The organism is Pseudomonas sp. SAR267 (genome assembly GCF_052077595.1).
GTDB classification, from domain to species: domain Bacteria; phylum Pseudomonadota; class Gammaproteobacteria; order Pseudomonadales; family Pseudomonadaceae; genus Aquipseudomonas; species Aquipseudomonas vlassakiae.
Genome location: NZ_JBQIHU010000001.1, coordinates 1227178 through 1342520, shown reverse-complemented (window position 1 = coordinate 1342520; position 115343 = coordinate 1227178). Strand labels below are relative to the sequence as shown.

The 115343-nt window shown below is 62.7% G+C and carries 90 protein-coding genes, 12 tRNA genes and 2 pseudogenes (2 of these 104 only partly in view); 77 read left to right on the top strand and 27 right to left on the bottom strand.

Annotated features, from left to right (window positions below):
• Window positions 1–253, top strand: partial view of a winged helix-turn-helix domain-containing protein gene (locus tag ACTORR_RS06555; protein WP_313366020.1) — the 3' end only. Its footprint begins 968 nt before the window's first position; the window shows 253 of its 1221 coding nt (coding positions 969–1221); the start codon falls outside the window, past its left edge; its stop codon occupies window positions 251–253.
• On the opposite strand, the gene ACTORR_RS06550 is transcribed toward ACTORR_RS06555, so the two are convergent.
• A complete protein-coding gene (locus ACTORR_RS06550; protein WP_054883708.1) occupies window positions 234–1580 on the bottom strand; it encodes a class II 3-deoxy-7-phosphoheptulonate synthase in 1347 nt (448 codons plus the stop codon). The genes ACTORR_RS06555 and ACTORR_RS06550 overlap by 20 nt on opposite strands.
• 116 nt (window positions 1581–1696) lie before the next feature.
• Between ACTORR_RS06550 and ACTORR_RS06545 the strand changes: the two genes are divergently transcribed.
• Complete coding sequence (locus ACTORR_RS06545; protein ID WP_099814701.1) at window positions 1697–2452, top strand: spermidine synthase; 756 nt, start codon at window positions 1697–1699, stop codon at window positions 2450–2452.
• A gap of 398 nt (window positions 2453–2850) precedes the next feature.
• A pseudogene (locus ACTORR_RS06540) lies at window positions 2851–4567 on the top strand (DEAD/DEAH box helicase).
• A 173-nt stretch (window positions 4568–4740) separates the two neighbouring features.
• On the opposite strand, the gene ACTORR_RS06535 reads toward ACTORR_RS06540, so the two are convergent.
• Window positions 4741–5493 (bottom strand): DODA-type extradiol aromatic ring-opening family dioxygenase, encoded by a 753-nt coding sequence (locus ACTORR_RS06535; protein ID WP_313365787.1) that lies wholly within the window; start codon window positions 5491–5493, stop codon window positions 4741–4743.
• Window positions 5494–5594: 101 nt separating this feature from the next.
• Here ACTORR_RS06535 and ACTORR_RS06530 point away from each other — a divergent pair, with 101 nt between their 5' ends.
• Entirely contained in the window at window positions 5595–6242 is a 648-nt protein-coding gene (locus tag ACTORR_RS06530; RefSeq protein ID WP_313365788.1) for a thiopurine S-methyltransferase, read from the top strand.
• A 50-nt stretch (window positions 6243–6292) separates the two neighbouring features.
• Here ACTORR_RS06530 and htpX read toward each other — a convergent pair whose 3' ends face one another.
• Window positions 6293–7180, bottom strand: a complete 888-nt coding sequence (gene htpX, locus ACTORR_RS06525; protein WP_003259721.1) for a protease HtpX — start codon at window positions 7178–7180, stop codon at window positions 6293–6295.
• Window positions 7181–7659: 479 nt separating this feature from the next.
• Window positions 7660–8871: a pyridoxal phosphate-dependent aminotransferase gene (locus tag ACTORR_RS06520; protein ID WP_012313392.1), complete on the bottom strand. Its 1212-nt coding sequence runs from the start codon at window positions 8869–8871 to the stop codon at window positions 7660–7662.
• 176 nt (window positions 8872–9047) lie between these two features.
• On the opposite strand from ACTORR_RS06520, the gene msrB reads away from it, so the two are divergent.
• The gene (msrB, locus tag ACTORR_RS06515; RefSeq protein ID WP_313365707.1) at window positions 9048–9449 is read left to right on the top strand and encodes a peptide-methionine (R)-S-oxide reductase MsrB; all 402 of its coding nucleotides are present in this window, start codon (window positions 9048–9050) and stop codon (window positions 9447–9449) included.
• A 2-nt stretch (window positions 9450–9451) separates the two neighbouring features.
• Window positions 9452–9940: a glutathione peroxidase gene (locus ACTORR_RS06510; RefSeq protein ID WP_099814696.1), complete on the top strand. Its 489-nt coding sequence runs from the start codon at window positions 9452–9454 to the stop codon at window positions 9938–9940.
• On the opposite strand, the gene ACTORR_RS06505 is transcribed toward ACTORR_RS06510, so the two are convergent.
• Window positions 9930–12242 carry a hybrid sensor histidine kinase/response regulator gene (locus tag ACTORR_RS06505; RefSeq protein ID WP_313365708.1) on the bottom strand — a complete coding sequence of 771 codons (2313 nt, stop codon included), beginning with the start codon at window positions 12240–12242 and terminating at the stop codon, window positions 9930–9932. The two genes, ACTORR_RS06510 and ACTORR_RS06505, sit on opposite strands and share 11 nt — an antisense overlap.
• A 148-nt stretch (window positions 12243–12390) precedes the next feature.
• Here ACTORR_RS06505 and ACTORR_RS06500 point away from each other — a divergent pair, with 148 nt between their 5' ends.
• Window positions 12391–13278 (top strand): ATP-binding protein, encoded by an 888-nt coding sequence (locus tag ACTORR_RS06500; protein ID WP_099814695.1) that lies wholly within the window; start codon window positions 12391–12393, stop codon window positions 13276–13278.
• Between the two features lie 2 nt (window positions 13279–13280).
• Complete coding sequence (locus ACTORR_RS06495; protein WP_099814694.1) at window positions 13281–13763, top strand: GAF domain-containing protein; 483 nt, start codon at window positions 13281–13283, stop codon at window positions 13761–13763.
• Window positions 13764–13917: 154 nt separating this feature from the next.
• On the opposite strand, the gene ACTORR_RS06490 is transcribed toward ACTORR_RS06495, so the two are convergent.
• Window positions 13918–14685, bottom strand: a complete 768-nt coding sequence (locus ACTORR_RS06490; RefSeq protein WP_099814693.1) for a hypothetical protein — start codon at window positions 14683–14685, stop codon at window positions 13918–13920.
• Window positions 14686–14952: 267 nt separating this feature from the next.
• Between ACTORR_RS06490 and ACTORR_RS06485 the strand changes: the two genes are divergently transcribed.
• From ACTORR_RS06485 to ACTORR_RS06465, 5 genes are all read left to right on the top strand, one after another.
• Window positions 14953–15028, top strand: a tRNA-Glu gene (locus ACTORR_RS06485).
• Window positions 15029–15030: 2 nt separating this feature from the next.
• Window positions 15031–15106 (top strand) — tRNA-Gly (locus ACTORR_RS06480).
• 92 nt (window positions 15107–15198) lie between these two features.
• Window positions 15199–15274 (top strand) — tRNA-Glu (locus ACTORR_RS06475).
• A gap of 3 nt (window positions 15275–15277) precedes the next feature.
• Window positions 15278–15353 (top strand) — tRNA-Gly (locus ACTORR_RS06470).
• A gap of 86 nt (window positions 15354–15439) precedes the next feature.
• Window positions 15440–15515 (top strand) — tRNA-Gly (locus tag ACTORR_RS06465).
• A 60-nt stretch (window positions 15516–15575) separates the two neighbouring features.
• On the opposite strand, the gene ACTORR_RS06460 is transcribed toward ACTORR_RS06465, so the two are convergent.
• The 4 genes from ACTORR_RS06460 to ACTORR_RS06445 all read right to left on the bottom strand — a co-directional run bounded on the left by ACTORR_RS06460 (window position 15576) and on the right by ACTORR_RS06445 (window position 25955).
• Window positions 15576–17069: a hypothetical protein gene (locus tag ACTORR_RS06460; RefSeq protein WP_256587405.1), complete on the bottom strand. Its 1494-nt coding sequence runs from the start codon at window positions 17067–17069 to the stop codon at window positions 15576–15578.
• A gap of 60 nt (window positions 17070–17129) precedes the next feature.
• The gene (locus ACTORR_RS06455) at window positions 17130–19298 is read right to left on the bottom strand and encodes an autotransporter outer membrane beta-barrel domain-containing protein (protein WP_099814806.1); all 2169 of its coding nucleotides are present in this window, start codon (window positions 19296–19298) and stop codon (window positions 17130–17132) included.
• A 188-nt stretch (window positions 19299–19486) separates the two neighbouring features.
• A complete protein-coding gene (locus ACTORR_RS06450) occupies window positions 19487–21484 on the bottom strand; it encodes a hypothetical protein (protein WP_099814807.1) in 1998 nt (665 codons plus the stop codon).
• Window positions 21485–21560: 76 nt separating this feature from the next.
• A complete protein-coding gene (locus tag ACTORR_RS06445) occupies window positions 21561–25955 on the bottom strand; it encodes an RHS repeat-associated core domain-containing protein (RefSeq protein ID WP_313364594.1) in 4395 nt (1464 codons plus the stop codon).
• Window positions 25956–26558: 603 nt separating this feature from the next.
• On the opposite strand from ACTORR_RS06445, the gene ACTORR_RS06440 reads away from it, so the two are divergent.
• The 6 genes from ACTORR_RS06440 to ACTORR_RS06415 are packed head-to-tail and all read left to right on the top strand — an operon-like array spanning window position 26559 to window position 40571.
• Window positions 26559–28340 (top strand): hypothetical protein, encoded by a 1782-nt coding sequence (locus ACTORR_RS06440; protein ID WP_099814808.1) that lies wholly within the window; start codon window positions 26559–26561, stop codon window positions 28338–28340.
• Between the two features lie 26 nt (window positions 28341–28366).
• On the top strand, window positions 28367–30793 hold the full coding sequence (locus tag ACTORR_RS06435; RefSeq protein WP_313364595.1) for a hypothetical protein: 2427 nt from the start codon (window positions 28367–28369) through the stop codon (window positions 30791–30793).
• Between the two features lie 50 nt (window positions 30794–30843).
• Window positions 30844–33270 (top strand): hypothetical protein, encoded by a 2427-nt coding sequence (locus ACTORR_RS06430; RefSeq protein ID WP_313364596.1) that lies wholly within the window; start codon window positions 30844–30846, stop codon window positions 33268–33270.
• A 4-nt stretch (window positions 33271–33274) separates the two neighbouring features.
• A complete protein-coding gene (locus ACTORR_RS06425) occupies window positions 33275–36160 on the top strand; it encodes a hypothetical protein (RefSeq protein WP_313364597.1) in 2886 nt (961 codons plus the stop codon).
• Entirely contained in the window at window positions 36160–36666 is a 507-nt protein-coding gene (locus ACTORR_RS06420) for a hypothetical protein (protein WP_313364598.1), read from the top strand. The genes ACTORR_RS06425 and ACTORR_RS06420 overlap by 1 nt, the downstream gene beginning before the upstream one ends.
• A 53-nt stretch (window positions 36667–36719) precedes the next feature.
• On the top strand, window positions 36720–40571 hold the full coding sequence (locus tag ACTORR_RS06415) for an RHS repeat domain-containing protein (RefSeq protein WP_313364599.1): 3852 nt from the start codon (window positions 36720–36722) through the stop codon (window positions 40569–40571).
• Here ACTORR_RS06415 and ACTORR_RS06410 read toward each other — a convergent pair.
• The 6 genes from ACTORR_RS06410 to ACTORR_RS06385 all read right to left on the bottom strand — a co-directional run bounded on the left by ACTORR_RS06410 (window position 40552) and on the right by ACTORR_RS06385 (window position 48912).
• Window positions 40552–41655, bottom strand: coding sequence for a fimbrial protein (locus ACTORR_RS06410; protein ID WP_313364600.1), 1104 nt, complete (start codon window positions 41653–41655; stop codon window positions 40552–40554). The genes ACTORR_RS06415 and ACTORR_RS06410 overlap by 20 nt on opposite strands.
• A gap of 56 nt (window positions 41656–41711) precedes the next feature.
• The gene (locus ACTORR_RS06405; protein WP_441343593.1) at window positions 41712–44123 is read right to left on the bottom strand and encodes a fimbria/pilus outer membrane usher protein; all 2412 of its coding nucleotides are present in this window, start codon (window positions 44121–44123) and stop codon (window positions 41712–41714) included.
• A 115-nt stretch (window positions 44124–44238) separates the two neighbouring features.
• Window positions 44239–44991, bottom strand: coding sequence for a fimbrial biogenesis chaperone (locus ACTORR_RS06400; protein ID WP_099814814.1), 753 nt, complete (start codon window positions 44989–44991; stop codon window positions 44239–44241).
• 89 nt (window positions 44992–45080) lie between these two features.
• Window positions 45081–45623 (bottom strand): fimbrial protein, encoded by a 543-nt coding sequence (locus ACTORR_RS06395; protein WP_099814815.1) that lies wholly within the window; start codon window positions 45621–45623, stop codon window positions 45081–45083.
• A 371-nt stretch (window positions 45624–45994) separates the two neighbouring features.
• Window positions 45995–46396, bottom strand: coding sequence for a PA2817 family protein (locus tag ACTORR_RS06390; RefSeq protein WP_099814816.1), 402 nt, complete (start codon window positions 46394–46396; stop codon window positions 45995–45997).
• Between the two features lie 68 nt (window positions 46397–46464).
• Window positions 46465–48912, bottom strand: coding sequence for an acyl-CoA dehydrogenase (locus tag ACTORR_RS06385; RefSeq protein WP_099814817.1), 2448 nt, complete (start codon window positions 48910–48912; stop codon window positions 46465–46467).
• Window positions 48913–49133: 221 nt separating this feature from the next.
• Here ACTORR_RS06385 and ACTORR_RS06380 point away from each other — a divergent pair, with 221 nt between their 5' ends.
• From ACTORR_RS06380 to ACTORR_RS06370, 3 genes are all read left to right on the top strand, one after another.
• Window positions 49134–49757 (top strand): glutathione S-transferase, encoded by a 624-nt coding sequence (locus tag ACTORR_RS06380; protein ID WP_313364602.1) that lies wholly within the window; start codon window positions 49134–49136, stop codon window positions 49755–49757.
• A 133-nt stretch (window positions 49758–49890) separates the two neighbouring features.
• Window positions 49891–50823: an ABC transporter ATP-binding protein gene (locus ACTORR_RS06375; protein ID WP_441343591.1), complete on the top strand. Its 933-nt coding sequence runs from the start codon at window positions 49891–49893 to the stop codon at window positions 50821–50823.
• Window positions 50820–51599, top strand: coding sequence for an ABC transporter permease (locus tag ACTORR_RS06370; RefSeq protein WP_054883737.1), 780 nt, complete (start codon window positions 50820–50822; stop codon window positions 51597–51599). Before ACTORR_RS06375 ends, ACTORR_RS06370 begins: the two co-directional genes overlap by 4 nt.
• Here ACTORR_RS06370 and ACTORR_RS06365 read toward each other — a convergent pair.
• Window positions 51483–52109, bottom strand: coding sequence for a DUF2062 domain-containing protein (locus ACTORR_RS06365; RefSeq protein WP_313365922.1), 627 nt, complete (start codon window positions 52107–52109; stop codon window positions 51483–51485). The two genes, ACTORR_RS06370 and ACTORR_RS06365, sit on opposite strands and share 117 nt — an antisense overlap.
• Before the next feature lie 142 nt (window positions 52110–52251).
• On the opposite strand from ACTORR_RS06365, the pseudogene ACTORR_RS06360 reads away from it, so the two are divergent.
• From ACTORR_RS06360 to murB, 8 genes and pseudogenes are all read left to right on the top strand, one after another.
• Window positions 52252–54459, top strand: a pseudogene (locus tag ACTORR_RS06360) (DNA internalization-related competence protein ComEC/Rec2).
• A gap of 165 nt (window positions 54460–54624) precedes the next feature.
• Window positions 54625–55260, top strand: a complete 636-nt coding sequence (locus ACTORR_RS06355) for a MotA/TolQ/ExbB proton channel family protein (RefSeq protein ID WP_023379394.1) — start codon at window positions 54625–54627, stop codon at window positions 55258–55260.
• A complete protein-coding gene (locus ACTORR_RS06350) occupies window positions 55257–55691 on the top strand; it encodes an ExbD/TolR family protein (RefSeq protein WP_054883740.1) in 435 nt (144 codons plus the stop codon). The genes ACTORR_RS06355 and ACTORR_RS06350 overlap by 4 nt, the downstream gene beginning before the upstream one ends.
• On the top strand, window positions 55691–56692 hold the full coding sequence (lpxK, locus tag ACTORR_RS06345; RefSeq protein ID WP_313365720.1) for a tetraacyldisaccharide 4'-kinase: 1002 nt from the start codon (window positions 55691–55693) through the stop codon (window positions 56690–56692). The genes ACTORR_RS06350 and lpxK overlap by 1 nt, the downstream gene beginning before the upstream one ends.
• A 43-nt stretch (window positions 56693–56735) precedes the next feature.
• Window positions 56736–56921 (top strand): Trm112 family protein, encoded by a 186-nt coding sequence (locus ACTORR_RS06340; RefSeq protein WP_003247142.1) that lies wholly within the window; start codon window positions 56736–56738, stop codon window positions 56919–56921.
• On the top strand, window positions 56918–57682 hold the full coding sequence (kdsB, locus tag ACTORR_RS06335; protein ID WP_054883742.1) for a 3-deoxy-manno-octulosonate cytidylyltransferase: 765 nt from the start codon (window positions 56918–56920) through the stop codon (window positions 57680–57682). The genes ACTORR_RS06340 and kdsB overlap by 4 nt, the downstream gene beginning before the upstream one ends.
• Window positions 57682–58146 (top strand): low molecular weight protein-tyrosine-phosphatase, encoded by a 465-nt coding sequence (locus tag ACTORR_RS06330; protein WP_099814823.1) that lies wholly within the window; start codon window positions 57682–57684, stop codon window positions 58144–58146. The genes kdsB and ACTORR_RS06330 overlap by 1 nt, the downstream gene beginning before the upstream one ends.
• Window positions 58143–59162 (top strand): UDP-N-acetylmuramate dehydrogenase, encoded by a 1020-nt coding sequence (gene murB, locus ACTORR_RS06325; RefSeq protein ID WP_313365719.1) that lies wholly within the window; start codon window positions 58143–58145, stop codon window positions 59160–59162. The genes ACTORR_RS06330 and murB overlap by 4 nt, the downstream gene beginning before the upstream one ends.
• 98 nt (window positions 59163–59260) lie before the next feature.
• Here murB and rne read toward each other — a convergent pair whose 3' ends face one another.
• Window positions 59261–62557 (bottom strand): ribonuclease E, encoded by a 3297-nt coding sequence (gene rne / locus ACTORR_RS06320; protein ID WP_441343590.1) that lies wholly within the window; start codon window positions 62555–62557, stop codon window positions 59261–59263.
• An 801-nt stretch (window positions 62558–63358) separates the two neighbouring features.
• On the opposite strand from rne, the gene rluC reads away from it, so the two are divergent.
• Genes rluC through ACTORR_RS06305 form a run of 3 tightly spaced genes read left to right on the top strand, consistent with a single transcriptional unit; the run spans window position 63359 to window position 66022 of the window.
• On the top strand, window positions 63359–64315 hold the full coding sequence (rluC, locus tag ACTORR_RS06315; protein WP_027919450.1) for a 23S rRNA pseudouridine(955/2504/2580) synthase RluC: 957 nt from the start codon (window positions 63359–63361) through the stop codon (window positions 64313–64315).
• On the top strand, window positions 64305–64985 hold the full coding sequence (locus ACTORR_RS06310; RefSeq protein ID WP_054883747.1) for an HAD family hydrolase: 681 nt from the start codon (window positions 64305–64307) through the stop codon (window positions 64983–64985). Before rluC ends, ACTORR_RS06310 begins: the two co-directional genes overlap by 11 nt.
• Before the next feature lie 2 nt (window positions 64986–64987).
• Window positions 64988–66022 carry a S49 family peptidase gene (locus tag ACTORR_RS06305; RefSeq protein ID WP_313365905.1) on the top strand — a complete coding sequence of 345 codons (1035 nt, stop codon included), beginning with the start codon at window positions 64988–64990 and terminating at the stop codon, window positions 66020–66022.
• 297 nt (window positions 66023–66319) lie between these two features.
• On the opposite strand, the gene ACTORR_RS06300 is transcribed toward ACTORR_RS06305, so the two are convergent.
• Window positions 66320–66898: a Maf family protein gene (locus ACTORR_RS06300; RefSeq protein ID WP_441343589.1), complete on the bottom strand. Its 579-nt coding sequence runs from the start codon at window positions 66896–66898 to the stop codon at window positions 66320–66322.
• Between the two features lie 96 nt (window positions 66899–66994).
• On the opposite strand from ACTORR_RS06300, the gene ACTORR_RS06295 reads away from it, so the two are divergent.
• From ACTORR_RS06295 to ACTORR_RS06240, 12 genes are all read left to right on the top strand, one after another.
• The gene (locus ACTORR_RS06295; RefSeq protein WP_027919446.1) at window positions 66995–67522 is read left to right on the top strand and encodes a YceD family protein; all 528 of its coding nucleotides are present in this window, start codon (window positions 66995–66997) and stop codon (window positions 67520–67522) included.
• Between the two features lie 13 nt (window positions 67523–67535).
• A complete protein-coding gene (gene rpmF, locus ACTORR_RS06290) occupies window positions 67536–67718 on the top strand; it encodes a 50S ribosomal protein L32 (RefSeq protein WP_003247154.1) in 183 nt (60 codons plus the stop codon).
• A 3-nt stretch (window positions 67719–67721) separates the two neighbouring features.
• A complete protein-coding gene (gene plsX / locus ACTORR_RS06285) occupies window positions 67722–68732 on the top strand; it encodes a phosphate acyltransferase PlsX (protein WP_441343588.1) in 1011 nt (336 codons plus the stop codon).
• Window positions 68733–68859: 127 nt separating this feature from the next.
• Window positions 68860–69798 (top strand): ACP S-malonyltransferase, encoded by a 939-nt coding sequence (gene fabD, locus ACTORR_RS06280; RefSeq protein ID WP_441343587.1) that lies wholly within the window; start codon window positions 68860–68862, stop codon window positions 69796–69798.
• A gap of 15 nt (window positions 69799–69813) precedes the next feature.
• Window positions 69814–70554: a 3-oxoacyl-ACP reductase FabG gene (gene fabG, locus ACTORR_RS06275; protein ID WP_054883751.1), complete on the top strand. Its 741-nt coding sequence runs from the start codon at window positions 69814–69816 to the stop codon at window positions 70552–70554.
• A gap of 203 nt (window positions 70555–70757) precedes the next feature.
• Window positions 70758–70994: an acyl carrier protein gene (acpP, locus tag ACTORR_RS06270; protein ID WP_009685065.1), complete on the top strand. Its 237-nt coding sequence runs from the start codon at window positions 70758–70760 to the stop codon at window positions 70992–70994.
• Between the two features lie 173 nt (window positions 70995–71167).
• A complete protein-coding gene (gene fabF / locus ACTORR_RS06265; RefSeq protein ID WP_054883752.1) occupies window positions 71168–72412 on the top strand; it encodes a beta-ketoacyl-ACP synthase II in 1245 nt (414 codons plus the stop codon).
• Complete coding sequence (pabC, locus tag ACTORR_RS06260) at window positions 72412–73227, top strand: aminodeoxychorismate lyase (protein WP_313365852.1); 816 nt, start codon at window positions 72412–72414, stop codon at window positions 73225–73227. Before fabF ends, pabC begins: the two co-directional genes overlap by 1 nt.
• Window positions 73228–73231: 4 nt before the next feature.
• Entirely contained in the window at window positions 73232–74359 is a 1128-nt protein-coding gene (gene mltG / locus ACTORR_RS06255; RefSeq protein ID WP_054883754.1) for an endolytic transglycosylase MltG, read from the top strand.
• A gap of 9 nt (window positions 74360–74368) precedes the next feature.
• On the top strand, window positions 74369–75001 hold the full coding sequence (tmk, locus tag ACTORR_RS06250; RefSeq protein ID WP_313365851.1) for a dTMP kinase: 633 nt from the start codon (window positions 74369–74371) through the stop codon (window positions 74999–75001).
• A complete protein-coding gene (locus ACTORR_RS06245) occupies window positions 74994–75980 on the top strand; it encodes a DNA polymerase III subunit delta' (protein ID WP_313365850.1) in 987 nt (328 codons plus the stop codon). The genes tmk and ACTORR_RS06245 overlap by 8 nt, the downstream gene beginning before the upstream one ends.
• 30 nt (window positions 75981–76010) lie before the next feature.
• Window positions 76011–76793 (top strand): TatD family hydrolase, encoded by a 783-nt coding sequence (locus ACTORR_RS06240; protein WP_054883757.1) that lies wholly within the window; start codon window positions 76011–76013, stop codon window positions 76791–76793.
• A 380-nt stretch (window positions 76794–77173) separates the two neighbouring features.
• On the opposite strand, the gene ACTORR_RS06235 is transcribed toward ACTORR_RS06240, so the two are convergent.
• Together ACTORR_RS06235 and ACTORR_RS06230 are read right to left on the bottom strand one after the other, a co-directional pair.
• Window positions 77174–77398, bottom strand: coding sequence for a hypothetical protein (locus ACTORR_RS06235; RefSeq protein WP_441343586.1), 225 nt, complete (start codon window positions 77396–77398; stop codon window positions 77174–77176).
• A gap of 602 nt (window positions 77399–78000) precedes the next feature.
• Window positions 78001–79134, bottom strand: coding sequence for an aminotransferase class V-fold PLP-dependent enzyme (locus ACTORR_RS06230; RefSeq protein ID WP_313365279.1), 1134 nt, complete (start codon window positions 79132–79134; stop codon window positions 78001–78003).
• Between the two features lie 71 nt (window positions 79135–79205).
• On the opposite strand from ACTORR_RS06230, the gene ACTORR_RS06225 reads away from it, so the two are divergent.
• The 5 genes from ACTORR_RS06225 to ACTORR_RS06205 all read left to right on the top strand — a co-directional run bounded on the left by ACTORR_RS06225 (window position 79206) and on the right by ACTORR_RS06205 (window position 82676).
• Window positions 79206–79841, top strand: coding sequence for a TetR/AcrR family transcriptional regulator (locus ACTORR_RS06225; RefSeq protein WP_054883760.1), 636 nt, complete (start codon window positions 79206–79208; stop codon window positions 79839–79841).
• A gap of 107 nt (window positions 79842–79948) precedes the next feature.
• Window positions 79949–80917 (top strand): GTP 3',8-cyclase MoaA, encoded by a 969-nt coding sequence (locus tag ACTORR_RS06220; RefSeq protein ID WP_313365277.1) that lies wholly within the window; start codon window positions 79949–79951, stop codon window positions 80915–80917.
• Between the two features lie 66 nt (window positions 80918–80983).
• On the top strand, window positions 80984–81589 hold the full coding sequence (locus tag ACTORR_RS06215; protein WP_054883762.1) for a DUF4823 domain-containing protein: 606 nt from the start codon (window positions 80984–80986) through the stop codon (window positions 81587–81589).
• Window positions 81590–81599: 10 nt separating this feature from the next.
• Window positions 81600–82160: a DUF1285 domain-containing protein gene (locus ACTORR_RS06210; RefSeq protein ID WP_262109889.1), complete on the top strand. Its 561-nt coding sequence runs from the start codon at window positions 81600–81602 to the stop codon at window positions 82158–82160.
• A 99-nt stretch (window positions 82161–82259) separates the two neighbouring features.
• A complete protein-coding gene (locus tag ACTORR_RS06205) occupies window positions 82260–82676 on the top strand; it encodes a cupin domain-containing protein (protein ID WP_099814832.1) in 417 nt (138 codons plus the stop codon).
• A gap of 123 nt (window positions 82677–82799) precedes the next feature.
• Here the strand turns inward: ACTORR_RS06205 and ACTORR_RS06200 are convergent.
• Both ACTORR_RS06200 and ACTORR_RS06195 read right to left on the bottom strand, forming a co-directional pair.
• Window positions 82800–82875: transfer RNA gene (locus ACTORR_RS06200), tRNA-Asn, on the bottom strand.
• A 62-nt stretch (window positions 82876–82937) separates the two neighbouring features.
• Window positions 82938–84134, bottom strand: a complete 1197-nt coding sequence (locus ACTORR_RS06195; protein WP_054883765.1) for an amino acid aminotransferase — start codon at window positions 84132–84134, stop codon at window positions 82938–82940.
• Between the two features lie 287 nt (window positions 84135–84421).
• Here ACTORR_RS06195 and uvrB point away from each other — a divergent pair, with 287 nt between their 5' ends.
• Window positions 84422–86437 (top strand): excinuclease ABC subunit UvrB, encoded by a 2016-nt coding sequence (gene uvrB, locus ACTORR_RS06190; protein WP_313365276.1) that lies wholly within the window; start codon window positions 84422–84424, stop codon window positions 86435–86437.
• A gap of 145 nt (window positions 86438–86582) precedes the next feature.
• Here uvrB and ACTORR_RS06185 read toward each other — a convergent pair whose 3' ends face one another.
• Both ACTORR_RS06185 and ACTORR_RS06180 read right to left on the bottom strand, forming a co-directional pair.
• A complete protein-coding gene (locus ACTORR_RS06185) occupies window positions 86583–88073 on the bottom strand; it encodes an MDR family MFS transporter (RefSeq protein WP_262109916.1) in 1491 nt (496 codons plus the stop codon).
• Between the two features lie 49 nt (window positions 88074–88122).
• Window positions 88123–89178 (bottom strand): HlyD family secretion protein, encoded by a 1056-nt coding sequence (locus ACTORR_RS06180; protein WP_054885732.1) that lies wholly within the window; start codon window positions 89176–89178, stop codon window positions 88123–88125.
• A gap of 142 nt (window positions 89179–89320) precedes the next feature.
• Here ACTORR_RS06180 and gltX point away from each other — a divergent pair, with 142 nt between their 5' ends.
• From gltX to ACTORR_RS06120, 12 genes are all read left to right on the top strand, one after another.
• Entirely contained in the window at window positions 89321–90802 is a 1482-nt protein-coding gene (gltX, locus tag ACTORR_RS06175; protein WP_313365275.1) for a glutamate--tRNA ligase, read from the top strand.
• A 334-nt stretch (window positions 90803–91136) separates the two neighbouring features.
• A tRNA-Ala gene (locus ACTORR_RS06170) sits at window positions 91137–91212 on the top strand.
• A gap of 72 nt (window positions 91213–91284) precedes the next feature.
• Window positions 91285–91360, top strand: a tRNA-Glu gene (locus tag ACTORR_RS06165).
• Between the two features lie 53 nt (window positions 91361–91413).
• Window positions 91414–91489, top strand: a tRNA-Ala gene (locus tag ACTORR_RS06160).
• 42 nt (window positions 91490–91531) lie between these two features.
• Window positions 91532–91607, top strand: a tRNA-Glu gene (locus tag ACTORR_RS06155).
• A gap of 64 nt (window positions 91608–91671) precedes the next feature.
• Window positions 91672–91747, top strand: a tRNA-Ala gene (locus ACTORR_RS06150).
• A 42-nt stretch (window positions 91748–91789) separates the two neighbouring features.
• Window positions 91790–91865, top strand: a tRNA-Glu gene (locus ACTORR_RS06145).
• Window positions 91866–92038: 173 nt separating this feature from the next.
• Window positions 92039–92578, top strand: a complete 540-nt coding sequence (locus ACTORR_RS06140; RefSeq protein ID WP_054885734.1) for a TetR/AcrR family transcriptional regulator — start codon at window positions 92039–92041, stop codon at window positions 92576–92578.
• A 24-nt stretch (window positions 92579–92602) separates the two neighbouring features.
• Window positions 92603–93430: an alpha/beta hydrolase gene (locus ACTORR_RS06135; RefSeq protein WP_054885735.1), complete on the top strand. Its 828-nt coding sequence runs from the start codon at window positions 92603–92605 to the stop codon at window positions 93428–93430.
• Between the two features lie 106 nt (window positions 93431–93536).
• Window positions 93537–93971 carry an acyl-CoA thioesterase gene (locus ACTORR_RS06130; protein ID WP_262110364.1) on the top strand — a complete coding sequence of 145 codons (435 nt, stop codon included), beginning with the start codon at window positions 93537–93539 and terminating at the stop codon, window positions 93969–93971.
• A 51-nt stretch (window positions 93972–94022) separates the two neighbouring features.
• Window positions 94023–94994, top strand: a complete 972-nt coding sequence (locus ACTORR_RS06125; protein WP_099814837.1) for a tRNA dihydrouridine synthase — start codon at window positions 94023–94025, stop codon at window positions 94992–94994.
• A gap of 225 nt (window positions 94995–95219) precedes the next feature.
• Window positions 95220–95663: an Hsp20 family protein gene (locus ACTORR_RS06120; protein WP_054885738.1), complete on the top strand. Its 444-nt coding sequence runs from the start codon at window positions 95220–95222 to the stop codon at window positions 95661–95663.
• 44 nt (window positions 95664–95707) lie between these two features.
• On the opposite strand, the gene ACTORR_RS06115 is transcribed toward ACTORR_RS06120, so the two are convergent.
• Together ACTORR_RS06115 and ACTORR_RS06110 are read right to left on the bottom strand one after the other, a co-directional pair.
• Window positions 95708–99004, bottom strand: coding sequence for a PAS domain S-box protein (locus tag ACTORR_RS06115; RefSeq protein WP_313365292.1), 3297 nt, complete (start codon window positions 99002–99004; stop codon window positions 95708–95710).
• Between the two features lie 62 nt (window positions 99005–99066).
• Complete coding sequence (locus ACTORR_RS06110) at window positions 99067–99945, bottom strand: LysR family transcriptional regulator (protein WP_441343585.1); 879 nt, start codon at window positions 99943–99945, stop codon at window positions 99067–99069.
• Window positions 99946–100076: 131 nt separating this feature from the next.
• Here ACTORR_RS06110 and leuC point away from each other — a divergent pair, with 131 nt between their 5' ends.
• The 14 genes from leuC to purF all read left to right on the top strand — a co-directional run.
• The gene (leuC, locus tag ACTORR_RS06105) at window positions 100077–101510 is read left to right on the top strand and encodes a 3-isopropylmalate dehydratase large subunit (RefSeq protein ID WP_054885741.1); all 1434 of its coding nucleotides are present in this window, start codon (window positions 100077–100079) and stop codon (window positions 101508–101510) included.
• Window positions 101507–102151: a 3-isopropylmalate dehydratase small subunit gene (gene leuD / locus ACTORR_RS06100; RefSeq protein ID WP_054885742.1), complete on the top strand. Its 645-nt coding sequence runs from the start codon at window positions 101507–101509 to the stop codon at window positions 102149–102151. The genes leuC and leuD overlap by 4 nt, the downstream gene beginning before the upstream one ends.
• A 128-nt stretch (window positions 102152–102279) precedes the next feature.
• Window positions 102280–103044, top strand: a complete 765-nt coding sequence (locus tag ACTORR_RS06095; protein WP_099814840.1) for a class I SAM-dependent methyltransferase — start codon at window positions 102280–102282, stop codon at window positions 103042–103044.
• A gap of 54 nt (window positions 103045–103098) precedes the next feature.
• Window positions 103099–104181 carry a 3-isopropylmalate dehydrogenase gene (gene leuB / locus ACTORR_RS06090; protein ID WP_441343584.1) on the top strand — a complete coding sequence of 361 codons (1083 nt, stop codon included), beginning with the start codon at window positions 103099–103101 and terminating at the stop codon, window positions 104179–104181.
• 63 nt (window positions 104182–104244) lie between these two features.
• The gene (gene asd, locus ACTORR_RS06085) at window positions 104245–105357 is read left to right on the top strand and encodes an aspartate-semialdehyde dehydrogenase (RefSeq protein WP_441343583.1); all 1113 of its coding nucleotides are present in this window, start codon (window positions 104245–104247) and stop codon (window positions 105355–105357) included.
• A 219-nt stretch (window positions 105358–105576) separates the two neighbouring features.
• Window positions 105577–106581 carry an aspartate-semialdehyde dehydrogenase gene (locus tag ACTORR_RS06080; RefSeq protein WP_054885746.1) on the top strand — a complete coding sequence of 335 codons (1005 nt, stop codon included), beginning with the start codon at window positions 105577–105579 and terminating at the stop codon, window positions 106579–106581.
• 72 nt (window positions 106582–106653) lie between these two features.
• Complete coding sequence (locus tag ACTORR_RS06075; protein ID WP_313365297.1) at window positions 106654–109347, top strand: FimV/HubP family polar landmark protein; 2694 nt, start codon at window positions 106654–106656, stop codon at window positions 109345–109347.
• Window positions 109348–109484: 137 nt separating this feature from the next.
• Complete coding sequence (gene truA / locus ACTORR_RS06070; RefSeq protein WP_099814841.1) at window positions 109485–110339, top strand: tRNA pseudouridine(38-40) synthase TruA; 855 nt, start codon at window positions 109485–109487, stop codon at window positions 110337–110339.
• A 61-nt stretch (window positions 110340–110400) separates the two neighbouring features.
• A complete protein-coding gene (locus ACTORR_RS06065; RefSeq protein WP_054885749.1) occupies window positions 110401–111021 on the top strand; it encodes a phosphoribosylanthranilate isomerase in 621 nt (206 codons plus the stop codon).
• A gap of 222 nt (window positions 111022–111243) precedes the next feature.
• Entirely contained in the window at window positions 111244–112137 is an 894-nt protein-coding gene (gene accD, locus ACTORR_RS06060) for an acetyl-CoA carboxylase, carboxyltransferase subunit beta (RefSeq protein WP_054885750.1), read from the top strand.
• Window positions 112137–113423, top strand: coding sequence for a bifunctional tetrahydrofolate synthase/dihydrofolate synthase (gene folC, locus ACTORR_RS06055; protein ID WP_441343582.1), 1287 nt, complete (start codon window positions 112137–112139; stop codon window positions 113421–113423). The genes accD and folC overlap by 1 nt, the downstream gene beginning before the upstream one ends.
• Before the next feature lie 4 nt (window positions 113424–113427).
• The gene (locus tag ACTORR_RS06050) at window positions 113428–114099 is read left to right on the top strand and encodes an SPOR domain-containing protein (protein WP_313365299.1); all 672 of its coding nucleotides are present in this window, start codon (window positions 113428–113430) and stop codon (window positions 114097–114099) included.
• A 242-nt stretch (window positions 114100–114341) separates the two neighbouring features.
• A complete protein-coding gene (locus tag ACTORR_RS06045) occupies window positions 114342–114899 on the top strand; it encodes a CvpA family protein (RefSeq protein ID WP_054885753.1) in 558 nt (185 codons plus the stop codon).
• Window positions 114900–114941: 42 nt separating this feature from the next.
• On the top strand, window positions 114942–115343 hold the start of the coding sequence (purF, locus tag ACTORR_RS06040) for an amidophosphoribosyltransferase (protein WP_054885754.1). 1104 nt of this gene lie beyond the right edge of the window; the window shows 402 of its 1506 coding nt (coding positions 1–402); it begins with the start codon at window positions 114942–114944; its stop codon lies off the right edge, out of view.

Sequence of the window (115343 nt, the reverse complement as noted above, 5' to 3'; positions counted from 1 at the left end):
CGTGTTGCCGTTTCTGCACCGCGAACGCATCGCCGCGCGCCTGGACCTGCGCGCCGAGCGCGCCCAAGGGCAACTGGCGGTGCATGCCGTGCACGCGCAATCGATAGCGTTGGACGCGGAGGGCTATCAGGCCCTGGCGGGGAATCTGCTGCGCATGGCCCAGTGGCTGGGCCTGGAGCGGGTGCAACTGAACTGCCCTCGGGCAGAGGGCAGCCAGCTGCGTGAGGCCCTGCTCAGCGCCGCACCTGCTTGAGGGTTTCGGCGATCAGGAAGGCCAGTTCCAGCGACTGATCGGCGTTCATCCGTGGGTCGCAGTGAGTGTGGTAGCGGTCGGACAGGGCATCTTCGGTGATCGGCCGGGCGCCGCCGATGCACTCGGTGACGTTCTGCCCGGTCATTTCGATATGGATGCCGCCGGCATGACTGCCCTCGGCCTGGTGCACCTGGAAGAACTGCTTCACCTCGTCGAGGATCTGCGCAAAGTCTCGGGTCTTGTAGCCGCTGCTGGCCTTGATGGTGTTGCCATGCATCGGGTCGGAGCTCCACAGCACCTTGCGCCCCTCGCGCTCGACGCTGCGAATCAGCCCTGGCAGGTGCGCGCCGACCTTGCCGGCGCCCATGCGCACGATCAGGTTGAGGCGGCCGGGGTCGTTGGCCGGGTTGAGCGTGTCGATCAGGCGGATCAGCTCCTCGGGGTTCATGCTCGGGCCGACCTTGACCCCGATCGGGTTATGCACGCCGCGCAGGAACTCGACATGGGCACCGTCGAGCTGGCGGGTGCGGTCGCCGATCCACAGCATGTGCGCGGAGCAGTCGTAATAGTCGCCGGTCAGGCTGTCCTGGCGTACGAAGGCTTCTTCATAGTTCAGCAGCAGCGCCTCGTGAGCGGTGAAGAAACTGGTTTCGCGCAGTTGCGGCGCACTGTCCAGGCCGCAGGCGCGCATGAACGCCAAGGTTTCGTCGATGCGGTTGGCCAGCTGGTGGTACTTGTCGGCCAGCGCCGAGTTGGCGATGAAGTCGAGGTTCCACTTGTGCACCTGGTGCAGGTCGGCGAAACCGCCCTGGGCGAAGGCGCGCAGCAGGTTGAGGCTGGCGGTGGCCTGGTGGTAGGCCTGCAGCAGGCGCTCCGGGTCCGGCACGCGGCTCTTTTCGTCGAAGCCGATACCGTTGACGATGTCGCCACGGTAAGCCGGCAGGGTGAGGTTGCCGATGGTTTCGTCGCCTGAGGAGCGCGGCTTGGCAAACTGCCCGGCCATGCGCCCGACCTTGACCACCGGGCAACCGGCGGCGAAGGTCATGACGATGGCCATCTGCAGCAATACCTTGAAGGTGTCGCGGATCTTCGCTGCCGAGAACTCGGCGAAGCTCTCGGCGCAGTCGCCACCCTGCAGCAGGAAGGCGCGGCCCTCGGTAACTTCAGCGAACTGCCGGCGCAGCTCGCGGGCCTCGCCGGCGAACACCAGGGGTGGGTAGCTGGCCAGGGTCTGCTCGACCTTGTGCAGGTGCGCGGCGTCGGGGTAGGTCGGTTGCTGCTGGATCGGCAGGGCACGCCAGCTGTCGGGGCTCCACGGTCGGTTCATCACAGGCTCGGTTTTGGCTGTTATAGGCTGCCTGCCATGGTAACAGCGGCGCCGAGCTTGTTGCATCCGGGGCGTTGGCGGACAATGCGTGTTTTGTGCGGGTGGGTGGCAGGTAGATGGCGACGGAGCGGGAAGAGAAGCTGTTGGCCCGGGTCGAGGATGCCTTTGGCGTCATCAGCGTGTACGAGGTGGAGGATTACCGCTTCCTCGAGTTCGGTGATGCCATCGAGCAGAGCTGCGTATTCACCGCTGACCCCAGCTGGCTGGAGTACGACTACACCCGCGCCATGCTGGTCGGTGCGCTGTGCCATGAACAGCCGGAAAGTGCGCTGTTTCTTGGCTTGGGCGCCGGTACCCTGACCCAGGCCTGCATGAAATTCCTGCCGCTGGAGGACATCGAGGCCATCGAGCTGCGTGCCGACGTGCCGCGTCTGGCCATGCAATACATGGGGCTGGACGATGATCCGCGGTTGTACGTGCGCATTGGCGACGCCCTGGAGCTGTTGCCCACGGCCGAGCAGGCCGACCTGCTGTTCGTCGACCTGTACACCGACCATGGGCCGGGTGTCGGGCACCTGGCGTGGAACTTCCTCGAGAACTGCCAGAAGCAACTCAACCCTGGTGGCTGGCTGGTGATCAACCAGTGGGCCAACGACGACGGCAAGCCGTTGGGCGCGGCGCTGCTGCGCGGGTTGTACCACCGGCATTACTGGGAGCTGCCGGTGAAGGAGGGCAATGTGATCCTGCTGGTGCCGGCGGACCTGGATCAGCACCTGGACCTCGATGGCCTGCGGGCGCGGGCCGAGGCCCTGGCGCCACGCCTGGGGTATAGCCTGGACGGGCTGATCCGCGAGATCCGGCCAGCTACCTGAAGACCGCGTCGCCTGCTTCGCGGGCTTGCCCGCTCCTACAGGAATACCTCTGCCCTCAGGATCTGCGCGGTACCTGTGGGAGCGGGCGAGCCCGCGAAAAGGGCAACTCGGAACCATCAGAAGGAATCGATTCAGCAGGCCAAGGCTGATGGCCGGATACTGGCTAACCGGCCAGAAAAATTTACTCACTCCCCGGCATTAATTCGGGTATAGTACGCGCCGGTCTTTTAGCGGACCTCAAAATCAGGTGGTGCAAATCCTCCGAGTCCAGCTTCGGCTGCACGTCCGCTAGGCGGACCTTCTCAAGTTTTTCTTTTTCAATCGTTTTCGCAAATCCCCGCCGACAAAGCTGCCTGGGTGACCGTTCCGGTCTTTCAAGGCATGTGCAGCTTTGCAGCATGGGTCTTTGCGGATGCACTTAGAGGCAGACCCATGACCCAGGAAACCGGCGGCTTCGCCGCTCTCGATCTCAATCAGAACATTGTTGCTGCCGTACTGGCTACCGGCTACGAAGAGCCGTCGGCCATTCAGCAACAATCGATCCCGATCATCCTCGCCGGTCACGACATGATCGGCCAGGCGCAGACTGGCACCGGCAAGACCGCTGCCTTCGCCCTGCCGATCCTCAACAAGATCGATGTGAGCAAGCGCGAACCGCAAGCCCTGATCCTGGCGCCAACCCGTGAGTTGGCGCTGCAAGTTGCTACCGCTTTCGAAACCTACGCCAAGCAGATGCCAGGCGTAAATGTAGTGGCCGTCTACGGTGGTGCCCCGATGGGCCCACAGCTGCGCGCCATTCGCAACGGCGCGCAAATCGTCGTCGCCACCCCGGGCCGTCTGTGCGACCACCTGCGTCGTGACGAGAAAGTCCTGTCGACCGTGCAGTACCTGGTGCTGGACGAAGCCGACGAAATGCTCAAGCTGGGCTTCATGGACGACCTCGAAGTGATCTTCGATGCAATCCCGGCCAGCCGCCAGACCGTGCTGTTCTCCGCCACCCTGCCGTCGTCGATCCGCTCGATCGCCGAACGCCACCTGCGCGAGCCCAAGCACGTCAAGATCCAGAGCAAGACCCAGACCGTCACCGCGATCGAGCAGGCCCACCTGATGGTCCATGCCGACCAGAAGATCCCGGCTGTGCTGCGTCTGCTGGAAGTCGAAGAGTTCGACGCGCTGATCGCCTTCGTGCGCACCAAGCAAGCCACCCTGGACCTGGCCGCCGCGCTGGAAGCCAAGGGCTACAAGGCTGCCGCGCTGAACGGCGACATCGCCCAGAACCAGCGTGAGCGGGTGATCGACTCGCTGAAGGATGGCCGCCTGGACATCGTCGTCGCCACCGACGTCGCTGCCCGTGGTCTGGACGTACCGCGCATCACCCACGTGTTCAACGTCGACATGCCGTACGACCCGGAATCCTACGTGCACCGTATCGGCCGTACCGGCCGTGCCGGCCGCGATGGCCGTGCGCTGCTGCTGGTCACCCCGCGTGAGCGCCGCATGCTGCAGGTGATCGAGCGCGTGACCGGGCAGAAGGTTGCCGAAGCCCGCCTGCCGAACGCCCAGGCTGTGCTGGATGCCCGCATCAAGAAGCTGACCAACAGCCTGGCGCCGCTGGTTGCCGAAGCAGAAGCCACCCATGGCGAGCTGTTCGACCGCCTGACTGCCGACCTCGGCTGCAGCGCGCGCGCCCTGGCTTCGGCCCTGCTGCGCAAGGCCACCAACGGCCAGGCGCTGGACCTGGCGACCGTCGAGCGCGAGCAGCCGCTGGTACCAAGCTTCGCCCCGCGTGGCGAGCGTACCGAGCGTGGTGAGCGCAGCGATCGTGGCGATCGCGGTGGTGACCGTGAGCGTCGTGCGCCAATGCCGCTGGCCGAAGGCCGCGTGCGCTGCCGTACTGCCCTGGGTGCCCGTGACGGTATCGCTGCCAAGAACCTGCTGGGCGCGATCCTCAACGAAGGTGGCCTGGCCCGTGACGCCATTGGCCGCATCCAGGTGCGCGACAGCTTCAGCCTGATCGAGCTGCCGGAAGATGGCCTGGAGAAGCTGCTGTCCAAGCTCAAGGACACTCGCGTAGCCGGCAAGCAGCTGAAGCTGCGCCGTTATCGCGAAGATTGATCCTGATGCTATGAAAAAATCCCCGGCCTAGGTCGGGGATTTTTTTTGCCTGTGCCATTTTGGGGCTGCTGCGCAGCCCTTTCGCGACGCAAGGCCGCTCCTACAAGAGAGGGCGGTCCCCTGTAGGAGCGGCCTTGTGTCGCGAAAGGGGCGCAAAGCGCCCCCGGCGTTATTCAGTCGAACCGGTAAATGTCCATCCCCAACGCCCCCAGTGTGAACCCCTGGTGCACGATCCCGAACCTGTCCCCAGCCGCCATGGCAAAGAACAGCGGCAGCAAATGCTCATCACTGGGATGGTTACGCGCTGCAAACGGCGCCTGTTTCCGGTAATCCAGGAGCGCAGCCTGGTCATCTGCCTTCAGCCGCTCCACCACCCAGTCCCGGAACGCCAGGGCCCACGGCTCGATCGCATCCGGCCCGGCATGCCAGTCCAGTTCACCCAGGTTGTGCGTGATGCTGCCGGAGCCCACCAGCAAAACGCCTTCAGCACGCAACCCAGCCAGCGCCTTGCCCATCTTGACCTGCAACCCCGGCCCCATCTGGCTGGGCAGTGACACTTGAATCACCGGAATGCTCGCATCCGGGTACATCAGCGACAGCGGCACCCAGGCGCCATGATCGAACGGTCGTTGCGGGTCCAGGCGCGCCTGCAGCCGTTCAGCGACCCGGCTTGCCAGGCCTGGTTCGCCCGGCGCCGGATACTGCACCGCGTACAGCGCCGGCGGGAAGCCGTAGAAGTCGTGCCAGGTCTCTGGTTGTGCGCTGCTGGTCACCCACAGCTCAGGGCTTTCCCAGTGCGCCGACACCACCACGATCGCCTTCGGCCGTGGCAGGGCGTTGGCCAGCCCGGCCAATGCCGGCCCGCTGGCGCCTGGTTGCAAGGCGAGCATGGGAGAACCGTGGGAAATGAACAGGCTGGGCAGCATGGCGGGGTCCTGAAGGTTATGATGCAGTCATCTTCAATCAACTATCGATCGAAATCCAAACCAAGTTTTACCGACAAACCATCTAAAAATCGGGAGTAATCATGGAGCCAGCGTTCTGGCAGAAGCGGTGGGCCGACAACCAGATCGGTTTTCATCAATCTCGGGTGAACCCATTTCTGCCGAAGTATTGGCCGCAACTGCAGCTGGCGCCGGGCAGCCGTGTGCTGGTACCACTGTGCGGCAAGAGCCTGGACCTCGCTTGGCTGGCGGGGCAGGGGCACCGGGTATTGGGGGTAGAGTTGTCACGCCAGGCAGTGGAGGCGTTCTTCCGTGAGCATGGGCTGGAGCCACAGGTGACGCAGCAGGGTGTCTTCGAAGTCTGGCGCAATGGCGATGTGGAGCTTTGGTGTGGCGACTTCTTTGCCTTGCAGGCCGAGGATGTGGCGGATTGCGTAGCGCTCTATGATCGCGCCGCAGTGATTGCCCTACCGCCGCAAATGCGTGCGCAATACATGGCTTTGCTTTCACAGGCATTGCCGGCAGGCGCCGGCTTGCTGGTGACATTGGATTATCAGCAGGAACTGCTGGCCGGGCCGCCGTTTTCGGTGGCTGACGAGGAGGTGAGGCGCGGGTTTGCCAACTGGCAGGTGGAGGAGCTGGAAGCGCAGCAAGTGATCAGCGACAGCCCAAAGTTCCTGCAGGCCGGGGTCACGAGTCTGATCGAACGGGTGTACCGCGTGAAGTTCTGAGCGGAAACGAAAAAGGGCGACCGAGGTCGCCCTTTCCTTTACCGGTTGGATCAACCGCGGCGGCGCAGCGCCTCGATGCGGTCTTCCAGTGGCGGGTGGCTCATCAGCAGGCCAGCCAGGCCGTGCTTGAGGCCGCCATTGATGCCGAAGGCCTTCATGGTGTCGGGCATGTGTACCGGCAGGCCTTGCTCCACGCGCAGGCGCTGCAGGGCGCCGATCATCGCGGCGGTACCGGCCAGTTGGGCACCGGCTTCGTCGGCACGGTATTCGCGGCGGCGCGAGAACCACATGACGATCATGCTGGCCAGAATGCCCAGGATCAGCTCGGCAACGATGGTCGCCACGTAGTAGGCGATGCCCTGGCCTTCTTCGTTCTTGAAGATCACCTTGTCGACGAAGTTGCCGATGATGCGGGCGAAGAACATCACGAAGGTGTTGACCACACCCTGCACCAGCGCCAGGGTGACCATGTCACCGTTGGCCACGTGGCCGATCTCGTGGGCCAGCACGGCGCGCACTTCATCGGGCGAGAAGCGCTCCAGCAAGCCTTGGGACACGGCTACCAGCGCGTCGTTGCGGTTCCAGCCGGTGGCGAAGGCGTTGGCCTCGTAGGCCGGGAAGATACCCACTTCGGGCATCTTGATGCCGGCCTCGCGCGACAGCTCTTCGACCGTTTGCAGCAGCCACTGCTCGTGGCGGGTACGCGGCTGGCTGATGATCTGGGTGCCGGTGGTCATCTTCGCCATCCACTTGGAGATGAACAGCGAAACCAGGGAGCCGGCGAAGCCGAACACGGCGCAGAACACCAGCAGGCTGCTGAGGTTGAGGTCAACCCCGTTGGCGGCCATGAACCCGTTGAAACCGAACAGGCTCAGGGTAATGCTTGCAACCAGCACCACCGCGAGGTTGGTGGCTACAAACAACAGAATGCGCATCATGGTTGTTACGTTCTCCTGACGGATGAGTTGTTGCTTACTGCGGGGTATATAAGGTGCCGGTCGCTGGGTTTCAATCGGGCGACTATTTCAAACTGTGTACGGCGGAGTATGGCAGAGGATTTTGCGCGGGCTGTGAGATAGAGCGTTGCAGGATGTAAGAAAAGGTCCATGCCATGAGATTTGTGGTGGTATAGAGATCGAGCGCCGCCCGCGCGGCGCATCGCGGGCAAGTCGGATCGCCGCACCGCCGCTCCCACATCTGTTTCGGGCCAGTCACTCCTGTGAAGCCAACAGGGACCGCCTTGGTGCATGACTGGAGACAGGTGGAGCCACCGAGATGTATCGCCATGCCAACAAGGCGGATCCTGTTGGCGGCACAGGAATAACTGGCCCGAAACAGATGTGGGAGCGGGCTTGCCCGCGATGCGCCGCGCGGGCGGCGCGCGATCTCGGCGCCACCGCAAATATCCCGTCGAACCTTACTGCGAATAAGTCCGCAGGAAGTTGCCGATCCGCCCGATCGCCGCCTCAAGGTCATCCACCCGCGGCAAGGTCACCACGCGGAAGTGGTCCGGCCACGGCCAGTTGAACGCCGTCCCCTGAACGATCAGCAGTTTTTCCGACAGCAGCAGGTCGAGGGCGAACTTCTCGTCGTTGAGGATCGGGCAGACTTTCGGGTCGATCCGCGGGAATGCATACAGCGCGCCCATCGGCTTGACGCAGCTGACGCCCGGGATGTCATTGAGCAGCTCGTAGGTGCGGTTGCGCTGCTCCAGCAGGCGGCCCGGCGGCAGCACCAGGTCGTTGATGCTCTGGTAGCCGCCCAGGGCGGTCTGGATGGCGTGCTGGGCCGGCACGTTGGCGCACAGGCGCATGTTGGCCAGCATGTCGATGCCTTCGATGTAGCTCTGGGCGTGGTGCTTGGGCCCGGAGATGATCAGCCAGCCGGAACGGAAACCGGCCACCCGGTACGACTTGGACAGGCCGTTGAAGGTCAGGCACAGCAGGTCCGGGGCCAGCGAGGCGGTGCTGATGTGCACGGCTTCGTCATAGAGGATCTTGTCGTAGATCTCGTCGGAGAACACCACCAGGTTGTGCTGGCGCGCCAGCTCCAGCATGCCCAGCAGCAACTCCTTGGAATACACCGCGCCAGTCGGGTTGTTCGGGTTGATGATCACCAGCGCCTTGGTGTTCGGGGTGATCTTGGCCTTGATGTCTTCCAGGTCCGGGAACCAGTCGGCCTGCTCGTCGCACAGGTAGTGCACCGGCTTGCCACCGGCCAGGCTCACGGCCGCGGTCCACAGCGGGTAGTCAGGGGCCGGGATCAGCACTTCGTCGCCGTTGTTCAGCAGCGCCTGCATCGACATCACGATCAGCTCGGACACACCGTTGCCGAGGTAGATGTCCTCGATGGTGACGCCTTCGATTTCCTTCTGCTGGCAGTACTGCATCACTGCCTTGCGCGCGCTGAACAGGCCCTTGGAATCGCTGTAGCCCTGGGCGGTGGGCAGGTTGCGGATCACATCCTGGAGAATTTCGTCCGGCGCCTCGAAGCCAAACGGCGCCGGGTTGCCGATGTTCAGCTTGAGGATGCGGTGGCCTTCCTCTTCGAGGCGTTTGGCGTGCTTGAGCACCGGGCCGCGAATGTCGTAGCAGACATTGGCGAGCTTGTTCGATTTGCTGAACTGCATGATGTGGTCCCGATTGAGAATACGCACTGCGGCCCTCCGAAACGTTCGAAAGGTTTGAAAGGGCAGGAAGCGGGTGCCAGACTGGAAGCCTTGCACACGAAGCCAACTAATATACGTGCCACCCGCGCTACGGAAAAGACGGCGCGAGGTGAAATTCAGCCTGCCGAGGTCCCCACATGCAAAAGATCGACAAGACACTTGAAGAATGGCGCGCCATGCTCGACCCCGCCCAGTATCAGGTGTGCCGCCTCAAAGGCACCGAACGGCCATTCAGTGGCAAGTACAACAGCGAGCGCCGGGCTGGCGTGTACCACTGCATCTGCTGCGACCTGCCGCTGTTCGACGCGCAGACCAAGTTCGACTCCGGCTGCGGCTGGCCGAGCTTCTATGCGCCGATCGAAGCGAGCGCGATGATCGAAATCCGCGATACCTCCCACGGCATGCTCCGCACCGAGGTCACCTGCGCCCGGTGCGACGCCCACCTGGGCCATGTGTTCCCCGACGGCCCGCCACCGACCGGCCTGCGCTACTGCATCAACTCGGTGTGCCTGGACTTCAAACCCCGTGACGGAGCCTGAGAATGGCCGGATCGATGCTGGACATCCCTTGTGTGACCTTGGGCGGCGAGCAGAAAAAGCTCGGCGACTTTGCTGGCAAGGCGTTGCTGGTGGTCAACACCGCCAGCCAGTGCGGCTTCACCCCGCAGTACCAGGGGCTGGAGCAGCTGTGGCGGGACTACCGCGAACGTGGCCTGGTGGTGCTGGGCTTCCCTTGCAACCAGTTTGGCCAGCAGGAGCCAGGTGATGCGCGGGACATCGCGCAGTTCTGCGAGGCCAATTTCGGCGTGAGTTTCCCGCTGTTTCGCAAGATCGAAGTCAATGGCCCCGGCGCCCACCCGCTGTTCGTCGAACTCAAGCAGCGTGCACCAGGCTTGCTCGGCACGCAGAAGATCAAGTGGAACTTCACCAAGTTCCTGGTCGACCCGGCCAGCGGCAAGGTCGCTCGCTACGCGCCGACCACCAAGCCACAGGCACTGCAAGCCGACATCGAGCGCTTGCTCAGCCGCTGAGCGGCACCCAGTGGTCGATCAGCGCCAGTAGCTCCTCGCGGCGGAACGGCTTGGCCAGGTAGTCGCTCATGCCTGCCGCGCGGCAGCGCTCGCGTTCTTCAGGCATGGCGTTGGCGGTCAGGGCGACGATCGGCAGCTGGGGCCAGCGCCCGCTCTGGCGAATCCGCCGGCTGGCCTCGTAGCCGTCCATCACCGGCATGTTGCAGTCCATCAGCACCAGGTCGAAGTCTTCTCGCTCCAGCCATTCCAGGGCCTCGGCGCCTTGGGTGGCGACTTCTACCCGGCAGCCGAGCTTGGCCAGCATGCCCTTGGCCACCAGTTGGTTCACCGGGTTGTCCTCCACCAGCAGGATGCGCGCACGGCCTTCGGTGGCGGTGAGCAGCGGGGTGGCCAGTGGGTGCTCCGGGGCATGCCCCTGCAAGGTGCGGCGCAGGGTCTGATACAGCGCGTTGCGCGCCAATGGCCGGGCCAGTTGGTGCAAAGGCGCCAGTTGCGCCGATTGCTCGCCGGGCAGGAAGTTGCCATAGGCGGTCACCAGCAGGATCGGCGCCTTCAGTGCCGGGCGCAGCTGGAACAGCTGCTCCAGGTCGTCGGTGATCAGCAGGTCGACGCTGCCGTCGAGCGTGGCGCGGCCGTCGTGCCGTTGATAGTCCAGCCCCCAGCCCGGCAGCAGGCCCTGCAGCAGCTCGCTGAGGCCGCTGCCGGCGTCACTGAGGGCGACGACCTTGCCGTGCAGGGCGGCCGGTGCGATGGCCTCGGTGTGAGTGGGCAATGGCAGCTCGGCGCTGAAGCGGCTGCCAAAGCCAGGCTCGGACTGGATGTGCAGATGCCCCTGCATGGCCTTGCACAGGTTGCGGGTCAGGGCCAGGCCCAGCCCGGTGCCGCCGTACTGGCGGGTGATGCCGGCGCCGGCCTGGGTGAACGGCTGGAAGATCCGCGCCTGGGCCGCTTCGGGAATGCCGATGCCGGTGTCGCGCACTTCCAGGCGCACACCGCCGACGATGCGTGCCAGGCGCACGTCGACGCGGCCGAAGCGGGTGAACTTGAGGGCGTTGGACAGCAGGTTGCTGACCACCTGGCGTACCCGCGTGGGGTCGCCGAGCACCGAACTCGGGAAGTCGCCAGCGATCAGGCAGGTCAGCTCGACGTTCTGCGCGGCATTCTGCGACAGCAGGTTGGCGGTGTCCTCGACCATGGCGCCCATGTCGAAGGGGATGCGCTCCAGTTCCAGCTGCCCGGCATCGAACTTGGACAGGTCGAGAATATCGTTGAGCAATTCCACCAGCACCTTGCCCGAATCGTGGGCAATCGACAGCTGCTGACGCTGTTCCCCGGCCAGTGGGCTGTCCAGGGCCAGGGCGATCATGCCGAGCATGCCGTTGAGCGGGGTGCGGATCTCATGGCTCATGTTGGCCAGGAACGCAGCGCGCGCCTGGGCCATGTCCAGGGCTCGTTGGCGGGCCTCTTCCAGCTCCTGATTGGACTGGCTGAGGCGATTGTTGCTGGCCTTTAGCTCTTCGGTGCGGGCCGAGACGATGTCTTCCAGTTCGTTGAGGTACTGCGTCAAGCGGTTTTCCGCGGTGCGCCGCTGCTGGATCTCGGTGGCCATGCTGACGAACTGCTGGTTGGCGACCCGCACCAGCACGCCGATCTCGTCCTGTTCGTGCCCGGGCGGGCAGTCCACCCGGGTTTGCCCCGGCTGGCGCGGGTCGCGCCCGGTGAGGGCTGCGATCACGGTGACCAGCGGTTTGGTCAGCATCATGTAGAACAGCGCAAGGAGGATGCCGGTCAGCACCAGGCTGCGGGCGAAACCATTGAGCAAGGTAACCCCGGCGCGGTCGAGGAAGCGGCTGCCGAAGGTGAAGGTGTCGACGTCCAGGTACAGCGTGCCGAGGTATTCCTCGGGCATGTGGGTCAGGTACAGGCGTTCCTTGAACTGGCGTTTTTCACCGAACAGAAAGTCGCTCAGCGGCCGGTAGCGGTCCTCGAGCCGTGGCCGTTCGACATCGGCCAGCACCGTTTCGTTGTTGTCGATCAGCCGCGCACGGATGACTGCTGGCGACTCCAGCAGGCCGCGGGTGAGTTCCAGCGCCAGCTCCGCATCGATGTTGTAGGCGATGCGCGAGGCCGGGTTGTGGCTGATTTGCAGCAACGCCTGCACTTCACGGTTGATGGATGCGTCTTCGCTGGCATAATCGATGCCGATCTGGATGAGACTCAGCAATGTTCCCAGGATGAAGCCGACCAGGACTGTCAACCGGGCTTGCTTGTATGACAGGCGATTGGTGAACTTGATATCCATGAGTCCCGAGCCGGTTTAACGTCCCTTGCGCTGCGCAAGCATAGCCGATCAGCCCCGGCTGCTGGCGGGTCTGTCTTTTCATTTCAGTTAATCGCCAAGCGGGGGCCGCTTTGCGGCCCCAAAAAAACTGAAATCCGTAGGAGTCGTCATGGACGCTCGCTTGAATGCTTTCCTGGAACGTGCCGAATCGGTGCTGGCGCGTCTCGAACCTTTGTTGCCGGCGCCGCGCCCGCACATCGACTGGAGCACCACCCTGGCTGCACGCTGGCAGCGCGACGGCCGCACGGGCTACCTGATGCCGCTGGAAGTCAGCCTGGACATCCGCCTGAGCGACCTGATCGGTGTCGACAAGCAACGTGATCAGTTGGGCCGCAACACCCACCAGTTCATCAATGGCATGCCGGCCAACCACGCCCTGCTGTGGGGTTCGCGTGGCACCGGCAAGTCGTCGCTGGTACGTGCCCTGCTGGCCGAGCATGCGGGTGCAGGGCTGCGCCTGATCGAGATCGAGCGCGACCACCTGGCCGACCTGCCGCGTGTCGTCGAGCAGCTGCAGAAGCTGCCGCAACGCTTCATCCTGTTCTGCGATGACCTCTCGTTCGAAGCCGGGGAGGGCGACTACCGGGTGCTCAAAAGCGTGCTCGATGGCTCGCTGGAGCAGGCCCCGGACAACGTGCTGCTGTACGCGACGTCCAACCGCCGCCACCTGGTGCCGGAAAAACAGAGCGACAACGAAAACTGGAAGATGGTCGACGGCGAGCTGCACCCCAACGAAGCGGTGGAGGACAAGATCGCCCTGTCCGACCGTTTTGGCCTGTGGCTGTCGTTCTACCCGTTCAGCCAGGAACACTTCCTCGACGTGGTCGAGCACTGGATCGGCCAGTTGGCCCGCCCTGCAGGCCTGGCCTGGCAGCGTGACGAAGCCCTGGACATTCTCGCCGTGCGCTGGGCAACCGGGCGCGGCAACCGTAATGGCCGTTGTGCCTATCAGTTCGCCCGCTACTGGGTCGGGCTGCAATTGCTGGAGCAAAAGTAAACATGATCGACCTCAATGCCAGTAGCACCGGCCTCGACGGCTACAACCTGCTGGCCGCGCAAGTACAGGCGCTGTTTGCCGACGAGCGCGACTTCATCGCCAATGCGGCGCAGTTTTCGGCGTTTCTCTACCACCAGGTGGATGACCTGAACTGGGCGGGGTTCTACCTCAACCGCAACGAACAGCTGGTGCTCGGCCCGTTCCAGGGCCAGGTAGCCTGTGTGCGCATTCCGTTCAGCAAAGGTGTGTGCGGCGCGGCTGCAGCCACCCGGCAGACCCAGCGAGTCGAGGATGTGCATGCATTCCCTGGGCATATCGCTTGTGACAGCGCGTCCAACAGCGAGCTGGTGATTCCGCTGGTAAAGGACGGGCGGTTGATTGGTGTGCTGGACCTGGATAGCCCGAAACTGGCGCGTTTCAGTGAGGCAGACCAGGTAGGGCTGGAAAGGTTGGTGGCGATCTTTCTGCAGTTGACCGACTGCTAACCCTGCGCCAATCCCTGTGGGAGCGGTCTTGTGTCGCGAAAGGGGTGCGAAGCGCCCCAGAGGGTTTCAGCTTCGCAGCAAGAATTGCGGGGGCCGCGTTGCGGCCCTTTCGCGACACAAGGCCGCTCCCACAGGGCCGGTGCAGACTCGAAGATCAGTCGTAGATCACGCGCTTCTTCCAGGTCTCTTCGTCATCGGTCTTGAGCCCCTGGGTCAGTTCGTTCTGCTCGTTCTCCGCCGGCTCCATCTTGTCCAGCACCTGGGCATTGGCCCGCGCCAGCAGCTTCTCCAGATAGGTCAGCTGCTCTTCATACACTTTCGGTTCCGGCTGCTTGCGCAGGTATTGCACGCCGCGTTCGAAAGCCAGGCGCGCCTGGCCGGGCTGCTCCTGCTGCAGGGCCTGCTGGCCAAGGTTGTTGAAGAACTCTATGTGCAGCAGCACCAGCATGTGGCGGATTTCCCTGACCCAGTGCTTGCCTTCGTTGGTCTGCAGGACGTTTTCCTGGGTGCCTTTGACGATCTGGGTGTGCAGGGCTTCTAGCAAGAACCGCACATCCTTGGCCTTGGCCTCGGTCTGGATCGGGCAGGGCGGGTTGTTCACCGGAATCCGCTCGCCTTGGGCAATCAGCCCTTCGAGTTCGGCGATGCGTGCCTTTAGTTGCGCATTGTGCTTGTCCAGCGCCAGTTGCCGCTGGTTGAGGTTCAGCTCCAGGCGTGCCAGCAGCAGCTTGAGCGCCGGGGTCATGAACTGGCCCGGGAAGGTCTCGGTGATTTCGCCGCAGCGGCGCACCCGGTCGGCGAGTTCGACTTTCAGCCGGGCGCGTTCAAGCTTGCTGTTTTCGACCACGTTGTTGAGGTAGCCGATCACGATCAGCAACGCGATACCCGCCACGATGAGCAGAGTGATCAGAAGTGGTGTCACCGTTAACGCCTCATTGAAGAAGAATTACAGCTTTGAGTGTAGTGAGTTTGCCAAGGTGCGAATAGCAGCACAGGCAAACCCTTTCTCTATATCGACCACGCCGCCCACATCTGCACCCCAACGAACCCGGAAGTCATTGATTTAAATAAATTTCTACAAAGGGGTTGACGCCTCTTCCAACCCTCCCTAGAATGCGCGCCACTTGCAGCGTAAAGCACACAGCGAAACGCGGCAGGGAGTGAAAGCAGGCAGCAATGCCAGCAGCGTGTCCCCTTCGTCTAGTGGCCTAGGACACCGCCCTTTCACGGCGGTAACAGGGGTTCGAGTCCCCTAGGGGACGCCAATGCGGGAATAGCTCAGTTGGTAGAGCACGACCTTGCCAAGGTCGGGGTCGCGAGTTCGAGTCTCGTTTCCCGCTCCAGATTCTCCGGCAACGCTTGACGGCGGGGCAGGAAATAGAAATCCAGTCTGAATCGTGAGGTTCATGTACTGGTGCACTGAAAAGTGTTGTGTGTCCCCTTCGTCTAGTGGCCTAGGACACCGCCCTTTCACGGCGGTAACAGGGGTTCGAGTCCCCTAGGGGACGCCAAATGCGGGAATAGCTCAGTTGGTAGAGCACGACCTTGCCAAGGTCGGGGTCGCGAGTTCGAGTCTCGTTTCCCGCTCCAGTTTAAATACTGTGGCGTTCGCACGGTGCAGTGGTGGTGAGGGTCTTCAGGGCGCCTCACGCCGATTAGCAGTAAAGTTTCAAATTGCGGGAATAGCTCAGTTGGTAGAGCACGACCTTGCCAAGGTCGGGGTCGCGAGTTCGAGTCTCGTTTCCCGCTCCAAACATGAAAAACGCCACTCTTCGAGTGGCGTTTTTTTTTTGCTGTCTGCTCCTGAGGGACCTAGGCCTGCAGCACGGCGGCCACATCCGGGAATTTCAACCAGGTTTGCTTGTCGTCAAATGACACCTGCACCGAAACTCGGAACTGGTAGTTGAGCGCCAGGCGCGAAAGCTCAGTGCGTGCAACCTCACCCAGTACCATCTCCCCCGACCCGGAAGGTACAGGCAGCTCGGTGGCGATGGGCAGCGTGATGAGGCTACCGATATTGTCGCGCTCCACGCCTTCGATCCAGGCGTTGACGAACTGCGATGGGGCGCGGAAGGCCCAATCCGCCAATGTGAACGCGGCGCTGTCGCCCATTCTGTTCAGCTCCAGGGCTCCGTTGACGATGTCTGTGCACTGCACGATCGGCAGGCCTTCTATTTTGCGTACCGTCACAAAGTGCGACGGTGAGGGCGGCATGTCAGGTTTGTCGATTTGGTAGTGCAGCTCGGCGCGGTTTTCCATGTGGGGCGGAATATGTTGGCCAGGGATGAGGTATTCGCGCCCGCCGGGTGCAATTGGCGTGCTGGTCGAGTAGCCGCCGAGGGTGCCAGGCTCCCCCCAGTACACGGTGACGGTTTCGTTGGGACGTATATCCGCGCCGTCCGGTATGACGAATGTGACCCCATCGACGGCGTCAGCCGGCAGCAGTGTGCTGAAATACTCGCTCCCGGTAGCCTCCCTGATAAACGGTGGTGGCAGTACCCGAGGTGGCGGGGATGGATCGGAATTCAGCGTGCGTGCCAGGGATCGCTGTACGGCCGTGCCGGCCCGGTCCTGCACTTCGTAACGGGCGAAGCGCTGGCCGCCTTGGGACTGACGAATGAAATCACCCGGGAATGTCAGCTCGATCGGTTTGCTGATGCCCCCAGAGAGTTCGATATCGTCCAGGGTCAGTGTGTGCATGTCGACCAGGTGAATCCCGACAGGGTCGTCGCTCCAGAACCATTTGATCACATCACCGGGCTCAGCACCCAGAAAGGACGGTACAGTTCCCACGACCTTGTCGCCGTTGGCATCGAGATACTCTTCGGTGACGCCTTCGCCGATCACGTAGTCAGGAAACCCCAGGCGGTCGTCATCCGGGTCCAGCATGGGGGGGGTCTTGTCGATGTAGACATTCAGAGGCCGGGAAGGGACCTCTGTGCCATTGAATATCGTTACCTCGTAGTGGAGGGTGTGCGTGCCTTCGATCAAGTAGCGCACCGGGACCAGAATGAACAGTTCTTCTGGTTTCACGGGTTGGTTGAAGGTCTTCCTTTCGACCAGCTCCCCGTTCCAGTAAAGGTCAAGGAACTCGTTGTCCTCTTCGCTTGGCTCGGAGGGTGCCCAGGGGTGGAATTCTACTCGCAGAGGCAAATACGTTGCCCGGAACGAAATAGTGTTGGGCATGGCGCCATCGACATCGGGTATGAGGTCTGGTACATCCGGCTCGACAAGCAGGCCCTCGTCCTCAGCAGGGCGCTCTGGCCGTGGTGCTTTGAATTCAACGCTGCGTTTGCTGTGTGCCATCCTGCTTCTCCACCCTTTCTGCTGAATGAAAAAGGGAAGGCACTCGGCCTTCCCGCGGTTTTACCAGTTGTAACGCACTCCGAAGTTGACGCCCCAGGGCTGTTCGATCTTGCTGCCATGGCTGTAATCGAAGTCGGCATGTGCCTGCCACTTGTCGTCCCAGGCAACCGCCATACCGACACCGACTTCACCACGCGACCCTGACAGGTCATTGGCGAAGCGGTTGTCGTTGACTTTCACCTGGTTGCCATTGGCGAACTCATGTGCCGCTGCAACGCGCAGGTAGGGCTGCAGGGTGCGCCCCTCGCCGGCTGCGAAATTGCGCCCGATGGTGGTGCCTACCTTGCCCAGCAGCGAGCGGGTGCGTTCACTCTCGGCACGCATGCCGTTATCCAGGGTGTAGTCCTTACCTTGCAGCACCAGCCCGGACAACTGCGCGAACGGTTCGAGGAACCAGTCATCGGCCAGGGTCAGATGCCGGCCTACTTCCAGCGATACACCGGCGCCGAGGTTGTTGTAGTCGCCCTTTGCCTTGCTGCCGTCGCTCAGGCGAACGTCGGCCTTGTTGCGCAACTGGTTGATACGGGCCACGGTGTCGATGTAATAGCCGCTATCAGCATCGAGCCAGGTGGCATACACCCCGGCGTGGTAGCTGTCGACGCTGGCTGATGAGCCGCGTGCGAGGTTCAGGTCCGAGTTGCTGTAGCCGGCCGTGATGCCGAGCAGCCAGTTGCCATCGCCGATCGGCAGCGGTGCGTCGGCACCTATCGACAGGCCTTGCTGCTGCTGTTGGTAAGGTGCACCCGTCGACACGTTGAATTGGTTGGCGTAGGTACGCACCCATCCACCCGCCTTGCCGGGGTTACGGCGCACGTCGCCCATGCGGCTGCGCAACACTCCCAGCTCGCCATACCAGATGGTCGGCGCGACATTGGCCAAGGCCATGACCGTTTGCGTGCCGGGGCTGATGGTGCGGGTGGTGGCATCCAGGTACCAGTCATTGTCGCCGCGCTGGACCAGGTCGTATGAATAGGCGCCCAAGTCTACCGGGCCGCCCAGCAGTGAAAATTGCGCATCGCCGGCCGCCGTGTGGACCACATGCAGGCTGTTGTCGGCGAGCGGGTCCTTGCCACTGGCGCTGACCTGCAACTGATGGTCGCCGCTGGCGCTGCCCGTGACATCAAGGAAGTCCGAGTGCGACGTGCTGAAGTCTGCCTCCATGATGAAGGTGCCATTGCCTGCCAGGTTTTCCACGGAAAGCTTGAAGAACTCACCCGGGCCGCCGAAGCGTACCGCGCCGCCATCGAGCTGAAGGTCGCCCACCTGGCTGTTCTCGACCAGAATCCACTCGGCACCGCTGCTGATCCCCAGGTCGGCAACGTTCTCCAGCCGCCCCTTTAGCGTTGCCTGGTTTTCCAGCAGTACGTTGGCAGTGCCCCCGCTGGCGACGACGATGTCACCGACCAGGTGACTGTCATTCACTCGCAGGTTGGCATCGGCATCGTCAGCGACTTCCAGCAGTACGCCGTTACCCCCGCTCAGGCTCGCGTTATTGAGCACCTCGATATTTGCTGATGCGGCACCTGCACCGCGTCCGACGGCGATCGCCGGCCCGTTGCGTCCTTCCACCAGGCTGTTGTCTACCACCAGCGACGACCCGCGGCCGTTGTCTTCAATGATGCGTACGCCGTAGCTGCCACCGCTGATGGTGCTGCCGTCCCTTGCAGCCAGGCTGCCGGCCACCATGCGCACGCCTTCGCTGGTCTCGCCGGTGCCACGCAGGGTGGTGCGTTGCAGTTCTGCGCTGCTGGCATTGATGGTTGCGCCCAGCACACCGCCTTCGATCAGGCTGTCGCTGATCGCGGCGGTTGCGCCTGCGCTGAATGCCATGCCGCGCCCGTTGCTACGGATAACAGAGCCTACGACGCTGGCGTTGGCGCCGTTGAGCGTAAGACCGTCGGCATTGCTTTCGGCGGTGACCTGGCTACCCGAAAGATTCACCGTGGAGCCGGCTCGAGCAGCGATCTGCAAGGTCGTGGCACCGGAGGCGGAGAGCGTCGCTTGGTTGGTCACACGGTAGCTGTCCAGTGCGCTACTGGCATCGAGTGCGGTGTCGCTGTCGATGAGCGTTTCAGCCAAGGCGGGGCCGGCGAACAACAGCGGGCCCAGCAGCACCAGTCGAGCGGGGTGCGTGAATTGGCGAAGGGTATGGAGGAGGCGAGTTGACATTAGGGGCACCATTGAAGTAGCAATTTTCTGTAGGACCATTCCCTTTTGGTTGAGAGATTGGTCTTGATGCCCCAAGGCTATTCGGACGAGACCGCGAAAAATGTAGGAAAAATCCCAACAAAATACCGGATTGTTCCTTCAGGGCTCGCCGGCCGCAGCTTTGCCCGTTAGCTGCGGCCGGGGCGCGTTCAAGGTCTGTTCAAATCGCATGAGCTGCCAGTACCTTGGTCGGCAATGCTGATCTTGTTTGCTGTCGTATTGGAGATGAGCGACGGGGTGTCGATGACATAGCTCACTTCGGCACGGCCACGTGATGGAGCGACGTCATAGATTGGCCGGATATGGTCTTCGTATGGCTGTACTCTCCAGACGAAGCCGTTGTTGATTTGCTCCGCATCTAACAAAACCGACTCGGTTTTCGTCACCGTCGTGATCAGGTTTCCGCCCACCTCCTGGTCATATACCTCCCAGGTCAAGGTCATCGTTGCACCTGGCTGGACATTGAGGCGGTGGCAAGGGGGAACCTGAATTCTTATTGCGGGAAGGGCGGTTGGGTCGTCGGGGTCCCAGATCGAAGCGCAACTCAGCCACCCTCGGGAGTTAATGCCAAGGAACTCAAGGTCATCCGGCGTCTTGTCGACCACCTCCACCTTAATATGCTTGGTAATTGACTGCTGTGCGTTGTCATTGGGATCCTCGCTGGCACGCACCGTGTAATACACGGGCAACGCCAGGTTATCGCCCCCGTCCTGGATGGTCTGCCAAAGAACGGTTACGGTCTTTGGCGTACCGGGTGCCTGATCGACCACCCAGCGTGCATATGGCAAAAGAGTGCTATTCCAGTAGAAGTCCACCACTTGCCCGTCTACGGCGCCTTCGAATACGTCGAACGTCAGGGAAGCGTTTTCACCCCGGTCTGGGGTGGTAATTTGGTCAACGACACCGGTATGGCTGGTGATCACCGGGGCGAAAATCTTGGCATTGACCGGGTCCGGCCAGTCGGTGTCAGGGTTGGGGCGTACTGGGCCGACAACAGAAAAGTCGACGTCGACGTCCCGTTGCGCCGGCCCATAGGGCGCTTGCCCGCGCAGTACCTGGTAGCTGATGCTGGTTGACTTGCGTCCGGTGGCAGTACCGTACTCGTCTTGCAGAATATCGCTCGGCACCAGGATCCGGATCGGGAATCCGCGTGACCCCACTTGTTCCTGCATCAGGGGGGTGCTGCCCCAGGTGACCACGATCGTGTCTTCGGGGCGATGGTTGGCGTACTCCAGGATATGCACATGCACGCCTACCTGTGCATCCGCCAGGTTCACCACACCATCCGTTTCGGCCTGGGGGACGCTGGGTGGTAGCAGCGCAGCCGGTTCCGGCGTGAGTACGACATCCACCGTCGCCGGCAAGCGGATGCGGCTGCGGTTCTGCGCCTTGTCGAACAGGTAGTAGACGATGTAGAAGCGGCCGTCGCCCAGGGGACGAACAACAGTATCCGGTATCTTGATCTTCAGGTTGTCAGGGACAGGGCCGACAGCGCTGGGGTTCTCGTAGTCGGTGTCATCTTCAGACCAGTTCTTGAGGTAGAAGACTTGGTAGGTGTCACCTGCCGCACGATCTACGTAGTCGGGGATATCCAGCTCGATCCCGTTGTTACCAGTCAGGTAAGCGTCGTTGATAACGCCGGGGGGCGTGTTCAGCGGAGGGGCAGGCTCGTCACCCCAAGGTGCGACGCTATCGCAGATCAGTTCGAGTGGCGTGGAGTCGTAAAGCTCCCCTCTGTGATCCTCCAGCTCGTAGCGGACCCAGAGTTTGCCGTTGCGTGGCAATGAAGCCTGGGGAAATGGGAGGAGGAGGGGGAAATCACTAGCCTCGAGCGGCCCATCATAGCGGTGGGTAGGCCCAATCGCCGTATAGTTGTCTTCGGCACCTGTCAGGGTGAACTGCAGCTGCACAGTCGAATAGTCATCTGGTTCAGTTTGTAATTCCGGCCATGCGGGGATCTTGAGTATCAGGTCGGCCTTCAGGCAGTCCTTGTGCAACGTGCCGTCAGTGCGATCGACGATGCCATCGACGTCGGGTTTGGTCAGGTCCACCAGCGCCGGCGAGAGGGGCGCATCCTGCAAGTTGAGGTGTTTGCGCCGGGCGCTGATGGCACGGGTCTGTTGGGGGGTGGAGGGTGATGTGTTCATGGTGACTCTCCGCATGGGTGACATCAGCGATGGGTGATGGTGCGCAGTGGTGCCATAGGTAATTGGCTGGGTATGGTCAGCGTCGAATGTCCTGTCTGAATTTCGGTATGTTCTTTCGAACTTGCCCCGAGTACAGCCAGGAGGGGCGCCATAAGCTATTGCCGGCGGTAGGGGCGGAGGTAGGTTTCGGAGGTACGGGCGGCCTGATTCGCGGCCCAATTGGATTCATGGCGTTCTCAAGTACGGAGTAGGTGGCGCGTGATAGCATTTTCGACGCCGAACCTGCCACATAGCCCAAGGCCCCTGCACCCAGCCCGGCAACGACCGCCGCATAGTTCAGGATCGCGCCGATGTTGCTGCGCTCTTCATTCCCCGAGAGCACCCCCTCGGTCTGCACTGCCGTACCGGCGACCGACAATGCTGCCCCGACGATGCTGCCGGCGAGCTTGATACCGGTGGCGATCGATACGCTGGCAATGGCCCCGGCGCCGGCTGCAACTGCCGCTCCGGTCCCCGCCAGCCCACCGCCGGCGGCTGTCCAGGCGGCGGCTACCGCCGGTGCTGCAACGCCGCCCGTGATCACCACAGCCGCCACCGATGCGATCGCGGCGAAGAGGAAGCCGAAGCCCATGCCAATCCAGCCCATCACCCCCAGCTCCACGCGGGGTGATACCCGGTTTGTCTCGATGTCTTCCAGGCTGCGGCTGGTACCGCTGTACCCGCTGCTGTAATGCCCGGTCGGGTCGCGGAAGGTCACCGGGTTGCCTTGGCAGTAGCCGTAACAGTTCAGTCCGCCCTCGGCGAACGGGCTAAGGGCGTCAGGGCTGTGAAAGCGCATCAGCACCGGGTTGAACGCGCGGTAGCCATTGCCCAGCAGATACCAGCCAGTGCCGGCGTCCAGCGCTTCGCCGGTATAGCCCAGGGCACTGTGCAGCGGCTGCTCGCTGTAGCCTTCGCCGTAGGCGGTGTAGTGGCGGGTGCGCAAGCTTCCCGCCTGGGTTTCGGCAATCACGTTGTAGCAGGTGCCGGTGTGCAGCAGCAGCGGCACCTGTGCACCGCTGCCGCTTTGCTGCTGGCCCAGCGGCTGGTCGCCGTGGTGCAGATAGAGGGTTTTCACCCCATCATGTACTGCTTGGCGCAGTTGCAGCCCGTCGCGCAGGAACAGCGTCTGCGGCCCGTTGGCAGAGGTGCTGGCAACCAGTTGTCCGTCGGCGTCATAGCGGTAGCTGATGGCGCTGCCTTCGATGCCCGTCAGGCGGTTCTGGCTGTCGTAGCGCAATACCCGGCCCTGCTCGTCACGGGTCAGGTTGCCATTGGCATCGTAGGTGAACGTCGGGTCCGGCTCGCTGCGCTTTGGTGTGTACTCGATGCGCACTAACTGGCAGGGATCCTGGTCGGCGTAGACGTACTTGGCACGCTCCGGGCGCGGCCCGCCTTCGAAGCTGGTGACGGTCAAGCTTATGCTGTCATAGGCATCAAACCCGATGGTCTGCGTGGCGAGGCGGCGACCAAGGGCATCCACTGGCCGCTCGGGGCCTTCGCACACGTGCTTGGTCAGACGACCGCGCAGGTCGTATTCGAAGGTTTCCTCGAGCAACGTTGCCCCTCCCTGGGTCAGCTTTCGCCATTGCAGGAGGTCGTCTTCCCCCCAGCGCTGTTCCAGGATGCGCTCGGCCTGGCCATCCTGGCGCCAGGTCTTCCTGCACTCACGGTCCTGATCATCGTATTCGATGAGGGCTTCCAGAAGAGTGCCGCTTGCCAGGTCGGTACTGTCCAGCTTCGACACGCGGCCGAGGGCATCGTAGTGAATTCGTGCCTTGAGCTGGCCTTGCTCGGTGGTTTCCAGGCGCCCGTGGGTGTCGTAGTCGTGAACGGTGTAGACACCGGCGTCTTCGTGCGTGCTCTTCAGCCTGTCGAACACCGTGCTGACGTGGGTTCTGCTGAAAGTCTGGTTGCCAGCATCGTCCCAGTGTTCAGCTGTCAGCTGGTTGGCGAGGTTGTAATCGAAGCGTCGCGTGCCCTGTGGGTTGCAGGTGCTCAGCAGGCGGGCGCTGGTGGGGTGGTAATCGAAATTGGCCGGATCGTCCGGCGCGATACTACTGATGGGCTCATCGTTCAGCGCAGGCGTATAGGTCAGCTTGATGGTGTCGCCAGCGGGGGTAACACGCCGCAGCGGGTGTGGCGCGCCTGCCTCGAAGTGGAAGTACTCGGTGCGCCCGCCAGTGGTGGCGCCCATCAGCCGGTCCAGCCCGTCATGGTACTGCGCGCCGACCTCCTGGGCGGGCAACTCGGTGTTGGCCGGCGTCACTGTCACGCTGGCGGGCAGCTCCTCGGTGGAGTGCGCCGCGTAGGTGCGTGTGAGCAAGGTGTCGTCCGCCAGGCGAGTGCTGAGCATGCGGCCCCATGGGTCGTAGGCGAATGTGGTGGTATGGCGGCGTTCGTTGGTTTCGCTGACCGTGCGCCCGAGGCCGTCGTACAGGTAGCTGACCTCCCCAAGCAGTTCGCCGAGGGGAGTGAGGCGTTTGACCTTGGCTGGTTTTTCGAAAAGGTTGAGCCAGGTTTCGGACTTGCCACTGGTCACCCGTGCCTGCAACGTACCGCCCTCACGCCAGCTGCGGCGAACAGGGCCATCGTGGCCCGGGACGCCGATGGGGTCGAGCTCGTCATGGTGCTCGACACCGTCAGGGTCGATGGTGCAGCGCAGTTCGCCCCAGCCGTCGTATTGATAGCGGTTGACGAGGGTCAGGTAGCGCTCACCCTGCAACCAGTCGGTGCGCGTCTCACTGTCGCGCTGGCCTTGTGCGTCATAGCGCGTCGCCAAGGTTTCGAAGAACAGGGTAGGGCGCTGTTCGTGGATATTGTCCCGCGCCTCAAAGGTGACCCTGCCCAGGCCGTCCACTTCGGTGCGGGTGGTGACCCCTCTGGCATTGGTCGCATGCTGGCGGGCGATGTCGCCATCTGCGGCGCAGAGCTCATAGACATAGCGACGGCTGGCCTCGAAAGAGGTACCTGGCGCGACCCGCTCGCGGGTGACCCGACGCAAAGCGTCATGCTCACGGTGGGTCTGCACGCCACTTTCGTCCTCCTCGAACACGGTTTCGCCCAACAGTAGCGAGCGTTGCATCAGGCTCGAGCGCAGGGTTCCATCGTAGCCATGGATGGTGGTGGTGGTCTGCAGCACTGGCTGCTCGCTGATGGGGTCGGCCATGACCCGGAACTGATATTGGGTCGTGGTTTCCAGTGTGCCCAGTTTGTGTATCTGTTGGTAAAGGCGACCATGCAGCAATCCGGACCTGGGTGCATCGACATGGCTGCTGATGGTCTGCTCAAGCACCTGGCCTTCATGCAGCAGGGTTTCGCTGTGCTCCACAGGCCAGTGCCTGAGTTTGGTGTCGTTGCCGGCCAGCGTCGGCAGGGCACGGTAACGGTACTGGCGCACCAGGGTCGGGGCTGAGGCCTCGCCCGCGGTCGAGGGGATGACGGTCTTGCTCTTCATGTGCCGGACAAAGCCGTAGGGGTCGCCGGGGTACCCCTCTTCGGCTTCGCTGCCGTACCAGGTCATCCGCTCGACCACTCCGTTGGGCTGTGTGCGTTCGATCGGGTTACCAAAGCTGTCGTATTTGGTTTCGGCGGTTTCCAGGCGATTGCTGGGCGTATGGCCGTCCATGCTCCAGCGGGTCTGTTGCTTGATCGGCAATTGGCAGGTGCTGACCTGTTGTGCAAATGGCACGTTGTCCGTGATCTCGTAACGGGTAATTACCTCATGGACGCTGGTGCCGCGCTCGGTTCGTACCAATGTCGGCAAGTGGAACCGGTTGAACGTGCGGGTGATGCACTGCAGGCGTGCGTTGTCGCTGTCGCACAGTTCCTGGACAGTCTGGTACTCGTAGTCCCCGGTGTGCTTGTAGAGATTGTCCAAACCGTCGTCCGACCAACCGACACGAGTGCCAAACCCCAGGAAGTTGCTGTTCTGCGGATAGCTGTAGTTGGTCTGGAACGCGGGCTGTTGCAGGCCTGGTTCGACGATGTGCCGGGTCACCCTGGGCAAGGGTTTGCGCTCGCCGCTCGGGAACAGATGGCCGCCGTCGTTGTACTGCAGGTACTCTCGTGCGCCGGTGGGCGTGCGGACCTCGGTGATGCACAGGTGTTCGAGCACTACCTTGTAGTCGAAGCGCCAGCTGGCCTGTTCCGCAGTGGGCAGGCTGAAGGAAGCGACCCGGTTGTCGACGTCCTGCAGGGTCATCACGTAAAGCGCCACCGGCTTGCCGTCGCCGCCCAGGTAGGGCCGCTCGCGGATTTCGATGAACCCGTCCTCACGCTCAACTTCCAGCAGCAGCTCGCCGCGGCCATCACGGATAGCGCCGAGCATCATGTATTCGGCGTTGAATTGCTTGTAACTCAGGTTCAGTTTGTGCCCCTGCGGCGAATAGATTTCTACCGGCAGAGCAATCGTGCCCCGGGCACTGCCCATTGTCTGCAGAATCTCCACCATCCCTGAGCGATGTACCACGCGGTAGCGGGGCGCTCCGCCCTCCCCAGGAGGTTCCCGGTACAAGTGGAAATGACTCAGTTTCTGCTCTTGAAAGGAATAACGATCACCCGTACTGCCGGTCACTTTGAATGCCTCGCCGGTGTATGTAGTGAGGATCTGATTGTGTTCGGTATATTGCGTCAGGGACAAGTTCCAGCCTTTGCCCCAGCCGGAATCGATTGTGTTCAGTGGGTTGAAACTCAAACTTAATTCAATGTCCGGGCCAAGCCACAAGTTTGCCGCCAGGTCGGGTAACTTGATCGTCACTGTGTATTGCCCTGTGCGGCTATCCACCCCGTTTTGCATGAAACTCATGAAGTTAAGCGCGTTTGAATGTACGGAAGATTCCGAGCTCATTGCGATGGCCTCTTGGGGGTGCATCAAGGTGAACAAGCGTTCTGCTGGCGGCTTGAATTGGGCGAACTCGTGAATACCGTACGCAATCTGCAAGCGGTTAGCACCTGGCATTTTTGTCAGGTGCGCCGGTTGCCCGGCAGGGTTATAACTTCGTCGCAATGACAGGCGCTGCGATGGAGGCTGCCGATGGATATTCCAGAAGTTGATCACCTCGACCCCCGAACTAACTCAGTGGATGTGGATGCACTCGGGGACGAGGATCTGAAAACTTGGATCACCTATCCAGGTATCGCAAAAGAAGATCGGATACTGATCAACTGGCGTGGCTGCGCTGCGGACGGCAGCGCGGTCGATGTTTTTGGCAATATCAGCGTGGGCGAGCTCGATGATCAGCAACGCTTCCTGCTGGAGATACGCAACTTTCAGCTGCAGGCACTGCGCGAAGGCACGGTGTTCTATTCGTATCAGCAGTTGGACGAAAACGATGAGCCGATCTCGATCGAATTCAAGCGCCGCTTTTTCTACGTCCAGCGGCCGCCCGAAACCAGCGAACTGCCCGCCGTTGCCTTGTTGAGCGGGGCGCATGACCTGATCATCGATGCCGCGCAGGTGCCATCCACCGGCGTTGGGGTGGTGACATTGCCCTATGCGGCAATGGCCCAGGGTGACGTGCTGACCCTCAATTGGCGCCCCTGGTTCGATGAAGACTTCGCCGGTTCCGAGGTGAAACTGGAGCACGAGGTACTTGCCAGCGAAATTGGCATGCCGCTGTCGTGGCGCCTCGACTCCAACGATTTTGTCATGTACTTCGATGGCTTCGGTTTTCTCGACTACAGCATCGAATATGCAGCCGGCGGCAGCAGCCGTTCACCCAGCCAGCGGTTCGACATCGTCTGGGAAGAGCCGGTTACCACGCCGCTGCTGGAAGCGCCGGTCATCCCAGGGCATTCAGGCAGCGTACTCGACCCCGATGACGACGCGTATCGCGACGGTGTCTGGTTGCTGGCAGACCCCTATGCGCAGCTGGCGCTGGGCGATGCACTGACCCTTTACGCTGAAGGCCCGGCCCTGACGCTGCGGCCACTGCGCACTGACGTGACGGTGCTCGACAGTGGCCGGTTGGCGTTTCACCTCGACCGCATCTGGTTGCAGAGCGACATCAACCGCGGCCAGCACGTCGAGTTCAGCTATCAGTTCGGCAGGCCGGGCGCGCAGAAGCGCTCGGCGGCGCTGGCCCTGGCCCTGCAGCGGCCATTGTTCCTGCCCTTGCCGAACATCAAGGATGCCCGCCCGCAGGAAGGTGACGAGCCGCACCAAGGCACCGTTCATCCACAGAACCTGCAGCAGGGCGCGGTGGTCACGGTGCCCAGCGAGGCGGTGATCGACGAGGGTGAAGTGTGGGTGCACTGGGAAGGCCATGGCAGCTCCGGGAACGTAGTCATCAAGCACCCGGACGGCGCCAGCCCCCGACAGTTCACCGTCCCGCGCAGCGCCATTGCGGCCAACCTGGGCCACCGCCTCTGGGTGTACTACTCGGTGACCAAGCCTGGCCAGATGCCCCAGCCCTCGGAAAAGTTCGACCTGGAGGTGGCGGACTACGAGACGCAGAGCTATCCGATCGTCCAGCTCGATGGCGTCGAAAATCAGCAGTTGTCGCTCAAGGGCGTTCCCGCCGCGGGCTGCCTGTGCGAGCTGGGTCCCTGGCCATTCATTGCACAAGGGCAGTGGCTGGGCATGGTTGTGGAGGGTGAGCTCAAGGGCGGCGGCAGTGATCAGCACACCATCCGCACCCGCGAAACCGAAGTGACCTTGGATGAGTACTACGACGGTATCGAAGAGTACTTACCCAGGGCGTTTCTTGAACGCTTGGCGCTCAATCGTGCCTTCCGGGTGTCGGTCGAGGCCAGTTTCGATGAAGGGAAGACCTGGCGGCCGTTCCGCTCAGCCGACGTCACATTGATTGCCTAACGCATTCTGCAATGCAGGAGAAATCCATGACCAGCAATTCAAAAGCAGAATTACTGTTCTGGTTGAGTGCCGACAACCGCCTGTTGGGGTTCGACTCGGTATTTGCCATCGACAAGACGAAAACCGACACCTTGTTGACCCAAGAGTATATCCGGCGCTTCAGCACGGCGTCTTACTTGCCGCCCGTCAGCGGTGAAACCGCGCCGGACAACAACTACAAGATTCACATGCAGGGCTTCGTTCTGGACCACCCACGGTTGTCTTTCGACAATGCCGACATCACCGACTCCAGAGCCAGCCTGCGCATGAAAATCGTTGGCGGCAACCAGGTGGACCTGAAGCAAGCGGGCGAACACTGGTACCCGCGGCGGATGGACCGCATCGGCCCGTTGACAGGGCCGGAGTTGCGCCTGCGGCTTGAGTTGGGTGCGGTGCCCGGATATGTGGATGAAGGCGGTCATGTCATCTTGGACTTGAGCAACAGTGATGACTTCGTGCTGACGTTTGCCCAGTCCAACCGCATTCGGCAATTGGGGGGGGAATTCTTCAAGGAAATCTTCATGGCATTGCCAGATGAGCAACGCGTGTGGTCGCTGGGACGAATCGAGCCGGGTGACGATGACTTGTTGCGGCCCGAGTCCTTCTTCCTGCGCACCCAGCGCAACCCGTCGGCGAGCTTTTCGCCAATGGCGGAAGGCGATCAGAACGATGTGGATGGCGCCGTGATAGGGCTGGTACAGATGATTGGCAGCAATGGTGATGTGTCACTGCCAGGGCCTGCTTATCGTTACCTGATTCCCGATGGCCCGGAGGATCATTCAGCGACAGTGCTATTTGAACGCAAGCGGGTTGCTGCCGCCGCACTGATCCGTGCATTGACCGAACTCGATATGACTGACGAACTCTTTCAGGTAAGCCAACAGGGAGAAGAGTGGCGTGTGAAGGCCATTGCCGGACACCTGCTAATGGGCTTCGGGTCTAGTTATTTCGAGCGCGAGATAAATGAGCGCGGTGGTTTTCATGTGTTTGGCAGCATGAATATCGATTTTTTCGATGTGCCGCTCGCGGGTGTTGATCAAGGCTTGTATATTTCCGCCACCGCTGAAGGCATTCAGTTAAATTACGATGGTGTGTTTGATATCGGCTTTTTTGTGACAATTGTTGAACAAACTTCAGACTTGGAGGTAGATACTTTAGCGTACCGTGGATCCTATCAGGCTAAATGCCGGTGCCAAATACGCGCAGGGTGGCGCTACGCTTATTCAAGGGGCTTTGTACTTGAAGGAGATGATATTGATATCGACTATTGGCTGAACGATTTTCATGGCCCTCTCGATGCTGAACAGCCCGCCAATCCCATTCATCACCATATTCACTCAACCTTGGCGAGTGCCGCTAGCGATATGGTTCGGGGTGCTCTGGTTGACAGGTTGAAAAGAAGACTGACACGGCAAATGTCAACCAATGTGCAGCTTGAGCACGTAGTGACGGAAACCATAAAACTCAACTTCGGCGGTGCCATCGTCGAGGACGACGTTCACCTGCCACGCGACATCGCCAGCTTCGGCAAGGTCAGCCCACGCCTGACCAGTTTCACCGTCACCCCGCTTGAAACCGTCATCACCCAAGGCAGCAGGTTGCAATTCACCACTCAGCCGCTGCAACAGGATGTGGCGTGGACATGCGAAGCCGTGGACGGTTCGGACGACGATCCGGGCAACTTCGACCGTACCACCCCAGGCTTGTACCTGGCCCCGGGTGCCGGCGGCATCGCCGGTGAGTTCACCCGAGTGCGCGTTACCGCCACGGCCAGCAATGGCTACAGCAGTTCCGCCCTCATCAGCGTGGTGAAGAATGCACTGTCGCTGAGCCCGCTTGTGCAGGTGTGCCAGGTCGGCGATGAAGGGGTCGACCTGAAGGCTGGGTTCGTCGGCGGCGGCGAGCTGCGCTGGCGCATTCTCGGTGCCCAGGCTCATGGCCGCCTGGCACTCGAAACAGGGGAGTCGAACCGCTATATCCCTGGGGAAAATATCGCAGGTCGATCGTTCCTGGTCGAGGAAGTCGAAGTCAGCAGCCCAACCGATGAACGCCGAACCCTCTGCATAGTGACCGAAATGACGCTCGCGCGCCCTGCTGACGTGGTCATCGCTCGGCAGGATGCGGCGCTGCGGCGGGTGTGGCTGACGATCACCGCGGGTAGCAAGCAACAGATCCCTGAACTGACTGTGGTCCACGGCCCCGGGTCCATTGGCAGGGACGCCGATGGCGAGCCCTATTACCAGGCGAGCGATTCGAGTGCTGCGCATTTCAGTGTGGTCCGGGCCTTCTGGGAACTGGCTGATTTTGGCCTGGAGTTCGAGGGTTTCATCGTGTTGCCGCTGCCGCTGGATCAGAACGCGGACACCTACCAAACCCTCCAGGACGCTGCGCAACGATGGCTGCGCAAGCGCTGAACTGCAAGACAGCACGTGACGCCACTTATCAGCCGGAGCAGGTTCATATCATGTCTAGCAACCAACTTTCAGCCTTACTGGCCTGGATGAAACAAAACCCAAGCCACCTGAACTGGGACCTCACCCTGGCGATGGCCCCCGAGTTTCTCAACCGTTTGCTGCTGCTGGGGCATTTCAGCCGTGAGGGCAGCACCATCGGCGACCTTGAAGGCGAGGTACCGGTACCCGGTACCGAGGTCGTCCACCTGCTGTCTGGGTACCGCATGGGACCGCCGCAGCTGCAAGGGCTGACTGCGGAGTATGCGTCTGACAAGGTGCGCCACGCGATCGCCCTGGAGGGTGGCACGCACCTGATCATGGACAAGACGGAAGGCTTGGTAGGCCTGGCGCTGCATGACCCGCTGGACCCGTTGTGGGTGCATCAGGAGCTGCCGCTGACAGCGGATGCCGAAGGCGTGAGAGCCGACCTGAAAAACGCTTCGGAAACCGAACTCGATCTCGGTGGAGGGCTTGCGCAGCGCCAGGCGGCGGGGCAGTTCTTCCAGCGCTTTCTCAACGGTGTGGTCCCAGCCAGGCGCGTTTTCCCCCTGGTGGACTTCAGCGCACTGGCGGGCAACCCGTTCCTTGGCATTCGCTACAGTGCGCTACGCACCCATGTCAGCAAGGCGAACGGCAAACCGGCGCTGGTGGTGTTCGCCGGCCTGAAGCATGGCGCGATCGGTGACTTCCCCGGGGAGGAGTCCAGCTACCCGTTCCTGCTGCCCGATGACCTGCAGCAGCCCGCTGCGACGACCCTTTTACTGTCATCGCGGCTGCTGCACCGCGCTGCCTACGCTACCGGGCTGGAACAGATGCTCGAAGAAGGGGCCTTCGACGCGGTTTACGACGATGATCAGGTGTTGCTGCGCATGGACGCGAAGGCAGGGCAACTGCGCAGCCTGCCCAGCGAATACCAGAGCAGCGAATACGAATTCAGATCCGAGGCGTTCGTCATACCGGTAGCGGCCGGGCCACTGCCGTTTGCCGGCCTGGATGACGCAGAGCTCAACCGGCACTGCCCTGTCTGCTGCGCCCTTGCCCTGAAGGCTGCCGGGCAGGACGGCCAGGATGCACTGTCGAGTATCGCGAAGCCATTGACCGTAGCGTTCGAGGACGATCAGGTACGTCAGCACTGGGCCTCTTTCTGCACCCTGTCGTTCAGCTTCAAACCGCGAAAAAGCAACGGCTGGCAAGAGTTGTCGGCAACCTTCCAGTTCGACCTCACGACACTGTTCCACCTGGTCGAGCCTACGCCCGAAGAAAGCGCCGGTTGCCTGTTGCTGGGTCAGGTGCTGTGGCCCTGGCAGCAAACAGCAGAAGTGCAGCCGGTAAGCGGCTTGCCGGAGGGCTTGAGCGAGCTGGAGAAGCAGGAGATATGCGCCTTTGTCGCGTATCTGATCAAGCAGGCGGTGCTGGAAGGCCTGGCTCGCAAGCTCAGTGCCCTGGTACCCGAGCAGGTGCTCGAAAAACTGTCACTGGCTGGGGCTGCGAGCCTTGAGCACACAGCTTTCGAGATGCCCCATGGCGTGGCGCTGTTCGCCAACGGCGGTGGAACTGCCGACTGGCGAATCGCTGATGCCCCGCATGTGCTGGCGGCCGCGCAGCGTCATACCTTCACTGTCGAACCGGCAGGGGAAGCGGTGAGCTGGACGGTGGAACCGCTGCCAGGCAACCTCGGCGATTTTGGCCGGATCGATGAAAGCAGCGGTGAATATCGGGCACCCCCGGCCCATGCCATGGGGGGGCAGCCGGCGCGATTGCTGATCGTGGCCACGGGGCGTGACAGCGGGTTGCGCAGCTCGAAGCTGCTCACCGTAACCCTCGCCGCACTGACGGTAAACCCTTTGATCCGGGTCTGCTACGTCGGCGATGAGCTGTCCCTGACGGCCGGTACCACCGCCGGTGATCTGCAATGGTCGCTGGCCGACCCCGACGCAGAGGGGCGCGGCACCGTCCGCCCTGAGGCGGATGGATTGCGTTGCACCTACATCGCCGGTAGCCCGGTAGAAGACAACCGGACCTATGTGCTGGATCAGGTGCTCGTGCAAAGCCCCGGTGCCGGTGAGCCACGCACGGTGCACATGCTGGTTCGCCAGCGGCGGCCCGAGATGGTGGTGGAGGTTGCCGAGCAGTTACCCGATGGCAGCTTGCAGTTCCAGGGGCGGGTCGCAGGCAATGTCGTCAAGGGGGTTCGCTGGTCCACACCTGTGGCTGACAGCGGCAGCATTGACCCTGACACCGGTCACTACACACCGCCAGGCGATGCAGGCCCGGGCTTCGTGCTGGTCATGGCCAGGCTGGAGATCCTTGACCTCGAGCTACTTTTCGAGGGCCACCTGGTACTGCCACTGCCCTTGGCCTTGCATGCTGATGCCATGCGCCGCTTGGCGCAACCCGCCGGCCTGCGGTTCGGCAAACCAGAAACTTCGGGAGAGTGATGCCATGTCCAATTCCATGAAGCAATTGCTTGAACGCATGAGCAAAGGTTCGGTGACCGAAGGCTGGGGGGCCGTCGCAGCCTATAGCCGCAGCCGCCTCAACCGTTTGCTCGAGCAGCAATATCTGGCTCGGCTGGAGGATAACAGCTACCTTCCGCCGTTCTCCGAGGTGCTGGCCGGTCAGGCCGTGGGCCAAAGGGTGAGGGTGCAACGCCTGGAGTTCGGCGCGCCGCTGTTGTCGTTCAGTAGCGCCTCGATGGAGAACTCCAGGGCCACCCTGACCATGAACATCGTCAGCGGCACCCTCGACACGCTCGGAACACTGATCAGCAGCACCGTGGTGACCGAGGCGCTGGGGTTGTGGGTGCAACTGGAAGTCGACCTGGAGGTGGTGGTAGGGGAGGTCAGTCGCTACGGCCGGGTCAGCCTCAACCTGTCCCATGCGGCAACCATTACCAGCAACCTGTTCGAAAACACGCCTGACCTGAACGCCTTGCTGACGGCGGCATTGCAGGACTGGATACACGCGCTGCCGGCTCGATATGCGGTATTCGAACTGGGAACTGTGGACTTTTCCGGCTACGACCCCTTGGCGCCGACGCGCTTCATCATCCGCACCCAGGCGGCGCCTGGAGCACGAGTACTTGGGGCCTTGAACCATGGTGACGGCGCAGTGCTGGTGTTCATACAGCTGCGGGCAAATGCCCGCGAAGGCATGCGTCCTGGCAGCAACTACCCTTACCTGATACCCGATGGCGACTATTCCGCGACGCTGGTGCTGAACGAAAACCTGCTCCACCACGCATCTGACCAGGGGCTGGAGCTGCTGGCCCGCTTGCTGTTCCCTGAGCTCAACGCCTTTGTGAAACGCGAAGACCATACACCGCGGGACCGGGCACTGTTCGGCAACATCGACCCGCTGCGCACCCAGCTGACCCTGGAGCCTGCGCTGGGTGCGGTGATCGTGGCTGGGGAGCGGCAGCAGTTCACCCTGCGCGACGGGTTTGGCCAGCCAGTGACCACGGGTGTCAGCTGGCGAGCGTTGAGCCCGCAAAGCCATACCGAGGCCGGCCACGGCGTCATCGATGCCAGGGGCTTGTACCAGGCCCCTGCCATCGCCGACATGGGCAATGAACTGATCACCGCCATCGTTACCGCCGAACGCGAGGAAGCAGGGCAGACCTACCGCGCTGCAGCCCGCTTGCTGGTGTGCGCCGAGCATCTGCTGGTCACGCCCAGCGCTGGCGCTTTCCGCCCCCAGCAGGAACAGGGGCTGGATGTGTGGAATGCTGGCCCCAAGGCCGCGAGCTTCGAGCTGCTGGAGCCACGGCTGGGTGAGCTTGCAATACTCGGCGACAAGAGCGCCAGGTTCGTGCCGTATCGCCAGACCCAGCGGCGTCTGTTGGCAGTACAGCAGGTGCAGGCCAGCGCCGGCGAGCAACGTAACGCCGCACTGATCATGGTCAACGGTGAGCCTCTGCTACCGCTCGAGCCACCCTTCATGCCCAGGCTCGGCCATGGCAGGACCACGCAGCTGAGCGAAGTCAACCGCATCATGCCGAATCAGGCCAGGCGCTGGCGCATGCTCGCGGGGGCCGGCAGCGTGACCCCCTCCGGCCTGTTCCAGGCCTCGGCACAACAGCAACCGCAGAGCAATGTGGTGGCTTGCGAAGTCGTGCACAACGGGGTCGTGTTCGCCTCGGGCTATAGCGTGCTCAAGCAGACCGACCTGGCAGAAAACGACACCTGGAAGGCGTTGAGCCTGTTCACCATTACCGTGGGCAAGAGCGGCTCAGGTACCGTTGGCAACGTCGCTTCCAGTGGCTACCAGCAGCTGGAGGTGGAAATCACGGTGCAAACCCAGGCCGTGGACGGCAAGGATTACAAATTGAGCATCGACGAGATCGCCACCCTGGCGCTGTACGATCGCTCGGGGCAAGTCATCGCCAGCCTGGCCGACAGCGAGGAGGGGATTGCCGAGGACGAAGGCCCCGCATGGCGTACCAGCCGGGTGAAGAACCGTTTCGTGCTGGCTAACGATAGCCAGCCCGTGGTGGGCGAGGCGGCAGCGCCTCACGGGGATGAAGACCGCACCATCCGCCAGATCTTCTACTTGCATCGACGGGGCGCTTCCGGCTCCACGGTCTTCTATGCCGGCTTCAAGTCGGATTCCGATGTGTGGCACTACTCCACCGACTTCTCCAGGGGGCTCAACAGCACCATCGAGGTACGGGTATTGACACCGGAGCCCTACAAGTCTTCCGACTACACACTCGTGCGCAAGCGCGTGGACGGTGGCGGCGAAGATGAGGGCAGTGTGGATCCGGAAAGCCCTGACTTCGACCTGCATCCCGTAACGACCGACTACTGGTTGCTGGACTACCGCGCAGGCACGTTCTACACCGCCGACTTCGTCACGGCGCACGAAGGTGATCTGGAAGCCGATGTGAACACCTCGATCGTCCGCTGGGAGAGCACCTATGGCAACGAGGTGTACCACAGCTACACCGGTTATGCCTTCCAGAACCACGGGCAAGCCGAGCCGAAGAACATTTCTTTTGATGACAGGATGGCAGAGGTTCTTGGCCGCAACGATTTCGCCACTCCAATCACCAGCCAGTACGAGGCCGGGCTGCTGCTTATTGCCAACTTCCGCAACCGTGACCGCAGGCTGGACGCGGTCCGTGATCTTGATGAGTACGCGAAAATGAGCAAACCATTGCGCGTGAGGCTACGCGATTCGAAGGGTAACGAGCACGTTGTACAACTCGACTACCTGCCACGCAGCATCATCGGTGATCGCAACGTGCTGGTACACAGTGTGCCGAGCCGCCCGTCCGGGCAAAGCAATGTCATCCGCTTGACCAACCGCCTCGAAGGAGCTGAGTGATGAAGAGTATCAAGGGTGTGACGAGCCTGCTGCTGATGGCGTTGCTGGCAGGCTGTGGCACGGCGCAGGCGCCCTCGAGCGATTCTGTAAAGGTAGCCAACTCGGGGCTTGTCAAGTTTGCCCAGAGGATGGACGGCCCTCAGCACCCGGGAGGCAATCAGTGTTCGGTCAGCGTCGGCGCGGTGGGCGAGTCGCGCAAGAAGACCAAAATGTCTACCGCTGGCTGTGGCAACGACGTCGTGACGTTTTTCAAGCTTGAGGATGTGGCCAGCTCCACGCTCATCGATCTGAGCTCGGAGTTCAAATGCTGGGGTGGAGACTGGTTATTCCGGGTACGTGCCATCAAACAGCCGACGACTTCGGTCTGGCTGGACATTCGAGACCTGAGAAACAGGGAAGAAGGAGACATCGTCGCGCCGGGTGTGGAGGTCATCCGTTCGGAATACCATCACGGCAATATCGAAGGGAAGCTCTCATGCACCGAAATCTTCCCACCAGAGCGTTGAGCCAACACTTGTAAGTGACTTCAGCGGCTTGAGCGTCGCGGGGAGGATCCATCATGGCTGCAGCAACTTCCGTGCATTCCAATGCATTCAATTTTTCGTCCTATGTGCAGACCGGCGTCGACCCGCGTACGGGGCAGTACACGATCGCCCTCAAGCTGCCAGAGCTCAAGGCCAATGCGCTGCAAGGGCCGGACTTCGAACTTTCTCTGTTCTATACCCCCTTGAACACTGAAGACTCAGGTTTTGGCAAAGGCTGGAACATGCAGTTGAGCCAGGTGCGCAAGACCCAAGGTAGCGAAGTCGTGACACTGAGCAGTGGGGAAACGTACCAGATCACCGACGAGTCCGACGGGCAGTTGCTGATGCGCGAGCAAAAGCTCAAGCAGTTCCAGCTCTACCGTGAAGCGCCGGCCGAAGCGGGTGGGGCTGGGCGCTATCGGCTGGTGCACCGCTCCGGTCTGGTAGAGGTGCTGGAAATCATGCAGTCGCAGCAAGCCGAGGTGGCCTTGCCGATTGAAATGCATTCGCCCATGGGCCACACGCTATGGCTTACCCACCGCGACCCGTTCGGCCCAGGTTCCGAGCCGTTCCTGAGCGTACGCGATGCTGACGATACCCTGTTGGAGATTACCCGCAGCGCAAATCAGGTCGATATCCGCTGTTATCCCTACGGCGGTGACGATGGTGAGCCACTGGCTCGCTACCGCTTGGCCCTGAGCCAGGCCGATAAACGGGTCAGTGATGTCATCCTGCCCACCGCCAACCAGGCTCGCTGGCATCTGGAGTACAGCACTCAGGGCGGGTTGCTGTGCGTGAGCAACGTCCAGACCCCGCATGGGGGGCACGAGGCCGTCTTCTACCAGGACCTTGGGCACGAATTCCCGGCGTCTGCCGGCCGTACAAGCAATCTGCCGCGGGTCACCCGCCATGAAACGTCGCCGCGTTTTGGTCAACCAGCGATGGTGGTGACCTATGAATACCCTGGGACGCGCAATTTTATCGGCGGCGGCAGTACGATCCCCTGGCGGGACGATGGGCGTGACAACCTTTACCAGGTGGGCCCGGATTACACGTACCAGTCGGTTGAAACGCAGCTTGGCCCTGTGCTGGAAACGGACGACGGTCCGCTGCAAACCAGACGGATCATCACCCGGACCTTCAACCGCTTCCACTTGCTCACCCTTCAGCACACCCAGCAGGGTGACAATGTGATCGAGGCGATTACCGAGTATGGTGACAGCAATGGTGACTTTGACGCACAGCCACCACAGTTTCAGCTGCCGGTAACGGAGACCACCCGCTGGTCGCTGGCGAGCGAATCGGGCAAGCGCCGCGTTGAGACGACCCGCAACAGTTACGACAATCAAGGCAACCTGCTTACCCGCACGCAGGCCAATAACGTGGTGGAAACGCAGGTTTGGTACAGCGTCGCCGAGGAGGGCTACCCAGGCGACGGGTCCGGTTTCGTACGCCACCTCAAGTCCAGGACGGTGAGCCCTGCCGACACCGGTCATGACGGGGCGGCGAGGTTGAAGCGCGTCTATCGCTACAAGGCCTTGCAACCGCTGGGGGCATACCTCGAGAACCCCTGGCTGCTCGTGGAAAACGAGCAGTTGCTGGACGCAGGTAACGCGGATGAAGTGCTGGAAGAAACGCAATTCCTCTACTACGACCAGCCATCGGTACCCGCCATCCAGTATGGCCGGGTGCGCACCCGCACCGTGAAGTACCCGGCCGGCGAACCCGGCAAAACCTTGGACAGCGTGACTGCGTTCAGCTACGAGCTGACGGGCCAGGGACGCGCGTTGCAGTCTGGCGAGACCCTCACCGGCTACGATGGCCAGCGCAAGAGCCTGACGCTGGAGCACGACCTGCAAACGGGTGAGCCTCTGCTCAACCGCGACGACAACGATGTCGAGATACGCTATGTGTATGACGCCCTGCGCCGGGTGACCCTGGAAACGGTAGCGCCGGGCACAGAATACGAAGCGTCGCGTCGTTACCAGTACTTCCTCTGCGCCTATGACAACGAGCAGGCCCAGCAATGGGCGCAGGATGTCAAACAGGTGCAGACCCGCACCCTGTTCGACGGGCTTGGGCGGGCCATTTTCGAAGAGCGGCAGGATACCGACAGTACGACCTTCGCGGGCGCACCACGCCCCATCTACCGGGCCCTTTATGATGAATTCGGCCAATTGAGTGTAGAAACCGAAATTGACTGGTTGGGTGATCGTTTGTTGGAGCTTGCAAGTGCCTACCACTACGATGACTGGGGAGAGCAGTACAGCGTCACCGACCCGGACGGGGTCATCAACGTCGAGCAGACCGACCATCTGGCATCGGCGCTGGGACCGGTTCGGCGCGCCTGGCGGGAACGTGACGACCGCCGCGACGATGAGGGCAAGCGGATCAAGTTGAGCGGTGTGGTCGAAACGCACATGAACCTGTTCGAAAAGGCCAGCCGCATTGAGCGTTTCGGCGAGCAAGGGCAGAGTGTCAGCGTGCAGGTCAATGATTACGACGGCCTTGGCCGGATTCGCCGGCAAACCTTGGGCAGCGGTGCCAAGCAACGGGTTGAAACGTTTCTCCACGATCCGTTCGACCGCCTGCTGGAGCAGCGCCTGGCCGACGGCAACACCGTCTATCGCACCTATGCACGCCACAGCACCGGTGATGTCCCGGTCAGTATCCGCGTCGGCAAGGCCTTTGAAAGTGCCATTTTATTGGGCGAGCAGACATTCGATGGCCTCGACCGGCGCACCAGTGCCACCACCGGTGGGCGGCTGCAGAAGTTCAGCTACGACCCGGGCCAGCGCCAACCCTGGCGGATGACTGCGGCAGATGGCACTCACGTGGATTACAAATACAACCCCCTGCTTGGCGAGGAACCCACCTGGAGGGTGTTGGCTGGCACTGAAGCCAATTACACCTACGACAAGCTCAACGCCAGGCTCACCCACTGCGATGAACCGGCGTATAAAATGGACCGTACGTATTTCAGCCACGGCGAAGTGAAAAGCGAAACGCGTGAGGTGGATGGCGAGCCTTACCACATGAGCTACAGCTACAGTTATCGGAGCCGGTTGCGCGCCTATGAGGATGTTCAGGGCCAGACCCAGGTCAATGCATACGATGACAATGGCCGCCTGGATTACACCGAGCTAAGGGCACCCTCTGCGCCGCAGGCCAACGGGTCGCGGCGCCGGCCATTCGATGAGCAGGTGTTGTTGCGGGCCACTTTCCTGTATGACGAACTGGGTCGCCAGCAAAGTATCACCACGCTCGACCTGGTCGACAATCAGGCGCTGACAACAACCCTGGACTATGACGAGTTCGACCGCGAGACCCTGCGCACATTCGAATTTGCCGATACCGTGCAGACGCTGGAACAGGGCTACGACGAATTCGACTGCCTGGAGTACCGCACACTCAGGGAGCGGCCGAAAGACGGCGACGAAGTACAGTCCGTGTTGCTGCGCCATGAAACCTACCAGTACGACTTGCGCGGGCGTTTGTCTCGATATGACTGCGAGGGCCCGCTGGCTCCGGTCGACCCTTCAGGCAGAACCATAGCCATGCAGCTGTTCGGCTTTGACGCAGTGGATAACATCACCTCTGTGCTCACCCAGGAGCCGGGCGGCCGGCCGGTTCGCACAAAGTACGTGTTCGACGGCACGGACCCGGCTCAGCTGCAAAGGATCGAACCTGCCGACGCGCCCCCCATCGACCTCGAATACGACGCCAACGGCAACCTGACGAAAGATGAGCAAGGCAGGCAGTTGCGCTATGACGCGCTCAACCGGCTGGTCAGCGTGACGACACCAGAAGGTGAAAGCCAACGTTATCACTACGACCCTGAAAACATCCTTTCGGGCACCTCAGCGGTCAGCGATAGCGCAGGGTGAACTTCAGTGCTCCCTTGGCGTTGCCTGCGCGCACCGCGCTGCTGGGTTCGGTCTGATAAAAACGGGCCTGGAAGTTCAGCAGCGTGCTGCCGCCTTGCACGGGGGTCAGTGGCAGCTCGGTGTCCAGTGGCATCGGGTTGCCTTGGTAGAGCACCTGGATGCCTATGCCGCGTGCGTCGGAATCATCGGTGAGGCTGAAGACGTTTTCGCCATTGGCCTCGATCGGCCCGGAGCCGTTGATACCGTTCAACTCGATGGTCGCTGTGGTCAGGTTGTCAGGGTCGTCTGGGTCGACCTGGCAGTTGGTCAGGCTGATCTGGAACGGCTTGAGTGGTGTCTTGAAGCCGACATGAGTGAAATCGGCCTTGCTCCACTCACCCAGCTCTACCGGGCTCGGGTTGACCGGTTGGTCTGCGGTATTGCATTGAGTCTGGATTATTGTCGCGAGCAAGGTGTAATTCATCACATGGTTGAAGGTGCGGTCAACATGGCCCGTAACCAGCACGCCTCTTATGTCGTGCGCGCCTGGCGCAATGTCGCCGGTTTTGACCAGCGTTATGCCGTGGCGCCAGCCAAGCAATTGCCCGGTGACGAATGGATGTTTGACGTGGAAGGCAGTGAAGGGCACCAGAGGCGGATTACGGCCGATGGGCCCCCATTCCGGAAGCTTCAAGAATGGTTGGGCCAATCTCATCACGACGCCTATACCCGGTACATTGGTCTGCAATACGTGACCGTTGACGTCCTGGCCGTTTATCGGCGGCAGGGGACCGGGGTGAACGCCTCTGGTTGCCTTGGCCTCGAAGTGAATAGGGCCATCATCGTCGGCTACGCACCTCAGTTCCAGGTTGCTGTCGTCGGGAGTGATTACGGTTACGTCCGCCGGCCCGATCACGGTCCCTATCCTGGCGTCCCGTGGCACATAGAGGGTGCCCATGTTTCGTTGGTAGACCTTGAGCGTGCCGCGTCCTATTGGTCTCAGCTCGCAGTAGCCTACATTGTCATCGGCCAGGGCAGTGGTGGCCGACCAGGCGATGCTTGCCAGCAGGGCATGGCGCAGGGTGGTGGTGTTGATCAACTTCATCGATGTTGTCCTTGCTCGCACCGGCTCCGCGATGGCGCTGTGCCGGTATTGATTCGCTACAGGCATGCCTGGGTGTGCAGTCGATAGCCCTCGACCAACGGTATCGCCTGGGGGTCGAGGGACAGTTGGCACTGCGCTTGAGATCGCTCTCCCCAGTTCACTTGCAGTTGCTGCGGGCGATCATGGGTGCTCAACAACGACTGGCCTGCCTGGCCCACTACACCCAGCACTTCACCGTCGCTGGCGGTGACCTGGGCACCGAAGGGCAGGGGGTGCCCGTTGGCATCGTGCAGCGTCAGCACCAGGCGCGATACCTGCCGCGCCTCGAAGCGTTGCCTGACCACCGCGCCTCGGCGCGGTACTACCTGGGCGGTGCCGTTGTCGATCTGCACGTCCAGCCCGAGACGGTCGGTGTTCAGTTCCAGGGCATTGCGCCGATAGGGTTGCAGAGCTGGCACGATGGCGAAGCCGTCGGCATTGGTACGTGTGTCGGCATTGAGCAGACCCACACCGGCAATCCCGGGGACCTCTATCAGCCCGGCGGTATCGCCCAGGTAAGGGCTGAACGCCACGCCATCGGCATGCATCAGCACGGCCCCACTGGCATTGAGGTTCAGGTTGCGATAGCCGTGGCCTTGGGTAAAACCGCTGCCCAGCGAGGCTTGTGGTCCTTGATAGCCCAGTGCCAGCGAGGCGACTTTATTGTGGTCATGCTCCTGGCTGACGCTGGCGCTGTAACTGAGTGCATCGTTGCCTCTGCCGCTGAGCGAGGCACGTTGGCTGTAGCCATTGTCACTTTTGCGCATCTCGAAGCTGGCGTTGGTGGAGCGTCCAAACTGCAACGGCATCGACAGCATCAGGCCAATTTGCTGGTCACTGCGGTTTTTGTCCGTCAGCGATTGCGAGGCATACAGGTTGTAGGTAATGCCACTGTGGTGGGTGCTGAAATTGAGCTGGTACTGCCGCTGGGTGGCGGAGTAGTGCCAATAGTCCTGTTGTGAAACGGTCAGGGTCAATGAACTGGACTTGCCCACCCGTTGGTGCGCGGAGGCCTCCAGGCGGCTGCGGCGCCCGCCCAGGAATTGGCTGTCGCGATTGCGCTGGTTCACTGCTTCGTCGAAATCCCGGTAGCCGGGCGTCGAATAGCGGTAGCCGGCAAAACGCAGGGTCGTCTGGGTGTTGAAGGACTTGCCATACCTTGCTGCGTAGCTCATCCCCTGCACCGCGCCGCCCGCACTGGCATCAAGGTCGGTGAGCGAGCGCGTGGCATCGACCGCCACTGCGCCGATTTCACCCAGGTCCTTGCTGATGCCCAGTGCCCCCGCTCGGTAGAATTCGCTGGCCATGAGCCCGCCGTACAGTGTGGCGTTCCAGTGCGTGCCCATGGCCAGGGTACCTTGCCAGAGCAGGGGCTTTTCCTGTGCGCTTGCAGGGTTGTAGCGTCCCAGCGTGGCACTGTAGCGCCACACACCTTGGCGCAACTGGTTGGCCAGTGTCGAGTAAGGCTGGATGAACCGGCGCACCTGGCCGTCCTCCTCGGTCAACACCACCTCCAGTTCGCCACTGCCCGAGGTGCTCAGGTCATCGATGACGTAAGGGCCCGCACTGACGTAAGTGGAATAGACCGGATAGCCGTTCTGCCAGATTTCCAGTTTCGAGCGGCTCTGTGCCACGCCTCGGATAACGGGGGCGTAACCCTGTTGCGAGTCCGGGAGCATGGACAGATCCGAGGCTACGCGCACGCCCGCAATCGGGACGCCGCGAAACACATCGCTGCTGGTGAAGGTTTCACCCAGGGTCAGGTTGGCGTGGGTGCCGGGCAGATCGCGTTGGACGTAAGTCTGGCCTCTGGTCCATTCTTGCAGGCCCTTGTTGTCCTGGCGCCAGGACTGAGTGCTGCGCAAGCGCCACTCGTCGAAATTCAGGCCGCTGTTGAGGTACAGATCGTGGCTGCTGGAGCGGCCTCGTGTGCGACTGTGACCTTGCTGGGTGGACGCCTGGTAATTGAAGAAAGCGGCATTGATGCCGCTATCCCACTGTTGTGGGTCGATGTACCCAGCCACGTCGCGACGCATGGCAATCTGCGGGATCGATAGCGACAGTAAGAGCTCCCCCGGTGAGAACTTCACCATGGCGCCAGGCACTTCCCGCACCAGGTCCAGGCAGGTGGCCTGCCCGGCATCGGCGTCATCCAGCGCAGCCAGCCTGAGGCCCCAGCTGGCCAGCAGCGAGGGCGCAAGGCAGGGTTGCAGTCCTGCGTCAGGGTGAGGTTGAAAATCCAGTGTATGTTGACCGACAGATTCGAGATTGACCTGAACTTGAACGCGATAGGCGCCAGGTGCCAAGGACTGATCGGCGAGCAGTTTCTGCAGCGCCCACGCACTGGCTTGTTGGGGCTGCCCGGGCACCTGGTGCAGAAAGCCGCTCTCGAATTCAGGTTCGGCGTGACTTGCGGGAATGTGCAGCATTGCCGAAATGCTACCGAACAGGCAAAGGAGTGCGTGCCGCCGGCGGCTTACGGCACGCCAGTGATGGTGAAAAGAGTGCATGTGCAGGAGTCCTTGCGTAGAGCGCGGCGTTGCCTTAGCGGGCCATGCTTACCGGCGCCTTCACAGGCTCGGTATTGCCGCCGAAGTCGTTGATCACCGTGAACTGCGCCTGCAGGTCGGTGGCGGGCTTTATCCCGGTCAAGGGGTAGGCCTGGGTGCTGAGTGGCAAGAGCATGTCGGCAGATTTCAACGTGTAATGCTGGCCTTTGCCATTGACTTCCAAACGCCTGAACGTGATATGAAACGGTGTAGGGTTCTCCACCAGTAATTCGGCTTGTCCGTTATTGTTGTTGAATGAGAATTTCAACTCGTTAATCTGTCGGGTCAATGAACCGGTTATCTGGTGGGGGCGATAGAACAGTTTGATACGGGTGCGCAACGCAATATTCAATACGTTGTCGGCGTCTTTGTCGGTCTGCGGTATTTCCTGAACATTGAGGTAGAACAGGGATTCGCGGTCGGTCGGTAACGTGTTGGGCAATGCATTGATCTGCAGCTGTTGATCGTCGCCTGGGCCCAGGCGAAACAGGTGCGGGGAGGCGATGAAGGGTACCGGTATCGTCGCCATGTCCTCGGCAGTATTGACCCAGGCCTGCACGGCATAGGTTTGTTTGCTGGGGTTGCGAACGACGGTCGAAGCACTGGTCTTGTCGCTGACGAATACCAATCGGGTGCTGTTCAGGCTCAAGGCTGCGTGGCTGGCATTGAAGGGAGTGGCGAGCAGCAGCAAGGTCATCCAGGCAGAAGACACGCGCATGCATACGGCCAGTAGTGAATTTCCGGACATGGGATTGCTCCAGGTTCCAGGCGCGCGGGCGCGCCCGGAGGTTCAGCAGGGGGGGGATCATGCCCCTGGATTGCCCAGGGGCGCGCAGGTCACGGCGTTTCTACGGTGAAGTTGAGGTTGGCCGAAGCATTGCCTGCACCAACCGTTGCGACGGAGCGGTAGTAGGCCGTGAATGGCAAGCGAGTCTCGCCGGAGGCCTGCAGTGGTTGCGGGGTGGAGGGGCTGCCCGGAGCAACCAGGGTGTCGCTCCAGTCTTTCAAACCAAGCGCAACCCCTGGGGCGGGGCTGGCGCCGGTGACGGCGAAGTAATTGTTGTCAGTGCCATCTGCAGTGCCACTGAAGGTGACGTGCACTTCATCGCCCAACGACGCGCATTCGGACTTGTCTGGCACGATGAGTTCAAAACGCTTCTGGTTGACGTCCACGCCAACATTGCCTCCGAACGCCGCTTTAGGTAACGCTCCCATATCGATGGTAGTGCCAGCACCGCCGCCGGGCGGACTGATCACGATGGGGCAGGTCACGTCGGTGATAGAGCCTTGAAAGATGATATTTCCAGTGTTGGCAAATGCGCTGGTACCTGCGGTGCTCAATATTACGCCAGCTGAAAGGGCAAGCAGTGACTTCTTCATAAGATGTCCCGAAGTGGATGTTGTTTATGGTGTTGAAGCGTTTGAAGTGCGCGAGACAGCACTGCGCTGTATCGTTTAACTTGGCTTCGGGGGCATCTTATGAATTTGTGCTTTTGTTCTGCAATGGTTATTTCTTGGTGTGCTTAATATATTTTTAATCCAAGTGAAATATGGAGTTTTTAAAGTTGTAAATTCTGATGAGGGTAAGTATTAATTTAACCGGTCAAGTAAGTTCAAGAGTTGGGGTATAAGTTTTTTCTGGTTTTAATGTAAGGCTTGTATGTAGTGCAGGATAGGGAAGGGAAGGCAAACAGGTGATGCGCGCAAGGAGGCGTCTCACGCCCGGGCGCGAGACGTCTGTAGGTAGGAGGTCAGTGCGTGCCGCCCTGGCCGAGCAGCTGTTTTTCCTGATGCCAGTCGAACGGTTCATCGTTCTGCTCAGCTTCGTAGCGGCGTTCTTCGAGCTGCTGGTACAGGGCGAGCTCTTCGTCCGGCATGAAGTGCAAGCAGTCACCGGCAAAGAACCACAGCAGGTCGCGAGGCACCAGGTGGGCAATTTGCGGATAACGCTGTATCACCTGGCAGATCAGGTCCTGGCCCAGGTACTGGCTTTGCAGCGGGTCCTGTGGCAACAGCGTCAGCAGTTCGTCGAAGCGTTCGAGGAACAGGGCGTGGCTTTCTTCCGGCACCTGCTCTGCCTCGCCCAGCGCCACCAGGATGGTGCGCAGGTGCTGGAGCAGTTGCAGGTGATATTCCAGGTGGGGGTTGGCCATGGAATGGGTCCTCGGTATGGCTGAAACGGGGGGCGGAGTATACGCCGCCCCCCGATGCTCGCGAAGGGTCAGCGCACCGTGCCGGGTTCAGCGAGCAGTTGTGCCTTGTCGAAGGCATCGACATCGATCACCTTGCGCCGCGCCTGTTCGGCATCGAGCAGGCGCTGACCTTCGCCAGGTTGCAGTACGCCTGCCTCGACGGCGGCGTCGATGCTGGATTGGCCGGGGGTTGGCTGGACTTTGCCTTCCTTGATGGCCTGGTGAAGTGCCTTGCGCAGCGGCGCCGTGTCGTCGAGCTGGTCGCTGGCCCTTTGCAGCGCGGCGACCGGGTCGTTTTCTGCTTGCGGGCGGTAACAGCCGGCGAGCAGCGCTTCCAGCGCCGGGTCGCCCTTGCGCCGACCGATCAGCTCGGCCACTTCGGCATCCAGTTCATCACTGGGCCCTGTATGGCGACGGCCGAAGGGGAATACCAGCACCCGCAGTGCGCAGCCGACAAAACGGTTTGGGAAGTTGTCGAGCAGGCGGTCCAGCGCATGCTCCGCCTGGCCCAGGCTTTCTTCCATGGCCCAGCGCAACAGCGGCTGCAGGTATTCGGGCGAACCCTGATCGTGATAACGCTTGAGGGCGGCGCTGGCGAGGTACAGGTAGCTGAGAACATCGCCGAGGCGGGCACTGAGGCGCTCGCGGCGCTTCAGTGCCCCGCCCAGCAGCATCATCGACAGGTCGGCCATCATCGCGAACGCCGCCGCCTGGCGGTTGAGGGCGCGGAAGTAGCCTTGGCTCAGGGCGTCGCCTGGCATCTGCTCCAGGCGACCCAAGCCCAGGCCGTAGATCAAGGTGCTGGCCGCATTGCCGGCGGCGAACATGATGTGCTTCATCAGCAGGTCATCGAACTCGACCAGCGCCTGGTCGCGGTCTTCGCGGGCGGCCAGGGCCATTTCCCTGAGCACGAAGGGGTGGCAGCGGATAGCGCCCTGGCCGAAGATCATCAAGTTGCGCGAGAGGATGTTGGCCCCTTCGACGGTGATGAAGATCGGCGCGCCCTGCCAGTTGCGCCCCAGATAGTTGTTCGGGCCCATGATGATGCCCTTGCCCCCATGCACGTCCATGGCGTGCTGAATGCATTCGCGACCGCGCTCGGTGAGGTGGTACTTGAGGATCGCCGACAGCACCGAGGGTTTTTCGCCCAGGTCCACGGCCTTGGCGGTGAGCAGGCGGGCGCTGTCCATCAGCCAGGCGTTGCCGCCGATGCGTGCCAGCGACTCCTGGATGCCCTCGAAGGCAGCCAGCGGCACGTTGAACTGCTCGCGGATATTGGCGTATTGGCCGGTGACCAGGCTGGTGTACTTGGCCGCGCCGGTGCCCACGGCGGGCAGCGAGATCGAGCGGCCCACCGACAGGCAATTCATGAGCATCATCCAGCCCTTGCCGAGCATGGCCTGGCCGCCGATAAGGAAGCTCAGCGGCACGAACACGTCCTTGCCGCTGTTGGGGCCATTCATGAACGCGGCGCCCAGCGGCAGATGGCGCTTGCCGATGTCCACGCCGGGGGTGTCGGTGGGGATCAGCGCCAGGCTGATACCCAGTTCTTCTTCCTCGCCCAGCAGATGGTCCGGGTCGTAGGCCTTGAACGCCAGGCCCAGCAAAGTGGCGACCGGGCCCAGGGTGATGTAGCGCTTTTCCCAGTTCAGGCGCAGGCCGATGACTTCCTCGCCCTGCCATTGGCCTTTGCAGATCACGCCGGTGTCAGGCATGGCTCCGGCGTCAGAGCCGGCCAGAGGGCCGGTGAGGGCGAAACAGGGTATTTCGTCGCCGCGGGCCAAGCGTGGCAGATAGTGATTGCGCTGCTCGTCGGTACCGTAATGCAACAGCAACTCTGCCGGGCCGAGGGAGTTTGGCACCATCACCGTGGACGCAAGGTCGCCGCTGCGGGTGGCCAGTTTCATGGCAACCTGCGAGTGGGCGTAGGCGCTGAAGCCTTTGCCGCCATACTCCTTGGGGATGATCAGGGCAAAAAAACCATTCGCTTTGATGTGCGCCCAGGCCTCGGGCGGCAGATCCAGGTCCTGGCCGATCTGCCAATCGCTGACCATGGCGCAGAGCGCTTCGGTGGGCCCGTCGATGAAGGCCTGTTCTTCGTCGCTGAGGGTGGGCGCCGGATAAGCGAGCAGGGTACGCCAGTCGGGGCGGCCGCTGAACAGTTCACCGTCCCACCACACGGTCCCGGCGTCGATGGCTTCACGCTCGGTCTGCGACATCGGCGGCAAGGTGCGCTGGAACCACTTGAACACCGGGCCGCTGAACACCTTGCGCCGCCATTGCGGCAGCGCCACGAGGGCAGCCTTCAGCGCCAGCACGATCCAGAACAGTGCCAGCAGCCAGCCAGGGGCACTGCTGAAAATGCCCATCAGCAGCACGTACGCGGCAATGCTGCCAAGAATCTGCAAGGGCGCCAGGCGCCGGTGCGTGAGGTATGCCGCGCCGATCACCAGCACCACCAACCACAACAGCAACATAATCGGTCCTCCTTGGAACCAAGGGCTTGAGCCGTCCCAGTCAGCTTAGACGTAACGCTGTGAACGGCAGGGTCAGAACAGTGACAGGGTGTGGCGGTCAGAGTTTCAGCGTTTTGTTTGTCTGTAGCGGCCTCTTCGCGGGCAAGCCCGCGAAGAGGCCGGTACAGGCGATAAAGCTCTGGAGTAGACTGTCCCACCTCCGCATTCATAAGGACGTTGCCATGCTGAAGATCTGGGGCCGCAAGAATTCGAGCAATGTGCGCAAGGCGCTGTGGATCGCCCACGAACTGGGGCTGGATTTCCAATCGATCGACGCTGGCGGCGCCTTCGGCGTGGTCAACGAGCCGCACTACCGTGCCCGCAACCCAAACGGCCTGGTACCGATGCTGGAGGACGGCGACCTGACCCTGTGGGAGTCCAATACCATCGTCCGCTATCTGTGCGCCGAATACGGTGCAGAGCAGGGCTGGTACCTGGAGAATCCACGCCAGCGCGCCCAGGCCGATAAGTGGATGGACTGGACCACCTCGTCCTTCGCCGGGTCGTTCCGACCGCTGTTCTGGGGCCTGCTGCGCACCCCCGAAGACCAGCGCGACTGGGTGGCGATCAATGCCGCGCACAAGCAATGCGCTCAGTTGCTGGCCATCGCCGATGAAACGCTGGCCAAGCAGGCGTATCTATCCGGTGACCAGATCGGCATGGGCGACATCCCACTGGGTAGCTTTGTCTATGCCTGGTTCGAGATGCCCATCGAGCGCCCGGCCATGCGTCACCTGGAAGCCTGGTACGCGCGGCTCAAGGGCCGCCCGGCCTATCAGGCTGCAGTGATGACTGCGCTGACCTGACCTTGCTTCGATAGTCATTATCAATACATGTGACTGTACTTGTGCGGCCTGGCCTTGCACCATGGCCGCACTCACTGCGCCAGTGATCTGCCCTGGCGTGTCCTGCACCTTATTCTTCGGTAAGTGACCCGCTATGAGTTCCGCCCTGTCCATCCGACAGCTGACCAAGACCTACGGCAACGGCTTCCAGGCCCTCAAGGGCATCGATCTGGATGTTGCCGAAGGCGACTTCTTCGCCTTGCTCGGCCCCAACGGTGCCGGCAAGTCCACCACCATCGGCATCCTCTCGACCCTGGTCAACAAGAGCAGTGGCACGGTGAACGTGTTTGGCCACGATCTGGACCGTGAGCCCTCGGCGCTCAAGCGTTGCCTGGGCGTGGTGCCGCAGGAGTTCAACTTCAACCAGTTCGAGAAATGCTTCGACATCGTCGTCACCCAGGCGGGCTATTACGGTATCCCGGCCAAGATCGCCAAGGAGCGCGCCGAACAGTATCTGACCCAGCTGGGTCTGTGGGACAAGCGCGATGTGCCGTCGCGCTCGCTGTCTGGCGGTATGAAGCGCCGCCTGATGATCGCCCGCGCGCTGATCCATGAACCACGCCTGCTGATCCTCGACGAGCCTACCGCTGGCGTGGACATCGAGCTGCGCCGTTCGATGTGGAGCTTCCTGACCGAGCTCAACCAGAAGGGCATCACCATCATCCTCACCACCCATTATCTGGAAGAGGCCGAGCAGCTGTGCCGTAACATAGGCATCATCGACCACGGCACCATCGTCGAGAACACCAGCATGCGCCAACTGCTGGGCAAGCTGCATGTCGAGACCTTCGTCCTCGACCTCAAGCAGGACCTGGCCACGGCGCCCGTGCTGCAGGGCTACCCGTGCCGGCTGCTGAGCCCGCACACCCTGGAAGTGCAGGTGGAAAAAGACAGCGGTATCACCGCGCTGTTCGGCCAGCTGGCGCTGCAGAACATCGAAGTGCAGAGCCTGCGCAACAAGACCAACCGACTCGAGGAGCTGTTCGTGTCCCTGGTGGAAAAAAACCTGTCGAAGGTGGCCGTATGAGTGTCGAACTGCGCACCAACTGGGTTGCCCTGCAGACCATCGTCTACCGCGAAGTGCGGCGCTTCCTGCGTATCTGGCCGCAGACCCTGCTGCCGCCGGCGATCACCATGGTCCTGTACTTCGTCATTTTCGGTAACCTGATCGGCCGGCAGATCGGTGACATGGGTGGCTTTACCTACATGCAGTACATCGTGCCGGGGCTGATCATGATGTCGGTGATCACCAACTCGTATGGCAACGTGGTGTCGAGCTTCTTCGGCAGCAAGTTCCAGCGCTCGATCGAAGAGCTGATGGTGTCGCCGGTGTCGCCGCATACCATCCTGGTCGGCTATGTGCTGGGCGGCGTGCTGCGGGGGCTGGCGGTCGGGGTGATCGTGACCATCCTGTCGCTGTTCTTCACCGACCTGCAGGTGCACCACCTGGGCGTGACGGTTGTCGTGGTGCTGCTGACCGCGACCATCTTTTCGTTGCTGGGCTTCGTCAACGCGGTATTCGCGCGCAACTTCGACGATATCTCGATCATCCCGACCTTCGTGCTGACCCCGCTGACCTACCTGGGCGGGGTGTTCTACTCGATCAACCTGCTGCCGCCGTTCTGGCAGACCGTGTCGCTGGCCAACCCGGTGCTGCACATGGTCAACTCGTTCCGCTACGGCATCCTAGGGGTGTCGGATATCAGTATTGGTACGGCGATCAGCTTCATGCTGGTGGCCACCGCAGTGCTCTATGTGCTTTGCGTGCGGCTGCTGGTCAGCGGCCGCGGCATGCGCGCCTGACAGCCGTTGCTTGCGCCGGCGCCACTGCCGGCCAATCCACCAGCGCCAGTACAGCAGGGTGGCGAAGTAGGCGAGTACGCCGAGCACCACCCCGCACACCACCGAACCCAGCAGGAATGGTTGCCACAGCGTGGCCAGCTGGTCGGTGATCCATTCGAAGGTCAGTTCGTCCGGCAGGCTGCGTGGCGGAATCTGCATCAGCCAGGCGCCGGTCATGTAGGTGACGAAGAACACCGGTGGCATGGTCAGCGGGTTGGTCAGCCAGACCAGGCTGACGGCGATCGGCAGGTTGCCGCGCACCGGGATCGCCAGTGCCGCGGCCAGCAGCATCTGCATGGGAATGGGGATCAACGCGGCGAACAGGCCCACACCCATGGCTCGCGCCACCGAGTGGCGGTTGAGATGCCAGAGGTTCGGGTCATGCAGCAGCTTGCCGAAAAAGCGTAAGGACTTGTGTTCCCGAATACTGGTCGGGTCCGGCATGTAGCGTTTGAAAAGTCGGCGCGGCATGTAGGCTCCCGGAGCGTTGATCGGGGCAGTATGCCTCGATTCCCGGTCGGCCTCGTTTAGAGTTTGTGACAATTGTTGAGCGGACAAAGCCGGCTTTTCGTCTATGCCTCTGTAAGCGATGTTGCTTCTGGAGCTCTACTTCATGCGCACAGGGATGTTTGCGCTCGCGCTCGGGCTGCTGTGCCTGGGCCTGCTTCCCGTTTTGCCATCTGTCGGATGGCTTTTGCTGCTTTTGTTCGGCGCAATCTTTTGACTGTGCACGCGGTTATGGCCACTGGGCTGTTTCGTGCTGGGGCTGTGCTGGGCCTGCTGGTCGGCCCAGCAGGCCCTGGATGATCGCCTGACCGCGGGCCTGGATGGCCGCACGCTTTGGCTGGAGGGCCGGGTCGTCGGCTTGCCGACGCGAACTGCGCAGGGCGTGCGCTTCGAGTTGGATCAGCCTCGCTCGCGCCGCGCCGAACTGCCCCGGCGCCTGCAATTGAGCTGGTTCGATGGGCCGGCCATACGGGCTGGCGAGCATTGGCGCTTGGCGGTCACCTTGCAGCGCCCGGTCGGCTTGCTGAACCCTCATGGCCCGGATCGTGAGGCCCAGCTGCTGGCGCGACGTATCGGCGCCACCGGCACGGTAAAGGCGGGGCAGGTGCTGCACCCGGTGGCTCCAGGGTGGCGGGATGCTTTGCGCGAGCGTTTGCTCAAGGTTGATGCCCAAGGGCAGGAAGCGGCATTGGTGGCCTTGGTACTCGGCGACGGGGCGGGCTTGGCCCGCGAGCAGTGGCAGACGTTGCAGGCTACGGGCACGGTGCACTTGCTGGTGATATCCGGGCAACACATCGGGCTGGTCGCGGGTTTGTTGTATGCCTTGGTTGCGGGCTTGGCGCGCTGGGGTCTCTGGCCGCGGGGATGGCCATGGTTGCCGTGGGCGTGCGGGCTGGCGCTGGCGGCGGCGCTGGCCTACGGCTGGCTGGCCGGCGCCGGCGTGCCGGTGCAGCGAGCCTGCCTGATGCTGGCAGTGGTGTTGTTGTGGCGCCTGCGTTTCCGCCAGCTTGGGGCGACGTTCCCGCTGTTGCTGGCGTTGATTCTGGTATTGCTGGTCGAACCCCTGGCGGCGTTGTTACCCGGCTTCTGGCTGTCGTTCGCAGCGGTGGCGATCCTCATCTACAGCTTTGCCGCACGGATTGGCGGTTGGCGACCCTGGCAGGCCTGGGCGCGGGCTCAGTGGGTGATCGCTGTCGGTCTTTTGCCGGTGCTGTTGGCTACAGGCTTGCCGGTTAGCCTGAGTGCGCCTGTGGCCAACCTGCTGGCGGTGCCCTGGGTCAGCCTGGCGGTGTTGCCGCTGGCATTGCTCGGTACGCTGTTATTGCCACTGGCAGGTGTCGGCGAGGGCTTGCTGTGGGTCGCGGGCGGCTCGCTGGATCTCCTGTTTCGCCTGCTTGCCTTGATGGCGCAGTGGCGGCCGGTATGGATGCCGCCGGCACTGCCGGTATTGGCCTGGTTAATGGTGTGTGCCGGGGCTCTGCTGCTGTTGCTGCCTCGTGGTGTGCCGCTTCGCGGCCTTGGCGGGGTCATGCTGCTGGCCCTTTGGCTGCCGCGGGATTCGGTACCGCATGGGCAGGTCGAGGTCTGGCAGCTGGACGTTGGTCAAGGCTTGGCGGTACTGCTGCGCACGCGTCATCACAGCCTGCTCTACGACGCAGGCCCTGCGCGGGGTGACAGTGACCTGGGAGAGCATGTGGTGTTGCCGACCTTGCATAAACTGGCTGTGCGGCAGTTGGATGTGATGTTGATCAGTCATGCTCATGCCGACCATGCCGGTGGCGCTGCGGCCATCCACCGAGGCTTGCCGGTCACGCGGGCCATTGGTGGCGAAGCGCTGGCCGACATTCAGTTGCAACCTTGCACCCGTGGCGAGCGATGGACATGGGACGGCGTGGACTTTTCTCTCTGGCGCTGGTCGGACGGGCAGAGCAGCAACGACCGCTCCTGTGTGCTGATGGTCGAGGCACAAGGCGAGCGGATGCTGTTGGCGGGGGATATGGAGGCCGGCGCCGAGCGGGCTTGGCTGGCGGATACCGAAACGCCTGCTGTCGATTGGCTGCAGGCGCCGCACCATGGCAGCCGTACATCCTCCAGCGAGGCCTTCATCCGCGCCACGGCACCCCGTGGGGTGCTGATTTCGCGGGGGCGCAACAACAGCTTCGGGCATCCGCATGCGCAGGTGGTCGAGCGGTATCGGCGGCATGGGGTGGTGGTGCATGACACTGCGGTGGACGGGGCTTTGCGGGTGGTGTTGGGTGGGCAGGGGGAGGTGGCGGGAGTGCGTTGGCAGAGAAGGTTCTGGCGGGGGCGGTGAGGTTGGGGCTGATAGGTGCCTGCCATGAGATCTTCAGCGCCTGTGACATCGAAACTGTGATGGCGAACACTCGCGAGCCCCAGCAGCATTTCCCTGACCTCCGGCAGATGAGCCCCTTGCGCTCCTGTGTTAGAGTGGCGGCCTTTTTCCAGAGGGGCGTTTACTGTGTGGGAATTGGTCAAGTCCGGTGGTTGGATGATGCTGCCGATCATTCTGAGTTCCATCGCCGCCATGGCTATCGTCGTCGAGCGCCTGTGGACCCTGCGCGCCAGCCGCGTTACCCCGCCGCACCTGCTGGGCCAGGTATGGATATGGATCAAGGACAAGCAACTCACCAGTGACAAGCTCAAGGCCCTGCGTGCTGATTCGCCGCTGGGCGAGATCCTCGCGGCGGGCCTGGCCAATTCGCGCCATGGCCGCGAAATCATGAAAGAGTGCATCGAGGAAGCCGCCTCGCGCGTCATCCACGAACTGGAGCGCTACATCAGCACCCTCGGCACCATCGCTGCCATGGCGCCGCTGCTCGGCCTGCTGGGCACCGTGCTGGGCATGATCGACATTTTCAGCGCTTTCATGGGCTCGCAGATGACCGCCAATGCCGCGGTGCTGGCCGGTGGTATCTCCAAGGCCCTGGTCACCACCGCAGCCGGCCTGATGGTCGGTATCCCGGCGGTGTTCTTCCATCGCTTCCTGCTGCGCCGCATCGACGAACTGGTGGTGGGCATGGAGCAGGAGGCGATCAAACTGGTGGAGGTGATCCAGGGCGACCGCGAAGTGGAAGTGGCCGGAGGCAAGGCGTGAAGTTCCGGCGCAATCGCCAGCGGGAGAACGTCGACATCAACCTCGCATCGCTGATCGATGTGGTGTTCGTCCTGCTGCTGTTCTTCGTGGTCACCACCACCTTCACCCGCGAGACCCAGTTGCGTGTCGAGCTGCCCGAGGCGGCGAGCGCCGAGCAGCCGCCGGCGGACCAGGGCAAGCTGGTTGAAGTGACCATCAGCGCCGATGGCGTGTATTCGGTGAACAATCACCTGCTACCCAAGAGCGACCTGGCGACCCTGACCGAGGCCATCGAGCGCGAGTCGGGGGGTGACAACAAGTTGCCGCTGGCCATCAGCGCCGATGGCAAGACCCCGCACCAGGCCGTGGTCACCGCAATGGATGCCGCCGGCAAGCTCGGTTTCAGCCACCTGCGCATGACCACCGTCGAGGCTGCCCAGGGGACACCTTGATGGCGCTCGCCGACCGCTTGCTCGCCGCCTGGTACGCCGGGCATCCGGCCCTGGCGCTGCTGCGCCCGCTCGAAGCGCTGTACCGGCGCGTGGTGATGCGCAAGCGCGCGCGTTTTCTCAGTGGTGAGAGTGCCAGCTACCGGGCACCGGTGCCGGTCATCGTGGTAGGCAACATCACCGTGGGGGGCACCGGCAAGACGCCGATGATTCTCTGGCTGATCGAGCATTGCCGTCGCCAGGGCCTCAAGGTTGGCGTGGTCAGCCGTGGTTACGGTGCCAAGCCGCCACACTACCCATGGCGTGTGGAGGCCAGCCAGCCAGCCGCACAGGCCGGCGACGAACCCTTGCTGATCGTCCAGCGCACGGATGTGCCGCTGATGATCGACCCTGACCGATCTGCTGCGGTAAAGGCGCTGCTGGCCAGCGAGCCACTGGACCTGATCCTGTGTGACGATGGCATGCAGCACTACCGCCTGGCCCGTGACCTTGAACTGGTGCTGATCGATGCTGCCCGTGGCCTTGGCAATCGCCGTTGCCTGCCGGCCGGGCCGCTGCGCGAGCCTGCCGAGCGGCTGCAGGATGCCGACGCCGTGCTGTTCAACGGCGCCAGTGAAGACCGCGCCGAGGGTTTCGCTTTGCGCCTGCAGCCGTCCGCCCTGGTCAACCTGCGCAGCGGCGAGCGCCGTGGACTGGATCATTTCCCGGCAGGCCAGCGCCTGCACGCGGTTGCTGGTATCGGCAACCCGCAACGTTTCTTCAATACCCTGCTGGGGCTAAACTGGCAACCGGTGCCGCATCCCTTTGCCGACCACGCGCAGTTCAGCGCCGAAAGCCTGGCGTTCAGCCCGGCGCTGCCGCTGGTCATGACCGAGAAGGATGCGGTGAAATGCCGGGCCTTCGCAGCCGATGACTGGTGGTACCTGGCTGTCGAGGCACAGCCTGCGCCAGCTTTCGGCGCGTGGTTCGACAGCCAGCTGCAGCGCTTGCTGCGCGAGCCCTGAGCCCTACTTCAATTTCTGGCCATCCGGCCTCAAGGACGCTTCCATGGACACCAAACTGCTCGATATCCTGGCCTGCCCGATCACCAAGGGCCCGCTCAAGCTCAGCGCCGACAAGACCGAGCTGATCAGCAAGGGCGCAGGCCTGGCCTACCCGATCCGCGACGGTATTCCGGTGATGCTGGAAAGCGAAGCTCGTACCCTGACCGACGACGAGCGTCTGGACAAATGAGCGTGGATTTCACCGTGGTAATTCCTGCCCGGCTGCGCTCCACGCGTCTGCCGGGCAAGCCATTGCTGGCGATCGCCGGCAAGCCGATGGTCCAGCACGTCTGGGAGCAGGCGCGCAAGAGCGGCGCCAGCCGTGTGGTCATCGCCACCGATGACGCGAGCATCTTAGAAGCCTGCCAGGCCTTCGGCGCCGAAGTGCTGATGACCCGCGCCGACCATGAATCGGGCACCGACCGCCTGGCCGAAGTGGCCGAGCACCTGGGCCTTTCCGCTGAGGCCATCGTGGTCAACGTGCAGGGTGACGAGCCGCTGATCCCGCCAGTGATCATCGACCAGGTGGCCGCCAACCTGGCTGCCCACCCGGAAGCGGGTATCGCCACCCTGGCCGAGCCGATCCATGAGCCAGAAACGGTATTCAACCCCAATGCCGTCAAGGTGGTCAGCGACAAGAACGGCCTGGCCCTGACATTCAGCCGCGCGCCGCTGCCTTGGGCCCGTGATGCCTTTGCCAAGGATCGTAACGTGCTGCCGGAAGGCGTGCCGTATCGCCGCCATATCGGCATGTACGCCTACCGCGTCGGCTTCCTCCAGGATTTCGTCAGCTGGGGCCCGTGCTGGCTCGAGCAGACCGAGGCCCTGGAGCAGTTGCGTGCACTGTGGCACGGCGTGCGCATTCACGTCGAGGATGCTATCGAAGCGCCAGCCGTGGGCGTCGATACCCCTGAAGACCTGGAGCGCGTACGGCGCTTGCTGGAGGCCTGATGCGCATCCTGTTCGTCTGCCTCGGCAACATCTGCCGATCGCCCACCGCCGAAGGCGTGCTGCGTCATCAGTTGCAGGCCGCCGGCCTGGCTGAGCAGGTGCATGTGGCGTCTGCCGGTACCGGCGACTGGCATGTCGGCAAGGCACCTGACAGCCGCACCTGCAAGGCTGCGTTGGCGCGTGGTTATGATTTGTCGCAGCAACGTGCCCAGCAGGTCAAGCCGGCGCATTTCGCCGAGTACGACCTGATCCTGGCCATGGATGAAAGCAACCTTGGCCACTTGCGCGCCCTGCGCCCACACGACGCCGCTGGCGAACTCGACCTGTTCCTGCGCCGCTATGGCGCGGCCCTGGACGAGGTGCCCGACCCTTACTATGGCGGTGCTGAGGGCTTCGAGCAGGTGCTCGACCTGATCGAGGCTGCGTGCCGCGAGCTGGTCGTGGAAATCAAGGGGCGGTTATGACAGCGGTTTGGCAGGAACAGGTTTCGCTCAAGCCCTACAACACCTTTGGCATCGATGTGAAAGCCCGTTATTTCACCCAGGCGCACAGCGATGAAGACGTGCGCGAGGTGCTGGCTCAGGCGCGCCAGCGCAAGCTGGCGGTGCACGTGATCGGGGGTGGGAGCAACCTGCTGCTGACTCGCGATATCGACGCAGTGGTGTTGCACATGGCCAGCCGTGGTCGGCGGGTCATGAGCGACGATGGCGAACGTGTGGTGGTCGAAGCGCAAGCGGGTGAACCCTGGCACCCGTTCGTGCAATGGTCGCTGGCCCAAGGCTACTGCGGCCTGGAAAACCTCAGCCTGATCCCCGGCACCGTGGGGGCTGCGCCGATGCAGAATGTCGGCGCCTATGGGGTCGAGATCAAGGATGTGTTCGCCGGCCTGACTGCGCTGGACCGTGAAACCGGAGCACTGCGCGATTTCAACCTGGAGGCCTGTGCTTTCGGTTACCGCGACAGCGTATTCAAGCGCAACCCGGGGCGTTGGTTGATTCTGCGTGTACGCTTTGCCCTGCGCCATGAGCTGCAGGCACATCTGGACTATGGCCCGGTGCGCCAGCGGCTGGCGGAGCAGGGCGTCGAACAACCGACCGCGCAGGCGATCAGTGACGCGATTTGCAGCATTCGTCGCGAGAAATTGCCGGATCCCGCCGAGCTGGGTAATGCCGGGAGCTTCTTCAAGAACCCGGTCGTGTCGGCTGAGCAGGTGGCGCGCATCCGTGCCCAGTATCCGGGTGTGGTCGCTTATCCCCAGGCTGATGGCCAGGTGAAGCTGGCAGCGGGCTGGCTGATCGAACAAGCGGGCTGGAAAGGTTATCGCGAGGGAGATGCCGGGGTGCATCGGTTGCAGTCGCTGGTGTTGGTCAATCATGGCCAGGCGAGTGGTGCGCAGGTGCATGCGCTGGCGCAGCGGATCCAGGCGGATATCCTGGAGCGGTTCGGGGTGGCGCTGGAGATGGAGCCCAACCTGTACTGATCGATCTGCCGCTGTTGCCTGCTTCGTGGGTAAACAGATAGCCAAGAAAAAGCCCCGCCAGTTCGCACTGGCGGGGCTTTTTCATTCAGCCTTGGCTATCAACCGTGATGAGGCTTGTGCTCATCGGCGGTTTCCAGCACGCCCTTGGCAGCTTCCTCGGCGGCTTTGGCAGCAGCCTCGGCCTCACGCTTGCGGCGACGCACTTCACGAGGGTCGTTCGGGGCGCGGCCGTTTGGCAGCATTACGGTAGCGGCCGGAGCTTGTTCCGCAGGGGCCTGCTCGACAACTACCGGTGCGGCTTCGACGGCTGCAGGCGCAGTTTCTGCGGCCACTACAGGCTGGGCATCGGCGACAGGCGCTGGCTGCTCGGCGACTGGGGCTTGCTCGACCGCGACCTGGGCCTTCTCGGCTTCACCGGCCTCGACGACCGCCGCTTCGGCAACTGGCGCTTCAACGGCGGGTGCATTTTCAGCGGCAGGCACTGCGACCGGTGCTTCGGCAACGAGCACTGGCTCTGCAGTGGCAGGAGCTTCTTCGGCCACAGGCTGTGGTGCGACCTCGACCACTGGCTCGACGCCGGCTTCGACCACGGCGACGGGGCCGCTGACTGGCTGCTCGACCACCGGTGCGATGGCTGCCTGCTCGGCCTGGGCAACCTCTTCAACCTGCTCGGTCGGCTGGGCGACTTCGCTGTTTTCAGTGGTCACAGCTTCGGCGTTGGCGCGTTCGGCCTGCTGGTTGGCTTCAGCCTCTGCATTGGCGCTGATCTGGCTGCTGGCGACAGCGGCGGTGACGGCCAGGCCGGCTGCCAGCTCGGCGCCAAGCGCAGTGGCCTGGTGCTGTTGCGGCTGTTCTTCGCTGCCTTCTTCCTCGCTGCCTTCGATCAGCTCGCCATTGGCATTGCGCTGACGCTCACGGCGGTTGCTGCGGCGACGCTGGCCACGGGAGCGACGACGCGGACGCTCATCATCGGTGCCTTCCTGCTCATCCTGCAGCAGCTCTTCGTTCGGCAGTTGCTCCTCGGCGAGCTCGGCAGCCTGCTCGGCGGCTTGTTCGGCCGGGCGTGGCTGGCGCTCTTCGCGCGGTGGGCGTGGCTGGCGCTCTTCACGAGGAGCGCGCTCTTCACGCGGGGCACGCTCTTCGCGAGGTGCGCGTTCTTCACGTGGGGCACGCTCTTCGCGAGGGGCGCGCTCTTCACGTGGGGCACGTTCCTCGCGAGGTGCGCGTTCTTCACGTGGGGCACGCTCTTCACGAGGTGCACGCTCCTCGCGGGCTACCCGTTCTTCACGCGGCTGACGCTCTTCGCGTTCGGCTGGTGCGGCGTCCAGCGGCTCACGCAGTTCGCGTACGCGTTCTTCACCGCGGTTGCCACGGCGGTCTTCGCGTGGCGGGCGCGGGGCGCGTTCTTCACGCGGAGCGCGCTCTTCACGAGGAGTGCGTTCTTCACGTGGGGCGCGCTCTTCGCGAGGTGCGCGTTCTTCACGCGGTTGGCGCTCTTCACGCGGGGCGCGCTCGGCGCGCTCTTCACGCGGCTTGCGCTCTTCATCGCGACGGCCGTTGCGGTTGCGGCTCTGCTGGCGACCGTTGCGGCGCTCTTCGTTGCGTTGGCTGCGCTCGGCGGCCGGCTTTTCAGCGGCAGCGACGACTGGTGCGGCGGCAGGCTCTTGCTTGCCGGCGAACAGGCTGACCAGCGACTTCACCAGGCCCTTGAACAGGCTTGGCTCAGGTGCGCTCGGCGCACGCGCTGCCGGTGCGGCCGCTTGAGGTTGCTCTTCGGCGGCGCTCGGTACCGGGGCGTTGGCGCGGGCCGGGGCGGTCTTGACCGCAGCTTCCTGGCGAACCAGGGTGCGGGTGGCGGTCGGCTGCGGCGCTTCTTCGGCTTCGGAGGCGGCGATTTCGTAGCTGGACTGGTTGTTCAGCACTTCCGGGTTGTCGTCGCGCAGGCGCTGGACTTCGAAGTGCGGGGTTTCCAGGTGGTCGTTCGGCAGGATGATGATGCGGGCGCGGGTGCGCAGTTCGATCTTGGTGATCGAGTTGCGCTTCTCGTTGAGCAGGAAGGCTGCGACCGGGATCGGCACCTGGGCGCGTACTTCGGCGGTGCGGTCTTTCAGGGCTTCTTCTTCGATCAGGCGCAGGATGGCCAGCGACAGCGATTCGACGTCGCGGATGATGCCGGTGCCGGAGCAGCGTGGGCAGACGATGCCGCTGCTTTCGCCGAGCGATGGGCGCAGGCGCTGACGGGACATTTCCAGCAGGCCGAAGCGCGAGATGCGGCCAACCTGCACGCGGGCACGGTCGGCTTCCAGGCATTCACGCACACGCTCTTCCACGGCGCGCTGGTTCTTCGCCGGAGTCATGTCGATGAAGTCGATGACGATCAGGCCGCCGATGTCACGCAGGCGCAGCTGACGTGCGATTTCCTCGGCCGCTTCCAGGTTGGTCTGCAGGGCGGTTTCTTCGATGTCGCTGCCCTTGGTGGCGCGCGCCGAGTTGATGTCGATGGACACCAGGGCTTCGGTCGGGTCGATCACGATCGAGCCGCCGGACGGCAGGTCGACGACGCGCTGGAAGGCGGTCTCGATCTGGCTTTCGATCTGGAAACGGTTGAACAGCGGCACGCTGTCTTCGTAGAGCTTGACCTTGCTGGCGTACTGCGGCATCACCTGGCGGATGAACGTCAGGGCTTCTTCCTGGGCATCGATGCTGTCGATCAGCACTTCGCCGATGTCCTGGCGCAGGTAGTCGCGGATGGCGCGGATGATGACGTTGCTTTCCTGGTAGATCAGGAAGGGCGCGGCACGGTCCTGGGACGCTTCCTTGATGGCGGTCCACAGTTGCAGCAGGTAATCGAGGTCCCACTGCATTTCTTCGCTGCTGCGGCCAAGGCCGGCAGTGCGTACGATCAGGCCCATGTCGCCCGGTACGGTCAGGCCGTTCAGGGCTTCACGCAGTTCGTTGCGCTCTTCGCCTTCGATACGGCGCGAGATGCCACCGGCACGCGGGTTGTTGGGCATCAGCACCAGGTAGCGGCCAGCCAGGCTGATGAAGGTGGTCAGGGCGGCGCCTTTGTTGCCGCGCTCTTCCTTCTCGACCTGGACGATGACTTCCTGGCCTTCGCTCAGGACTTCCTTGATGTTGACCCGGCCTTCAGGGGACTTCTTGAAGTACTCGCGGGAGATTTCCTTCAGCGGCAGGAAGCCGTGACGTTCGGAGCCGAAGTCGACGAAGGCGGCTTCGAGGCTGGGCTCGATCCGGGTGATCTTGCCTTTGTAGATGTTGGCCTTTTTCTGCTCGCGCGCGCCGGACTCGATGTCCAGGTCGTAGAGACGTTGGCCGTCCACCAGGGCTACACGCAACTCTTCAGGTTGAGTTGCGTTAATCAGCATTCTTTTCATGTTGTACCGTCGGTTTCCGGGCTGCCGGAAACGGCGTGCGGCACACACGACTTCTCATGGTCGGTGCCAAGGTGCGCAAAGGGTGGCCGGGCCACCCCCGTGTCGAGCAACGTTCGGCACCAGCCGGTTGCCCAGCCTGCCGTTGTCGCGACGACGCGTCCTGTTTGCTGCGGTGCCTACCAGGCCCCGGTGGCTTCGAATGGGTATCCGAATCAACCAAGCGGGCCTCGTGCACTCAGTCAGGAGGAGGAATCAACCGTCAGCCGTGGACGCCCGGAGGCATCTGTTCAGGACCTTATCCGCTCGCCGGCCGTTCAGTGGGCCGGTGGCCGGACGCGGTGCTACACGGTCCGAGGGCTGTGCATCTCCACCCTGCACGTATCCCTGATAATTCGGGTGCTGCCGCGCGCTGAATCCGCAACGGGTTGCATTTTTCGCCAGCTTCGAACGGGAAGCTGACGCCATTACATGTCCAAGGCAGGTATTTCCGAAGCATTCGCCTTGCGTTGCGTGGAAGCGACGGGGGCGGGCAGAGGTGCAGCGAAAAGAATCGGGAAGCAGGTGAATAACCACACTTGTCGTTTTTTTTCGGTCTTCTCTACACAGCGCTGGTGGCGATTCCAGGCAATTCGGTAAACTGGCGAAAACCCCGTAGGACGGCCTCGCGTCCTGGAGAACTGCGTAGGTCAGTAACCGGCCCAGGGCCTGGTTTCACTGGCCTGCCGCTTTTGGCGGCGTTCGCGACTATAGCATTGATGATTAAGTGCTTCAATTCCATAAATAATTGTTATGATCCCCTCCATGACGACCAATACCCCCCCGACTTCCGGCGTCCAGCTGATCGAAGTCGCGCCGGAACTTGCCGGCCAACGCATCGACAATTTCCTTATCACGGCGCTCAAGGGCGTGCCCAAGACCTTGGTCTACCGCATCCTGCGCAAGGGTGAGGTGCGCGTCAACAAGGGGCGGGTCAAACCCGAGTACAAGATCCAGGCCGGCGATATCGTGCGCGTGCCGCCCGTCCGCTTGCCCGAGCGTGACGAGCCGGCGCCGGTGGCCCAGGGGCTGCTGCAACGCCTGGAAGCCGCCATCGTCTACGAAGACAAGGCGCTGATCGTGATGAACAAGCCAGCCGGCATCGCCGTGCACGGTGGCAGCGGCCTGAGCTTCGGCGTGATCGAGGCGCTGCGCCAGCTGCGCCCGGACGCCAAGGAACTGGAGCTGGTGCACCGCCTGGACCGCGACACCTCTGGCCTGCTGATGATCGCCAAGAAGCGCAGCATGCTGCGCCACTTGCATGCTGCCTTGCGCGGTGACGGCGTGGACAAGCGCTACATGGCGCTGGTGCGCGGTCACTGGCCAACCTCGAAGAAGCAGGTCAACGCCCCGCTGCTCAAGAGCAACCTGCGCTCCGGCGAACGCATGGTCGAAGTCAACGATGAAGGCAAGGAGGCGTTGACCCTGTTCCGCGTGCTGCGTCGGTTCGGCGAGTTCGCCACCATTGTCGAGGCGCGCCCGATCACCGGTCGCACCCACCAGATTCGCGTGCATACCCTGCATGCCGGGCACATGATCGCCGGTGACAGCAAGTATGGCGACGAGGATTTCAGCCGCGAGATCCGCGAACTGGGGGGCAAGCGCCTGTTCCTGCATGCCTACGCATTGACCGTGCCGCTGCCAGATGGCGGCGAGCTGAAACTCGAAGCGCCTGTGGACGAAGTCTGGGCCAAGACCGTGGAGCGTTTGAGTGCGCCGTGACTATGAGCTGCTGATTTTCGACTGGGACGGCACCCTGGCCGATTCCATCGGCCGCATCGTCGAGGCGATGAATGCCGCTGCCGAGCGTGCCGGCGAGGCGCCAAGCCCTGAGGGTGCGGTCAAGGGCATCATTGGCCTGGCGCTTGGGGAGGCCATCTCGACACTGTATCCACACCTTGATCCGCAGCAGGTCGAAACCTTCCGTCAGCACTATGCCGACATCTATATGGCCCTCGATCAACAACCTTCGCCGCTGTTCGACGGTGTGGTCGAATCGCTGGATGCCTTCCGTGCCGAGGGCTATCGCCTGGCAGTAGCGACCGGCAAGGCGCGCCGCGGCCTGGATCGGGTGCTCAAGGCCAATGGTTGGGAGCGGTTCTTCGACGTTACCCGTGCCGCCGACGAAACCCGCGGCAAGCCTCACCCGCTCATGCTTGAGGAAATCCTCGGGCATTGCGGTGTCGAACCTGGTCGGGCGCTGATGGTCGGAGATTCGGCATTCGACCTGCAAATGGCCAGCAATGCCGGCATGCATTCGGTGGCGGTGGGCTACGGTGCGATGTCGCTTCAGGCACTGGCCGAGTTTGGCCCGCAAGTATGCATCGATCATTTTTCCCAGCTGCGCGAGTGGCTGGCTGGTTCCAGGCAAGTCCAATTCCAAGGTAGGTGAGCATGGCTGACGAGTGGAAAGCGCCGGTTAACGAGACCGAAGAGGAGCGTCTCGCTCGCGAAGCGCGTGAAGCGCAGAACGAAGAGGCTCGTGTAGAGCAGAAGAGCTGGAAGTTGCTTGAAAAGACCTTGCTGGCCGGGGTTCAGGAGCAGCGTCGGTCCCGGCGATGGGGGATCTTCTTCAAGCTTCTGACTTTCATCTACCTGTTTGGCATTCTCGCCCTGTTCCTGCCGTTCATGGATGTGGACAAGGCCGCGTCGCGCAGTGGCAACCACACAGCCCTGGTTGAAGTGCGCGGGGTGATTGCCGACCAGGAAGCGGCCAGCGCCGACAATATCGTCAAGAGCCTGCGCGATGCGTTCAAGGACCCCAAGACCAAGGCGGTGGTCCTGCGCATCAACAGTCCGGGCGGCAGCCCTGTGCAGGCAGGCTATGTGTATGACGAGATCCGTCGTCTGCGTGGCGAGTACACGGATATCAAACTGTATGCAGTGATAGCCGACCTGGGCGCTTCCGGGGCTTATTACATCGCCAGTGCGGCGGATGAGATCTATGCCGACAAGGCCAGCCTGGTCGGTTCCATTGGTGTGACGGCGGCCGGCTACGGTTTCGTGGGCTCCATGGAGAAGCTGGGCGTGGAGCGTCGTACCTACACCGCTGGCGAGCACAAGGCGTTTCTTGATCCGTTCTCGCCTGAAAAACCTGAAGAGCGTGCGTTCTGGCAGGGTGTGCTCAATACCACGCACCAGCAGTTCATTGCCATGGTCAAGCAGGGGCGGGGTGACCGCCTGAAGGACAAGGAGCATCCGGAGCTGTTCAGTGGCCTGGTCTGGTCGGGTGAGCAGGCCAAGGCACTGGGGCTGGTGGACGGGCTGGGCAGTGCCAGCTACGTGGCGCGTGAGATCGTGGGTGAGAAGGACTTGGTCGATTACACCGTGCAGGAGTCGCCGTTCGATCGCTTCTCCAAGCGCATTGGTGCCAGCGTGGCCGAGCACCTGGCCATGTGGATGGGGTTCCAGGGGCCTCAGCTGCGCTGAGTTCGTCTTGAGTTTTGTGGTGCCTGTGAGATCGAGCGCCGCCCGCGCGGCGCATCGCGGGCAAGCCCGCTCCCACATCTGTGTCGGGCCAGTATCTCCTGTGCCGCCAACAGGATCCGCCTTGTTGGCATGGCGATACATCTCGGTGGCTCCACCTGTCTTCTGCCTTGCGCCAAGGCGTTCCCTGTTGGCTTCACAGGAGGGATTGGCCCGAAACAGATGTGGGAGCGACCTTGGTCGCGATGCGCCGCGCGGGCGGCGCTCGATCTCCCAGGCGCAAAAATTTTCAAGCCAGGCTCAAGGAACAACCACCCCCTCCCGGGTCAGCATATCCACCAGCCGAATCAGCGGCAGCCCGATCAGGCTGGTGGCATCGCACCCATGGGTGCTCTGAAACAAACTCACCCCCAATCCTTCCGCCTTGAAGCTCCCCGCGCAATCCAGCGGCTGCTCCGCCTGCACATAGCGCTCCACCTGCTCCCGATTCAGCTCGCGCATGATGACCGTGAACGGCACGCAGTCGACCTGGCAGTGCCCGGTTGCGGTATTGAGCAGTGCCAGCCCGGTCAGGAAGGTCACCTGCTGGCCGCTGGCTTCGAGCAGCTGCTCGCAGGCGCGATCGAAGGTGTGCGGCTTGCCGAGGATCTGTTCGCCCAATACCGCGACCTGGTCAGAGCCGATGATCAGGTGCCCCGGATGGCTGGCGGCAAGCGCTTCGGCCTTTTGCCTGGCCAGGCGTTTCACCAGTTCCACAGCGGGTTCGTCAGCCAGGCGTCGCTCGTCTAGGTCGGGGCTTGCCCAGGTGAAGGGCAGGCGCAGGCGCGCGAGCAGTTCGCGTCGGTAGGCAGAGCTGGAAGCCAGCAACAGAGGCAGCATGATAGACTCCTGGTCAGTTGAACCCGATTCTAACATGCGAGATGCCGCCTAATTTCCTTTGACAGGGGCGGGGGGCATCCCTAGAATGCTGCGCCTATGTTGAATGACCCGATTCCACCTCACGTTGACCCGCGCAAATTAGCCGACCGAGGCGTATCCATCACTGGTACGCTGCAACTCGCTGATTTGGAAAGACTCTGCGACCCGCTTTCCGACGATGTCGGTACGGTGCAGGCGAAGTTCGATTTTGAACGAGATGAACAGCACGTGGTGGTTATCCACAGCGAGCTGGACGTCGAAGTCAAAATGGTTTGCCAGCGTTGTCTTGAGCTGGTCACCCTGCCGATCCACAGCGAATGTACTTACGCCGTGGTGAAGGAGGGTGCGAATACCCAGTCGTTGCCGAAAGGCTATGACGTGCTGGAACTGGGCGAAGATCCTTTGGATCTGCAGGCCTTGGTCGAGGAGGAGCTGCTGCTCGCCTTGCCTATCGTGCCTGCTCACCATCCGGAAGAATGCCAGCAGCCGGCGGGCGCAGACGAGCCCGAATCGAGCAAGGACGAGGTATCGCGGTCCAACCCGTTCAGTGTTTTGGCGCAGTTAAAGCGTGACCCAAACGTTTAGGAGTTAATCAATTATGGCTGTTCAGCAGAACAAAAAATCCCGCTCTGCCCGTGACATGCGCCGTTCCCACGACGCCCTGTCGGAAAACGCGCTGTCGGTAGAAAAGACCACCGGTGAAGTGCACCTGCGTCACCACGTTTCGCCAGAAGGCGTATACCGTGGCCGCAAAGTGGTCGATAAGGGCGCTGACGAGTAATCCTTGTCCGCTCAGATCATCGCGATCGACGCAATGGGCGGGGACTTCGGTCCCCGCAGCATTGTCCAGGCTAGCATTGCCTGCCTTTCGGCTACCCCCTCGCTGCACCTGACCCTCGTCGGTCAACCCTCCCTCCTTGAAGATCTTGTCAGCGGCCTTGCGGCTGCGGATCGCGCGCGCCTGCAGATTGTCGCCGCCAGTGAGGTAGTCGGTATGGACGAGCGGCCATCACAGGCGTTGCGCGGCAAGCCGGACTCGTCGATGCGCATCGCCCTCGAACTGGTGCGTGACGGCAAGGCCCAGGCCTGCGTAAGTGCCGGCAATACCGGGGCGCTGATGGCATTGTCGCGTTTCGTGCTCAAGACCTTGCCGGGTATCGATCGGCCGGCCATGGTCGCGGCGATCCCGACCCAGGCGGGTTACTGCCAGCTGCTCGACCTTGGCGCCAATGTCGACTGCAGTGCCGAAAACCTCTACCAGTTCGCCGTCATGGGGGCCGTGGCTGCCCAGGCCCTGGGCATTCACCGGCCACGCGTGGCGCTGCTGAACATCGGTACCGAGGACATCAAGGGCAACCAGCAGGTCAAGCTGGCCGCCACCCTGCTGCAGAACGCCCGTGGCCTCAACTATGTCGGCTTCGTCGAAGGTGATGGCTTGTACCGCGGTGAGGCGGATGTGGTGGTGTGCGACGGTTTTGTCGGCAACATCCTGCTCAAGTCCAGCGAAGGTCTGGCTACCATGATCGGCGCGCGTATCGAAAAGCTGTTCAAGGGCGGGGTGTTGTCGCGGGTGGCAGGGGCAATGGCGATGCCGTTGCTCAAGCGCCTGCAGGCCGACCTGGCGCCAGCGCGGCACAATGGCGCGAGCTTCCTCGGCCTGCAGGGTATCGTCATCAAGAGCCATGGTTCGGCGGGCGTGCAGGGCTTCCAGAGCGCGATCCAGCGGGCGCTGATCGAGATCCAGGAAAACCTCCCGCAGCGGCTGCATGGTCGCCTCGAAGATTTGTTGCCTTAGGCATTTCGCCGATGAAGTGCTTAAATGTGACCGCTTGGTCTGTGTTTCCATCCAAGTTTTCAGATTCCGCGCCCGGCCCAAGGCCCGGCGCACCCTATCCGATGACAAGATCATAAGGGCTTGTTCAATGTCTGCATCCCTCGCATTCGTCTTCCCCGGTCAAGGTTCCCAGTCGCTGGGCATGCTCGCCGAACTCGGCGCTGAAAAGCCGGTGGTCATCGAGACCTTCAAGGAGGCTTCCGAGGCTCTGGGCTATGACCTGTGGAAGCTGGTCCAGGAAGGCCCGGAAGAACAACTCAACCAAACCGACAAGACCCAGCCAGCGATCCTCACCGCTTCCATCGCCCTTTGGCGCCTGTGGCTGGAAGAGGGCGGCGCACAACCGGCGTTCGTTTCCGGCCATAGCCTGGGCGAATACAGCGCCCTGGTCGCTGCGGGCGCCCTGTCGCTGAAAGACGCCGTGCGCCTGGTCGAGCGTCGTGGTCAGCTGATGCAGGAAGCCGTGCCTGCCGGTCACGGTGCCATGGCTGCGATCCTGGGCCTGGATGACGCCGTCGTGGTGGAAATCTGCGCCGAAGCGGCCGAAGACCAAGTGGTCAGCGCCGTGAACTTCAACTCGCCAGGCCAGGTGGTCATCGCCGGTAACGAGGCTGCGGTCGACCGCGCCGTGGAACTGTGCAAGGCCAAGGGTGCCAAGCGCGCCCTGCCGCTGGCGGTCAGCGTGCCGTCGCACTGCGCCCTGATGGAGTCGGCTGCCGAGCGCTTTGCCGACTCCGTCAACGCCATCGAATGGAAGGCCCCGCAGATCCCGGTGGTGCAGAACGTCACCGCCGCTGTCGCCGCCGACCTCGATGCCCTGAAGCGAGACCTGCTGGCACAGCTGTACCAGCCGGTACGCTGGGTTGAATGCGTGCAGACCCTGGCCGCCAACGGTGCGGTCAACCTGGTCGAATGCGGCCCGGGCAAGGTCCTGGCTGGCCTGAACAAGCGTTGCGCCGACGGCGTGACCACCTACAACCTCAATACCCCTGACGCTGTCGCCGCCACCCGTGCGGCGCTGGCCTGATTTGGAGAAGCTTGCATGAGCCTGCAAGGTAAAGTTGCACTGGTCACCGGCGCCAGCCGTGGTATTGGCCAGGCCATCGCCCTCGAGCTGGGCCGCCAGGGCGCGACCGTGATTGGTACCGCCACCTCGGCTTCCGGTGCCGAGCGCATCGCCGCCACCCTGAAAGAACATGGCATCGCCGGCACCGGCATGGAGCTGAACGTGACCAGCGCCGAGTCCGTGGAAGCCGTGCTGGCCGCCATTGGTGAGCAGTTCGGCGCACCGGCCATTCTGGTCAACAACGCCGGTATCACCCGTGACAACCTCATGCTGCGCATGAAGGACGACGAGTGGTTCGACGTGATCGACACCAACCTGAACAGCCTCTACCGTCTGTCCAAGGGCGTGCTGCGTGGCATGACCAAGGCGCGCTGGGGTCGTATCATCAGCATCGGTTCGGTCGTCGGTGCCATGGGCAACGCCGGCCAGGCCAACTACGCGGCGGCCAAGGCCGGCCTCGAAGGCTTCAGCCGCGCCCTGGCGCGTGAAGTGGGCTCGCGTGGCATCACCGTCAACTCGGTGACCCCGGGCTTCATCGACACCGACATGACCCGCGAGCTGCCAGAAGCGCAGCGCGAAGCCCTGCAAACCCAGATTCCGCTGGGCCGCCTGGGCCAGGCTGACGAAATTGCCAAGGTGGTTTCGTTCCTGGCGTCGGATGGCGCTGGCTACGTTACCGGCGCTACCGTGCCGGTCAACGGCGGGATGTACATGTAAAACTGCAACGCAATGTGACGGATTGCTTCAAAAAAGAGTCATACTGCGAGCCTAAAATCCGTTATAAAGCTGCAACCAGATTCCAGGCAGCGGGTGCGGTGGCTAAAGGGAAGCTGCGTTCCGCTTGAAAAGCGAACGTCTTTCTATAAACTTGGTCACCGGCCAGCTGCCTGACATATGTCCATTAGGAGTGAAAACTAGGTATGAGCACCATCGAAGAACGCGTCAAGAAAATCGTCGCCGAGCAACTGGGCGTCAAGGAAGAGGAAGTGACTGCTGAGAAGTCCTTCGTCGATGACCTGGGTGCCGATTCGCTTGACACCGTTGAGCTGGTGATGGCTCTGGAAGAGGAATTCGAGACCGAAATCCCTGACGAAGAAGCCGAGAAGATCACTACCGTTCAAGCTGCAATCGACTACGTCAAAAACCACCAGGCTTAAGACGTTGTAGTCGACGCTTCTTGTCGAGAAGAACCGCACTGCCTTTGCCGGCGTGCGGTTTTTTCTTTGCGAGCCAGCGCCGTCGTTTCGCTCGCTACGAGAGCTTGTTGCCATTTCATTCCATTGCTTGAATGCAATGGCAAGAAACTCTGTGATTAGAAAAGGAGAGTACTGTGTCGCGTAGACGCGTCGTGGTCACCGGTATGGGCATGCTGTCGCCACTGGGTACCGATGTACCGAGCACCTGGCAGGGCATTCTGGCTGGCCGCAGTGGCATTGGTCCGATCGAGCATACGGACCTGTCTGCCTACTCCACCCGTTTTGGCGGCTCGGTGAAAGGCTTCGAGGTTGAGCAGTACCTGTCGGCCAAAGAGGCCCGCAAGCTCGACCTGTTCATTCAGTACGGCCTGGCGGCCGGTTTCCAGGCAGTGCGTAATGCCGGCCTGGAAGTCACCGACGCCAACCGTGAGCGCATTGGCGTGGCCATGGGCTCGGGTATCGGCGGTCTGACCAACATCGAAGAAACCAGCCGTACCTTGCACGAGCAAGGCCCGCGCCGTATTTCGCCGTTCTTCGTGCCGGGTTCGATCATCAACATGATCTCCGGCTTCCTGTCGATCCATCTGGGGCTGCAGGGGCCGAACTACGCCATCGCCACCGCTTGCACCACCGGCACCCACTGCATCGGCATGGCCGCGCGCAACATCGCCTACGGTGAAGCCGACGTGATGATTGCCGGTGGCGCCGAAATGGCTGCGTGTGGCCTGGGCATGGGGGGCTTCGGTGCGTCCCGTGCACTGTCCACCCGCAACGATGAGCCAACCCGTGCCAGCCGTCCGTGGGACAAGGGCCGTGATGGCTTCGTGCTGTCCGACGGTGCCGGTGCGCTGGTGCTCGAAGAGCTCGAACACGCCAAGGCCCGTGGTGCGACCATCTATGCCGAGCTGGTCGGTTTCGGCATGAGCGGTGACGCCTACCACATGACCTCGCCACCCGACAGCGGTGAAGGTGCTGCCCGTTGCATGGCCAATGCCCTGCGCGATGCTGGCATCCAGCCTGAAGCGGTCAGCTACATCAACGCCCACGGTACCTCGACCCCGGCCGGCGATATCGCCGAAGTCGCGGCGATCAAGCGCGTGTTCGGCGAGCATGCCTACAAGCTGGCGGTCAGCTCGACCAAGTCGATGACCGGTCACCTGCTCGGCGCTGCCGGTGCAGTTGAGGCGATCTTCAGCGTGCTGGCGATCAACAGCCAGATGGCGCCGCCGACCATCAACCTCGATGAGCCGGACGAAGGCTGCGACCTCGACTTCGTACCGCACCAGGCGCGCAGCATGCCGATCGACGTGGTGTTGTCCAACTCGTTCGGCTTTGGTGGCACCAACGGTTCGCTGGTGTTCCGCCGGTTCGTCGATTGATGCACAGCTGGATCGACGGCCAGCCCGCGACTGCGATCAATTTGCAGAACCGCGGCCTGGCCTACGGCGATGGCCTGTTCGAGACCATCGCCGTGCGCGCTGGCCGGCCCAGTCTGCTGGACGGCCATTTGGCCCGCCTGGCGCTGGGTTGCCAGCGGCTGATGATCGACGCCGATCTGGCGCTGGTGCGTGATGAAATCCTGCGCTTCGCCCGTCAGCTCGGTGACGGAGTCGCCAAGCTGGTCCTCACCCGTGGCGACAGTCAGCGGGGCTACGCGCCGGTTGCCGGCGTTGCACCGCGGCGGATTCTCCAGGGCAGCCCGCTGCCCAGCTATCCTGTCGAACATGCCCAGCACGGCGTGCGGCTGTTCCCTTGCCAGACCCGGCTTGCGGAGCAACCGTTGCTGGCCGGCCTGAAACACCTCAATCGCCTGGAACAAGTGCTGGCCCGTTCTGAGTGGCAGGACAGCGAACATGCCGAAGGCCTGATGCGTGACGGGCAGGGCAGGGTGATCGAAGGCGTATACAGCAATCTGTTCCTGGTGCGCGATGGCGTGCTGCTCACGGCTGAACTCAGCCGTTGTGGCGTGGCCGGCGTGATGCGCGGTGCTCTGCTGGAGCAGGCGCAGCGGCTGGGCATCCCGGTACAGGTGCGAGATATCGCGTTCGACGAATTGCAACAGGCGGACGAAGTGTTTGTCTGCAACAGTGTCTATGGCGTCTGGCCCGTGCGCGGAATTGCCGCGCTGAACTGGTCGCCGGGCCCACTCACCCGTAAACTGCAGGCCGTTGCCCGTACGTTACTGGATACCTGAATTCGTGAGACGCAAATTCCTGCTGCTGCTGGAAATGGGCTTGATCCTCGCTGGCCTGGCCCTGGGCTGGTCGGCCTGGAAGATCAACTCGGTGCTGGAGCAGCCCCTGCATGTGGCCGAAGAGCGCCTGCTCGACGTGCCCAGTGGCACCAACCCCAACCGCATGTTCTATCGCATGCAGGCCGAAGGCTTGCTCGACGATGCCGTCTGGCTGCGCCTGTACTGGCGCTTCAACATGGCCGGCACACAGTTGCATACCGGCGAGTATCGCCTCACCCCCGGCATGACCGTGGAAGATCTGTTCGACGTCTGGCGCCGTGGCGATGTGGTGCAGTACAACCTGACCCTGGTCGAAGGCTGGACCTTCCGCCAGGTGCGTTCGGCGGTGGCCAGGCATGAAAAGCTCAAGCACACCCTGGATGGCCTTTCCGACGCTGAAGTGATGGACAAGCTCGGCCACACCGGCGTGTTCCCTGAAGGCCGCTTCTTCCCTGATACCTACCGCTTCGTGCGTGGCATGAGTGACGTCGAGCTGCTGCAGCAGGCCTACATGCGCCTTGACGAGGTATTGGCCAAGGAATGGGCCGAGCGCACCACTGACCTGCCTTACCGTGACCCCTACCAGGCCTTGATCATGGCCTCGCTGGTGGAGAAGGAAACCGGTATCCCCCAGGAGCGTGGGCAGATCGCTGGCGTCTTCGTCCGCCGCCTGCGCCTGGGCATGATGCTGCAGACCGACCCGACGGTGATCTACGGCATGGGTGAGCGCTACAACGGCAAGATTTCCCGCGCCGACCTGCGCGAACCGACGCCTTACAACACCTACACCATGACCGGCCTGCCACCGACACCGATCGCCATGGTCGGGCGGGAGGCGATCCATGCCGCGCTCAACCCAGCCGATGGCACCAGCCTGTACTTCGTTGCCCGTGGCGATGGCAGCCACGTGTTTTCCGATGACCTGGACGATCACAACTCGGCGGTGCGTGAGTTTCAGCTCAAGCGTCGTGCGGATTACCGCTCCAGCCCGGCGCCGCAAAGTGCGCCTGCAGACGCGGCCGAACCCGCCGAGCAGGATCCTGCCAGCGACGCCGCGCCGGCCGACGCGGCTACGCCCGACGAACAACATTAAGGACTGCCAGTGAGCGGCTTGTTTATTACCCTTGAAGGCCCCGAAGGCGCGGGCAAGAGCACCAATCGCGATTACCTGGCTGCACGGCTGCGCGAGCAGGGCCTGGACGTGGTGTTGACCCGCGAGCCTGGCGGTACGCCGATGGCTGAAAAAGTCCGCGAGCTGTTGCTGGCGCCGAGTGACGAAGTAATGGCCGCAGACACCGAGCTGCTGCTGGTTTTCGCTGCCCGTGCACAGCACCTGGCCGAAGTGATTCGCCCGGCGCTTGCCCGTGGTGCGGTGGTGCTTTGTGATCGCTTTACCGATGCCACCTACGCCTACCAGGGCGGTGGCCGCGGCCTGTCGGTTGAGCGTATCGCTGCGCTGGAGCAATTCGTCCAGGGGGATCTGCGCCCGGATCTGACCCTGGTCTTCGACCTGCCGGTGGAAGTCGGCTTGGCCCGCGCCGCCGCGCGCGGTCGCCTGGACCGTTTCGAGCAGGAAGGCCAGGCCTTCTTCGAAGCTGTGCGCCAAGCCTATCTGCAACGCGCCCACGGCGCGCCGCAGCGCTACACCCTGCTCGACGCCGCTAAGCCACTGGAGGCCGTGCAGCGCGCCATCGATGCGCTGCTGCCGGGTATCGTGGAGCGTTGCCGTGGTTGAGGCCTACCCTTGGCAACAGGCGCTGTGGCAGCAACTGGCCGGGCGTGCCCGGCACGCCCACGCTTACCTGCTGCATGGGCCGCAGGGCATTGGCAAGCGCGCCCTGGCCGAGCGGCTGATGGCGCGCCTGCTGTGCCAGCAGCCGCAGGCACTGGATGCCTGCGGGCAGTGCAAGTCGTGCCTGTTGCTCAAGGCCGGTAGCCACCCGGATAACTTCGTGCTGGAGCCGGAGGAGGCCGACAAGCCGATCAAGGTCGATCAGGTGCGCGAACTGGTGTCGTTCGTCGTGCAGACGGCGCAGCTGGGCGGGCGTAAAGTGGTGCTGATCGAGCCGGTCGAGGCGATGAACGTCAACGCTTCCAACGCCTTGCTCAAGAGCCTGGAGGAGCCTTCGGGCGCTACCGTGCTGCTGCTGGTCAGTCATCAGCCCAGCCGCCTGTTGCCGACGATCAAGAGCCGCTGCCAGCAAGTCGTCTGCCCACAGCCCAGCCTGGCGCAGAGCCAGGCCTGGCTGGCCACGGCGTTGCCCGACAGCGACGAGGCCGAGCGCGAAGAGCTGTTGACCCTCGCCGCCGGTTCGCCGCTGATGGCGGTCAGCCTGCAAGCGCAAGGTGTACGTGAGCAACGGGCCTTGGTGACTGACGGGGTGAAGAAGCTGCTCAAGCAGCAGCAATCGCCCAGTCAGCTGGCCGAGGCCTGGAGCAATGTGCCGTTGCTGTTGCTGTTCGACTGGTTCTGCGACTGGTCGCACTTGATCCTGCGCTACCAGTTGACCCAGGATGAAGCGGGGTTGGGCTTGGCCGACATGCGCAAGGTGGTGCAGTACCTCGCGCAGAAGGCCCGTCAGGGTAAGGTGCTGGAGGTCCAGGCATGGATCCTCGAACAGCGCCAGAAGGTGCTCGGCAAAGCCAACCTCAATCGTGTACTGCTGCTGGAAGCGCTGCTGGGCCACTGGCTGCAGCTGCCCGGTTCCCGCTGACTTTCCATCTTTTCATGTGTGCCGCCTCCCATGCTCGTAGATTCCCATTGCCATCTCGACCGTCTTGACCTGAGCGCCCATCAGGGCTCCCTCGATGCTGCCCTGCAGGCAGCGCGCGAGCGTGGGGTCGGGCATTTTCTGTGCATTGGCGTCAGCGCCGAAAATGCCGGGGCGGTGAAGGCGCTGAGCGAGCAGTACGCCGATGTCGACTGCTCGGTGGGCGTGCACCCGCTGGACCTTGCGCCGGGCGAGACGCCGGCACTGGAGTGGCTGCTGCGCGAGTTGGCGCACCCGCATGTGGTGGCGATTGGCGAAACCGGCCTGGACTACCACTACGAGCCGGAAGCCGCCGAGTTGCAGCAGGCGTCGTTCCGCCTGCACCTGGAAGCCTCGCGGCAGACCGGCAAACCGGTAATCGTGCATACCCGTGCGGCGCGGGCCGATACCCTGGCGCTGTTGCGTGAAGCGAACCTGCCGCAGGCGGGCGTGTTGCACTGCTTCACTGAAGACTGGGACATGGCCAAGGCGGCGCTGGACCTGGGTTACTACATCTCGTTGTCCGGTATTGTCACCTTCCGCAATGCCGATGCCCTGCGCGAGGTGGCGCGGCAGGTGCCGGTCGACCGTCTGCTGGTGGAAACCGACTCGCCGTACCTGGCGCCGATCCCGTATCGCGGCAAGCCGAACCTGCCGCAGTATGTACGGGAGGTGGCGGAGTATGTGGCATCGTTGCGTGGGGTCAGCTACCAGCAGCTGGCGGAGCAGACCACGGGCAATTTCAAGCGCCTGTTCCCGCTGGCACGAGTGGCCTGAGTCCAGACCAATCGCTTTTGCTTTTGCTTTTGCTTTTGCTTTTGCTTTTGCTTTTGCTTTTGCTTTTGCTTTTGCTTTTTGCTTTTTGCTTTTTGCTTTTGCTTTTGCTTCTAAGCGCGCGGTAGATCAGGCGACGCAGAGTGCGACTTCAGGAGGCCGAACGCAGGCGTCTGGAGGGCCAGGGTGCGCAGCACCCCTTCGGCGTAGCCGAAGGCGCGAGATGTAGACTTGCGCAGCAAGTCGTAGGCCGCGCGGGCCCGGAGGGCGCCGGAGTGAGGGGACCCCGGAGCGCAGCGCAGGGGCCGGATGATGGGAGCGGGGGTTTTTGCCTACTTTTTGCCCAGTCAAAAAGTAGGTCGCCGTAAAGGCGAAAAGCTGATTCAGCGCCACCATGGCGAATGAATGTAGACCTGATTTGTAAGCCCACTTCCAAAGCCAAAAGCCAAATCCAAAAGCCAAAAGCCAAAAGCCAAAAGCCAAAAGCCAAAAGCCAAAAGCCAAAAGCCAAAAGCCAAAAGCCAAAAGCCAAAAGCCAAAAGCCAAAAGCCAAAAGCCAAAAGCCAAAAGCCAAAAGCACGAGCGCGATGGTTTTGATTTTTTCGCATACATTCATTTGTGATGGCGACGCACAGTCACCTTTCCGCCCTTACGGCGGGTCACTTTTTGTCAAACGCGACAAAAAGTAACCAAAAAACGCTGGCTCCCATCATCCGGCCCCTGCGCTTCGCTCCGGGGTCCCCTCGCTCCGGCGTCTTCCGGGCCCGCGCGGCCTACGACTTGCTGCGCAAGTCTACATCTCGCGCCTTCGGCTACGCCGAAGGGGTGCTGCGCACCCTGGCCCTCCAGACGCCTGCGCTCGGCCTCCTGAAGTCGCATTTCGCGTTGTCTGAACTATCGCGCGCTTAGAAGCAAAATCAAAAGCCAGAGCCAGAGCCAGAGCCAGAGCCAGAGCCAGAGCCAGAGCCAGAGCCGGAGCCGGGCGGCTGGTGCCGGGCAAAAAAAACCCGGGTTCTGGGGGGGGAATCCGGGTTAAGACCATTAGGAGTAAAACAAAGGTACGCGGTCCCTGAGCACCTTTATCGGCGCGCCACTTGGGGGGGATGCGCCGCGCCAACACTTCAAGTATTAGTCAGCTTTGGCGCAGTGCCAGTGCTTCTCTGTTCGTTTTTTAAACAGATTTGGAATACGTCCGCTGTCCCTTCCTCCCTCAGCGCATGGCCAAGCGCCGTATTTGCTGGACAGCTTCGTCGATCAGATGCTCACTGGTATAGAAATGTGGCGAAAACCGTATACCTGGCCCTCTCAGTGCGCAGATCGTCTGCTCCGCCATCAGGCTCCGATAGACAGCCGTGCTGTCCTGCCCCGCAAGGCTGAAAGTGACTATGCCCGCCCGTTTTTCCGGGGATACCGGGCTATGCAGGCGTACGCCGGGAATACTGGCCAGGCCCTGAAGCAATTGCTCGACCCGCAGTTGCAAGTGCCGGCCAACCTCTGCCATGCCTATCTCCTCCAGCAATGACAAGCTGGCCTCCAGGGCGCACGCCCCCAGCATGTTCGGGCTGCCGCATTCAAAACGCCTTGCGCTGCGTGCCGGTTGCCACTCGCGACGGTCGAAATCGCCCAGCTGTTCGAGCATATGCCAGCCATAAGCGTGCAGCTTCAACTGCGGGCGCAGTGCCGCCCGGCAATAGAACAACCCCATGCCCTCAGGGCCCAGCATCCACTTGTGGCCGTCGGCCATGGCGAAGTCGCACTGAGCGTGCTGCACGTCGAAAGGCAGGGCGCCGATCTGCTGGATGGCATCGACGCAGAACAGGACATGACGTGCTTGACACCCCTCGCCAAGGCGGGGCAGGTCCAGGCGCAGGCCGCTGGCGAACTGCACGGCACTCACTGCCAGCAGGCGTGTACGCGGGCCGCAGGCCGCGAGCAGTGCCGCTTCAGGGTCAGGCCCGGCGAGGCTCACCTTGGTTACCTCGACGCCATGCTCGCCCAAGGCTTCCCAGACGACCCGGTTGGAAGGAAATTCCTCGTCGCTGATCACCACTTGGTCACCGGCTTGCCAGTCGAGGCCGAACGCGACCAGCGAAAGCGCCTCTGACGTGTTTTTCACCAACGCGATGTCTGCCTGGGACGGGGCGTTGACCAGGCGTGCCAGCCTTTCCCGCAGCCTGCGTTCGGTGGCCAGCCATGCCGGGTAGTCGCTTGCACCCAGGCGCACGTTGACCTGAGCAAAGCGTGCCACCGCCTCGCTGGCCCGGCGTGGCCAGGGCGCGATGGCCGCGTGGTTCAGGTAACGCAGCCCCGGCGCCTGGGCAAACTCATCGAGAAACATAGACATGGTTGGATGATCCGTGCAATTTGCTGCAAGTTAGGCATAATAAACCGCTTCAATGTCATCCAGTCCTTCCTATGCAGAAAGAACCTCGTAAGGTCCGTGAGTTTCGCCGTCGCGAACAGGAAATCCTCGATACAGCCTTGAAGCTGTTCCTCGAACAGGGTGAAGACAGCGTCACTGTCGAGATGATCGCCGACGCCGTGGGGATCGGCAAAGGCACGATCTACAAGCACTTCAAGTCCAAGGCGGAGATCTACCTGCGCCTGATGCTCGACTATGAGCGCGACCTGAACGCGCTGTTGCACTCGGCCGATGTCGATCGCGACAAGGAGGCGCTGTCGCGCGCCTACTTCGAGTTCCGCATGCGCGACCCGCAGCGCTACCGGCTGTTCGATCGCCTGGAGGAGAAGGTGGTCAAGGGCAACCAGGTACCGGAAATGGTCGAGCAGTTGCACAGCATCCGCGCTTCCAACTTCGACCGCCTGACCCAGCTGATCAAGGGCCGCATCAGCGAAGGCAAGCTTGAAGACGTGCCGCCGTACTTCCACTACTGCGCCGCCTGGGCGTTGGTACATGGCGCCGTGGCGCTGTACCACTCGCCGTTCTGGAGCAACGTGCTGGAGGATCAGGAAGGCTTCTTCCAGTTCCTCATGGATATCGGCGTGCGCATGGGCAACAAGCGCAAGCGTGATCCGGAAGCCACTCACTAAAGGCACTTGTCGTCAGCGGGTGAGCCCGGGGTGTAAAGGGGACTTGCAAAAACTTGAACCATGAGTCAAGTTTTGCCAGCCCCGATTCATCCATGCCGGAGTCATCCATGATCGTCGATCGTCAAGGCAGGCGTTTTCGCAACCTGCGCGTCAGCCTGACGGCTGCCTGTAATTACGCCTGCAGCTACTGTGTGCCAGACGGCAAGCGCCTGGTGGCAGCCCAGGATGAACTGTCCGCGGATGCCCTGGCGCGGGGCGTGGCTTACCTTATCGAAGCTGCTGGTATCGAGCGCTTGCGCATTACCGGTGGCGAGCCATTGGTCAGCCCTCGACTGGATGCCTTTCTGGCGGCGGTAGCCAAGCTCGACCTTGACGACATCACGCTGACCACCAATGGGCAACTGCTCACCCGCAAGCTGCCACGACTGCAGGCGGCCGGTATTCGCCGCTTGAACGTGTCCCTCGATACCCTCGATCCCCACGCGTTCCGCCGCATCGCCCGTGGCGGTGACCTGGCCAGCGTGTTGGCAGGCATGGATCAGGCCAGCGCCATGGGCATGCGGATCAAGGTCAACATGGTACCGATGCGTGGGCAGAACCTCGATCAGGTGCTGCCGATGCTCGATTACTGCATGGCGCGAGGGTTCGAGCTGCGTTTCATCGAGCTGATGCGCATGGGGCACCTGGCCCGGGACAACAATGCCTTCCTGCAGCAGTTTGTCGGGCTCGATGCCTTGCTCGATGTGATCGGCGGCCGGTATGGCTACCAACAGGTCGACGCACCGCTGGATGCCACGGCGCTGCGCTACCAGATCCCGGGGCATGGCCATTTCGGCGTCATCGCCAATGAAAGCGTGCCGTTCTGCCGCACCTGCTCGCGGCTGCGCCTGTCCTCTACCGGCTGGCTGCACGGCTGCCTGTCCTCCGGCAATCGTCACTTTATCGGCGACCTGTTGGAGAAACCCCGTCATCAGGCGCTCCCTGGCTTGCAGCGGCTGCTGGTAAAAGCCCTGGCAGACAAGCAGGAACTGGCGTTTTCAGGGGGGGTAATGGTGATGAAGGTGATTGGCGGCTGAAGCTGGCGCAAAAGCTGCATCCGCCGGCTATTCGCCGGTTTTTCGTCACCGGTCACTGGAGGAAAGATGCGTAGCCTGGTCTTGCTGCTGACGCTGATGGCGTTGGGCGGTTGCATGAATGTCAGCGATATGGGCGAGGGCGTCCGTTACCACATGAGCGATGCCGGCTTGCTGGACCACAGCGATACCCGTCGTACCCTGTCGATTCGCCTGCAGCCTGATTCGTTCATCTTCATTGGCCAAGGCGCATTCATGCCGCCAGGCAAGGGCCCGCTGCCGAAGCAGAATGCCGTGGCCGATGAGGCCTTCAAGAGCTTCGTCGAGTACTTCCCGCTGGTGCGTCGCGCCCAAGGCCCGCTGGGGCTTGAGGAAGCGATTGCCCAGGCCCGCTCGGTGGGCGCCGACTACGTGTTGTATACCCGCTTCGCTCGCACCGATGACCGCATCGGTAATGGTGACGAGTGGTATGACGAGCAGGCGGTCGACCGCCTGGGTTGGGATACCGGGGTGGTGCAGATGATGCTGATCGAGACCAATACCCGCTACTTGATCGACACCGCACGGATCAAGAGCCGCGGCGGTTTGTTGACGTTCCACGACCAGTCGCCACAGGATTTGCTTGGCGCACCGATGCGCGAGTACGCTCGTAGCCTTCTGGGCATGAGCGAGTGAGGGCAGGGCGATGACGGATTCCGGCAAGGCCAACGATCTGTTGGCGCAAGTTCCCAAGCACAAGGGGCTGCCGCCGGTGCATCTGTGGAACCCGGATTTCTGCGGCGATATCGACATGCGTATTGCCCGCGATGGGACCTGGTACTACCTGGGTACGCCCATCGGGCGGAAACCTATGGTTCGCCTGTTCTCGACAATCATACGCCGCGATGGCGATGACTATTTCCTGATCACCCCGGTGGAGAAGGTCGGCATCCGCGTCGATGATGCGCCATTCGTGGCCGTGATGCTTGAGGTGGTGGGCAGTGGTGAGGCGCAGGTGCTGCGCTTTACCAGCAATGTCGAGGATCAGGCCGAAGCGGGGCCGCAGAACCCGTTGCGGATCGAGGTCGATCCCGATACTCAGGAGCCGTCGCCCTATGTGCTGATGCGCAGCAATCTCGAGGCGTTGATCCATCGCAATGTGTTCTACCAACTGGTCGACCTGGCGGTGCCACGGGTAATCGATGGCGAGGAGTGGCTCGGGGTGTGGAGCCATGGCGTGTTCTATCCGATCGGGCGCAATTGCTGAGAGCGTTCCGGCTGGCCCCCTGCTTTCCTTCTGATTGGCCGTTTGCACCCCGTGCCGCCGGGCCTAACCTGCAGGCAATCGCCAGTCAGGAGAAAGCCCATGAAATCTGCCAACTTTTCGTTTGCCTTGCTTATTGCCGCTGGATTGCTGGGTGGCCAGGCCACAGCCTGGGCCCACGGCGACGCCGCAGAACAAGTAAAAGTCCTTCAGCGACAACAGCCCTCGAATGCCCCAGGCAAGAGCGCCGTCATGCTCACGGTCAGCTATGCCCCCGGGCAAGCTTCACCTGCCCACCAGCATCCGGGGGCGGTAATGGCCTATGTGCTGGAAGGGGCGGTGATATCGAAGCTCAACGACGAACAGGAAAAGACCTACAAAGCCGGTGAATACTGGTACGAAGCGCCCGGCACCGAGCACAGCGTTTCGCGAAACGCCAGCAAGACCCGGCCTGCCAAATTGCTCGTATGGAGTCTGGTGGATGAAGGCAAGCCGGTGACTGAGCCGGTCAGGAAGTGATGTGTGGGCCCTGAGGTGCCTGGCTGGAGATCTTAGGCGCCTGAGAAATCGAGCGCCGCAACTCTTTCGCCATGCAACGAAAAAGCCCCCGATGCTTGCGCATACGGGGGCTTTCTCAGTGTTTGGCTCCGCGACCTGGACTCGAACCAGGGACCCAATGATTAACAGTCATTTGCTCTACCGACTGAGCTATCGCGGAATCTGCGCGTATCTTACCGATTGCCAGGAGGAAGTCAAGCGACCTCCTGACAAATCAATCAGTTACAGAACTTCAACGATGGCCTTGGTGACCACGTGAATGTTGCTCTGGTTCAGCGCGGCGACGGCGATGCGACCGGTGTCCAGCGCGTAGATGCCGAAGTCGTTCTTCAGACGGGCAACCTGCTCAACGGTCAGGCCCGAGTAGGAGAACATGCCCACCTGGCGGCCGACGAAGCTGAAGTCTCGCTTGGCGCCGTATTCGGCCAACAGCGCGACCATCTGCTTGCGCATGCCGTGGATGCGTTCGCGCATCTCGCCAAGCTCCGCTTCCCACATCTGGCGCAGCTCGGCGCTGTTGAGCACGGTGGCGACGATGGTCGCGCCGTGGGTCGGCGGGTTGGAGTAGGTGGTGCGAATCACACGCTTGACCTGCGAGAGGACGCGGGTGCTTTCGTCTTTCGAGGCGGTGACGATCGACAGCGCGCCGACGCGCTCGCCGTACAGCGAGAACGACTTGGAGAACGAGCTGGAAACAAAGAACTCCATGCCCGACTCGGCGAACAGGCGCACGGCAAAGGCGTCTTCGCCGATGCCATCACCGAAGCCCTGGTAGGCCATGTCGAGGAATGGCACGTGGCCCTTGGCCTTGACCACTTCCAGAACATTCTTCCAGTCGTCCAGGGTCAGGTCGACGCCAGTCGGGTTGTGGCAGCAGGCGTGCAGCACGACGATCGAACCGGACGGCAGGGCGTTGAGGTCTTCGAGCATGCCGGCGCGGTTGACGTCGTTGCTCGGCGCGTCGTAGTAACGGTAGTTCTGCACCGGGAAACCCGCGCTTTCGAACAGCGCACGGTGGTTTTCCCAGCTCGGGTCGCTGATGGCAACCACGGCATTCGGCGAAACACGCTTGAGGAAGTCGGCGCCGATCTTCAGAGCGCCAGTGCCGCCCACGGCCTGCACTGTAACCACGCGGCCAGCGGCCAGCAGTGGCGATTCGGCACCGAACAGCAGTTTCTGTACGGCCTGGTCGTAGGTGGCTATACCATCGATCGGCAGGTAGCCGCGCGAGGCGTGCTGGGCTGCACGCTGGGTTTCGGCTTCGATCACGGCGCGCAGCAGCGGAATGCGGCCTTCCTCATTGCAGTACACGCCTACGCCCAGGTTGACCTTGTCGGTACGTGGGTCGGCGTTGAATGCTTCGTTGAGGCCCAGGATAGGGTCGCGGGGTGCCAGCTCGACAGCGGAAAACAGGCTCATTGTTACTTCGGCTCTGATTGGAGAGTGATAGGGCGTACACGCTCCAGCCGAATGCACTGAAGCGGTGCACAAACGGGGAGTCAGTATAGTGATACCGACCGGTCACTGCGACAGTCGGGCGCAGGTTTTCCGGCGATTTGCGCAAATATTTTTCGACCATTGGTCGAAATGCCCGGTCCACCGTAATGCGCACGCACAGCTTGGCCTTGATTCCGCCCCCTGGCGCGCGCATTTGGGTATAGACTACTGGCTAAATTTACAGTTGCTGCGTTACCGCGAGGTCCGTCATGTCCGAGTTCCAGCTCGTCACCCGTTTCCAGCCGGCCGGCGACCAGCCCGAGGCCATCCGCCAGATGGTCGAGGGTATCGACGCAGGCCTGGCGCACCAGACCCTGCTAGGGGTAACCGGCTCGGGCAAGACCTTCAGCATCGCCAATGTCATCCAGCAGGTGCAGCGGCCAACCCTGGTGCTGGCGCCGAACAAGACTCTGGCGGCGCAGTTGTATGGCGAGTTCAAGGCGTTCTTCCCGAACAACGCGGTGGAGTACTTCGTCTCCTACTACGACTACTACCAGCCAGAGGCCTACGTGCCGTCGTCGGACACCTTCATCGAGAAGGATGCCTCGATCAACGACCACATTGAACAGATGCGCCTGTCGGCGACCAAGGCGCTGCTGGAACGGCGCGATGCGATCATCGTCACCACCGTGTCGTGCATCTACGGCCTCGGCAGCCCCGAGACTTACCTGAAGATGGTCCTGCACGTCGACCGGGGCGACAAGCTCGACCAGCGCGCCCTGTTGCGCCGGCTGGCCGACCTGCAATACACCCGCAACGAGATGGACTTCGCCCGTGCCACCTTCCGGGTGCGTGGCGACGTGATCGACATCTTCCCGGCCGAATCCGACCTCGAGGCCATCCGCATCGAGCTGTTCGATGACGAGGTCGAGAATATCGCTGCCTTCGACCCGCTGACCGGCGAGGTATTCCGCAAGCTGCCACGCTTCACCTTCTACCCCAAGAGCCACTACGTGACCCCGCGGGAAACCCTGCTGGAGGCGGTGGAGGGCATCAAGGAAGAGCTGCAGGAGCGGCTCGAGTACCTGCACAAGGCCAACAAGCTGGTCGAAGCCCAGCGCCTGGAGCAACGCACCCGTTTCGACCTGGAGATGATCCTCGAACTGGGTTACTGCAACGGCATCGAGAACTACTCGCGCTACCTGTCCGGGCGCCCGGCCGGCGCGCCGCCGCCCACGCTCTACGATTACCTGCCCGCCGATGCCCTGCTGGTGATCGACGAGTCCCACGTCAGCGTTCCGCAGGTTGGCGCCATGTACAAGGGTGACCGCTCGCGCAAGGAAACCCTGGTCGAATACGGCTTCCGCCTGCCGTCGGCACTGGACAACCGGCCGATGCGCTTTGACGAGTGGGAGGCTGTCAGCCCGCAGACCATCTTCGTGTCTGCCACCCCAGGCCCCTATGAAGCCGAGCATGCCGGCCGGGTGGTGGAGCAGGTAGTGCGTCCGACCGGCCTGGTCGACCCACAAGTAGAAGTGCGCCCGGCGCTGACCCAGGTCGACGACCTGCTGTCGGAGATCCGCAAGCGCGTCGCCCAGGGCGACCGGGTGCTGGCGACCACGCTGACCAAGCGCATGGCCGAAGACCTGACCGACTACCTGGCCGACCACGATGTGCGGGTACGCTACCTGCACTCGGACATCGACACGGTGGAGCGCGTAGAAATCATCCGTGACCTGCGCCTGGGCACCTTCGATGTGTTGGTAGGCATCAACCTGCTGCGCGAGGGCCTGGACATGCCTGAGGTGTCGCTGGTGGCAATTCTGGATGCCGACAAGGAAGGCTTCCTGCGTTCCGAGCGCTCGCTGATCCAGACCATTGGCCGTGCCGCACGTAACCTCAATGGCCGGGCGATCCTGTATGCCGACAGCATCACAGGCTCCATGCAGCGCGCCATCGATGAGACGGAGCGGCGCCGCGAGAAGCAGATCGCGTTCAACCAGGCCAACGGTATCGTGCCCAAGGGGGTGGTCAAGGACATCACCGACATCATGGAAGGCGCCACCGTGCCCGGCGCGCGCAGCAAGAAGCGCAAGGGCATGGCCAAGGCGGCGGAGGAGAGCGCCCGGTACGAGGCCGAGCTGCGAACGCCGGGCGAGATCACCAAGCGTATCAAGCAGCTGGAAGAGAAGATGATGCAGCTTGCCCGCGACCTGGAATTCGAGGCTGCTGCGCAACTGCGTGACGAGATTACCCAACTGCGCGAGCGGCTGATTACCAGCTGAAGCCCTTTGCGGCCCCTGTGGGAGCGGCCTTGTGTCGCGAAAGGGCTGCAAAGCAGCCCCAGGATGTCGGCTTCAATGCATCAATCGCCGGGGCTGCCTTGCAGCCCTTTCGCGACACAAGGCCGCTCCCACAGGGGCGCGATAGTCAGTGGGCTTCACCAGCCTTCAACCCCTCCGGCAGCTTCCGGGTCAACAACACCGCCACCATGCTCACCGCCAGCCCGATGCCGACAAAGTGGAAGGCATCGTTGTAGGCCATGATCAGTGCCTGCTGGTGGGTGATTTCGCTCAGCTTGCCCAACGCCGCATTGTCATTGCCCAGTCGCTCCGCCAATTGCGCCAGCCGCTCCGCCACCTGCGGGTTGCTCGGCACCACGGACTCCCTCAGGTAATCGAAATACACCTTGGTCCGCGCATCCAGCAAGGTTGCCAGCAAGGCGATGCCGATCGCGCCGCCCAGGTTGCGCAGAATGTTGAACAGGCTCGACGCAGACCCGGCATCCTGCGGCTGGATATACGCCGTGGCGATCAGCGAAATGGTCACCATGATCATCGGCTGGCCAAGGGCGCGGATGATCTGGATATGGTTGAACTGCGGCCCGGCGAAGTCCGGGTTCAACACTCCCGAGCCGAAGCTGGCGACCCCGAACAGGCAGAAACCGAGGGCGCACAGCAGCTTGGGCGACACCACCTTCATCAGTTGCGGCACCAGCGGAATCAGAAACAGCTGCGGAATGCCCATCCACATGATCACTTCGCCGATCTGCAGGGCGTTGTAGCCCTGGATCTGTGCCAGGTACAACGGCAGCAGGTAGATCGAACCATAAAGCCCAACGCCCATGCCCAGGCTGGCAATGCTCGACAAGCCGAAATTGCGGTTGCCGAGGATGCGCAGGTTGATCAAGGGCTGCGATTTGGACAGCTGCAGGATGACGAAGGTGGTCAGGCTGATCGCGGCGACAGTCGCCAAGCCGACGATCAGGTTCGACTCCAGCCAGTCTTTACGATGGCCCTCCTCAAGGAAGACCTGCAGGCAGCCCAGGCCCACGCCGAGGGTGACTATGCCGGCATAGTCGGTGCTTTTCAGCAGTTCCCAGTGCGCTTCTTTCTTCTCCAGGCCATAGAGCAGGCCGGCGATCATCACCAGCCCGGGCGGGATGTTGATATAGAAGATGTATTCCCAGCCCCAGTTTTCGGTCAGCCAGCCGCCAAGGGTCGGGCCGATCGACGGGGCGAAGGTGGCAGTCATGGCGAACATGGCCATGCCTTTGGCACGGTGATGCTCGGGCAATTTGATCAGGGTCAGGGTGAATGCCAGCGGGATCAGCGCGCCGCCGGTGAAGCCCTGCAGGGCACGGAACAGGATCATGCTTTCGAGGTTCCAGGCCATCGAGCAGAGCAATGAGGACACCAGGAAACCGCCAGACACCCACACCGCCAGGCGCCTCGCCGAGAGCAGCTGAACCAGCCAGGCGGTCAGCGGAATCATGATGATTTCCGCCACCAGGTAGGAAGTGGATATCCATGAGCCTTCCTCCAAGGTCGCCGAAAGCGCGCCCTGGATGTCCTTGAGCGAGGAGTTGGTGATCTGGATGTCCAGCACGGCCATGAAGGCCCCCAGCATCACGCTCATCACCGCGATCCAGTCGCGCCGGGTCGGCTCCGCAGTCGGGCGGAGCAGTTGATCACCGGCCATCGTGGCCTTCGTCTTCGTGACGCAGGTCGACGGTGGCGGTGACCGACATGCCGGGGCGAATGCGCCCATGCAGCGGGTTGTCGGCGGCGAACGTCAGCTTCACCGGGATGCGCTGCACCACCTTGGTGAAGTTGCCGGTGGCATTATCTGGCGGCAGCAGGCTGAACTGCGCGCCGGACGCGGCGAACAGGCTATCGACGCGGCCTTCGATCGGGGTGTCGGGGTAGCTGTCGAACAGCAATTCGGCGCGCTGGCCGGGTTGCATCTTGCCGATCTGGGTCTCCTTGAAGTTGGCCTGCACCCAGATGTTCTCATCGGGCACGATCGACAACAGGTAGGCGCCGGCCTGTACGACCTGGCCACTGCGGGCATTGCGCTGGCCGATGGTGCCGCTGAGTGGCGCGCGAATCTCACAGCGGGTCAGGTTCAGTTCCGCCTGGGCCAGGTCGGCGCGGGCATTGGCGATCTGCGCGTCGAGGCGTTTGAGGTCGGCGGTCAAGGCGTTGACCTGCTGGCGCTGGCTTTGCAGGTCGGCACGCGCTTTGTCGACCTGGGAACCGGCCACATGGCTCTCTGCCGACAGGGTGGTCACCCGCTCTTCGGAGACGAAGCCGGGCTTGCGCAGCTTTTCGGCGCGGCTCAGGTCCAGGCGCGCGCGGTCGAACGTGGCCTGGTTGGCGGCGACCTGCGCCTGCCCTGCGGCGATCTGGCTGCCTTGCTGAGTCAGCCGACTCTGGGCCTGGGCATATTCGGCCTCACGGGTGGCGAGGGCGGCGCGGGCACGTTCCACGGCCAGCTCGAAGTCGGCGGCCTCCAAGCGCACCAGCAGGTCGCCCTTGTTCACGTGCTGATTGTCGTCGACCCGGACCTCGTCGATACGTGCGCCGAGCTGGCTGGAGATACGGGTGATTTCACCCTGCACGTAGGCATTGTCGGTGCTCTCGAAGAAGCGGCCCTTGAAATACCACTCGGCCAGGAAGGCGAGGGCGATGAGGGCCACCAAGGTGAAGAAGATCGCCAGGCGGCGTTTGAGTTGGGCAGGCATGGGGACTATCGTTCCAGAAATGTAAATGAATTTAACAGCGGCACATGGCCAGCCGACAAGTGACGTTCGCGCCATTGCTGGAGCCCAGTGCCTGCTCCCTGCTAACATCCCGCCTTTGTTTCATCTTTCGTTCGAGACTCTCATGACCACCGTTCGCACGCGTATCGCGCCATCGCCCACTGGCGACCCCCATGTCGGCACCGCCTACATCGCCCTGTTCAACTACTGCTTTGCCAAGCAGCACGGCGGTGAGTTCATCCTGCGTATCGAAGACACCGACCAGCTGCGCTCCACGCGCGAGTCTGAGCAGCAGATCTTCGACGCCCTGCGCTGGCTCGGCATCGAATGGAACGAAGGCCCGGATGTCGGTGGCCCGCACGGTCCGTACCGGCAAAGCGAGCGTGGCGAGATCTACGCCAGGTACGCCAAGGAGCTGGTCGATGCCGGCCACGCCTTCTACTGCTTCTGCACCGCCGAAGAGCTGGAGCAGATGCGTGCCGAACAGATGGCCCGTGGTGAAACCCCGCGTTACGACGGCCGTGCCCTGCTGCTGAGCGCCGAAGAAGTGCAGCGTCGTCTGGCCGCCGGCGAGCCGCATGTGATCCGCATGAAGGTGCCGAGCGAAGGTATCTGCGTGGTACCGGACATGCTCCGTGGCGACGTCGAAATTCCCTGGGACCGCATGGATATGCAGGTGCTGATGAAGAATGACGGCCTGCCGACCTACTTCCTGGCCAACGTGGTCGATGACCACCTGATGGGCATCACCCATGTCCTGCGCGGCGAAGAGTGGCTGCCGTCGGCACCGAAGCTGATCAAGCTGTATGAGTATTTCGGTTGGGAGCAGCCGAAGCTTTGCTACATGCCGCTGCTGCGCAACCCGGACAAGTCCAAGTTGTCCAAGCGCAAGAACCCGACATCGGTGACCTTCTACGAGCGCATGGGCTTCATGCCCGAGGCCATGCTCAACTACCTGGGCCGCATGGGCTGGTCGATGCCGGACGAGCGCGAGAAGTTCTCCCTGGCCGAGATGGTCGAGCACTTCGACCTGTCGCGTATCTCCCTGGGTGGCCCGATCTTCGACATCGAGAAGCTGTCTTGGCTCAATGGCCAGTGGCTGCGCGAGCTGCCGGTAGAAGAATTCGCCGCACGTGTGCAGAAGTGGGCATTCAACAGCGACTACATGATGAAAATCGCCCCGCATGTGCAGGGCCGGGTCGAGACATTCAGCCAGATCGCCCCGCTGGGTGGTTTCTTCTTCGAGGGCGCGCTCAAGCTCGATGCCAAGCTGTTCGAAAGCAAGAGGCTGTCCGCCGACCAGGTGCGCCAGGTGATGCAGCTGATCCTGTGGAAACTGGAAAGCCTGCGCCAGTGGGAGAAAGAGCGCATCACCGGCTGCATCCAGGCCGTGGTCGAAGCGCTTGAGCTGAAGCTGCGTGACGCCATGCCGCTGATGTTCGCCGCCATTACCGGCCAGGCCAGCTCGGTGTCGGTGCTCGATGCCATGGAAATCCTTGGCCCCGACCTGACCCGCTACCGTCTGCGCCAGGCCCTGGACCTGCTCGGTGGTGTGTCGAAGAAAGAAAACAAGGAATGGGAAAAGCTGCTGGCCAACATCGCCTGATAGCCTTTCACCGGCCTGTAGGAGCGGCGTTGTGTCGCGAAAGGACCGCAACGCGGTTCCACGATTTCAGCTTCAAGGCAAACATCGCCGGGGCCGCGTTGCGGCCCTTTCGCGACACAAGGCCGCTCCCACAAGTTGATCCCAGGGCCCTTGATGTTCAGGTTTGGGCGGGCAGGGCGGTAAGTGATTGTTATCTGTGAAAAAAATTTTGAATATTTTCAAAATTTAGTTTGACAGCCCTGCGATCCGATCTTAATATGCGCCCCGTCCACAGCGATGAACGAAAACGAAACGCCAGGCACCCAGCCAGCGCTTCTGTTCAGAGCGACATTGTGGGGCTATAGCTCAGCTGGGAGAGCGCCTGCATGGCATGCAGGAGGTCAGCGGTTCGATCCCGCTTAGCTCCACCAAATTCCGCTTGGCAGCCATGGCTGTCGAGCAAGATCGGGTCCAGCAACCAGGTCTTGAAGGTAAGAAGGTTCGTCCCCTTCGTCTAGTGGCCTAGGACACCGCCCTTTCACGGCGGTAACAGGGGTTCGAGTCCCCTAGGGGACGCCAGTTTTGCACAAGCGATGTTTCACGATGTCGCTGGGCCGAGAGGCTAGAAATCCGGGGCTATAGCTCAGCTGGGAGAGCGCCTGCATGGCATGCAGGAGGTCAGCGGTTCGATCCCGCTTAGCTCCACCAATTCTGCCAGGGTTCGATGCGTCGAATCTTCGCGAAGGTTACGTCCCCTTCGTCTAGTGGCCTAGGACACCGCCCTTTCACGGCGGTAACAGGGGTTCGAGTCCCCTAGGGGACGCCACTTTTACCCGCGTTTTGCGGGACTTAAAAAGGCTCGTTCGCATATTGAATGAGTCTTTTGTTTCGGGGCTATAGCTCAGCTGGGAGAGCGCCTGCATGGCATGCAGGAGGTCAGCGGTTCGATCCCGCTTAGCTCCACCAATTCTGCCAGGGTTCGATGCGTCGAATCTTCGCGAAGGTTACGTCCCCTTCGTCTAGTGGCCTAGGACACCGCCCTTTCACGGCGGTAACAGGGGTTCGAGTCCCCTAGGGGACGCCATTTTTTACCCGAGTTTTGCGGGACTTTTAAGGCTCATTCGATTATTGAATGGGCCTTTTGTTTTTTTCCCGCCGAAAAAAAGCTGCTGCCGACAAGCGGTGGCAAATTCTGCTTGCGAAAAAATATGATGGGAATAATATTTCGATCATCATATTTTGATCGGCAGCCGGCCAATGAGCGACAAGAAGAGCAAGACCCGCGAACGCATTCTCGAAGCCGCCCGCAGCGCGTTGATCCAGCATGGACCGGCCGAGCCGAGCGTCAGCCAGGTAATGGGCGCGGCGGGCCTGACCGTGGGTGGTTTCTATGCGCACTTCGAGAGCAAGGACGAACTCATGCTCGAAGCCTTCCGCCAGTTGCTGGGCGAACGGCGTGCCTTGCTCGCCCAGATGGACCCGAACCTCGATGGGCAAGGGCGCCGTGCCCTGGCGAGCGCCTTCTACCTGTCGCGCAAGCACCGTGACGCCGAGGTGCATGCCTGCCCGCTGCCGAACTCGCTCGGCGAGATGCAGCGCCTGCCGGCAGCCTTCCGTGAAGTGCTGGCCGAGCACATCGAGCTGATGACGGCGGCGATGGTCGACCGCCCGGAAGACGCCGACAAAGCCTTGGCTGACCTGGCCCTGATGATCGGTGGCCTGGCCCTGGCGCGGGCCTTGGGCCCGGGCGAGTTGTCCGATCGCATTCTGCGTGCCGCCAAGTCGGCAGTTCTCTGATACCCCTGGTCCTGGAGCAAGGCGATGACTACCCTGAGCTGGATTCGTGGCGTAAATGGCACCTTGGGTCGACTGGCCCCCGAGCACGTCGCCGGCAAGATGCGCCGTGCCTTCATGACCCCGCGCAACCTGCCGCCCCGGCAATGGGAGCTGCCGCTGCTGGCCAGTGCCGAGCGCATCACCTTGCGCTTCGGCTTGTCGGCCTTGCGTTGGGGCAAAGGGCCGACGGTGCTGCTGATGCACGGCTGGGAAGGGCGCCCGACCCAGTTCGCGGCGCTGATCGAAACGCTGGTGCGGGCCGGGCACACCGTGGTCTCGCTGGAGGGCCCGGCCCACGGTCGCTCGCCCGGCCAGCAGGCGCATGTGGTGCTGTTTGCCCGGGCACTGCTGGAAGCGGCTGCCGAGTTGCCGCCGCTACGTGCCGTGATCGGTCACTCCATGGGCGGTGCCAGCGTGTTGCTGGCGCTGCAGATGGGGCTGCGCGCCGAGGCCGCAGTGAGCATTGCGGCCCCGGCGCAGCTGCTGGGTGTGTTGCGTGGCTTTGCCCAGCGTCTGGGGTTGCCGGCGCGGGCCAGGGCGGCGTTCATCCGCCAGGTCGAGCGCGATGTCGGCATGCAGATCGCTCGCCTCGATGTCAGTGGCTACCAGCTGGAGCTGCCGGGGCTGGTGGTGCATGCTGCGGATGACGCGCTGGTGCCCGCGGGTGAGGCGCAAGTCATCCACAAGGCCTGGTTCGACAGCCGGCTGATGCTGCTGGAGGAGGGTGGGCATCAGCGCCTGCTGGCTGACCCGCGTCTGAGCGAGGCGGTACTGGAGCTGCTGGCCCGTGAGCCTTCGCGGCAGAGTGCCTGACTGTGGAAGCGGGCTTGCCCGCGAAGAGGCCGGGCAATCCACCACAAAGGCTGGACATTTGCCCGCTTGGCCATGCTAAATCCAGTTTTCCTTCAAGGAAACAGGCATGAGCTGGGACCTGGCAGCACCATTCATCATCGACCTGCGCGTCGGATGCGAGGACATCGATGGCCTCGGTCACGCCAACAACGCGGTCTACGTCACCTGGCTGGAGCGTTGCGCCTGGCGCCACTCCCAGCGCCTGGGGCTGGACCTGGCCGAATACCGGCGCCTGGACCGGGCCATGGCGGTGGTGCGCCACGAAATCGACTACCTTGCTGCGGGCTACGAGGACGATGAGCTGCAACTGGCCACCTGGATCATCGACTGGGACCAGCGCCTGCGCATGACCCGGCGCTTCCAGCTCAAGCGTCCACGTGATGGCGTGACCTTGCTGCGTGCCCAGACCACCTTTGCCTGCATCGAGCTGTCCAGCGGCAAGCCCAAACGCATGCCGGCGGAGTTTCTCGAGGGTTACGGGCCGGCGCTGATCGGCAACTGAAACCACGGCTTTTTTTGCTAGACTGCCGCCTTTTTCCGCCGAGACCCCGACATGCAAATTGCCCTGGCCCCCATGGAGGGGCTGGTCGACAACATCCTGCGCGACGTCCTGACCCGAGTGGGCGGCATCGATTGGTGCGTCACCGAGTTCATCCGCGTGTGTGACCGCCTGCTGCCGGCCTCCTCGTTCGACAAGCTCGCCCCTGAGCTGCGCCAGGGCGCGCGCACGGCCGCTGGCGTGCCGATGCGTGTGCAGTTGCTGGGCTCGGACCCGGTGTGCCTGGCAGAAAACGCCGCGCTGGCCTGCGAGCTGGGGGCGCCGGTCATCGACCTGAATTTCGGCTGCCCGGCCAAGACCGTGAACAAGTCGCGTGGCGGCGCGGTGCTGCTCAAGGAGCCGGAGTTGTTGCATGCCATCGTTCGCGAAGTGCGCCGTGCGGTGCCCGCGCATATCCCGGTCACTGCCAAGATGCGCCTGGGTTTCGATAGCCCGGATGGGGCGCTGGAGTGTGCCACGGCGTTGGCCGACGGCGGCTCGGCGCACCTGGTGGTGCATGCGCGAACCAAGGTCGAAGGCTACAAGCCACCCGCCCACTGGGAGTGGGTGGCGCGGGTGCAGGATGTCGTGCGGGTGCCGGTGTTTGCCAATGGTGAAATCTGGAGCGTTGACGACTGGCGGCGTTGCCGCGAGGTCAGTGGTGCTGAAGACATCATGCTGGGGCGCGGGCTGGTGTCGTGCCCGGACCTGGCCCTGCAGATCGCCGCGGCGCGCGATGGGCGCGAGTACCAGCCACTAAGCTGGGATGACTTGCTGCCGTTGCTGCGCGAGTTCTGGCGCCAGGCTCAGGCCAAGCTGTCGCCGCGCTATGCGCCTGGGCGGATGAAGCAGTGGCTGGCGATGCTGACCCGCAGTTATCCCGAGGCGGTGGTGCTGTTTGCCGAGTTGCGGCGTGAGGATGATTGCGCCCGCATCAGCCGGTTGCTTGGGGTTGAAGCGACATCCTTCGAGGCTTGTGTTGCCTGATCCGGCCTATTCGCGGGCGCGCCCGCTCCCACACGGATAGCACGGGATTTGAGGCCGGTGCTGTACCTGTGGGAGCGGGCATGCCCGCGAAAAACCTGACACTGATTCCATATTTTTTCAGCGATCCCCTTGAAAGCTTTCCCGCTGGCCATATCTCTTGAGTACGCGATGCCGAAGTCGGGTCGCGCAGTGACTTTACTTGCTGAACCTCAGGAGTTTATGACCATGACTACCGCTTTCTCTCTCGCTCCACTGTTCCGCCATTCCGTTGGCTTCGACCGTTTCAACGACCTGTTCGAGTCTGCGGCGCGCAATGAGGCGGGTAGCAGCTACCCTCCCTACAACGTGGAAAAACATGGCGATGACCACTATCGCATCGTGGTGGCCGCAGCCGGCTTCCAGGAGCAGGACCTCGACCTGCAAGTCGAAAAGGGTGTCCTGACCGTAATCGGTGGCAAGCGCGAGAACGGCACCGCTGAAGTGACCTACCTGCACCAGGGCATTGCCCAGCGTGCCTTCAAGCTGTCGTTCCGCCTGGCCGACCATATCGAGGTCAAGTCGGCTGGCCTGGCCAACGGCCTGCTCAGCATCGACCTGCTGCGCATCGTGCCGGAAGAAGCCAAGGCCAAGCGCATCCCGATCAATGGCGACCAGCCAGCACTGAACTGAGTTCAGGATGAAGAAAGGGCACCTTCGGGTGCCCTTTTTTCGTTTCAGTAATCTGCCGGTGCTTCCAGCAACATCTGCCTGAACTCCGGCAGCGGCAACGGCCGGCTGTGCAGGTAGCCCTGGTACAGGTAGCAGCCCAGGCGTTCGAGAAACGCCAGTTGTTCGGTCAGTTCCACCCCTTCGGCAATCACCGCCAGGTCCAGGCTGCGGGCCATGGCCACGATGGCGCGGACAATCTCGGCATCGTTGGGGTCATCGGGTGCGTCGCGGACAAACGTCTGGTCGATTTTCAAGGCATCCACCGGCAGGCGCTTGAGGTAGGTGAGCGAGGAATAGCCGGTGCCAAAGTCGTCCATGGCAAAGCTCACGCCATAGCGCTTGAGTTCACGCATCTTGCTGATGGTGTCTTCCAGGTTCTGGATGACGATGCCCTCGGTGATCTCCAGCTTCAGCATCTGCCGTGGCAGGCGGTAGTCATCCAGGCTGCGCAGTACCCGCTCGACGAAATCGTTCTGGCGGAACTGCCGCGGGCTGATGTTCACGCACAGGCTGAAATCACTGGCGTCGATCAGGCCGTCCTCGAGCATGTGCGCGCAGGCATCGCAGGCTTCGTCGAGAATCCAGCTGCCAACTTCCAGTATCAGGCCGCTTTCTTCCAGCACCTGGATGAACTGCGCCGGCGGTTGCTGGCCCAGTTGCGGATGATGCCAGCGCAGCAGCACTTCGGCACCGACGATGCGATTGTCGCGGGCATCGACCTGGGGCTGGAAATGCAAGGCCAGTTCGCCCCGCGCCAGGGCCAGGCGCAGGTCGCTTTCCATGCGCAGGCGCTCGCTGGCGGCCTTCTGCATGGTGGTATGGAACAGTTCGGTGGTATTGCGCCCGGAGTCCTTGGCCCGGTACAGGGCGATATCGGCGCGCTTGAGCAAGTCAGCCGGCGTGGTGCCGTGGTCGGGGATCAATGCCACGCCGATACTCGGCGTAACCTGCAGGCGCTGGCCATCCAGCGACATCGGTTCGGCCAGCAGTTCGCGCAGGGTGTCGGCCAGTTCGCGAACCTTGCCTTCCACGGCCTCGCGGCTGCCTTCCAGGCCGCTGAGCAGCACCACGAACTCATCGCCGCCCAGGCGCGCCACGGTGTCTTCCAGGCGCACACTGGCTTCCAGGCGGGCGGTAATGATCTTCAGCACTGTGTCGCCCACCGGGTGCCCGAGCGAGTCGTTGATGTGCTTGAAGTGGTCGAGGTCGAGGAACAGCAGCGCGCCGCGCAGGTTGTGGCGGCGCAGCAGGGCGATCTGCTGGCTCAGGCGGTCCATCAGCAAGGCGCGGTTGGGCAGGTTGGTCAGCGGGTCGTGGTAGGCGAGGTGGCGAATCTGCGCCTGGGCGTTCTTCAGCTGGCTGACATCGCGGGCGGTCAGCAGCAGGCAGTCCGCCTCGTTGAGGCTGATCGGCTCCACCGACACCTCCACGGTGAGGATGTCGCCGCGCTTGTTGCGCCCGAGCATCTCCCGGTGGTGCACCCGGCCACGCTCCTTGAGCTCGCTGAGCAGTGCGCTGCGCTGCTTGTCGTCGGCCCAGATGCCGATTTCGTAGACGCTGCGGCAGATCACTTCGTCAGCGCTGTAGCCCGTCAGCCGGCAGAAGCCGTCGTTGACCTCCAGGTAGCGGCCGCTGCGGCGTTCGGTGATGGTGATGGCGTCCGGGCTGGAGTGGAAGGCCTTGGCGAACTTCTCTTCGCTGGCTTTGAGCGCCGCTTCGGCGCGTTGCTGCTGGGTGATGTCGCGCAGCGTGGTGACGCTGCACGGCTGGTCATCGACGCTTATCAGGCGGCTGGCAATGACGCAGGTCAGTGGCGCGCCATTGCGGTGGTTGACCACCACCGCCACGTTGCTCAGTGCCTGCTCGCGGATCACCCGCTCGATGCGCTGGGCGCGTTCGATCGACTCGGCCCACAGGCCGATCTCTTCGGCGGTGCGGCCGATCACCTGTTCGGCGCTCCAGCCGAAGGTCTGGGTGAAGGCCGGGTTGATCTCGATGAACTGACCGGTGTCCTGGCGGGTCACGCAGATCGGGTCGGGGCTGACCTGGAACAGGCTGGCGAATTTTTCTTCCGAGGCGCTCAGGCGCTGTTCGCGCTCCACCTGCTCGGTGATATCCAGCAAGGTGCCAGCCATGCGCAACGGGTTGCCCTGCTCATCGCGATACAGCCGAGCGCGGCTTTCGATATAGCGCGAAGTGCCGTTTTCCAGCTGCACGCGGTAGGTGATCTGGTAGTTGCCGGCCGGGCCTTCGCGCAGGCTGCGGTAGGCCTGGCGCATGCTGGAGCGTTCGTGTTCCGGCACGCCTTCGAAGAACGAATCGAACGACTCGTGGAACGGCACCGGATCCAGCCCGTGCAATTGTGCGGCGCGGGCCGAGCCGTAGAGCATGCCGCTGGGGATGTGCCAGTCCCAGGTACCCAGTTGCGCCGAGTCCAGCGCCAGGTCCAGGCGTTCCTGGCTGTCCTTGAGGGCCTGTTCGGCGCGTTTGCGCTCGGTGGTGTCGACAAAGGTGCTGATCAGGTAGGTCACGCCCTCCATCTCGATGCTCTGGGTGCACAGGATGCCGTCGTGGAGCTTGCCGGTGCTGGCGCGGAACTGCACTTCCATGATCGCCGGGCCGTGGTTGCCGCGGGTGGCCTCGATGACCTGGTGACGTTGTTCGGGGTTCACCCACAGGCCCAGCTCGATACTGGTCTTGCCGATCACCTGGCCGCCGGGCCAGCCGAACATGTCTTCGAAGTGCTGGTTGACCTCGATGATCATGCCGTCCTGGCGGCGGCTCAGTAAAATGGCGTTGGGGCTCAGGTGGAACAGCGTGGCGAAGCGCTTTTCCGAGTTGATCAGCGCGGTTTCCCGTTCGCGCTGACGGGTGATTTCGCGGATCACCCCGATCATCTGGCGCCGGCCGTGAGGGTCATGGGTCAGGCTGCCGTTGATTTCCAGCCAGTGCAGGGTGCCATCCGGCCACCGGATGCGATGGCGCATGGCTTGTTCCACCGGCTCGCCATTGACCACCGCGTGGAACAGTTGCCGGGTACGCGCACGGTCTTCTTCCGGCAGCAGGTCGAGGTAATCGATGTCGTTGGGCAGCGGGCGTTGCGGGTCGAAGCCGAACAGCGCCTGGGTGCCCCTTGACCAGCTGATCCTGCCGGTGTCGATATCCCACAGCCAGGCGCCCAGGCGTGCGCCGTTGAGGGCGGCCAGCAGCTGCGGGGCATTCTGCCAGGCCTGTTCCGATTCCTGCGGGTCGGCCGCTGGGATGCGCGGCAGGCGCGGAAAACGTTTTGCTGATTTGGGCATTGGTACCAGACCTTTGGCGTGTGACGCGTCCATGAAGTTGGAAATGCCGAGCTGACGGCCGGTCAGGCGGACCCTGCGTGGCTGTCGAGCAGGGCCATGAAGGCCCTGGCAGCGTTCGATAGCGTTCGCTCCGTGTGCAGAATGTAGCCTAGCTGGCGCGACAGCTGTATGCCGGGCAAGGCGATAGGTGCAACCTGATCATCCAGCATAGTCCGGGGCAGCACGCTCCACGCCAGGCCGATCGACACCATCATCTTGATGGTCTCCAGGTAGTTGGTGCTCATGGCGATGTTCGGCGTCAGGCCCTGGCTTTCGAACAGGCGCTGGACGATGTGGTGGGTGAAAGTATTGCCGCCGGGGAATACCGCCGGGTGGCGGGCGACATCGGCCAGGCTGACCGCCTGGTTGCTGGCCAGTGGATGCTCGGGCGCCGCCACGAAATCCAGGGCGTCGTCCCATACCGGTACGGCCCTGACCAGGTGGTGAGGCTCGGGGGCGAGGGTAATGACGGCAATTTCAGCGCGGCCATGGAGGATTTCATCGTAGGCCTGTTCCGAATCCATGAACTGAATATCCAACGCCACAGCCGGGTACTGCCGGGTAAACGCCCGTAAAAGCGGGGGCAGGCGGTGCAAACCGATGTGGTGGCTGGTGGCCAAGGTGAGTCGACCGCTCACTTCCCCCGACAGATTGGTCAGCGCCCGGCGGGTATCATCGAGAACGTTGAGGATCTGGTAGGCGCGGGGCAGCAGGGCGCGGCCGGCTTCGGTCAGGGTCACTTCGCGCCCCAGGCGGTCGAACAGGCGCACGTCCAGTTGCTGTTCCAGGCCAGCGATGCGTTTGCTGATCGCTGGCTGGGTCAGAAACAGGCGCTCGCCGGCACCCGAGAAGCTGCCGGTCTCGGCAATGGCAATGAACGCGCTGAGGTTGGCCAGGTCCACGATTTCGGATTCCTTTTGGTTATCCAAAGCATAAAAATTATGAATTTGAGTTATTCAATCTAACCCCATAGCATCGTCCGTACAAGCCAAGGGGTCTTTGGCATAGAAAGACGCTGATGAGGAACAGTCTGATGGCTGGCAAAACGCTCTACGACAAACTCTGGGAAGCCCATGAGGTCAAGCGCCGTGATGACGGCTCGTCCTTGATCTACATCGACCGCCATATCATTCACGAAGTGACGTCGCCCCAGGCCTTCGAAGGCCTGCGCCTGGCCAATCGCAAGCCGTGGCGCATCGATGCCAACATCGCCACCCCGGACCACAACGTGCCGACCACGCCAGAGCGCAAGGGCGGCATCGAAGCCATCGTCGACCAGGTGTCGCGCCTGCAGGTGCAGACCCTCGATGAAAACTGTGACGAATATGGCATCGTCGAATTCAAGATGAACGACGAACGCCAGGGCATCGTCCACGTCATCAGCCCGGAGCAGGGCGCCACCTTGCCGGGCATGACCGTGGTCTGCGGTGACTCGCACACCTCCACCCACGGCGCTTTCGGCGCCTTGGCCCACGGCATCGGTACCTCCGAGGTCGAGCATGTGCTCGCCACCCAGTGCCTGGTTGCCAAGAAGATGAAGAACATGCTGGTACGGGTTGAAGGCCAGTTGCCAGCCGGCGTCACCGCCAAGGACATCGTCCTTGCCGTGATCGGCAAGATCGGCACGGCCGGTGGTAATGGCCACGCCATGGAGTTCGCTGGCAGCGCCATCCGTGAATTGTCCATGGAAGGCCGCATGACCATCTGCAACATGTCCATCGAAGCCGGTGCCCGTGTGGGCCTGGTAGCGACCGACGCCACCACCATCGCCTACGTCGAAGGCCGCCCGTATGCGCCCAAGGGCGAGGACTGGAAGCGTGCCGTCGAGGCGTGGAAGGACCTGGTGTCCGACGACGATGCCGTGTTCGACACCGTGGTCGAACTCGACGCTGCGCAGATCAAGCCGCAAGTCAGCTGGGGCACTTCGCCGGAAATGGTCTTGGCCGTCGACCAGCGCGTGCCGGACCCGGCTGCCGAGCCAGACCTGATCAAGCGCGGTTCGATCGAGCGCGCCCTCAAGTACATGGGCCTCGCCGCCAATCAGGCGATTACCGACATCAAGCTCGACCGCGTATTCATCGGTTCGTGCACCAACTCGCGCATCGAAGACCTGCGCGCCGCCGCCGCGATCGCCAAGGGCCGCAAGGTTGCCGCGACGGTCAAGCAGGCGCTGGTGGTGCCAGGTTCGGGCCTGGTCAAGGCCCAGGCCGAACGTGAAGGCCTGGACAAGATTTTCCTCGAAGCCGGCTTCGAATGGCGTGAACCCGGCTGCTCGATGTGCCTGGCAATGAACCCGGATCGCCTGGAAAGCGGCGAGCACTGTGCGTCCACGTCCAACCGCAACTTCGAAGGCCGTCAGGGCGCCGGTGGCCGTACTCACCTGGTCAGCCCGGCCATGGCCGCCGCCGCCGCGGTGACTGGCCACTTCATCGATGTCCGCGAGTTGATCCAAGGGAGCGCAGCATGAAAGCCTTTACCCAGCACACCGGTCTCGTCGCGCCGTTGGATCGTGCCAACGTCGACACCGACCAGATCATCCCCAAGCAGTTCCTCAAGTCGATCAAGCGCACCGGTTTCGGCCCCAACCTGTTCGACGAATGGCGTTACCTGGATGTCGGTCAGCCGTACCAGGACAACAGCAAGCGCCCGCTGAACCAGGAATTCGTGCTCAACCACGCGCGTTACCAGGGGGCCAGCGTACTGCTGGCACGGGAGAACTTCGGTTGCGGTTCGAGCCGTGAGCACGCGCCCTGGGCACTGGACGAATACGGCTTCCGCAGCGTGATCGCACCGAGCTTCGCCGACATCTTCTTCAACAACAGCTTCAAGAACGGCTTGCTGCCGATCATCCTCAGCGACGAGGAAGTCGACGAGCTGTTCAAGCAGGTCGAAGCCAACCCGGGCTACCAGTTGACCATCGACCTGCAGGCGCAGGCGGTGACCCGCCCGGACGGCAAGGTGCTGCACTTCGAAATCGACGCGTTCCGCAAGCATTGCCTGCTCAATGGCCTGGACGACATCGGCCTGACCCTGCAGGACAGCGACGCGATCAAGGCATTCGAAGGCAAGCACCGCGCCGGCCAGCCTTGGCTGTTCCGTGATGCCTGACATTTGCAGGTGACAGTGCCGGCCCTTTCGCGGGCACGCCCGCTCCCACAGAGATAGGTGATCCCTGTGGGAGCGGGCATGCCCGCGAAGAGGCCGGTCCTGGCAACAAAATTCTAAAGGATTGAATCATGATCAGCACCACCCACACCGATGTGGTCCAACGCCAGTTCGGCGAACAGGCCAGCGCCTACCTCAGCAGCGCCGTGCACGCCCAGGGCAGCGAGTTCGCCCTGTTGCAGGCCGCGCTGGCAGGGCAGGGCGATGCCCGCGTGCTGGACCTGGGCTGCGGTGCCGGTCATGTCAGTTTCCACGTCGCGCCCCTGGTCGCTGAGGTGGTCGCCTACGACCTCTCGCAATCGATGCTCGACGTGGTTGCCAGCGCCGCCAGCGAGCGCGGCCTGGGCAATATCACCACCGAATGCGGTGCGGCCGAACGCTTGCCGTTCGCCGACGCGTCGTTCGACTTCGTCTTCAGCCGCTATTCGGCGCATCACTGGAGCGACCTGGGCGTGGCCCTGCGCGAAGTGCGCCGGGTGCTCAAGCCGGGCGGCGTGGCAGCGTTCATCGACGTGATGTCGCCGGGCAGCCCGTTGCTCGACACCTACCTGCAGGCCGTGGAAGTGCTGCGCGACACCAGTCACGTGCGCGACTACTCGGCCGCCGAATGGCAGCGCCAGGTCAGCGAAGCCGGCCTGCACGTGCGCAGCCACACGCGCCAGCCACTACGCCTGGAATTCAGCAGCTGGGTCGAGCGCATGCGCACCCCCGAGCCGATGCGCGTTGCCATTCTCCAATTGCAGCAAGCCATGGGCGCAGAAGTACGGCAGTATTACCAGATCGAGGCCGATGGCTCGTTCAGCACCGATGTGCTGGTGTTGTGGGCCGAGCGATAAGAACTTTTCGGTGAGGCCCACATGGCCGCACCGCGTGAATGTATAGAGGAAAGCATGAGCAAGCAGATTCTGATTCTCCCAGGTGATGGCATCGGCCCGGAAATCATGGCCGAGGCGGTCAAGGTGCTGGAGTTGGCCAACGACAAGTTCCAGCTCGGCTTCAGCCTCGAGCACGACGTGATCGGCGGCGCCGCCATCGACAAGCACGGCGTACCGCTGGCTGACGAGACCCTGGAGCGTGCCCGCAAGGCCGACGCCGTGCTGCTGGGCGCCGTAGGCGGCCCGAAATGGGACAAGATCGAGCGTGACATCCGCCCGGAACGCGGCTTGCTGAAAATCCGTTCGCAACTGGGCCTGTTCGCCAACCTGCGCCCGGCCATTCTCTACCCACAACTGGCCGATGCATCTTCGCTGAAGCCGGAAATCGTCTCGGGCCTGGATATCCTCATCGTCCGCGAGCTGACCGGCGGCATTTACTTCGGTGCCCCGCGGGGTCAGCGCGAGCTGCAAGGTGGCGAGCGCCAGGCCTACGACACCCTGCCCTACAGCGAAAGCGAAGTGCGCCGTATCGCCCGGGTCGGCTTCGACATGGCCCGCGTGCGTGGCAAGAAGCTGTGCTCGGTGGACAAGGCCAACGTCCTGGCCTCCAGCCAGCTGTGGCGTGAAGTGGTCGAAGATGTGGCCAAGGACTATCCGGACGTCGAACTGAGCCACATGTACGTCGATAACGCTGCGATGCAGCTGGTTCGCGCACCGAAACAGTTCGACGTGGTAGTGACCGACAACATGTTCGGTGACATTCTGTCGGATGAGGCTTCCATGCTGACCGGTTCCATCGGCATGCTGCCTTCAGCCTCCCTGGACGCCGAAAACAAGGGCATGTACGAGCCTTGCCACGGTTCGGCCCCGGACATCGCCGGGCAGGGCATCGCCAACCCGCTGGCGACCATCCTGTCGGTGTCGATGATGCTGCGTTACAGCTTCAACCAGCAGGTGGCAGCCGAGGCGATAGAGAAGGCGGTCAGCATCGTGCTGGACCAGGGCCTGCGCACCGGTGACATCTGGTCGGCCGGCTGCAACAAAGTAGGCACGCAGGAAATGGGCGACGCAGTAGTCGCAGCGCTGCGGAATCTGTAATCTCTCTGGCCCGCCACCAAAAACTCGAGGTGGCGGCCCACTTTTAGCAAAGGTGTAGTTGCGATGAAACGTGTAGGTCTGATCGGTTGGCGCGGTATGGTCGGTTCCGTGCTCATGCAGCGGATGCTGGAGGAGCAGGATTTCGACCTTATCGAGCCGGTGTTCTTCACCACCTCCAACGTAGGTGGCCAGGGCCCGAACGTGGGCAAGGATATTGCTCCGCTCAAGGACGCTTATTCGATTGAAGAACTCAAGACCCTCGACGTGATCCTGACCTGTCAGGGCGGCGACTATACCAACGAGGTGTTCCCCAAGCTGCGTGAAGCCGGCTGGCAGGGTTACTGGATCGATGCCGCTTCGTCGCTGCGCATGCAGGACGATGCGGTGATCGTGCTGGACCCGGTCAACCGCAAGGTCATCGACCAGCAGCTCGAAGCCGGTACCAGGAACTACATCGGCGGCAACTGCACGGTCAGCCTGATGCTGATGGGCCTGGGCGGCCTGTTCGAAGCTGGCCTGGTCGAGTGGATGAGCGCCATGACCTACCAGGCGGCTTCCGGTGCTGGTGCTCAGAACATGCGCGAGCTGATCAAGCAGATGGGGGCTACCCATGCAGCCGTTGCCGATGACCTGGCCAACCCGGCCAGCGCCATCCTCGACATCGACCGCAAGGTGGCTGAAACCATGCGTGGCGATGGGTTCCCGACCGAGAACTTCGGCGTGCCGCTGGCCGGTAGCCTGATCCCGTGGATCGACAAGGAGCTGCCCAACGGCCAGAGCCGCGAAGAGTGGAAGGCCCAGGCCGAGACCAACAAGATCCTCGGCCGCTTCAAGAGCCCTATCCCGGTCGATGGCATCTGCGTGCGCATCGGCGCCATGCGCTGCCACAGCCAGGCGCTGACCATCAAGCTGAACAAGGATGTGCCTCTGGCCGACATCGAAGGCATGATCAGCCAGCACAACCCGTGGGTGAAACTGGTGCCGAACCAGCGCGAGATCAGCATGCAAGAGCTGACCCCGACCAAGGTGACCGGTACCCTGAACATCCCGGTTGGCCGCCTGCGCAAGCTGAACATGGGGTCGCAGTACCTGGGCGCGTTCACCGTGGGTGACCAGCTGCTGTGGGGCGCCGCCGAACCGCTGCGGCGCATGCTGCGAATCCTGCTGGAGCGTTGATCGCTTGGGCTGCACCGAAAACCCGCGCTGGTGACAGCGCGGGTTTTTTTATGCCTGCACTGGCCTCTTCGCGGGTGAACCCACACAGGAAAAACACAGACCCTCAAGATAGCGCTGTACCTGTGGGAGCGGGTTCACCCGCGAAGAGGCCAGCACAGACAAAAGCCTACAATCCAAGTAAAGTGCCGCCCCCGCCGTTTCAGCAAAAGGATCCCTAGCATGACCACTCCCCTGGATATCGCCGTCGTCGGCGCCACCGGCAGCGTCGGTGAAACCCTCGTGCAGATCCTCGAAGAACTGGCCTTCCCGGTTGGCACCCTGCACCTGCTGGCCAGCATGGAATCGGCGGGCAGCAGCATGATGTTCGCCGGCAGGAAGCTCAAGGTGCGTGAGGTCGACAGTTTCGACTTCGCCCAGGTCAGGCTGGCCTTCTTTGCCACCAGTCCGGCCGTCAGCCGCAGTTTTGCCAGCAAGGCCGAGCAGGCCGGCTGCACGGTCATCGACCTTTCCGGCGGCCTGGACAATGCCCTCGCCGTGGTGCCGGAGGCCAATGGTGACAGTGTCGCCAGCCTCAGCCTGCCTGCGCGCATCACCAGCCCCAGCTGCGCCGCCGTGGCCCTGGCGGTTGCCCTGGCACCGCTCAAGGGCCAACTGGATATCGAGCGGGTGCAGGTCATGGCTGCCCTGGCGGTGTCGGCGCAAGGCCGTGAAGCGGTCAGCGAACTGGCCCGGCAAACCGCCGAGCTGCTCAATGCCCGGCCACTGGAGCCGCGCTTCTTCGATCGCCAGATGGCCTTCAACGTGCTGGCCCAGGTCGGGGGCGTCGACGAGCAGGGGCATACTGCCGTAGAGCGCCGCCTGGTGGGTGAACTTCGCGTGCTGCTGGGCCTGCCGGAACTGAAGATTTCCGTGAGCTGCATTCAAGTCCCGGTGTTTTTCGGCGATAGCTTCAGTGTGGCGGTGCAGAGCCGTCGCCCGGTCGATCTGGGCCAGGTCAACCAGGCACTGGAACAGGCCGAAAGCATCGAGCTGGTGGCAAACGACGATTATCCGACCCCGGTCGGTGACGCAGTCGGCCAAGACGTGGTCTATGTTGGTCGTGTACGCCATGGAATTGACGAAAAACAGCAGCTCAACCTTTGGTTGACCACTGACAATGCGCGCAAGGGCGCTGCTTTGAACGCCGTACAGGTGGCGCAATTGTTGATTAAACACATGGTGTAAAAGATACTGGCGAGCACTTTTGTCCCACGCCGCACGCAGGTTTTTGGGACGATTCATACAAGGGAAGAGGTCATGCTTCGAATTCGCAAACTGGTTCTGGCCATGGCGGCAGCTTCGGCGCTGACGTCTGGCATGGCGAATGCCCTGGGGTTGGGTGAACTGACATTGAAGTCGGCACAGAACCAGCCTCTGGACGCCGAGATCGAACTGCTCGATGTGCGCGACCTCACCGCAGCCGAAGTGGCGCCGAGCCTGGCGCCACCGGAAGAGTTCAGCAAGGCCGGTGTGGAGCTTCCAGGCTACCTCGAAGACCTGACGTTCACCCCGGTGATCAACCCCAACGGCAAGAGCGTGCTGCGGGTCACTTCCAGCCAGCCGTTGCCTGGCCCGGTGGTCAAGTTCCTGGTCCAGGTGATGTGGCCGCAGGGCCGCCTGCTGCGTGACTACAGCGTGTTGCTCGACCAGGCCAAGGCCCAGGGCCAGCAGCCTGCTGCCGGCAATGTCAACCCGGCCACCAGCAGCGCAGGCAGCTACACCACCAAACGCCGCGACACCCTGTGGCAGATCGCTGCCCGCAACACCCAGGGCGGTGGCTCGGTGCAGCAGACCATGATCGCCATCCAGGCACTCAACCCGGATGCCTTTATCGGCAACAACATCAACCAGCTGAAGGTGGGCCAGGTCTTGCGCCTGCCCGATCAGCAGCAGATTCAGAGCATTCCCCAGGGCGAAGCCAATCGCGAAGTGGCCGAGCAGTACGCCGCCTGGCGTGAAGGCCGGCGCCTGGGGCCGCGTGCACGGCAGCTGGATGCCACCCGCCGCGGTGCCGCCGATGCCGCGCCCGAGCGTATCGCCCAGGGTGACAACCTGCGCCTGGTCAGCCCCGGCACGCAGGCTGGCGGCAACAGTGCCAAGGCCATCAGCGACACGCTGGCGGTGGCCCAGGAAAGCCTGGATACCAGCCGTCGTGACAACGAAGAATTGAAAAGCCGGGTGAGTGACCTGCAGAGTCAGATGGACAAGCTGCAGAAGCTGATTCAGCTGAAGAATGACCAGTTGGCGCGCCTCGAAGCCCAGGGGGCGGCAGCTGAAGCACCGCCTGCGGGCGCCTTGCCGGGTGAGCCGGCCCCTGCGCAGCCACCTGCGCCAGGTTTGGCCCCGGCCGAACCGGTGGTCGCGCCAGCGCCGGCAGCAGTCGATACGGCCCCGGCTACAGCTCCCGCCGACGAGGTTGCGCCTGCACAGCCAGGTGCCATCGACGAGATGCTGGCCAATCCTGTGGTGCTGGGCCTGATCGCCGGCTCCGCGTTCCTCGTGCTGTTGCTCCTGCTGTTGCTGCTGGCGCGCAAGCGCAAGGCGCAGCAAGAGGCGGAAAAACACCTGCGCATGGCCCGCGCACTGGCCGAGGAAGGCGAGCGCAGCCCGGACCTCGACCTGCCACCGAGCAGCTTCGATGGGCTGGAAGTGTCCGCGCCGAGCGTCACCCTGTCGCCTGCCGTGGTGGCGGCTTCTGCTGCCGCTGCCGTGGCCGCGGAAAAACCGGCCGCCCCCGCACCTGCGGCCGCGGTTGCCGAGCCCGAGCCGGTACAGGACCCGAATGCCGAATTGCTGGCTGAGGTGGATCTGAGCCTGTCGCGTGGTCGCCTGAACCACGCGGCCGACCTGCTGGAAGCAGCAGTGGCGGCGCAGCCGGAGAATGACACCCTGCGCCTCAAGCTGATGGACGTTTACGCTCGCCAGGGCGACCACAGCGCTTTCGTCGAGCAGGAGCGCAAGCTGTCTGGCAGCGAAGCGAACACGGCGCAGGTCAACAGCCTCAAGGAGCGCTACCCGGCCATGCTGGGGCTCGCTGCCGCCGCTGGCGTGGGGGCTGCGGCACTGGCCGCGGAAATGGACGAGCAGTATGTCCAGGAGTTGCTGCAGGAACAGCCGCAAGCGCCAGCCGAAGCGCAGCCTGAGCCGCAGGCGGTGGTCGAGCCGGAGCCGGCAACTGAGCCTGATCTGGAAGCAGCCGCCGAGGCTTTCACCGAGACCTCGGTACTCGATGATAACGACCTGGACAGCGCCTTCGACCTGAGCCTCGGGGATGATCTGCCGTTAGATGATCAGCTCGAGCCGCCGACGCTGGATGAGCCGTCACTGGCTCAAGCGCAGGTGCCCGCTGAACCGGCAGCCGTGGCGCCGGAAACCGATGCCGATGCCGATTTCGAAGCCTTGCTGGCCCAAGCCCAGGCCGAGCCGCAGAGCGTCGACGACCTGGCCGATTTCGACCTGTCCGATTTCGATCTTGACAGTGGCGAGGCGGCTGCCCCGGCTGCGGCGGAAGAAGAGCCGGTGGATGTCGCCGCCGAACTGGCAGCCTTCGACACGCTCCCGGAATTCGAGCCGATTTCCGAGCTGGAACTGCCGGAAGACTTCGATCTTTCGTTGTCACTGGAAGACGACTCGCCGGCGGCCAAGAGTTTTGCCTCGGAGCTGAACGACGTCAACGCCGAGCTGGACAAGCTGTCGCAGAGCCTTGAGTCGCCATCCCTGGAGCCACACTTCACCGCCGAGGACGCCGCAGCCGAACCCGAGCCGCTGGATGACCTGGACTTCGACTTCTTCTCCGGTGCCGACGAAGTGGCGACCAAGCTCGACCTGGCGCGTGCCTATATCGACATGGGCGACCATCAAGGGGCTCGTGACATCCTCGACGAAGTGGTCAAGGACGGTGATGACGGCCAGCGTCAGGAAGCCGAAGAGATGCTCTCGCGCCTGGTCTGAGTGCGCCTTCGATGGCCTCTTCGCGGCTTCAGTCGCGAAGAGGTCATCGAAGCTCAGGCAAAATCAATGGCAGCCCTACACGGCTGCCGTTGTCGTTATAATCCCGCCATTCCGTATCACCCACAGGTTTCACGCTCTTGGACATCATCGACACTGCCGGCTCCGAATCGGCCGCCGAAGGCTTCACCCGCATTGCCCTGGGTGTGGAATACAAAGGCTCGCGCTATCGCGGCTGGCAGCGCCAGGCCAGCGGCGTGCCCAGCGTCCAGCAGGCCCTGGAGCAGGCGCTGTCGAAGGTGGCCGACGAGCCGATCAGCGTCATCTGTGCCGGGCGCACCGATGCCGGCGTGCACGGCTGCGGGCAGGTCGTGCATTTCGATACCCGCGCCGTACGTGACGAGCGCGCCTGGACCCTGGGCACCAATTTCAACCTGCCCCACGACATCAGCGTGGTCTGGTCGCGGCCGATGCCGGCGGACTTCCATGCGCGCTTCAAGGCTTGTGCCCGGCGCTACCGCTATGTGATCTACAACGACCCGATTCGTCCTGCGCACCTGGCCGAGGAAGTGACCTGGAACCACCGCCCGCTCGACGTCGGGCGCATGGCCCAGGCCGCCCAGTACCTGCTCGGTACCCATGATTTCAGCGCCTTCCGCGCCAGCCAGTGTCAGGCCAAGTCGCCGATCAAGCATATCCACCACCTGCGTGTGACCCGCCATGGCCAGATGATTGTGCTGGACGTGCGTGCCACCGCTTTCCTGCACCACATGGTGCGCAATATCGCCGGCGTGCTGATGACCATCGGTGCGGGTGAGCGTCCGGTCGAGTGGGCGCGCGAGGTGCTGGAAGGGCGTAACCGCCGCGAGGGCGGCGTTACCGCGCACCCTTACGGCTTGTACCTGGTGCAAGTGGAGTACCCGGAAGAGTTCCAGTTGCCGCAGCGTTACATCGGTCCACACTTTTTGACCGGTTACGAGGCGTTGGCCGACTGACGCGTCAAAAGTCATTTGCTAACATCGGGCCCTTCACAAGTTCACTCAGGGTTTGCAGTCCATGAGCAACGTTCGCAGCAAGATCTGCGGGATTACCCGCATCGAGGACGCGCTGGCCGCCGCCGAGGCGGGCGCCGATGCCATCGGCTTCGTCTTCTATGCCAGGAGCCCGCGTGCCGTGGACGTGCGCCAGGCACGGGCGATCATTGCCGAGCTGCCGCCGTTCGTGACCACGGTCGGGCTGTTCGTCAACGCCTCGCGTTGTGAGCTGAACGAGATCCTCGAGGTGGTGCCCCTGGACCTGCTACAGTTCCACGGCGATGAGACCCCGGCTGATTGCGAAGGCTATCATCGCCCCTGGATCAAGGCGCTGCGGGTGCGCCCCGGCGATGACCTGGAGGCCGCCTGCCAGCGCTATGCCGGCGCCCGCGGCATTCTCCTCGACACTTACGTGGCCGGTGTACCAGGTGGTACCGGCGAGGCCTTCGACTGGTCGCTGGTCCCGGCGCGGCTGAGCAAGCCGATCATCCTCGCGGGCGGGCTGTCGGCCGGCAACGTCGGCCAGGCAATCGCCCAGGTGCGCCCGTATGCGGTGGATGTCAGTGGCGGTGTGGAGCAGGCCAAGGGCATCAAGGATGCAGCGAAGATCGAAGCCTTCATGCGTGCGGTGAAACAGGCGTGACCGCAGATGTGACGGCTGGCGGCGCGCCATCGTCCATAGGTTTCGCAGCCCTGCGGGGCGGCCAGCGGCAAGCCGCGTGGCCAAACGACAGATTGAAGACGGCGCGGTGCGCAGGCAGTCCCTGTGGCCGGGTCGTCATCGTTTCATAGAAGAATTTGAGCTCAAGGGCAGGGCATGGCCGGCCAGTCCGGTCCCCGTCCGCCAATACTGGAGAAAGAAAGCATGAGCAACTGGTTAGTCGACAAACTGATCCCTTCGATCATGCGTTCCGAGGTGAAGAAGAGCTCGGTGCCGGAAGGCCTGTGGCACAAGTGCCCGGCCTGCGAGGCCGTGCTGTATCGTCCGGAGCTGGAAAAGACCCTGGATGTCTGCCCCAAGTGCAACCACCACATGCGCATAGGCGCACGTGCCCGCATCGACATCTTCCTCGACCCGGAAGGCCGCGCCGAACTTGGTGCCGAGCTGGAGCCGGTCGACCGCCTGAAGTTCCGTGACGGCAAGAAGTACAAGGACCGCCTGGCTGGTGCGCAAAAGCAGACTGGCGAAAAAGACGCCCTGATCTCCATGAGCGGCACCCTGATGGGCATGCCGATCGTGGTCAGCGCCTTCGAGTTCTCGTTCATGGGGGGCTCCATGGGTGCCATCGTCGGTGAGCGTTTCGTGCGTGCCGCCAACTACGCCCTGGAAAACCGCTGCCCGATGGTCTGCTTCTCCGCCTCCGGCGGTGCGCGCATGCAGGAAGCGCTGATCTCGCTGATGCAGATGGCCAAGACGTCGGCCGTGCTGGCACGCTTGCGCGAAGAAGGCATCCCGTTCATCTCGGTGCTGACCGACCCCGTCTACGGCGGCGTTTCCGCCAGTCTGGCGATGCTTGGCGACGTCATCGTCGGTGAGCCGAAGGCCCTGATCGGCTTCGCCGGTCCACGCGTGATCGAGCAGACCGTGCGCGAAAAACTGCCGGAAGGCTTCCAGCGCAGCGAGTTCCTGCTGGAGCATGGCGCCATCGACCTGATCATCTCCCGTGGCGAACTGCGCCCGCGTCTGGCTCGCCTGCTGGCCCAAATGACCGGCCAGCAGACCCCGGAACAGGCCCGTGAGGTCGCTGCGGTCGCGTGATGAAACAACGATCCCTGGGCGAGTGGCTCGCCTACCTCGAGCAATTGCACCCCTCGGCCATCGACATGGGCCTGGAGCGGTCGCAGAAGGTGCTTGCCCGGCTGGCGCTGGGCAAACTGGCGCCACGAGTGGTCACCGTGACCGGTACCAACGGCAAGGGCTCAACCTGCGCCTTCGTGGCCTCGCTGCTGCGGGCCCAGGGGCTGAAGGTGGGGGTGTACAGTTCGCCCCACCTGTTGCGCTACAACGAACGGGTGCTGATCGATGGCCAGCAAGCCAGCGATGAGCGCCTGTGCGAGGCCTTCGCTGCCGTCGAGGCGGCGCGGGGCGAGATTTCCCTGACCTACTTCGAGATGGGCACGCTGGCGGCGTTCTGGTTGTTCTACCAGTCGCAGCTGGATGCCGTGGTGCTCGAAGTGGGGCTCGGTGGCCGCCTGGACACAGTGAACGTGGTGGATGCCGACCTGGCGCTGGTAACCAGCATTGGCGTCGACCATGTCGAATACCTTGGCGATACCCGCGAGCAGGTGGCCTTCGAGAAGGCTGGCATCTTCCGCCAGGGCAGGCCGGCGCTGTGCGGTGACCTCGATCCGCCGCAGCCGTTGCTGGACAAGGCCGCCGAACTGGCGGCGCCGCTGTTCCTGCGCGGCCGTGATTTCGATCTGGCAAGCTGCGAAGGCGGCTGGGACTGGCACGGGGTCACTGCAGATGGCAAACCGGTAGCATTGCACGGTTTGCCGCTGCTCGACCTGCCCATGGAAAACGCTACCCTGGCCCTGCAGGCCTACCTGCTGATGGGCTTGCCGTGGGAAGCCGGGCAGATCCATCAGGCCTTGCTCGACACCCGCATCACCGGCCGTCTCGACCGTCGCCAGGTGACCTGGCAGGGTAGGCGCGTGGAGCTGTTGCTGGATGTCGGGCACAACCCGCACGCCGCCGAATATCTGGCCCGCCGCCTGGCTGCGCGTCCATTGAAGGGGCGGCGCCTGGCAGTGTTCGGCCTGCTCGCCGACAAGGACCTGCACGGCGTCATCGCGCCGCTGCACGGCTTGGTCGACGAGTGGGCGGTGGCGCCGCTGCATACCCCGCGCAGCCGTCCGGCTGGCGAATTGGCCGCTGCCTTGACGAACCACGGCGCCGCGGTGAAGTCTTACCCCAGCGTCGACGCAGCCCTTGAAGGGCAATGCGCGCAGGCGACGGCGGATGATCAGATTCTGCTGTTCGGTTCGTTTTTCTGTGTCGCCGAGGCCCTGGAATGGCTGGAGCGGCAGGCCCTGGAGGGGTGACTAGATGGCAGTGCTGGACAAAGGGATGAAGCAGCGCATGGTGGGTGCGTTGGTGCTGGTGGCGCTGGCGGTGATTTTCCTGCCAATGCTGTTCACCCGCCAGGACGAGATGCGCCAGGTACATGTCGACGCCCCGCAGGCGCCGGCCATGCCGACCCTGCCGGAGGTCAAGGTTGAGCCGGTGACGGTGCCGGAGCCGCAGCCGCTGCCTGAACAGCCCGAGCAGACCGAGCAGCCGCCAGTGGTGGTCAGCGAGTCGACGGCGCCGCTGAAGGCGCCGAGCCAGCCGATCACGCCGTCGCCGCAGGCCCAGGTGCAAGCCCAGCACAAACCGCAGGCGGCAGCGCAAACGCCAGCACCCGCTGCCAAGCCGGCCGCGCCAGTGCCGACTGCACCAGCGCCTGCACCTGCACCGTCGAAGATCGATGCCAATGGCCTGCCGGTAAGCTGGTCGATCCAGCTGGCCAGCCTGTCCAGCCGGGCCGGTGCCGAGAACCTGCAGAAGACCCTGCGCAGCCAGGGCTACAACGCCTACATCCGTTCGGCCGGCGGCATGAACCGGGTGTATGTCGGGCCGTTGATCGAGCGTGCCGAGGCAGACAAGCTGAAAGACGTGATCAACCGCCAGCAGAAGCTCAATGGCTTCGTGACGCGCTTCCAGCCTGAAAAAGGCTGAGTGCTGCGCAGCCCCTGTAGGAGCGGCCTTGTGTCGCGAAAGGGCCGCAAAGCGGCCCAAGAGTTTCAGCGAAATAGCGAAATTGCCGGGGCTGCTCTGCAGCCCTTTCGCGACACAAGGCCGCTCCTGCAGTAGGGGATGCAGGCCTGAAAAGCTGACTCAGGGATCCACCTGACATTCCGCTTACTCCCAGCCTTTTGCTCTGGTAAAATGCGCCGCCTCAAACGTCTGCAGGCAGCACCGTGGCCTTTACCCTGGTTGATTGGGCGATCATCGCGATCATCGCCGTCTCCACACTGATCAGTCTCAAACGCGGCTTCGTCAAGGAGGCCTTGTCCCTGCTCATCTGGATCGTCGCAGGGGCGGTCGCCTGGATGTTCGGTGGTTCGCTTTCGGTGTACCTTGAGAGCTATATCCAGACGCCGTCGATGCGCACCATCGCTGGTTGCGCCATTCTTTTCGTCGCCACCTTGCTGGTGGGCGCCATGCTCAACTTCCTGATCGGCGAGCTGATCCGCGTGACCGGGCTGTCCGGCACCGATCGTTTCCTCGGCATGGCCTTTGGTGCCGCGCGCGGGGGCCTGCTGGTGGTGGTAGCGGTCGGCCTGCTAAGCCTGGGGCCGGTGCAGCAAGACAGCTGGTGGCAGGAATCTCGCCTGATACCACAGTTTCTATTGGTCGCTGACTGGTCGAAAAACCTGATCCTGGGTTTCACTCATCAGTGGTCTTCAAGTGGGGTGATCAGCGCTCCGGCTGATCTTCCATTCAAGGAGCAGTTGCTCGGGCCGGCAAAGCCCTGAGTGCTGTTCGTTCAAGTTTTATCAAAGTAGGGGTTGCGTCGCATGTGTGGCATCGTCGGTATCGTCGGTAAGTCGAACGTCAATCAGGCGCTGTATGACGCGCTTACGGTCCTCCAGCACCGCGGCCAGGACGCTGCCGGTATCGTGACCAGCCACGACGGCCGGTTGTTCCTGCGCAAGGACAATGGCCTGGTGCGCGATGTCTTCCAGCAGCGCCACATGCAGCGCCTGGTCGGCAACATCGGCATCGGCCATGTGCGCTACCCGACTGCGGGCAGCTCGACGTCGGCCGAGGCTCAGCCGTTCTACGTCAACTCGCCGTATGGCATCACCCTGGCGCACAACGGCAACCTGACCAACGTCGAGCAGCTGGCCAAGGAGATCTACGAGTCCGACCTGCGCCACGTCAACACCAATTCCGACTCGGAAGTGCTGCTGAACGTG

Coding starts and splice junctions, on each gene's coding strand:
- ACTORR_RS06550 (WP_054883708.1), bottom strand. CDS start 1,580: ATGAACCGACCGTGGAGCCCCGACAGCTGGCGTGCCCTGCCGATCCAG.
- ACTORR_RS06545 (WP_099814701.1), top strand. CDS start 1,697: ATGGCGACGGAGCGGGAAGAGAAGCTGTTGGCCCGGGTCGAGGATGCC.
- ACTORR_RS06535 (WP_313365787.1), bottom strand. CDS start 5,493: ATGCTGCCCAGCCTGTTCATTTCCCACGGTTCTCCCATGCTCGCCTTG.
- ACTORR_RS06530 (WP_313365788.1), top strand. CDS start 5,595: ATGGAGCCAGCGTTCTGGCAGAAGCGGTGGGCCGACAACCAGATCGGT.
- htpX (WP_003259721.1), bottom strand. CDS start 7,180: ATGATGCGCATTCTGTTGTTTGTAGCCACCAACCTCGCGGTGGTGCTG.
- ACTORR_RS06520 (WP_012313392.1), bottom strand. CDS start 8,871: ATGCAGTTCAGCAAATCGAACAAGCTCGCCAATGTCTGCTACGACATT.
- msrB (WP_313365707.1), top strand. CDS start 9,048: ATGCAAAAGATCGACAAGACACTTGAAGAATGGCGCGCCATGCTCGAC.
- ACTORR_RS06510 (WP_099814696.1), top strand. CDS start 9,452: ATGGCCGGATCGATGCTGGACATCCCTTGTGTGACCTTGGGCGGCGAG.
- ACTORR_RS06505 (WP_313365708.1), bottom strand. CDS start 12,242: ATGGATATCAAGTTCACCAATCGCCTGTCATACAAGCAAGCCCGGTTG.
- ACTORR_RS06500 (WP_099814695.1), top strand. CDS start 12,391: ATGGACGCTCGCTTGAATGCTTTCCTGGAACGTGCCGAATCGGTGCTG.
- ACTORR_RS06495 (WP_099814694.1), top strand. CDS start 13,281: ATGATCGACCTCAATGCCAGTAGCACCGGCCTCGACGGCTACAACCTG.
- ACTORR_RS06460 (WP_256587405.1), bottom strand. CDS start 17,069: ATGGCACACAGCAAACGCAGCGTTGAATTCAAAGCACCACGGCCAGAG.
- ACTORR_RS06455 (WP_099814806.1), bottom strand. CDS start 19,298: ATGTCAACTCGCCTCCTCCATACCCTTCGCCAATTCACGCACCCCGCT.
- ACTORR_RS06450 (WP_099814807.1), bottom strand. CDS start 21,484: ATGAACACATCACCCTCCACCCCCCAACAGACCCGTGCCATCAGCGCC.
- ACTORR_RS06445 (WP_313364594.1), bottom strand. CDS start 25,955: ATGGGCAGTGCCCGGGGCACGATTGCTCTGCCGGTAGAAATCTATTCG.
- ACTORR_RS06440 (WP_099814808.1), top strand. CDS start 26,559: ATGGATATTCCAGAAGTTGATCACCTCGACCCCCGAACTAACTCAGTG.
- ACTORR_RS06435 (WP_313364595.1), top strand. CDS start 28,367: ATGACCAGCAATTCAAAAGCAGAATTACTGTTCTGGTTGAGTGCCGAC.
- ACTORR_RS06430 (WP_313364596.1), top strand. CDS start 30,844: ATGTCTAGCAACCAACTTTCAGCCTTACTGGCCTGGATGAAACAAAAC.
- ACTORR_RS06425 (WP_313364597.1), top strand. CDS start 33,275: ATGTCCAATTCCATGAAGCAATTGCTTGAACGCATGAGCAAAGGTTCG.
- ACTORR_RS06420 (WP_313364598.1), top strand. CDS start 36,160: ATGAAGAGTATCAAGGGTGTGACGAGCCTGCTGCTGATGGCGTTGCTG.
- ACTORR_RS06415 (WP_313364599.1), top strand. CDS start 36,720: ATGGCTGCAGCAACTTCCGTGCATTCCAATGCATTCAATTTTTCGTCC.
- ACTORR_RS06410 (WP_313364600.1), bottom strand. CDS start 41,655: ATGAAGTTGATCAACACCACCACCCTGCGCCATGCCCTGCTGGCAAGC.
- ACTORR_RS06405 (WP_441343593.1), bottom strand. CDS start 44,123: ATGCTGCACATTCCCGCAAGTCACGCCGAACCTGAATTCGAGAGCGGC.
- ACTORR_RS06400 (WP_099814814.1), bottom strand. CDS start 44,991: ATGTCCGGAAATTCACTACTGGCCGTATGCATGCGCGTGTCTTCTGCC.
- ACTORR_RS06395 (WP_099814815.1), bottom strand. CDS start 45,623: ATGAAGAAGTCACTGCTTGCCCTTTCAGCTGGCGTAATATTGAGCACC.
- ACTORR_RS06390 (WP_099814816.1), bottom strand. CDS start 46,396: ATGGCCAACCCCCACCTGGAATATCACCTGCAACTGCTCCAGCACCTG.
- ACTORR_RS06385 (WP_099814817.1), bottom strand. CDS start 48,912: ATGTTGCTGTTGTGGTTGGTGGTGCTGGTGATCGGCGCGGCATACCTC.
- ACTORR_RS06380 (WP_313364602.1), top strand. CDS start 49,134: ATGCTGAAGATCTGGGGCCGCAAGAATTCGAGCAATGTGCGCAAGGCG.
- ACTORR_RS06375 (WP_441343591.1), top strand. CDS start 49,891: ATGAGTTCCGCCCTGTCCATCCGACAGCTGACCAAGACCTACGGCAAC.
- ACTORR_RS06370 (WP_054883737.1), top strand. CDS start 50,820: ATGAGTGTCGAACTGCGCACCAACTGGGTTGCCCTGCAGACCATCGTC.
- ACTORR_RS06365 (WP_313365922.1), bottom strand. CDS start 52,109: ATGCCGCGCCGACTTTTCAAACGCTACATGCCGGACCCGACCAGTATT.
- lpxK (WP_313365720.1), top strand. CDS start 55,691: ATGGCGCTCGCCGACCGCTTGCTCGCCGCCTGGTACGCCGGGCATCCG.
- ACTORR_RS06340 (WP_003247142.1), top strand. CDS start 56,736: ATGGACACCAAACTGCTCGATATCCTGGCCTGCCCGATCACCAAGGGC.
- kdsB (WP_054883742.1), top strand. CDS start 56,918: ATGAGCGTGGATTTCACCGTGGTAATTCCTGCCCGGCTGCGCTCCACG.
- ACTORR_RS06330 (WP_099814823.1), top strand. CDS start 57,682: ATGCGCATCCTGTTCGTCTGCCTCGGCAACATCTGCCGATCGCCCACC.
- murB (WP_313365719.1), top strand. CDS start 58,143: ATGACAGCGGTTTGGCAGGAACAGGTTTCGCTCAAGCCCTACAACACC.
- rne (WP_441343590.1), bottom strand. CDS start 62,557: ATGAAAAGAATGCTGATTAACGCAACTCAACCTGAAGAGTTGCGTGTA.
- rluC (WP_027919450.1), top strand. CDS start 63,359: ATGACGACCAATACCCCCCCGACTTCCGGCGTCCAGCTGATCGAAGTC.
- ACTORR_RS06305 (WP_313365905.1), top strand. CDS start 64,988: ATGGCTGACGAGTGGAAAGCGCCGGTTAACGAGACCGAAGAGGAGCGT.
- ACTORR_RS06300 (WP_441343589.1), bottom strand. CDS start 66,898: ATGCTGCCTCTGTTGCTGGCTTCCAGCTCTGCCTACCGACGCGAACTG.
- ACTORR_RS06295 (WP_027919446.1), top strand. CDS start 66,995: ATGTTGAATGACCCGATTCCACCTCACGTTGACCCGCGCAAATTAGCC.
- rpmF (WP_003247154.1), top strand. CDS start 67,536: ATGGCTGTTCAGCAGAACAAAAAATCCCGCTCTGCCCGTGACATGCGC.
- fabD (WP_441343587.1), top strand. CDS start 68,860: ATGTCTGCATCCCTCGCATTCGTCTTCCCCGGTCAAGGTTCCCAGTCG.
- fabG (WP_054883751.1), top strand. CDS start 69,814: ATGAGCCTGCAAGGTAAAGTTGCACTGGTCACCGGCGCCAGCCGTGGT.
- acpP (WP_009685065.1), top strand. CDS start 70,758: ATGAGCACCATCGAAGAACGCGTCAAGAAAATCGTCGCCGAGCAACTG.
- pabC (WP_313365852.1), top strand. CDS start 72,412: ATGCACAGCTGGATCGACGGCCAGCCCGCGACTGCGATCAATTTGCAG.
- ACTORR_RS06240 (WP_054883757.1), top strand. CDS start 76,011: ATGCTCGTAGATTCCCATTGCCATCTCGACCGTCTTGACCTGAGCGCC.
- ACTORR_RS06235 (WP_441343586.1), bottom strand. CDS start 77,398: ATGCGAAAAAATCAAAACCATCGCGCTCGTGCTTTTGGCTTTTGGCTT.
- ACTORR_RS06230 (WP_313365279.1), bottom strand. CDS start 79,134: ATGTCTATGTTTCTCGATGAGTTTGCCCAGGCGCCGGGGCTGCGTTAC.
- ACTORR_RS06225 (WP_054883760.1), top strand. CDS start 79,206: ATGCAGAAAGAACCTCGTAAGGTCCGTGAGTTTCGCCGTCGCGAACAG.
- ACTORR_RS06220 (WP_313365277.1), top strand. CDS start 79,949: ATGATCGTCGATCGTCAAGGCAGGCGTTTTCGCAACCTGCGCGTCAGC.
- ACTORR_RS06215 (WP_054883762.1), top strand. CDS start 80,984: ATGCGTAGCCTGGTCTTGCTGCTGACGCTGATGGCGTTGGGCGGTTGC.
- ACTORR_RS06210 (WP_262109889.1), top strand. CDS start 81,600: ATGACGGATTCCGGCAAGGCCAACGATCTGTTGGCGCAAGTTCCCAAG.
- ACTORR_RS06205 (WP_099814832.1), top strand. CDS start 82,260: ATGAAATCTGCCAACTTTTCGTTTGCCTTGCTTATTGCCGCTGGATTG.
- ACTORR_RS06195 (WP_054883765.1), bottom strand. CDS start 84,134: ATGAGCCTGTTTTCCGCTGTCGAGCTGGCACCCCGCGACCCTATCCTG.
- uvrB (WP_313365276.1), top strand. CDS start 84,422: ATGTCCGAGTTCCAGCTCGTCACCCGTTTCCAGCCGGCCGGCGACCAG.
- ACTORR_RS06180 (WP_054885732.1), bottom strand. CDS start 89,178: ATGCCTGCCCAACTCAAACGCCGCCTGGCGATCTTCTTCACCTTGGTG.
- gltX (WP_313365275.1), top strand. CDS start 89,321: ATGACCACCGTTCGCACGCGTATCGCGCCATCGCCCACTGGCGACCCC.
- ACTORR_RS06140 (WP_054885734.1), top strand. CDS start 92,039: ATGAGCGACAAGAAGAGCAAGACCCGCGAACGCATTCTCGAAGCCGCC.
- ACTORR_RS06135 (WP_054885735.1), top strand. CDS start 92,603: ATGACTACCCTGAGCTGGATTCGTGGCGTAAATGGCACCTTGGGTCGA.
- ACTORR_RS06130 (WP_262110364.1), top strand. CDS start 93,537: ATGAGCTGGGACCTGGCAGCACCATTCATCATCGACCTGCGCGTCGGA.
- ACTORR_RS06125 (WP_099814837.1), top strand. CDS start 94,023: ATGCAAATTGCCCTGGCCCCCATGGAGGGGCTGGTCGACAACATCCTG.
- ACTORR_RS06120 (WP_054885738.1), top strand. CDS start 95,220: ATGACTACCGCTTTCTCTCTCGCTCCACTGTTCCGCCATTCCGTTGGC.
- ACTORR_RS06115 (WP_313365292.1), bottom strand. CDS start 99,004: ATGCCCAAATCAGCAAAACGTTTTCCGCGCCTGCCGCGCATCCCAGCG.
- leuC (WP_054885741.1), top strand. CDS start 100,077: ATGGCTGGCAAAACGCTCTACGACAAACTCTGGGAAGCCCATGAGGTC.
- leuD (WP_054885742.1), top strand. CDS start 101,507: ATGAAAGCCTTTACCCAGCACACCGGTCTCGTCGCGCCGTTGGATCGT.
- ACTORR_RS06095 (WP_099814840.1), top strand. CDS start 102,280: ATGATCAGCACCACCCACACCGATGTGGTCCAACGCCAGTTCGGCGAA.
- leuB (WP_441343584.1), top strand. CDS start 103,099: ATGAGCAAGCAGATTCTGATTCTCCCAGGTGATGGCATCGGCCCGGAA.
- asd (WP_441343583.1), top strand. CDS start 104,245: ATGAAACGTGTAGGTCTGATCGGTTGGCGCGGTATGGTCGGTTCCGTG.
- ACTORR_RS06080 (WP_054885746.1), top strand. CDS start 105,577: ATGACCACTCCCCTGGATATCGCCGTCGTCGGCGCCACCGGCAGCGTC.
- ACTORR_RS06075 (WP_313365297.1), top strand. CDS start 106,654: ATGCTTCGAATTCGCAAACTGGTTCTGGCCATGGCGGCAGCTTCGGCG.
- ACTORR_RS06065 (WP_054885749.1), top strand. CDS start 110,401: ATGAGCAACGTTCGCAGCAAGATCTGCGGGATTACCCGCATCGAGGAC.
- accD (WP_054885750.1), top strand. CDS start 111,244: ATGAGCAACTGGTTAGTCGACAAACTGATCCCTTCGATCATGCGTTCC.
- folC (WP_441343582.1), top strand. CDS start 112,137: ATGAAACAACGATCCCTGGGCGAGTGGCTCGCCTACCTCGAGCAATTG.
- ACTORR_RS06050 (WP_313365299.1), top strand. CDS start 113,428: ATGGCAGTGCTGGACAAAGGGATGAAGCAGCGCATGGTGGGTGCGTTG.